Here is a 115,343-nt window from a genome sequence, read left to right on the forward strand (position 1 = left end):
CTAACACTGCGCGATGTATACGAAGCCTTGCAGGCAGCGAGGGCCAATTCACTCTACAAGCGGGAATCTAGCATTCGCCAAGGCATTGTTCACGCTGCCGGATTATTAGCTTTGGCCGAAAAAAAACCCCGGGAGACGTTGGACGATTTCAACCAAGCATTCCTGATACGTCCCAACATCGAAACAGCCCTAGCCCAGGCAGCGGAACTGGGGGCAGCAGGGTATCCCAAGTATGGATTGCAGCACCTCGATTTTGCGCACGACAATGCGCAGCGCATCAAGTTTGGCTGGGGCATGCCTCGCCTGCATAATTGGGTCTTACAGAAACAAGGCTACTGGCAGCATGAGACAGATGTTCTACGCGCAACATTGACCGCCGATGCCAGAGCACAACTTTCTGAACCTTCAAACCCGCAGACCAAATAAATGCCTATCCATACAAAAAAAAAGTACCTGTTGATTGCTTTAACCCTGCTAATAACAGCAATTATCTATTGGCCAGGCCTTTCTGGCGGATTCATCTTTGACGACTTTCCGAACATTGTAGATAACGAGGGCATACAACCGAAAACGTTTAGTTTGGCGTCTCTTGTGCGTGCCGCCCTTTCATCTCCATCTAGCGACCTCAGCCGTCCACTCGCCTCCCTCAGTTTTGCAATTAACTATCTCTTTGCTGGTTTAGATCCATACTGGATGAAGCTAACCAATCTAGTCATTCATCTTCTAAATGGTATTCTAATTTTTATTCTATCAAAATCACTACTTCAACTTACAGAAGATAGAGATATAGAAGGGACTACTGTTAGTGCAGCAAGCTTAGGTTCCCACATAGACATTATTGCCACCATCATTACAGCAAGCTGGCTGCTACTACCTATCAATCTCACAGCAGTGCTGTACATCGTCCAGCGGATGGAAAGCCTTGCTAATCTTTTTGTCCTTCTAGGTTTAATCGGTTATCTAGCAGGCCGGCGTCGCATGTTAACTGCCCCCAAGACTGACGAAATTATTTCATCCATCCCCACCACGCGATACAAATGGCAAAGATCATGGTTTAACTATGGCTTTGTACTCTGCGCCGCCAGCATTACCATACCCACAGCTCTTGGTGTGCTAGCCAAGGAAACGGCAGTTATGCTGCCCTTTTATGCAGCACTTATTGAATGGACGATATTTCACTTTCATTCTTCCAAATGCAGCACACCCATCACGAACAATAAAAAGAAGCTATTCGCAGATATAAAACCTGATCAAATCCACAAAGAGAAGAAAATTGACTGGCGAATTATTTTTTTATTTGTTTTTACGCTTGCACTACCTTTAATTATTGGCCTTACATGGCTGCTACCAAAAATATTGAAGCCATCGGCCTGGATTACGCGGGACTTCACTTTAACCACAAGAATGCTGAGTGAGGCACGAATCGTCGTTGATTACATCTACTGGACGCTCCTTCCTACGCCACACGAACTATCGTTCTACCATGACGACTTCTTGGTTTCCTCTGGAATTTTGACTCCATGGACAACCTTAACGTGTCTATTGCTCTTAGTGGGACTATCCTTAGCGATAATTTGGCTGCGGGCGCGACGCCCTCTAGCCGCACTGGGTATCGCTCTTTTCTTAGGATGTCATCTGTTAACAGGGACCATTTTACCGCTAGAACTCATTTATGAGCATCGAAACTATTTCGCAAGCTTCGGGTTGCTATTGGCAGTTATCCCGCTGCTTATCGGGTCACCAGCAGCACATACGGCAAGGACTGAAAGTCTCTCCGTCAAAAAACTAATCGATGGCTCATTTTCCCGATTGCGCTACATACTTATCGCAGTCCTTTTGCTCTGCTGGGCTGGCCTAACCGCGATAACGGCTTATGCTTGGGGCAATCCTCTACGCCTAGCAGAAGATTTGGCTATTCGTGCGCCCAAGTCTCCGCGTGCCCAATACGAATTGGGGCGGACATATATCATACTTTCCCGTTACGACCCTAAATCTCCGTTTACCCAATTGGCCTATCCCCCATTAGAGCGCGCCGCTGCTCTGCCTAAGTCCTCGATACTTCCGGATCAGGCTCTGATTTTTATGAATTCCCGTATGCACCTTCCTCTAAAAGAAGCTTGGTGGAATAGTTTGATTGTTAGACTAAAAACTCATGCTCCTACGATACAGGATGAGAGTTCACTGGCCTCATTAACCCAATGTGCTAGGGATCATAGTTGTGATCTTCCAACCGACCGGATGGTTGAAGCATTCCAAGCCGCATTATCTCATCCAAACCCGTCAGCTCGCCTATTGGAAAATTATGGTGACTACGCCTGGAATGTTCTTAATGACAGGCGGCTAGGACTGGAGATGTCGAAAAGGGCAGCACTAACCTCCCCTGATGAACCGGCCTATCACATCACATTGGCTCGAATGTTTGTCGTGCTCGGACAATTTGATCAGGCGAAAGAGCAGATAGCTCAGTTGAATCGACTCAATTATGGAGGACGGCTGGATGCCTCATTAGCTGAGCTACGATCACTTCCAGGCCTACGACAGATCTCTCCTCGTAGTAACGGAGATATGTAACTTCTAGATATGCTAAACAGTGTAAATTGGTTCAATAATCTCGGCACTGGCGTATCACTTATGTCTCATGGCCCCGTAAATAGACACGCTTATGACTCAGGCTGGATCCAATCCGCCTGGTCGCCTGCCGCCAATGAGTCGCTACTGGCGCATGGTGACCTGACGCCACGTCCGCGTGTCGCCAGGGCGATGGAATTGCTACGTTTAGAAGTTGGGCAGCGCGTTTTGGACATCGCATGCGGCCGCGGCGAAGTGATTGCCCTGGCCAAGCAGTCTGGCGCGGAAGCTATTGGCATAGACTATTCCGATGCTTCTATCGCCTTTGCATCCGAAATGCGACGCGCGCTTGACGGCAGGACAGCCGGAGGATTTGGGCTTGTTCAAGGTGATGCATGCAGCTTGCCGTTTGCCGATGCCAGCTTTGACCGGGTGTCGATGCTCGATATTGTCGAGCACCTGATCCCGGCACAACTTGAGTCCATGTTCCGCGAAGTGAAGCGTGTGTTGCGTCCCGGTGGGTTCGCCGTAGTGCATACGCTACCCAATCGCTGGGTTTATGAAGTGGGCTATCGATTCGCTCGCCTGTTTCTTCGCCGTCTTCCCCAAGATCCTCGCAATCCATACGAAAAGCAGATTCACGTCAACGAGCAAGACATTGTGAAGCTGCATCGCATGTTGGACCGAGTTGGCCTCTCGCACCGCCTGTGGCTTGAGCAACATATACCTGCGCAAGCGAGGTGGCACGCAGGACAAGCGGTTTACGAAGATCAACGTGATAAGGTCTATCCCATGATGGCGCGGTGGCCTGGCCGCGTGCTCGAGGGCTTGAGTGCCACCCCTTTGCGGCTGGTGCTGTGTAACGATATCTTTGCTGTGCTATGGAACGGGGATACTGCCCCTGTCACCGTTGGTCACTTGCCCTCTGCCATTGTCGAGCGAACGGTGACACAGCTTGCCCGCTCTTCCTGACTCTGGCATCAATCCTCAATCGCCTGAATTATTCTGAAAGGGTTGCCGGCTCCAAATACGTTCTCGGGCACATCTTTTCTAAGAAGCGAGCACGCACCGATTACCGAGTTATCACCGATCGACACTCCGTGCAGGATTACCACCTGCACGGAGATCCATACATTGCGGCCGATGCGCACAGGTGCCGCAGCCGCCTCGAATACGTCTTGCTGGCGGCGCTGCTTGGACAACGTGTGAGCGGCCGTGTCCGTAATATAGGCATCTGCGATATTCGACCACTCCCCGATATCGACTTCACGAACACATTGAATAGACGTACCGTTTAGGCCTGCACTGTCGCCCAATGTCACCATGGCATTCAGCGCCAAGGTTCTTATGCATACGGGCTTGATCGCGTCTGAAATGATCAGGCAATTGCGACCAAAACGCACATGTCCTGGCCCGGTAATCCGCAGAGGTCCATAAACGCGAAACATGGGGCCAGCCGAAAAATGCTTGCCTTGCAGTCGAAACACGATTCGATACCACCACCCTCGAAGCCAAGCCAACCCGCCCGGAATCAGTAAGTGTGGATTCTTCGCAAGGCGGGACAAAATGCTCGTGTTCATGGTAGCCGTACATTCCCTCTCTTTTACAGTGGCTTATGTCCAGTTATGACACGGAAGCGCTTCGCTTCCACAAGCCACCGAGTAATACAAAAGCCGAACCAACCCAAGCCAAAGCAAGATTGGCGAATCGCAGCACCAGATACGTGGCGACAACCACGGGTGCCGCAAGCCCCTGTAGCCCGAAGAGATATACCCCCCCTGCTTCGACCGTGCCCACGCCATTGGCACTAATAGGAACATATGCAATCAACCCTGCACTGTTTGCAATGACAGTCACCTTGGACACACTTTCTGGCGTAGCGTGCAACGCCTTAAATACGGCCCAATAGCAAATACCGATAACGAACAGCTTTAAGAGGGTCAACAAAGCGTTGGCCACAACGACTAACGGCCTCGTAGCGACAACATGATGCGCCTCAGCCAAGATGTCGGCGATACGCTCGACCAGCCTGTGACTCGACGACATGCCCGGGCTCCACTTCTTCGAGGTTAGATAAGCCACGATCAGTGCCATGGCAGCAACGAGCCCAAACATCCCCGCGAGTCGTACCGACGTCTCCGTAAACAAGAAGAAAAGCCCGATGGAAAGTCCAAACGTGCAAAACAACGAGACGACTTTATCGACCCCAAGGCGCCCAATGGCTGTTGGCAGGGCCAGGCCTCGTTTTCGCAGAAACAGGCTCATGCCAAGCAGGTCGCCAATTTGCCCTGGCAACACTTGCCCAAAGGCCCACGCCACCCAGTAAGCGCAAAAAAAACGGGCGAATCCGAGCGAAGGACCAGGAGCCGCCATCATGTAGGAATTGATGGCACCCAGAATCGTAGACACCAAGATGGCCAGGAGCGCCAGCGCAACCCATACCGGTTCCGCGTTGCGTAACGCATGCATGACACGTGCTGGATTGGCGTACCAGATCAGCGCGACGAGTACACCCAAGCCTAGTGCGGACATAAGTGCCGCTCTTAGCCGCTTGACTGTAGACATACCCGGCACAGTCGCAGGCGACGGTGTCATGCGGATCTGGCTTGCCCGATTTCGGCTGCTACTTTCTCCGCGACATCCACCGCGAGACGGGAAGATTGTAAATAGCTTTCACGATCCAGCTTCTGCTCACGCTTGATTGCAGCAATGAAAGCATCGATTTGCTTGTCGATACCCTTTGCCGCCCCACGCCACAAACGCTGGTTTCGCCGCCGCATGCCATGACCATATTCAAGCTTTCGGAAGTCAGTGAGTCGGGCACTGCGATTATCGCAAGCAACCTCGATGACTTCCGATGGAAACGCTTTCGCACCATTGGAGAGATACATAACCGACGCCAGGGAACCGTCAGCAAAGCTTAGCGTCACATGCACATTGTCTTCGCGCAGATAGCCGGCACCAGTACCCCCCAGACAGCGTACGTCCGTAGAAGTCACTGCAGAGCCTACCATCCAGCAGCAGAAATCGAGATGGTGACAGGCCTCGCCAACAATGACCCCTCCCCCTTCACGGGGATGGTGCAGCCAATGATCAGGTGCCCGGTAGCCGACATTGGCCCGATAGACGATCGACATGGGCTGCGCGCGTTTAGCGAAACTTTCGCGAAGCGAAAGTGCAAGCGGAGCATATCGCCGATTAAAACCCACCATCAGTATTTGATCGTCATCTACGAATGCCGATGACACCGCGTCGAGTTGTAAGCGATCAATAGCTAATGGTTTCTCCACGAACACATGTTTGCCTGCAGAAAGCGCAGCAGCCGCAAGTTCCGCGTGGGAATCATGCCGCGTCAAAATGAATACAGCATCCGTTTGCTCATTCGAAAAAACCTCGGATACTTCAGCCGACGCAAAGGCAAATCCGTACTTTTTACCCAGCGCCGTTGCCCGCACGCCAGTAGCAGATGCAATGCCTCGAAACTCCACGTCTCTCTTTGCAAGCGCCGGCAAGAACTCGTTCGTTGCATGGCTACCCGCGCCCAATACGGCCACTCGAAGCTTTCCGGTGCTTTTGGCAACAGCCGATACCGGTGACTTCAACGTTATCTTGTTACTGGCAGGGGCATCATTGGGATAGTTCAGTAGAATGCCTAGCGAAGGCTCGCGCGCCTCTCCGGAAATCAATGCAAAAGCGTCTGCAGCCTGAGCCAATGGGAACCGATGCGTGATCATCGATGCCACATCCATGCGCCCCCGTGCAATCTGTTCCAGAAATGCCCCCATATTTCGTTCTTCTGTCCAACGCACATAAGGCAATGGATAATCGTGCCCCTCCAGCTCGTAAGAGGGATCGCCGGTGCCGGGACCATAAGCCATGGATGTACGGAGTTCCAGCTCCTTGAACAGATACTGCTCGCGCGGCAGATTCATGGCGGTGCGTCCAACTACTACTACGCGACCCTTGGTACGGCACAATTCCCCGGCCAGACTGACTGGCCCGGCATCTTCCGTGGCCGCAGTGATAATAACAACGTCCGCACCATTTCCATTTGACCAGGCCAGCACGCTCTCTTTCACATTGGGAGCATCGACTGGGCATGTCTCTGCCCACCCATTTTGATTGGCGAGCCCTAACCGACCTGTATCGAGGTCCAATCCAAATACCCTGCAACCCGCCGCACGCAACAACTGTGCGACCAGCAAACCAACCAGCCCCATGCCGAGGACGACGACATTATCGCCTAGGCGCACATCTGCTATCCGGAGACTTTGCAAGGCAATGGCACCCACCGTCGCGAACGCCGCTTGCTCAAGCTCTACCCCCGAAGGCAGGGGAACACAGAGGCGTTTGGGGACACAGACTATTTCGGCATGGCTCGCGTACCCTTGCCCCGCGCACGCAACCAGGTCACCCACGCGCACATGGTCCACGCCTTTGCCGACGGCGATTACCTCTCCCGCGCAGCTGTAACCAAGCACAATAGGTGTTTCTAGCGCCCGTCTTGCAACAGCATAGGCGGTGAGCGGACCTTGCGCTCGCGCCAATTGAATCACCTTCATGGCCTGCTCTGGACGTGCCCTGGCCTTCGCCAGCAGGCTCATACGCCCAAGCTTGACGGTACCCCCTTCGGTGCCGCTACTAATCAATGAATGCCGGTTGCGCACCAGCACAAATTCATCACGCAACTGTGGCGGAGGAACTTCTTCCACCCAGATGCTGCCATCGCGCAAATCTTCCAGAACCTGCTTCATGCCATAAACCCATGTGATTCATTGATACCAGCCGCCGGCTTTACGCGTCCGCGTACCAGAAACCCTTTGCTTAACAATTCCCGCTCGCTGAATTGGCTGAGCTCACGGCGAATATCATCCGTCAGTAAGGCCCGCCCCTCTTCAGCAACTACCCGCCATTCATCGATATCGAACAACTCCTCGAACATGGCCCGGTACTCATGCTCACGCAGTCCATTGAGCCATGACGGTATATCCGTATGTCTGCGTGCCCGCAAATGATCCCATGGCGCCACCACACGCGAAGGGCGCTTGTCGGGGTGTTTCCACGCAATGTGGTGACCTCCAGATAAGCTGGTAAAGCTGTGGATATAGATGTAGACCCGCCCGCTAGGTCGAAGCACACGTGCCAGCTCTTTCAGCACAGAGGGAACATCGGCGATATGTTCAAAAACTTCATGCGAGACAACTAGATCGATGCTCGCATCCTGCAGTGGCAGATGAACTCCATCGTAAACACGAAGATCTACCGCTTCGTGCCGCAGGTGCAATCCTGCCTCACTCTGCAACTCACGGTAGTAGCTCCGAGCAAAAAGCACATCCCACACAGCCGTTCTCAAGGCTCGCTCAAAACCGTTGGTTTTCAATATATGCAGGTATTTGGCTAGATCTCGTCCAGCCTCCACCTGCTCAGTATCCACCCCCATGGCTTGAGCCCCATTTGTGGCGAGCAGCAACGACAGCCAATATGACTTCCCGCATCCCACATCGAGCACTTTCAATCCAGACAAAGGACCTTCATCAAGGCTCAAGCGCCTATAGAACTCTGCATGCTCACGTGCGAACTCTCGATAGCTCGTCAAGCCATAATGCAGCATCGAGGTATATAGACCGAGTCGACCAGGGAATATAGGATCTGGCATAAGTGGGTTCGACTATTAAGCAATGGGTACTAATTTGGGCTGTGCCTTGATCAGTTCGCGTGCATAGACTGCCAATGCACGAACCATCCAGGCATTACACCAGCGAAGCTGTGTAAACGTCTTGGTGTACCAACGTGTCTTCTGGTGGTAGAAACGCCCTTCCGGGTGGTACATGTTTTCGAGTGCCCAATCGACAATGCGTCGAGCGAGATCAGCATGCGTCTGCGTATGCCTTGAGAACGTCAGAATTCCCTGTGCTGCGCCGTGAATATCGTATGGATACTCTTTGTCGCTCATCCAACGTGGGGCACCATCGCGCTCAAACAAATGCTCGGCATAAAAATTCAGCCCCGCATCGTATTGCGATTGCCACTCCCTCTCTCCCGTAACATCCATATACGTCGCAAGTGCGTCAAGAATAAACCCAGTGTGATAGTTGTCGTGTCGAATCGGCGAATCGCCAGGGGGGTCGGTATAAAACCACGCGTGGTAATCCGTCTGTCGGCACACAACATAGCACGCCAGTCGACGTGCAGGTTCCAGCCATTGTGGCTGATCTGCTTGATGCGCGAACTGTGCAAGTACCGACGCCACCAGGATGCTGACATCCATCACTCGCATGCGCATAGGCAGGGGCATGTAGCTTAGACAAAGCTCCTCTGGCTCATCCTTCAAATGCTTGAGATCACCTAAGAAGAAAGGTATGGCCGCTTCTACTCGCGACAGCAATTCTGGCTCACGCAACTGACGATGTGCTGCCAGGAAAGCCTCGCATACAAAAGCGGTTACTACGGCGTTAGGCGTTCCGCGCGGCGCGAAAAAGCCGAGATCTTGCCAGGGATATTGGTAACCCCATGCTCTTCCACCCGAGCGGGTAGATACAGCCATCGAGTCCAATTGCGCTACTAGCGTGCGTACACGAGAAAGATGATGTTCACTTCCGTCTGTTGCGTAGCGATCGAGCAAGCCGCGTATAAAGAGCGCGAGCCCCTTGGGATTAAACGTACGTGGTGTAAGCAAGAAAGGGCGAAGATTGACCGGCGATCGCATGACTGCTTGGACCGCAAGCAAGCGAGTTATACGGTTCCATCCACAAAGCGATTCGAGTATGGGGCTGTTAAGGGCATCGTGTTTATCAAATCCACGCCAACCCTGTGCTTCAGAGTAATCGAGCACGGCATCCAGGACAGCATTGACGCGAGCAATCTCCCCCTCAGCAGAGGCAGCCATGTTCGTCGGTCTGCGATCATGCATGAGTAGCAACCCCGTCAGGCGATTGGCCACGCTCAAAAATATCTATCCACATATGCGATTGAATCATCAAATAAAGCATGAAAAAGTGCCAACGATATCGACGTTCCACTGGCAGACGCAGTAGATCGACTACAGTATCTGGGTTGAACAGCCCATAGCTACGCACTCTCTCAGGTGATAGCCAGATTGACGCCAGTTCACGCAGATGCTTGTCGAAGAACGTTGGCGCATCCACCTGAAAGCCGCTCTTCGGACGCCGCAAGACACTACCCGGCAGATAACGTGCTGCAATCTCACGCAGGTCAGCCTTCCCTAGCCGGGGAGCACCGGCTCGCAGCACAGCACCATGGACCGATACGTCCACGAACGGAACACGAACCTCAAGACCTGCCGCCATGCTGGCCCTGTCCTCCTGCCAGAGCAGATCATTAACCATCTTGTTCCGCCATTCGTATTCTGCCATGGCGAGCAACGGCATTTTCTGCTTGGGCCAACGCTCGCGAACTACTTCGACGGCATCCGGCAAGTCCGCATCCAGCATTCTCGGTCCATATAGCCAACGACGCAGGTCAGGACGATCCCATACGTTGCGAAGTAGCGCGTAGACACGCGGCCAGTCGCCTAACGCGCACCCCATATCAAGCGCTCGCTCGCTCTCTCGATACGGAATCGGAGAACCGGGTAGCAGATACTTCAACACCCGAGCCATGCTCCGGAAGGGCAACCCAGGAAGTTGAGCATAAAAATTGAAAATGCGATGGACATTGTAGCCCGCAAAAAGCTCATCCCCGCCCAGACCTGAAAGTGCCGCTTTGACTTGAGTACGCGCCAGTTCCGCTAACCGAAATAACTGCATGGCGTTGACTTTGGGCGTCTCCAAATGCCAAAGCATTTGGGGGAGACGGCGCACTTCGTCATCGCCAAGTCCGGCCTGCACATTTTGTAAGCCCAAGATACGGGCCGTTTCGGCCGCGTTCTTCGCCTCTGCGGGATCATCCCCCACAGCCAGCGTAAAGCTGACAAGTCCAGGTGAGGTCTTGCTTGCTATGGCTGCCACCAGTCCTGAGTCGATGCCACCCGATAGGTAGCAACCTACAGGCACATCCGCGACGAGGTGCGCCCGGACGGAATCAAATAGCACGTCATCAAGTGAGTTACCGATCGTCTCTACGCTTGCTTCCAATCGGCGGCTTGAGGACGTTCCATCAACCTTCCACTCAAGACATTCCCCTGGCGCAAGTTGGCGCACACCTTGAACAAGAGACGCCTCACCCGGTACATAGCGAAAATTCAAAAGAAGATGCAGCGCATTGACGTCAAGCTCGCTCCGAGCATCGCTCTGTGCAGCGACACCTTTGGCCTCTGACGCGAAGCGCAATATACCGTTCGGCTCCTGACGGACAAACAGCGGCTTGATGCCTAGCGGATCACGTACGAGCAAGGCCCGGCGCGCCGCCGTATCCCAGAGTGCAAACGCATACATGCCCCGCAAGCGTCGAAAACCAGACACACCGTCCATCAAGTAAGCGGCAAGGATGACTTCGGTATCGGACTGCGAAACAAACGTCACGCCCCGCGATTGGTAATACGCTCGCAGTTCACGATAATTATAAATTTCGCCATTGAATACGATGACAGCACGTGCATCAGCACTCCACATAGGTTGATCACCCGTGGCGAGATCCACCATCGCAAGGCGGGCATGCATCATGCCGACATGATCGAGCTCCTGTGTACTGACGCCATCCGGGCCGCGGTGCTTCAATACGTCAGCGAGCTTCCGCAGGATTACCCTGCTCTGTTCGATTCGGGGCTGCACGGAGAACCATCCAGCAATGCCGCACATCAGGTGCCCACCAGGAGCGGACTTGGCAATTCGCCCCGTGCTTCGATCACCGAAGTGACAAAATCGGATACATCACAAGTATCGTCGAGCAACCGCTGTCGCAGCCTTTGTCCTTGATCTTCGGGAAATGAAAGCAGCCACTCCAACGCGCTATCGAGCGATTCCTTGTCTAGCCTGCGTGCGTTGTAGACAAGCCCATAACGGGCCTCTTGCTCATCGGTATAGCCACGTCCTGTATGAGCGGCATACACCGCCGGCACGCCTAGTACTGCACATTCTGATGCCATCGTCGCGCTTTCACCGAAAAATCCTGCGCAATAGGCCATGACATGATGGACACAAGCAGGATCACCTTTGTATCTGAATTCCTCCAAATCATTTGGCAAGGAAGCTTCGGCTGAGACAAGCACTTTTCCTGCTGCATTTAATCGACCAACAACTCTACGCACTGCATCGTACGATAGCCCCCGCTCACCAATATCATGATTGGCTTTCCAAGCGACCAGCCTCACAAGATAAGTAGGGCGATCGACTACCACTCCATTCGCTAACGCGATACTTTTCTGAGCCGAAAAATAGGGCGGCCGCAAGTACGAAAGCTCATGGTAACCTGGATAGCGCAACTCCCTTCTCTTTGGTGTCCATTCGCTATAACAGCGAGGAACAATCACGCGTGTAGAGAGCGGATAAGTCAGCAGATTCTGTAACTTCGCGTTCTCCGTGTCGTAAAAGACTAACGAGGGCACACGTGCCAAGGTGCCGGTATGTGCAATAAAAATGCCACCGATTGCAGCCATGACATCTGGTTTCCACCGACGTACGACACGCCACAAACGAAAATCACGGATGATCAATTCACCCAACAAACCACCTTTGCCACCTTCACGGGAAAGTGAGATGTGTTCCAAGCCATAGGCATCAAGCAAATTTTCCGCGATCTCCTTTTGACGGCTGGTGATCAGAATCTGATGTCCACGTTCACGCAAAATTTCGATGGGCCGCCTGAAAAAATGCACATGCGCAGGATGCCCAATATCGATTAGCACACGCATGTCGATCCCCTGAAAAACACCCACGACAGCATTAGCGCCATAACCACCTGACTTACTTCCGATACGACAAATTGGTGACCTGTTCGGATATCAAGCCAATCAAGAACACAATGACAGCAGCGCTCCACATCAACGTACTCATGTTGGTCAATCTGCCCTCGTGAATATACGTCCACGCGTAGTTGAGGCACCCAAGCACGAAAAACATCGCACTAGCTGGCACGAAAAGCTTAAGGGGCGAGTACAACGTGGCAATCTTGAAGATGATCAGTAAAAAACGAATACCGTCCCTCATTGGGCGAATGTGACTTCTGCCCATGCGCTGAGCTGCTTTGATTGGCATATAAGCCACTGGATAGGCACTACGGAAAAAAGCCATCGTGCTCGTGGTGGGGTAGGAAAACCCGTTTGGCAGCAGATACAAAAACTCTCGAAACCGCTCGGTACGCACGGCACGAAAACCGGATGTCAAGTCCGCCACTTCGTGCCCTGTCATATGTGTGGCGAGCCAGTTGTACAACGTATTGGCAAGACCCCTGCCTACGCCAGCCTGACTCCCCCAGTCGCGGGCTCCCACAACCATGTCGTACCCCCGATCCAGTACTTCTAGCAAACGGGCAATATCGGCTGGATCATGTTGCCCATCGCCGTCCATAAATACTAAAACATCTCCCTGGGCCACCCTCGCGCCTCGCTTGATAGCCGCACCGTTGCCCATCGAATAAGGAGACGAAAGACACCGCACATTGTGCCGTGCGCAAATAGCTGGGGTATCGTCGATGGATCCATCATCCACCACTATGATTTCAGCATCTGGATAGGAGGCACGGAGGCGCGGGAGCAAGGCCGTCAGAGCCGGCGCCTCGTTCTTGGCTGGCAAAATGATACTTAGACTATTCAAGCGGTTGGCTTCCCCGAGTGAAGCTGGATCATAACCCGCAAACACCGCCGTCATATCTTTCATGCAATCGATATGGCTGTGTTTTGGACTGAAATTGTGTGTGCCGTCACCATGGAGCCTCGCCCTGGGAACATTCCATCATCGTAGCTTGCGAGGGCCGTCATGTTGGGCTGATAGCCTACTGACATAATGTGCGCTAAATTCGAGGCCAATCAGGGGTTTTAGGTAAATTTCGTCATGTCGTCGCAACCGCAACCCACCGCCCTTGGCCTGTCCGGATTGGCCCGCCGGCTTGTTTCCGAAGGTTTGCTGCCTGAAGCCGACGTCCGCAAGGCAGTACTTGAGTCAACGCAGCAAAAGAAAACCTTAACCGCATGGTTGCTGGATCAGAGTCTGGTCGAGAATGCTCGCCTGTGCCAGGTGGCTTCCGCTGAATTCGGCATGCCGATGTTGGATGTCACGGCACTCAGCCCATCCAGCATGCCGCTCAGCCTGATCAGCCAGGAACTGATCAGCAAGCATCAGGCGCTCCCATTGCTGAAACGCGGCAAGCGCCTGTTTGTAGGCATTGCCGACCCTATGCAGCTGCATGCCTTGGATGAAATCAAATTCCACTCGAATTGCATGGTGGAACCGATTCTGGTGGAGCGGGCACAGCTTGGCCGGGCCATCGATAGCGCCATCAGCACGCTCAGCAATGTGGCGCCCGACTTGGGCGGTGGCGAGCTGGATGACCTGGCACTTGAGTCCGTAGATGAGGATGGGGAGGCTGCGGGTAGCGGTATTGACGCCAACGTCAATGACGACGCCCCGGTAGTCAAGTTCGTCAACAAGATTCTGGTGGATGCGATCCGTCGAGGGGCTTCTGACATCCATTTCGAGCCCTATGAGAGCCAGTTCCGCGTACGCCTTCGCATGGATGGCATGCTCCGAGCCGTTGCCAGCCCTCCAACCAAATTGGCAAACCGCATTTCTTCACGCCTGAAAGTGATGGCTGGCCTGGATATCGCCGAGCGCCGCGTGCCGCAGGACGGCCGTATCAAGCTCAATCTGTCCAAGACGCATGCGATGGATTTTCGCGTGAGTACGCTGCCGACCCTGTTCGGCGAAAAGATCGTGCTGCGTATCCTGGACAGCTCGTCGGCCAAACTGGGCATCGACAAGCTGGGCTATGAAGAGGAACAGAAGAAGCTCTACCTGGATGCCATCCATAAGCCCTACGGCATGGTGCTGGTCACCGGCCCCACCGGTTCCGGTAAAACGGTATCGCTGTATACCGCCCTGAACATCCTGAACACCGCCGAGCGAAACATTTCCACCGTGGAAGACCCGGTGGAAATCCGCGTGGAAGGCATCAACCAGGTGCAGCAGAACACCAAGCGCGGCATGACGTTTGCCGCGGCGCTTCGCTCCTTCCTGCGCCAGGACCCGGACGTGATCATGGTGGGCGAAATCCGCGACCTGGAAACTGCGGAAATCGCCATCAAGGCTGCCCAGACCGGCCACATGGTGCTTTCCACCCTGCATACCAATGATGCGCCGCAAACCATCTCCCGCCTGATGAACATGGGCATTGCGCCCTACAACATCACTTCATCTGTAACGCTGGTTATTGCCCAACGTCTGGCACGACGCCTGCATAGCTGTAAGAAGCCCATGGATCTGCCGCCTGAGACGCTCTTGGCGGCAGGTTTCTCACAGAAGGACATCGACGAGGGCATCACCGTTTATGAAGCGGCTGGATGTCAAGACTGTAACGAAGGCTACAAGGGGCGCGTCGGTATTTATCAGGTCATGCCCATGGTCGAGGACATCCAAAAAATCGTACTGCAGGGGGGCAATGCCTTGCAGATCGCCGAGGTCGCCAAGAAGCTGGGGATCAACGATCTGCGCGCCTCGGCACTGCTGAAGGTCAAGGCCGGGGTGACCAGTTTGGCTGAAATCGACCGCGTCACGAAGGACTGACCTCGCGCCGGACGTTCTAATAACCAGACTTGCGCGGGGGGCCACGAAATTGACCCCTGAAGTAACGTAAGCTGCTAGTCATCCTGCCCCCGCTTTTGTGGGGTGCCGGATACAAATATGGGGGGATGAAACGCATGGCCACGGTTACCGCCGCCAAGAATACTCGACAGCAGGCTGCTCAGCGCGCGCAGATCACGCAAATGCCCACCTACGACTGGGTGGCTTTGGACAAGCGTGGCAAGCCGATGAAGGGCTCCATGCTGGCAAAGAATGCTTCGCTGGTGAAAGCCGAGCTACGCCGTCAAGGTATGAACCCCCAGACGGTCCGTGAGCGCTCAAAGCCCCTGTTCGGCGGTAGCGGCAAAGCGGTCAAGCCACGCGACGTAGCGATCTTCAGCCGGCAGATCGCTACCATGATGGCGTCAGGTGTGCCGATGGTGCAGGCCTTCGACATCATCGCCGATGGACAGAAGAATCCGCGCTTCAAGACCATATTGGTCGACGTCAAGCAAAGCATCGAAGGCGGTGCGACGCTTCATGAAGCCCTGGGTCAATACCCCATTCAGTTCGATGAGCTGTATCGCAACCTGGTTCGTGCGGGTGAGTCGGCAGGCGTGCTCGACACCATTCTCGATACGGTTGCCACGTACAAGGAAAAGACGGAAAGCATCAAGGGCAAGATCAAGAAAGCGCTGTTCTATCCGATCATGGTGCTGGTGGTTGCCTTGCTCGTCATCATGATCATGCTGTTGTTTGTGGTGCCGGTGTTTGCCAAGACCTTCAAGGACGCTGGCGCGTCGCTACCCGCGCCGACCCAGTTGCTTGTGACGATGTCGCAGTTCATGCAGGAGTACTGGTGGGTTGTTATTGGAGGCATTGTCGGCAGCGTCGTGGCCATCATTATGGCCAAGAAGCGGTCGGTAAAATTCGCCCACTTTCTTGATCGCTTGACGCTCAGGCTCCCGGTCATGGGCAATATCCTGCGGCAATCAGCTATCGCACGTTTTGCACGCACACTAGGTGTGACGTTCCGCGCGGGCGTACCTCTGGTGGAAGCCATGGACGCTGTCGCCGGCGCCACTGGCAGCATCGTCTACGCCGAAGCCGTACATCAGATGCGAGATGACGTGGCGGTAGGTCATCAACTTCAGCTGGCCATGCGTCAGACGGGATTGTTCCCCAACATGGTGACGCAGATGGTCGCGATCGGCGAAGAGTCCGGTGCCTTGGACCACATGCTGTTCAAGTGTGCCGAGTTCTACGAAGAAGAAGTCGGCAATGCGGTCGACTCCTTGGCGTCGTTGCTTGAACCGTTGATGATGGTGATCCTGGGTACATTGGTGGGTGGCATCGTCATTTCGCTGTATCTACCGATCTTCAAGCTCGCCGGCACGTTCTAATTTTTGAATCCACCAACGCGCCACATAGTTACCGCGAAGCGGTGATAATGTGGCGCGTTTTTACGATCACGGTCCGTGCATGCCTGAGTTGCCACTTACAGTCTGGATAGTCATCGCAGGTGTATTCGGCCTGATCGTGGGCAGTTTCCTTAATGTGGTGATTCTGCGCTTACCTGCGCGGCTGGATGCTTTTTGGAGGCAGGAAGCTCATGAGGTATTGGGGCTGGAAACCCGCCAGGAATCGCTCCCACCCGGCATCGTGCGAGAGTCATCGCACTGCCCCCAGTGCAAACACCCGCTCTCGGCGCGCGACAACATTCCACTATTCAGCTGGCTCCTGCTGCGCGGCCGCTGTCGCTATTGCCAAGCGCCGATTTCCCTCCAATATCCGTTGGTCGAGTTACTAACGGCGGTTCTTAGTGCTGTCGTTATCTACAAATTAGGCCCGACCTGGGCTGGACTGGCTGGCTTGTTTTTCACCTGGGCACTGGTGGCGTTGTCGGGCATCGACTTCCGTACGCAATTGCTACCGGACCAGATCACTTTGCCGTTGCTTTGGGCCGGTTTGCTTTTGAGCCTGGTCCATCTTTTCGCCGGGTCTGCATCAGCGATCGTCGGCGCAGCCGTCGGCTATCTCAGCCTATGGAGTGTGTATTGGCTGTTCAAACTCCTCACCGGCAAGGAGGGCATGGGCTATGGGGATTTCAAACTGCTGGCCGCCTTAGGCGCATGGATGGGGCCCGGCGCCTTGCTGCCGGTGATCCTGCTTTCCTCGCTGATCGGTGCACTGGTTGGAGGAACACTCATCGCCTTGCGCAAGCATGCGCGTGAGGTGCCCATGCCGTTCGGGCCGTTCATCGCCATGGCGGGCTGGGTATGGTTCGTTGCAGGTGATGCGCTCTGGCATGTCTATATGAGCCTTACCGGCGTGCAATGAATCGTCCCATGCCGTATACGATTGTCCTCACCGGCGGCATCGCCTCTGGCAAAAGTGTCGTAGAACAGCGCTTCAAAACGCGCGGCGTGCATGTCTACGATGCCGACCTCGCATCGCGCGTCGTGGTGGAACCAGGCAGCGCAGGCTTGGCAGCTATCGTAGATGCGTTCGGTAGCGAGATATTGGATGCGGATGGCCGACTGGATCGTCCACGGATGCGCGAGCGCGTATTTGTCGATCCCATCGCGCGCAAAACCCTGGAATCCATCATTCATCCGCGCGTACGACAGTGGCTTCTTGAGCACGCGGAGGCGGACGAGGGGCCTTATGTGATGCTGGCGATTCCCCTGCTTGCCGAAAACATAGGGCATTACCGCTGGGTCGACCGGGTCCTGGTGGTGGACGTTCCTGAGGCCACTCAACTGGAGCGCCTGGTGCTGCGCGATGGGGTCGATAAGGATCTGGCGCTTCGCATCCTTGCCAGCCAAACCTCCCGTGCAGCTCGCCTGGCACTGGCAGATGACGTCATCGACAACAACGGCTCGGAATCCGCCTTGGACGCCCAGGTTGCTGCTTTGCATCAGCGCTATCTGGCGCTTGCCGCCGCCCGGCATTGAACCTGCCCTTTACGGCGTCCAGTTACGTAATTCCTTCAAGCGGTTAAACTTGGGGGTTCCCGCCCCTCGCGTGAAGCTTTGATCCGATGTCTATTGAGTCCGCCGCTGCCAAATCTGCTGTCACCCCTGAAACGGACGCGCCGCGCGATTTCATCCGTCAAATCATTCGCGATGATCTGGCCCAGGGTCGGCACACCGCCATCCGCACGCGCTTTCCGCCCGAGCCTAATGGCTATCTTCATATCGGCCATGCCAAGGCGATCTGCCTGGACTTCGGCATTGCCCGCGAATTTCACGGCTGGTGCAACCTGCGCCTGGATGACACCAACCCCGGCAAAGAAGACCCCGAGTTCGTCGAGGGTATCAAGGACGATGTGCGCTGGCTGGGCTACGACTGGCACGACCTGCGCCATGCTTCGGATTATTTCGAAGTGCTCTATCGCGCGGCAATCAAGCTGATCCAGGATGGCCATGCCTACGTGGATGATCTCAGCGCAGAAGAAATGCGCGACTACCGCGGCACCTTGACCGAGCCGGGCCGCAACTCGCCCTACCGCGATCGCAGCGTGGACGAGAATCTGGATCTGTTCCGCCGCATGCGCGCCGGCGAATTCGCAGACGGCAGCAAGACGCTGCGTGCAAAGATCGACATGGCCGCTGGCAACATGAATCTGCGTGATCCGGCGATCTACCGCATCCGCAAGGTCACGCACCAGAACACGGGTGACCAATGGCCGATCTATCCCATGTACGACTACGCGCATTGCCTGTCCGATGCGCTGGAAGGCATTACGCACTCGCTCTGCACGCTTGAGTTCGAGGATCACCGTCCGCTCTACGACTGGTTCGTGGACAGGGTGGACCTGCCCCATCATCCCGAACTCTGGCAGCACATGCGCGATGCCGGCTTCCATACGGAACCGGCCAAGCCACGGCAGATCGAGTTCTCGCGCTTCAACCTCAGCTACTCCATCACCAGCAAGCGCAAGCTGGCGCAGCTGGTGAACGAAGGCTTGGTTGACGGCTGGGACGATCCCCGCATGAATACCTTGCGCGGCCTCCGTCGCCGTGGCTTCACGCCGGGTGGCATCCGTCTGCTGATCGAACGGTTGGGTGTAAGCAAGCAGAACAGCGTGATCGACTACGCGATTCTCGAAAACTGTGTGCGCGAGGACTTGGATGCCTCTGCGCCGCGCCGCATGGCCGTGATCGATCCGCTCAAACTGGTCATCACCAACCTGCCGGAAAATCACGAAGAACAGCTGACGTTCTCCAACCACCCCAAAGACGAGCGCTTCGGCACCCGCCAGGTGCCCTTTTCCCGCGAGCTGTGGATTGAACGCGAGGATTTCGCCGAGGTGCCGCCGAAGGGCTTCCATCGGCTCAAGCCCGACGGAGAGGTGCGCCTGCGCGGTGTCGGTATCGTGAAGTGCGAGCAGATCATCAAGGCCAGCGACGGCAGCGTGAACGAGGTGCACTGCACTTTGGATCCGGAATCCCGCTCCGGCCTGCCCGGCGCCGACCGCAAGGTCAAAGGCACCATCCACTGGGTAAGTGCCAAGCATGCCGTCACGACCGAAATCCGGCTGTACGACCGCTTGTTCAATGTGCCCACCCCGGATGACGAAAGCGATGGCAAGACGTGGATCGAGCACATCAATCCGGATGCCAAACGGGTGGTGCATGGATGGCTGGAACCGGCTGCGGCCACAGCGGAACCTGAGCAGCGCTATCAGTTCGAGCGATTAGGCTATTTTGCAGCCGACCGCATCGACCACCGCAAGGATGCGCCTGTTTTCAACCGCGCGGTGACGTTGCGCGATACCTGGGCCAAGCAGGTAGCGGGCTGATGCTACCGCTGCAGATCCATCTCACCCTGCCGCCCTGGATCGAAGACGTCGCCGATACGCATCGGCGCTATCACACCGATGAAGAGCGCGTAGGCCTGGCGATCGAGCTATCCCGGCGCAATAGCCAGCACGGGCAAGGTGGGCCTTTCGGTGCAGCGGTATTCGACGAACATGGCCGCTTGATCGCGGCCGCGGCCAATCGGGTCATCCCTCAAAGCTGCTCGGTTGCCCATGCGGAAATGCTGGCCTATATGGCTGCTCAGCAACGCCTGGCCAGCTATCGCCTCAATGAGCAAGGCGGCCACTACACGCTGGCTACCAGCGCACAGCCCTGCTGCCAGTGTTATGGGGCGACGATCTGGGCCGGCATCGATACATTGCTGATCGGTGCACGCGGTGAAGACGTGGAGGAACTCACTACGTTCGACGAAGGCCCATTGCCCGCCGACTGGATCGGCGAGCTGGCACGCCGCAACATCGTCGTGCGTCGCGACATTCTGCGTGATGAGGCGCGTACCGTTCTGGCCGCTTACGGCGCCACCGGAGCGAGCTATTGAACCGCCTGCGCGCAGCGCTGCCGCTGCTCCTGCTCATTGCAGCGGGCGTCGTGTTGCTTGTTTCCGGTGTGTTCGATCGCATCCATCCGTCCTTGCTGGTAGCGCACCAGCAAGAACTGCGCGCTCATATTGCTGAAGCACCCTGGCTGAGCCGCTTCATCTATATCGGCCTGATGGTCCTGGCAACCTGTACGGGCGTGCCCGTTACGATCGTGCTGATCCTTGCGGGCGGGTTTGCCTTCGGTGTTCTCGAGGGCACGATCTATTCGTCGATCGGGCTTACCCTGGGCTCTTTGATTCTGTTCCTTGCCAGCCGCTACGCCTTTGGCGCGGGCAGCAAGCATCCGCCTGCTCTGGCGGAAAAACTTCATCACGGCTTCGAACGCCACCCTGTCGCCTACACCTTGTTTCTACGCCTTGTGCCGGTTGCGCCGTTTGGACTGGTGACCGTGGCGCTCGCATGGCTGCGCTGTTCGCTCTGGCTGTTTCTCGCCGCGACCTGCTTCGGCGGCACGATCATGCTGATCTTCGAAACCTCGGTTGGCGCAGGCCTGGGACATGCACTGAGCAGCGGACAGCAATTCGGCATCGGTCTTGTGTTGGAACCCACGGTCATCGTGCCGCTCGGCGTGTTGGCATTGCTTTCGCTGGTGCCATTGCTCATGGAACGCTTCAAATCCCGCTGGCACCCGTCGACGCCTCGCGCGGAAGATCGTTCGGATCAGTCGTAGCGATATTCGACTTCCGCGAATCCCAAAAAAAAGACCTGCATCGCTGCAGGTCATCATTGGTGGGCCGTGACAGATTCGAACTGTCGACCAACGGATTAAAAGTCCGCTGCTCTACCGACTGAGCTAACGGCCCTGAAAGAAGTGAGCTCGCAATTTTATGGTTTAAGGCGCTGCGGCACAAGCAATTGGTCGGCGTGCGTTAAACGTATCGGGTAGGGTCGGGCAACCCGGCCTTGTGAAAACCATCAGCACGCAGCCGGCAGGCATCGCAGTGACCGCAGGCACGCCCTTCGGCATCCGCCTGATAACAGCTTACGGTAGCGGAGAAATCGACCCCGAGCCGCTGGCCTTCACGGGCAATGTCTGCCTTGCTCATGGCCATCAGCGGTGCGTGGATACGAATGTGAGCGCCCTCCACGCCTGCCTTGGTTGCTACATTGGCAAGGCGCTCAAAGGCTTCCACAAAAGCCGGACGGCAATCGGGATACCCCGAGTAATCCACGGCATTGACGCCGCACCAGATATCCGTAGAGCCGAGCACTTCGGCCCAGCCCAATGCAATCGACAACATAATGGTGTTGCGGGCCGGCACGTACGTGATCGGAATGCCTTCCCCGCCCTGCTCCGGTACATCGATATCCGCAGTCAGTGCCGAGCCGCCGATGCTGCGCAGATCGACATGCACGGTTTTGTGTTCGACGGCACCGAGCGTGTGGGCGACGCGAGCAGCCGCGTCCAGCTCTGAGCTGTGACGCTGGCCGTAAGCCACGCTCAGCGCATGCACCTGATAATCCTGTTCCCGTGCGATGGCGATGGTGACGGCTGAATCCATGCCGCCTGAGACGAGGATGACAGCTTTGCGGGATGTAAAACCTGACATACGTGAATTCCAATGCAAAAACGGCCGGTCACCGGCCGGAAACGCTACCGGCAACACAGGCCGATGCGCGATGACGTCCTCTCACGAAGAAATTGCAGCTAAGAACGGTGCTCGCCATGACAATGAAACCATGAGGGTCTTATCTTCACGGACACGCTCATCCCTAGATACTGGGCGAGATTGATTCGCGTGCCTGCTCTTTATCCATAGAAGGAGGGGCGACGCCCCTTCATCTCGGAGAATGGCAGTGAGTGCTCAATGCCCAGGCGCATCATTCCACAGCAGCTTGTGTAGCTGCAGCTGGAATCGCACCGGCAACTTATCTTCGAGGATCCACTCCGCCAACGCGCGTGGCTCGACGGCACCGTGCACTGGCGAGAACAACACCATGCAGCGCTGGTCGATGCGGCGCTCAGCCAGCACGCTACGTGCCCACTCGTAATCCGCGCGACTGGCAATGACGATTTTTACCTGGTCGTGCGTGAGCAGATGATCCAGATTGGACCATAGGTTGCGTGCACTTTCGCCCGAATCAGGTGCCTTCAGATCCATGACTTTGCGTACGCGCGGATCCACGGGGGACACGTCGATCGCCCCGGAGGTTTCCAGCGACACGTCATAGCCGGCATCGCATAGTTTCTGCAGTAGGAGCAGGCAACGTTTCTGCGCAAGCGGCTCGCCACCAGTAATGCACACATGGCTGGCTCCGTATGACGCAACCTGGACGAGGATATCGTCGATGTCGCGCCAATTGCCGCCATAGAAGGAATACTCGGTATCGCACCACACGCAACGCAGGGGACAGCCGGTAAGTCGCACGAAGACCGTGCGCCAGCCGATGGCATCGGCTTCACCCTGGATCGAATGGAAAATTTCAGTGACGCGCAAACGCTCAGCCGAAGGCTGGGCCGACGTGGTAACGTCCACGGTCGCTGAAGTGCTGCTCACCGCCATCTCCTACCTAATGCGTCGACTGTTGCGAAAGCCGGTGCAGGCGTTCCTGGGCCAGCTTGGCCGCGTTGGAGTTGGGATACTTGGCCAGCACAGATTTCAAGGTAGCGATACCCGCATCCGTCTGCTTCATCTCCAATTGGCTGTAACCCAGCTTGAGTGTGGCATCGGGCGCCTTTTCGCTCTGCGGGTATTGGCTCAACAGGTGCTTGAAAGCTTCGACCGCAACCTGGTAGTTGGTTGTGGCGTAATACGATTCGCCCAGCCAATAGAACGCATTAGACGTGAGCACGTCGTTGGGATATTTCTCGATGAATTCCCGGAAACCACGGGAAGAAGCAACGTAATCGCCGGCTCGCAACGATTTGAAAGCCGCGTTATAGGCACTAAGCGCCGCAGCTTTTTGGGCCGCTGACTCGGCAGGTGCAGCGGGTACAGGCGGTGCTGTGGTGGATGCGTTGCCACTCGATGGGGAAGTGGCTGCACTTGCTGCTGAGGACGGCGCGGCGGGCTGCGCCGAAGCGGTACTCGCACCTTTCTCGAGACGGCCGACACGGCTATCCAGATCGGTGTACTGCGCCTTGCTTTGATCCTGCAGCTGCTGCAACTGATGCTGTAGCACTTCGATCTGTCCCTGCATTTGTTGCATCTGGGACTGCATCTGCTGCATCTGATTCAGCTGATTGACCCGAGTCTGATCCTCGTTCTTCTGCTGCTGCTCCAACTGCGCAACGCGATCGGACAGGCTCATCGGGGTTTCTTGTGCATAAGCCGCACCCATAAACAGCATGGCGGACGCCAAGGCGCCCGCCATGCTGAGATTGGCCGTGAAACGATTAGCCAACCGAAACACCATTATGTCGCGGTGTAGACGATGTCGACGCGACGGTTCTTGCTCCAGCAATCCTCATTGTGCTCGCGGCACACGGGCTTCTCTTTGCCGTAGCTGATCACGCTGATCTGGCTGGCGGAAGCACCATTGGCCTGCAACGCGCTGGACACGGAGTTCGCACGACGCTCGCCCAGGCCCAGGTTGTATTCACGCGTACCACGCTCGTCGGTATTGCCTTCAAGACGCATACGCGCCTCGGGGACATCCTGCAGGAACTTGGCATGGCACTGCATGATCTGCTGGAACTCCGGCTTCACTTCATCCTTGTCGAAGTCGAAGTAAACCACGCGCTGCTTCAGGCAGGCGTCGGTGTCGAGGTCAGCCGCGGTGTACTTGCCGGTACCCTGCGGTGCCGGGGCTTCCTGGGTGGTTTCCGGCTGCTGCGGTTGGGGCTTGACTTCCTGCTTCTTGGAGCAGGCGGCCGCGCCCACGCAGAGCAGGGCGACCAGAGCGATACGAACGGTCTTATTCATGGGTGACGTTCCTTCAAACGGGTTTGATTTCCGACAGTCAATGACGATTGCGGTTACGGGACAGTCATCGCCGGTGAACCGGCTGTTTTTATTGTTCTTACAACAGCTACTACGGTCACGCATTGTACTGCAGAGACCGCTAAACGGGGCATGGCAAAGCGTCGCCATATCCCCTTCCCGGCCGGAACACTGGACATGTCCCGGCCCCCTTCTTCAAGCCAACCGTCTGCACCTCCCAAGAGAGTGCGGCCGATTTGCATCAATGGTCGCGATAGGGTCCCCAGGCCGGCTCACGCACGTCGCCGTTGGCGAGCATCAGGCGCTGACGGACCATGCCATCGTCCGAGACGGCATAAAGCACGTCACGAGCGCCATCGGTAGCGGCGTAAATCAGCATGCTGGCGTTCGGTGCGAAGCTTGGCGATTCATCGATCGGACCGGGCGAGATGAAACGCACCTGCCCGCCGAGGCTCTGGTCCATAATAGCGATACGATACACGTTCCCGTTTGCCTGCACCATGGCAATCTGCTTGGCGTCATAGCTGATCGCCGCATCCAGGTTTTGCTGCCCCTGGAAGGAGATGCGCTCCGGCGTACCGCCGCTGGCCGATATGCGATAAATCTGCGGACGTCCAGAACGGTCAGAGGTGAAATAGATGCTTTGGCCGTCCGGCGACCAGACCGGCTCGGTATTGATCGCCAGGTCGTGCGTCAGCCGGGTTTCCTGGCGGGTGGCCAGATCCATGACGTAGATTTCGGGATTGCCGGTATAAGAGAGAGATATCGCCAGCTTGGTGCCATCGGGCGACCATGCCGGGGCACCGTTGATGCCCTTTCGTGCAGAGATGAGCTGACGGGCTCCGGTGGAGATGTTCTGGATATAGATAGCCGAATCGCCGCTTTCGAACGATACGTAAGCGATGCGGCTGCCGTCGGGTGACCACTTCGGCGAGAGCAAGGCCTCGTGCGAGCGCGCGACCACCTGCGGGTTGTAGCCGTCCGAGTCGGCGACGATCAACGAGTACGTAGAGTTATTGCCAGTGCCGACCTGGGTGATGTATGCGATGCGGGTCCAGAAGGCGCCGCGAACGCCGGTGATCTGCTGATAGATGTCGTCAGCGATCTGATGCGCCACGCTGCGCAGGTCACTCACTGCGGCAGGTGCCATGGCCTTGCCAAGCAGACGCTGTTGGCGGTTGACGTCCCACAGCTCGTATTCCACCGAGACCATGCCATTGCCGGCATCCTTGATGCGGCCGATCACGATGTAGTCCTGCTTGAGCAGACGCCATGTGGCGAATTTGATGTCGGAGCCCTGACTTGGCTGCTCGACGATCTCGCTCACCGCCAGCGAGCGGAATTTGCCGCAGCGATTGAGATCATTGCGGATCACATCGGCCACATCCGTGGGTAACGGCGCCCCGCCCTGCTGCGCGAAAGGCACTACTACGATCGGGGTCGCCGTCTTCACGCCGCCTACGATCTGCACGTTCAACGACTGTGCCGCGGCCGGGCCAGCGACTAAGCCGACGACGAGCAGCAGAATGAGAATAAATAGCGATCGATATGATCTGCGCATAGCCTTGCTCACTGCGGAATGAAAGTGAAGTCGATTTCACGGTGGAACACGCTTTCGAAGCCCTTGTAAGGCAGCGGCTGCGCGCGCAGCACGGCATCCTCCACGGATTTCTTGCCCGCTGCGTCATAAGGGCAGCTGGGGGATGCCTTGGCGCTCAGCACATTGCCGCCGGGGAGCTGCACAATGTGAACCACACACGGAGCGTCCGGCATGTTATCTGGACGCAACCAATTCTGCGTGACGGCGTTCTGAATCGCCGCCAGATATTGCGATAACAGGGTACTGTTGGAGTTGTTGCCGGTCTGGCGCTGAGCGGCGTTTGGCAAGTCCGGCTGGCCATTATCCTGTGCATTTTTCAGGTCCGCCAGCTGCTGCTTGGCCTGCTTGGCCTTGTTTGCCGCCTTCTGCGTTTGCGTCGACGCAGCATCCAGCTGTTTGAACAGCTCATCTACCTTTTGCTGCTCCGCCTTCTTTTTGGCCGCCTGGGCGTCCAATTCGGCCTGCCGCTGACGCTCCTTCTCTTCCTGCTCCTTCTTGGCGTTCTCGGCCTTTTGCAAGGCCTCCTGCACCACGCGCTCCTGGTCCACCAAATCCGGATGTTCCGGTGGCGGAGGCAGCTGGCTGAGTTTTGGCTGCACCATGGGCGGCGGCGGAGGCGGTGGTACGGAGGGCGGCGGAGGCACCGTATGGGGAATCGGCTTCACCTTCTCCGCCTTGGGCGGCGGCGCACCTGTATTACCAAGCAACGTCGCCTGGATGACTGGCCCCGAGAGCTGCAGCGGTGGCGGCGTGCAGGTGATGGGATTGGGCAGATGCAGTGCACTCAAAAACTTCTCGTACGATGTGCAGGGCAACATCGCCAAGAACAAGAACGCCACAATGCCCAGATGGAGGATGGCGGATAACGCCACCGCCACCGGCGTGCCCTTTGCGTCTTTACGGTCGTCCATTCGGGCTGCCTGACTCCGGCGCGCTCATCAATCCGACCTTGGCCACACCGGCCTGTTGCAACAAGGCCAATACCTGATAGACGTCGTTGTACTTTCCGTCGCGATCGCCCGCGACCAGCACGCTGACATCCGGATTCTCTTTGACGAATGCACCGACTTTGACCTTCAGCGCATTGGCGTCGATGGGTTCCTTTTTGCTTGTGCCCAGGGTCAGGTACATATGCCCCTGGCTATCGACTGAGACAATCACGGGTTCTTTTTTGTCCTGCAGCGATTTGGCATTCGCCTGCGGCAGGTTCACGTCGACATTCGCGTTGAGCATGGGCGCAGTGACCATGAAAATGATCAGCAGCACCAACATCACGTCGATGTAGGGAACGACGTTGATTTCGGATTTTAGTTTGAGGCGTTTGTGGCGCGCGGAGCTGAGCATGGTCGCGCCTCCATCAATTCACGTCGTCGATCTGGATCTGACGTTGCAGCACGGATGAAAATTCTTCCTGGAACACTTCGTAGCGCGAAGCGACGCGCTCCACCTTGTTCGCATAGCGATTGTAGGCCCACACGGCAGGAATCGCGGCAAACAGACCCATCGCCGTGGCGATCAGCGCCTCGGAAATATGCGGAGCGACCACAGCGATGGTCACGTCTTTCATTTCGCCCAGGCCCTGAAATGCACCCATGATGCCCCACACCGTTCCAAACAGCCCTACATAGGGACTGATCGAACCCACGTTGGCGAGAAACTCCAGGTTGCGTTCCAATGCTCCGATCTCCTTGGTGCCCGCCACGCGCATGGCGCGCTCCGAACCCTCGATGACCGTGCGCAAATCGGTGGCACGACGTTGGCGCTGACGTACAAACTCGCGAAAACCCGATTCGAAGATATTCTCCATCCCGCCGTTGTCGCCGCCGTTGTTGCTGACCTCACGGAACAGCTGGGCAAGATCGGCTCCGGACCAGAAACGCTCCTCGAACGACTCTGCGTTTTCCATCGCCGCCTTCAGCTGCGAATACTTGCGGATGATGATCACCCAGGAGAGGAATGAGAACACCAGCAGCGCCAGCATCACCAGCTTCACTGGCCAGCTTGCATCCGCAAGGATCTCGAAAACGTTCAATCCACCGTTCATGGCTTGGGGGTTCTCCACCGCTGGGTATGTATGTTCTGGGTCAGGCCGGGATGATGCTTAGTCCCGGTCGATCAGTTCGGTAATCTCGTCCGGAATCCTGGCGGGTTGCATCCGCCCCAAATCCACGCACGCCGCACGTACTTGTGCCCTGATCAGCTCGGCTCCGTCCGCCCGGTTGATCGTTTGGCTGAAAAGAATACTGGCTGAACGACGTTCTTTGACTTCCACCGTCACCATCAATTCATCGTCCAGCAGGGCTGGCTTGAGGAAATCGATCTCCATCCGGTGCACCATGAAGGCAAGTCCGGTCGCATGTTTGAAGGCCAATTGGTCCACACCGCGACCACGTAGCCATTCCGTGCGGGCACGTTCGAGAAACCGTAGATAGCTGGCGTGATACACCACGCCGCCAGCGTCGGTATCCTCCCAGTAAATGCGCACCGGCCACGTGAAAACCATCAAATCAGACATCGCTTCCGTCACCAAAGAGATCTGCCGGCTGCGGCTGGCGTGGAGGCGGCGTAAGGCCAAGGTGGCGCCAGGCCTTTGCACTGGCCATGCGGCCACGCGCCGTGCGCACGAGAAAACCCTGCTGGATCAGATAGGGTTCAACCACATCCTCCAGCGTGCCGCGATCCTCGCTCAGTGCCGCCGCCAACGATTCCACACCCACTGGACCACCGTCGAAATTCTCGATGATCGTCATCAGTAGACGGCGGTCCAAGTCGTCGAATCCCTCCGCATCGACCTTGAGCATATCCATAGCGGCCTGCGCGGCATCCCGCGTGATGTGGCCGTCGGCACGCACTTCCGCATAGTCGCGCACCCGGCGCAGCAAGCGATTGGCGATGCGCGGCGTGCCGCGGGCGCGCCGCGCAATTTCCTGCGCCCCATCGATTTCGCAGCCAATCCCGAGGATGCGCGCCGAGCGGCGCACGATCGCCGTCAATTCGTCCGGGGAGTAAAACTCCAGCCGCTGCACAATGCCGAAGCGATCGCGTAAGGGAGCCGTAAGCAAGCCGGCACGTGTAGTCGCACCGATCAACGTGAAAGGAGGCAGATCCAGCTTGATGGAGCGCGCCGCCGGCCCTTCGCCGATCATGATGTCGATCTGGAAGTCCTCCATCGCCGGATAGAGCACCTCTTCGACAATTGGCGAAAGGCGATGAATCTCGTCCACGAACAACACATCGCGTGCTTCGAGATTCGTGAGCAAGGCAGCAAGATCGCCCGCGCGCTCAAGCACCGGGCCGGAGGTGGAACGTACGTTGACACCGAGCTCATTGGCGATGACATGGCTCAGGGTGGTCTTACCCAGGCCGGGCGGCCCGAAGATCAATACATGGTCCAACGCACCGCCACGCTTCTTGGCCGCCTCGATGTAGATCGACAACTGCTCGCGCACCGCCTGCTGGCCGAGGTATTCAGCCAGCCGTTGCGGACGGATAGAGGCTTCCAGCGCTTCGTCGTCGAGCTGGGCGGCGGTGGTGATGATGCGATGATCGGACATACGGCGATTATGGCTGAGAGCGAGGGCCTAGGGACGATGGCCAAAGAAGCAAGGCAACCGCGCTGCCGCCTCGCTCCTGCCGCCGTTCCTTTGCCGTCAAATCTCTACCTGTGTACCCAGCTCGATCAGGCGATTGCCGGGAATCTGGAAAAACGCCGTTGCGGGCAAAGCATTGCGTGACATGAAGGCAAACAGACGATCGCGCCACAAGGCCATACCCGGCCTCCGCTTGTCGGCAATGATGTTCTCGCGCGACAGGAAGAAGGTGGTGTCCATCAGATCGAACGGCAGACCGCTACGCGCGCACTTGGAAAGCGCGAGGGGAATGTTGGGATCCTCCGCAAAACCGAAGCGGAGCTCAAGACCATAGAACTCCCCATCCAATGGCGTGAGATGGATGCGTTCTTCCGCTTCCGCGACAGGCGTTTCGAGAATCTCCACCGTCAGCATCACGTTACGTTCGTGCAGCACTTTGTTGTGCTTGAGGTTATGCAGGAGTGCATGCGGTACAGCGTTCTGATTGGCCGTGAGAAAGACCGCCGTTCCCGGCACTCGCAACGGTGGATGCTCGCTGATGTTCTCGATGAACGGGAGCAAGGCAAGGCCGCCTTGCTTGATCTCACGCACCACCAGTTCGCGGCCACGGCGCCAGGTCGTCATCACTACGAACACACCCAGTCCCAGCACCAGCGGGAACCAACCGCCGTATTCGACCTTGATCAGGTTGGCGCTGAAGAACGATATGTCGATGGTCAACAGGCAAGCGCCGGCAACCAGTAGCACCGGCAAACGCCAGCCCCACTGATGGCGTGCCACGAACAATGCCAGCACAGTCGTGATGGTCATGGTGCCCGTCACCGCAATACCGTAAGCCGCGCTCAGCCGTTCAGAGCTGCCGAAGTGGAGCACCGCAACCAGCACCATCACCAGCAGGAAGGCGTTGACCCAGGGCACGAAAATCTGCCCGGACATTTCGCGTGACGTGTGCACGACCGGCATGCGCATGGAATAACCCAGCGACATCGCTTCGCGGGTCATCGAGAAAGCGCCGGAAATGACCGCTTGCGAAGCGATGATGGTTGCCGCCGTCGCAAGCCCGATCATGGGATACAGCAGCATGGATGGAACGGACTTGAAGAACGGGTTATCGATCGCTTCCGGATGCTCCAGTAGCAACGCACCCTGGCCAAAGTAATTCAGAAGAAGCGCCGGCAGTACGAAATTGAACCACGCCAGCCGGATCGGTCGCTTTCCGAAATGCCCCATGTCGGCATACAGCGCCTCGGCACCTGTCAAAGCCAGCACCACGCCACCCAAGGCAACGAAGCCCTGCATGCCGTGGGTCTGAAAGAAATGAAATCCGTAGGACGGCAATACTGCCCACAAGACATGCGGATCGCGGGCAATCATGGAAACGCCGAGCACGGCGATAGTGATAAACCAGATCACCATGACCGGACCAAACAACTTGCCAACGTGCTCGGTGCCATGTCGCTGCAGCGCGAACAGAAAAAACAGGATCACCGCAGTGATCGGAACTATCCATTGCTCCAGCCCCGGAGTGGCTACCTTCACGCCTTCCACTGCAGACAACACGGAAATGGCGGGTGTAATCACACCATCGCCATAAAACAGCGAAGCGCCGAAAATACCGATGATCGCCAGCAGCCAACGTAGCCTGGGCTGGCCACCCACCCCCCTCAGCGCCAGCGCCATCAAAGCCATGATGCCGCCTTCGCCCTTGTTGTCGGCCCGCATGATGAATACTACGTACTTCAGCGAGACCACGATGATCTGCGCCCAAAAAATCAGCGACAGCACACCATAAATGCTCTCACGGGTCGGATGCATGCCGTCGTGGCTCAGCGTGGTCTGCAAGGTATACAGCGGACTGGTACCGATATCGCCGTAGACCACGCCGATAGCGCCCAGCGCCAACGTAGCCAGTCGCTTCCTGGTTTCGGCATCGCCTACGCCATGTTGAATATCTTGACCCACGATTTAACTCCCCAATGCGGCGCGCAGCGCCTTGCGGATGATGGTTTCGGCGCTGTCGCCTTGCGCAGCCACTTTTTGCACCAGCCGCGTCACCTCTGCCGGTTTATAGCCGAGCTGTTGCAGCGCAACGGTTGCTTCAGCAGCTGGATCGAGTGGTGCATCCGACGCCATGGCAAGACCCGGCACACCGGCGCCCATGCCCTCTACACGATCACGCAACTCCACCACCATACGTTCGGCAGTCTTCTTGCCGATGCCTGGAATCTTGGTCAATGCAGCGATATCGGCCGACTGCACCAACCTTCCGAAATCCTGCGTCGAGACGCCCGAAAGCACAGCCAGCGCCGTCTTGGCGCCAATGCCACTCACCTTCAACAAATTGCGAAACAAGGCCCGCTCGGCCTCATGCAAAAATCCATACAGCGCCACCGTGTCTTCCTTCACCGCATAATGCGTAAGCAAAGTCACTTCCTTGCTGGTCGTGGGAAGGTCATAAATGGTCGACATGGGCGCTTCCAGCTCATAGCCGACGCCACCTACGTCCACCAACAACCACGGTGGCTGCTTGGAAACCAAGATGCCCCTGAGTCGACCGATCACCGACGTCGCCTCCATGCGGTACGCGGAATACCGACGCGCTCAAGGCTGGATCGCGTGTGTGCGTGTGCCACGGCAATCGCCAGCGCATCGGCAGCATCTGCCTGGATCGGCCCTTTCAGGCCAAGCAATACACCAATCATGTGCTGCACCTGTGATTTATCGCTACGGCCACCACCGACTACCGCTTTCTTTACTTCGGTTGCCGCGTATTCGTGCACCGCAATCCCCTGATTGACGACTGCGCATATCGCTGCGCCGCGTGCTTGCCCAAGTTTAAGAGCTGAATCGGCGTTGCGTGCCATGAATACTCGCTCGATGCCGCATTCGACCGGACGATGTACGGCGATGATCTCATTGATGCCTTCAAAAATGCGTTTCAGGCGCAGGGGAAAACTCTCCTCGCCGGCAACGAGCAGCGCTCCATGAAAAACATGCGACAGTTTGCCGGCTGCATCGACGTCGACAATGCCGACGCCGGTCCGCTGGCTCCCAGGATCAATGCCGATGATGCGGATCATTGAGAGGTGGCTCGGGAGCCCATGGTTTATCCGGTAACGTCCGCGGGCAGCAACGCGTTGTGATAGACCTCGCTCACATCGTCGAGTGCGTCGAGCTTTTCGAGCAGATCGAGTAGCGTTTCCAGTGTTTCGCCCGACACGGCCGTGCGATTGTTCGGGCGCATCACCACGCCGGCATGCTGCGCATCAAGACCGGCATCGATCAGCTTTTGCTGTATCGCTTCGAAGTTTTCGGGCGCGCAGATCACGGTGCTTTCACCGTTCTCGTTGATCACATCGTCGGCGCCGGCATCCAATGCCGCTTCCAGAATCTTTTCTTCCACAGCGGCATCGCCACCCGTTGCAAACGCAAGTTCGCCACAGCGAGTGAACTGGAATGCCACCGAACCGCTGGTGCCAAGATTGCCGCCGTGCTTGGTGAGTGCGTGGCGCACATCGGCGACCGTACGGGTGGTGTTATCCGTAAAACATTCGATGATCAGTGCGATGCCACCGGGGCCGTAGCCTTCGTAGCGCAACTCTTCCATCTTCGCGCCGCCGTCGGCCCCCGCGCCGCGCTTGATCGCGCGCTCGATGGTGTCCTTGGACATGTTGGCGGTCAACGCCTTATCCACGGCAGTACGCAGGCGCGGGTTCAACGCAGGATCCGCCACGCCGGCACGCGTGGCAACGGTGATTTCTCGGATCAGCTTGGTGAACACCTTCGCACGCTTGGCGTCTTCGGCGTTCTTGCGACCTTCGATGGACGGGCCTCTACCCATGGCGATTCCTGACGGATCAAAGTGGAAAGCGGGGGATTTTACCGCATTGCGCCATGACTCTCTCGCTGTTCACCCCCGGGTGTTGCCAGGCCTGACTTTCAGGCTACTTTTTGATCAGCGTGGCCCCTCAGCCCCGCCCACTTGCCAAGTGAGCGACGGACTCGAAGCGCCCTTCGCGCAGAAACACCCCGGTCAAGCGCGCCACTTCGGCTGAAAACAGCAAGCCCGTATGGCTGGTCTCCACGACGCAATGCGCAGTCAAGCCTGGCAGGATGGTTTCCTCCACCGCCACGGTACCGTCATGCGCGCCAGCAATCGGGCTGAGCATGGCGCCCAGGCCGATCGGCATGGAACCGGCAATCACGCCTACTTCGCGTGAACCGTTCCAGGCTTCCAATCCCAGTTCCAATAAGTCGCGGTTGTGGCCCAACAACACTTCGCCACCGCGCCAGCGGCGAGCAAAGGCGCGGGCTGCGGCACTGCCCTTCAACGGTGAACCGAGGCAGACGATCCGCCCCGGCGGCAGATCGTTCGCATTCAAGCACGCACGCAGGGCGAGCAAACCACCCAGGCTGTGTCCTACGAGATGCACCGGCCCTGGAGCGCACTCGAGCATGAGTGTGTGCAGGCGTGCCAGGATGTGCTGCTGGGTCGCCGCCACACTCATGTAATCGAAGCGATGAACGCGAAACCCTTGCTCCATCAGGCGACGATGCAACATGCCCAACGCGAAGCCGCGCATCCATAAGCCGTGCAACAGAATGACGTGTTCGGTCATGAAATACGGCAGCCAGGCGGTGATGAGTCGTTGCAAACAGCTGCCCTCCCCTCCGGGGGAGGACGGCCTAATCTAACCTCATTCCGAGGCTTGTACTGCAACGTGCAGCTCCTTCAGCTGCGCTGCGCTCACCATCGAGGGCGCATCCGTCATCAGGTCTTGCGCGCTGGTGGTCTTGGGGAAAGCGATCACGTCGCGAATCGATTCCGTACCCGCCATCAAGGCCGCGATGCGATCGATGCCGAACGCCAGGCCGCCATGCGGGGGGGCGCCGAACTTCAACGCCTTCAGCAAGAAACCGAATTTCATTTCCGCTTCTTCGGCGCCAATGCCAAGCAGTTCGAATACCGCGCTCTGCATATCCGGACGATGGATACGGATCGAACCGCCGCCGATTTCGTTGCCATTGAGCACCATGTCGTAGCCACGGCTCACGGCGATCGCCGCGTTGGCACGCAAGTCGGCAATATCGTCGACCTTCGGTGCGGTGAACGGATGATGCAAGGCGACAAAGCGCTTTTCTTCTTCGTCGTATTCGAACATCGGAAAATCGGTGACCCACAGCGGCTTCCAGCTATTTTCAACCAGCCCGCGGTCCTTGCCGACTTTCAAACGGAGTGCACCCATGAAATCGGTCACGGCTTTCCATTTGCCCGCACCGATAAACACCATATCGCCCGATTGTGCAGCGGTCGCCTTGAGTATCCCGTCGAGCGCCGTATCATCGAGAAACTTCGCGACCGGTGAGTTGATGCCATCACGGCCTTTGGCGATATCCTCCACCTTGATCCAGGCCAGTCCCTTGGCGCCATACCTGGCGACGTATTCGGTGAGCTGGTCGATTTCCTTACGACTCAGGCTGGCGCCGCCCGGCAAGCGCAATGCGGCCACGCGACCCGTCGGATCCCTGGCGGGTTCGGCAAATACCTTGAATTCCACGTGCTTGAGCAGATCCGCCACGTCGACCAACTCCAACGCAATACGCAAGTCGGGTTTGTCCGAACCGAAGCGGCGCATTGCCTCTTCCCAGGTCATGCGCGGGAACGGATCCGCCAACGTCACATCGATCACGTCCTTGAAGACGTCGCGAATCATTGCCTCGACGAAATCCTGCACATCCCTCTCTTCGACGAAAGCGAACTCCAGATCGAGCTGAGTGAATTCGGGCTGGCGATCCGCACGCAAGTCTTCGTCACGGAAACAACGTGCGATCTGATAGTAGCGATCGAAACCCGCCATCATCAGGATCTGCTTGAACAGCTGCGGCGATTGTGGCAATGCGTAGAACTGACCGGGATGCACACGGCTTGGCACCAGATAATCGCGCGCGCCTTCGGGTGTGGCCTTGGTGAGAATAGGCGTCTCGACATCCTGGAAACCACGTGCGTCGAGGTAGCGACGCAGCGCCTGCACCAGCCGGATGCGCGTGCGGATCATCTGCTGCATGTCCGGCCGACGCAGATCGAGGTAGCGGTAAGTCATCCGCATGTCCTCGTTCGGATTCTCGTGCAGCGCAAAGGGCAGGTCCTTCGCCGCATTGAGAATGTCCACCTTCTCGGCCAACAGTTCGACCGTGCCGGTCTTGAGCTTGTCGTTGGCAGACAGACGCTTGCGAAGGGTCCCCGTGACACGCAGGCAGTACTCGTAGCCCAGCTCCCCGGCCACCGCAAAAGCATCGGCGTTTTCGCGCTCGATCACGATCTGCGCAATGCCTTCATGGTCGCGCAGATCGACGAAGGCCACGTGGCTTTGCAGGCGAAGGGTGTTGACCCAGCCACACAGGGTGACGGTCTGGCCAATCAGCGACTCATTGATGAGGCCGCAGTAATGCGTGCGCATGCGCTTGGAACTCCGGGCCGCCAGGGCGGCTACTCAGCGTGGAAAAGACCCGGAATCTTAACACTGCCAGGGGCAAGAACCGCCCCAGCAAACAAGCGGGTGAGTCCTCTGCCCCATGCGGAAAGCGCCTGCGCAGCCTATCTCCCGATGCGATCGAAAGCCGACGGGGCTTGGACAACACGCCACGCTACAGGTAAGTCATCTCATTCCGCGATGGCCTACCGCCCACGCCCCTCTCAATCCCAAGAAAGTCAACTTCCGCTGGCCGCCGTGGCCGGCTTGCTTTCGGTCGTCGCAGTCGCCGGAGAAGAGCTGCTTTCGGCCGGTTTGGCAGCATTGGCATCGCCTGCCAGGTTGCGCTTTTTGTCACCGTCTTTCTTGAAGTCGGTTTCGTACCAGCCACCGCCTGCCAACCGGAACTGAGGTGCGCTCAACTGACGCTGCACCTGAGGCGCGCCACATTCGGGGCAAACGGAAGGATCGGGATCGGACAGTTTCTGCAAGCGGTCGAAGCGATGACCGCAGGCATTACATTGGAATTCGTAGATAGGCATAAAGAAAGGCTCCGCAACGTCCATCGGGGCCGATGGCCGCGGGTGATTATCGGGACAAAGTCGATGATTTCAACAGTTTGCGGACCTCAAAGCCCGCTTTCAATGCACCGCCAAGCCTATCAGCACCACCACCTCCACCATTTCGGCCAGAGCGCCTGCCGTATCTCCGGTGAAACCACCTAGGCGATGGAGGCATGCTTGCCGCCACAAGCCGAGCACGACCAGGGCCAGGAACAATGCCAGCAGGCCACGCCATCCGAACAGCAAACAAGCTGCGGCACTGCATGCCAACGCCACGATACAGCCTCGGCGCGGCGCCGCTGTCAACGCGATACCGAGTCCACCACTTCGTACATAAGGGGTAGTGAGGAACAAAGCGGTCAGGCTCGCACGTGCCAACCCAGGGGCCAGCAACAAGGCTATCCAGAGTGTCGATCCCAGGCTTGCCAGCGCCGCGAACTTCAGCAGCAGCGATAGCACCAGCACCACCACGCCAGCCGGTCCACACCGAGGATCCTTCATGATCGCCAGCGTCTTCTCACGATCACCCAGGCCTCCAACCCAGGCGTCGGCGGAATCTGCCAGGCCATCCAGATGCAATGCTCCGGTCAGCGCGACCCAAGCTGTCACCAGCAGTCCGGCCGAAAGCAATGAAGCGCTATGGCAGCACAACCCCGCCAGCAAAATCAGCAGCAGGCCGATCAAGAGGCCAACCAGCGGATACCACGCCAACGACGCTGCCCTGGCACGTTCATCGCCATAAGCGCTATCGGGCATCGGCAGCCGGGTCAGAAAACCGAGCGCTGCCAGCAAGCCACGCATCAAACCGTCACCCTCGCGGGCCATGCCAGCGGATGCAGCGAAGCGTGCGGCACGTCGATGCCGGCCATATCCCCGTAGCTACGACGCTCCACCAGACACCGCAACAGGCGGATGGCGCCCCCATGGGTAATCACCAGCACACGTTGACGCGCCGCATCGGTGGCGACATCGTCCAGCGCTGCACATAGGCGGTCTTGAAACGCCTGGAACGTTTCGGCCCCAGGCGGTGGATAAGTCACCGGATCGGACCAGAAGCGCGCCAGGGCATCGCCCTGCTCTTCGGCGATCCGTTCGATCGGCATACCCTGCCAAGCACCGAAGTGATACTCGGCAAGCCGCGCATCGATCTGCAATGGCACTTGGCGCATCCAGGCGAGTTCACGCGCAAACATTGCACAGCGCTGCAACGAGGAAGAAACAATACGATCCCACATGCGACCTTCCACGGCAGCGCGCAGCTGCGCCCAGCCCAACTCGCTCAACGCATCGTCAAGTTGGCCACGGTAACTGCGCTGCCCGGTATCACCGTGTCGGAGCAGATCGATGGTCATGCGTTGGATACGCCGGCTTGTGCGAATGTCGCCATGCCATTGTGCAAGGCGCAAGCAAGACGCAGTACCGGCACGACCGTGGCCGCCCCGCTCGCCTCACCCAGGCGCAAGCCCAGATCGACCAGCGCATCCGCTTCCAGTGCCCTTAGCAAACGCGCATGGCCATGTTCTTTGGAGCGGTGCGCGAACAATAGCCACGGTCGCACATCAGGCTGGATAGCCACGGCCACCAGCGCCGCCGCCGTCGTGATGAAGCCATCGACCAGCACAGGCATGCCGATCTGGGCTGCTGCAATATAAGCACCGGCCAACGCGGCGATTTCAAAACCGCCCAGGCAGCGCAATTGCTCCAGCGCGCCCTTTGCAGACACGTGATGCGCCAGGGCACGCTCAAGCACGGTTACTTTATGTTGAATACCGGCCGCATTCAGGCCAGTACCGGCACCGGCAAGCACCGACGGCGGCTCGTCGAGCAGAGCGCTCGCCAAGGCCGCGGCGGACGTGGTGTTAGCAATGCCCATCTCGCCACCGATGAAAAGCTGCGCGCCCGAAGCCTTTGCCGCATGCACACTCTCGGCACCGATAGCCAGTGCGGCTTCCAGCTGCGCCTCCGTCATCGCGGGCGCGTGGCAGAAATTGGCCGTCGATGGTGCAATGATCGCGCGACGCACACCTGAAATATCGCCGGGATCGTTCACCGTGCCGAGGTTCACCACCTCCAGTTTTGCGCCCAGATTGCGCGCCAGCACGCTGATCGCCGCGCCACCCGTGGCAAAGTTGCGCACCATCTCACCGGTGACAGCCTGCGGGAAAGCGGAAACACCCTCCTCCGCCACGCCGTGGTCGGCAGCAAATACACTGATCCATACCTGATCGACGGCGGGGCGCGACGTATGCTGCAAACAAGCCAGGCGCACGGCTATCGCTTCCAATGCGCCAAGCGAGCCGGGCGGCTTGGTCAACTGTTGCTGATGCGCCCGTGCCGCTTCGGCAATCGCTTCATCGGGCTTGGCACAAAGTGCGGTAAGCCATGCAAGACTCATGAAAGTGTTCCTTTGAAAGCAATCGGTATACCTGCAGCGACGAACAGCACACGCTCGCTCACCGCAGCGATGGATTGATGCAGTCGACCGGCCTCGTCAACAAAACGGCGCGTCAATTCACCCATCGGCACCACGCCGAGGCCGACTTCATTGCTGACCATCAGCAGCTCGCCGGGCAATCCCGGCAGCGCATCGAGCAATTGATCACGCTCATGCTCAAAACATGCTGCTTCAGGCTGAGCAAGCACATTGCTCAGCCAAAGCGTAAGGCAATCAACCAGCATGCAGCGATCATCGCGCGCATGCCTGCGCAGCACCTCGGCCAGATGCAGCGGCTCTTCCACGCAATGCCATTGCACGGGCCGGCGCGCTCGATGATGCGTGATGCGCGCCGCCATCTCGGCATCACCGGCTTGCGCCGTAGCGACGTACACCACCTCGCGCTGGCTGTCGTGCGCAAGCCGTTCGGCCAACGCGCTTTTGCCAGAGCGTGCACCGCCGAGGATCAAAGTACGCATGCGGTCATCCCCAGCCACTGCTCGAGCAGGCTCGTATCAAGGTGAGCCTCTACCGCATCGGCCAAGCGCTCGATGCTGGATTCCCGCAACACGTTCATTTCGATTGGCGATACATCTCGCAAGCCCGCCCACCGCAGCAACGCCGACAGGGCTTGCGGATCATCGAACAAACCATGCAGGTAACTGCCCATCACCTGACCATCTGTCGACAGCGCACCATCCACGCGACCATCATCCAGCCGCGCAAAAGGATGGCCCAACGCCGTGCCGCGTGAAACACCGCAATGGATCTCGTAGCCTTGTACGCTGGCGTCGGCAAAAGTGAGGCGACCTGTTGCGCGATGCAATTGTTTGTGCGGCTCCAATGTGGTCTCCAGATCAAGCCAACCCAATCCTTCGCTGGAACCTGCTGCCCCCTCTATTCCGCGAGGATCGTGTATGAAACGCCCCAGCATTTGCAGGCCACCGCATACACCAAGCACCTTGCCGCCGTAACGAAGATGCCGCGCCATTGCACGGTCCCACCCTTGCTCTCGCAACCATGCAAGATCCGCGCGGGTGGATTTGCTGCCCGGCAAAATGATCAGGTCGCACGAAGGCAGTGATTCGCCTGGGCCAACCACGTGCAGGTCGACATCAGAATGGGCCCTGAGCACGTCGAAGTCGGTGTGATTACTGATACGTGGCAAGGCAGGCACGACGACACGCAACAGCGCCTGAGGCTTGTCCATGCGTTCGTGAGGCAACGCGTCTTCAGCCTCGATGTGCAAACCGTGCAAATAGGGCAACACGCCAAGCACTGGCTTGCCGGTTCGCTGCTGCAGCCAGTCGAGGCCCGGCTGCAGCAGCGCGAGATCGCCGCGAAACCGATTGATGACGAAACCCACGATGCGTTGGCGCTCGCTCTCTGAAAGCAGGGCCAACGTGCCGACCAAATGTGCGAACACACCGCCACGATCGATGTCTGCAACAAGAATCACCGGGCAATCGACAGCTTCGGCATAGCCCATATTGGCAATGTCACGATCACGCAAGTTGATCTCGGCAGGGCTGCCCGCACCCTCGACGATCACCGCATCGTAAGCGTCGACCAGCCGACGGTGGGATGTCATCACAGCTTCAAAAGCAACTCGTTTGTAGGCGTGGTAGTCGCGTGCGTCCATGGTAGCGACAGCATGGCCGTGCACGATGACCTGGGCACCTACGTCCGTATTTGGCTTCAACAAGACGGGATTGAAATCGACTAACGGTTCGAGCTTGCAAGCCTGAGCCTGTACCGCTTGTGCGCGACCGATTTCGCCGCCATCCACCGTCACAGCCGAATTCAACGCCATGTTCTGGGGTTTGAACGGCGCGACCCTGCTGCCGCGTCGATAGGCCCATCGGCACAATGCCGTCACCAGTGTGCTTTTGCCGGCGTCCGACGTGCAGCCTTGGACCATCAGTACATGCGCGGTCATCGCCGTATCTCGCCGAGTGCTCTATCCAGGCGCTCGAACGCAATCTCATCGCGCGGCAAACCGAAGCGCAAACTCGATGGCGTATCGAACAAGCGCACAAGAATGCCGCGCGACGCAAGCTCACCATGCAGCCATGATGCGTCCACATGCAAACACCACTGGAACAAGCCGCAACCTCCTGCAGGGGCAAGTCCGTACCGACTCAGCAATTCAGACAAGCGTTCGCTCGTACGCAGAAGGCGCTCGCGCGCGTGCATCTGCCAGGATGTATCAACCAGCGCATGCTGCAATACGTAGCGCGTAGGCCCGCTCAATGTCCACGGTCCGAGCTTCTCCTGCAACGCATTGAGCAAAGCGGGGGCGGCACATACGAACCCGGCGCGCGCACCCGCCAAACCAAAGAACTTGCCTGCCGAGCGCAGCACGATCAGACCTTCGCGATATGTGTGTGGGCATAAGCTACGGTCTGGCGTTACGTCCATGAACGCCTCATCCACCACCAGCCAGCCACCCCGCGCTGCAAGCGCTTCGTGGATCTGCAACAACTGCTCCGGTTCGAAGCGATCTCCGCCAGGGTTATTGGGATGGATCAAGACCAGCACATCCCAGGATGCAAGCTCGGCGAACAATGCATCGGCAGCCATGCCGCTCACCTGGTGTCCCGCTCGTTCCCATGCTTGCCGGTGTTCGGCATATCCGGGTGCGATGATGCCGACACGTGACGGCGCACGCAGCGACGGCAACGCTTGAATGGCCGCCTGCGAACCCGCCACCGGCAATATATGCGGTGCTGCGTAGTACGCATACGCCGCATCCATCAGACCGTCCTCTTCCTCCGGAAGCCACTGCCACGCTGCAGGCGGGATGGCCGGCACCGGCCAACCGAACGGGCTGATACCCGTGGACAGATCAAGCCATTGCTCCCATGGGATGCCGTACTTGTGCGCAGCACGCCGCAAACGTCCGCCATGCTCAAGCATGGATGCCTCCGCTTGTTGCTATACCAAGCAGCAGCGCTGCCAGCATCCAGATCACCACACCATGACGGACCAGACGACATGCTTTGTGAATGGAACCGGCATCGGGTGCCTGACCTTCGCCGAGTGGCGGCCGCGCCTCCCACACACCGTGATACGGCGCCGCACCGCCCAGCTGCACACCGAGAGCGCCCGCGCCTGCAGCCATGACCGGGCCCGCATTGGGACTGTCCCATTGCGCAGCCTGCGTGCGCCAACATCGCCACGCACCATCGAAATGCCCAGCCAGCGCATAGGTAAACGCGGTAAGCCGCGCGGGCAGGAAGTTGAGCACATCGTCGATGCGCGCCGCCGCCCAGCCAAACCGCTCATAGCGCGGCGTTCGGTAACCCCACATTGCGTCAAGCGTGTTGACCAGTCGATAGAGCAGTGCACCGGGCGCTCCGAGCACGGCAAACCAGAACAAGGTGCCGAATACGGCATCGTTGCCATTTTCCAGCACGGACTCCGTCGCGGCGGCGGCAACCTGCTGTGCGTTCAAAGCCACAGTGTCACGGCTGACCATGCGCCCGACGGCATGGCGAGCCGCATCGAGATCATCCCTGGCAAGCGCCTCGGCCACGGGCCGCGCATGCTCTCCAAGACTGCGCAAGCCTAGCGCCAGATACAACGTTATGACCGCGATGCACCATGCCGCCCATGCCGGCACAGCTTGCTGGATGGTCCGCAGCATCAGAACCAAGGGCAGCACGGCCAACGCCCACGCCAATATACCTCGCACACGTCGATCCGCATGTATGCAATGCTCGATCCAGACGGCTAGACGGCCAAATGCCACCAGAGGATGCCCACGGCGCGGCTCGCCTAGCCATGCATCAAGCAAAACGGCGGCAAGCATGGCCGTCATGGTGCTCATGCGCGAAACAAGCCCAAGGCCGCCGAGGGATGCGAAGGAAAGTAGAAGTGCACGAAGCTGGCGGTAAAGCGACGATCGCGATAGACCGCCTCGCGGCCAGGGCCCCCATTGGGATTGAACGCATGTGCGATCGGCTCCGCATCGATCGATGCCTGCGCGTAGTGAAAAGTATGCCCGCGCAAGCTGCCTTCAGGCAGATCAACGCCCTGAAGACCCAACGCTGCGAGCCGCGGTTGCAAGACCGCACGACCGGGCAATAAAGCCGCCATCGTCGCCTCGTGCCCGCTTTGATCCGTCAGCCCATCGAGCGCGAAGAGCAATCCGCCACATTCGGCAAGCATGGGTTTGCCGGTATCGCGATGCGTGCGCAAGGCTGCATGCAAGTCGGTCCGTCGCGACAAGGCATCCAGATGCAGCTCTGGATAACCACCCGGCAACCATACGGCCTCGCAGTCGGGTAAGGCATCACCGGCCAAAGGCGAGAAGAAACACAATTCCGCACCCGCCGCGCGCAATAGATCCAGATTGGCCGGATAGATAAAGCAAAATGCGTCATCGCGCGCCACGGCAATACGCTGTCCTTTCAATAGGGGCGGAATGCTTTCGCTGGCCGAGGTTTCGAATGCAACAGGCGGCGGCAGTGCCGTTGCGGCATGTTGCGCCCACGCATCGGCCAAGGCATCGAGTCGCGCATCGATATCGGATAGCTCCGCTGCCGCGATCAAACCCAGATGCCGTTCCGGCAGCGCAAGCCGCTCTTCGCGCGGCAATGCGCCGAGCCAGTGCAAGGAGGCAGGAAGGCTCTCTTTCAGCAGCTGCGCGTGATAAGCACTACCGATGCGATTGGCAGCCACGCCATACATCGACAGCCCTTCACGGTAGGTTGCCAGGCCACAGGCAAGCGCGCCAAAGGTTTGCGCCATCGCCGAACCATCGATAACCGCCATCACCGGCACGCCCAATTGCTGTGCAAGATCGGCGCTGGACGGCGCGCCATCGAACAACCCCATTACACCTTCCACCAGGATCAGATCAGCATCGCCCGCGGCATCAAAGAGACGCTTGCGTACATCCGCTTCGCCGCACATCCACAGATCGAGCTGATAAACCGGCGTACCTGCGGCGCAGGCCAGCACCGTGGGATCGAGGAAATCGGGCCCGGTCTTGAACACACGCACGCGCCGCCCCTGCCGGGTGTGCCAGCGGGCAAGTGCAGCGGTCACTGAAGTCTTGCCCTGCCCCGATGCCGGCGCGGAAACCAGCAAGGCCGGGCAGTGCCGGACATGGCTCATAGCTCCACGCCTTTTTGTGCCTTGATGCCGGCCTCGAAAGCATGCTTGACCACACGCATCTCGGTGACCGTGTCGGCGACAGCGATCAATCCATCCGGTGCGCCGCGGCCGGTGATGACGACATGTTGGCGTGGGGGACGTGCCGTCACGGCCGTCAGCACTTGCTCCAGCGATACGTATTGCTTCACCAAGGCGATATTGAGCTCGTCCAGCAATACGAAGTCATAAGCGGGATCGGCGAGCATGCCTGCGGCGATGGACCATGCGGCTTGCGCCGCTGCGATGTCGCGCGCCTTGTCCTGAGTCTCCCAGGTAAAGCCCTCGCCCATGACGTGATAGTCGAGCTGGTCGCCGGCGAAATGGCGAAAAAAAGCCTCCTCACCCGTGGAAAAGGTGCCTTTGATGAACTGCACCACGCCGCACTTGAAGCCGTGCCCCAGCGAACGCGCCAGCATGCCGAAACCGGAAGAGCTCTTGCCCTTGCCGTTGCCGGTGTTCACCACCAGCACGCCCCGATCGATCGTGGCGCGCGCGATCTTGCGATCGACCAACTCTTTTTTGCGCTGCATGCGTTCGCGGTGACGCTCTTCGGGTGTCATGTCATCGCGCGGCGAACGTTCGCTCATGGCCGCACCGCGGCACGGTCGGCAAACGGGAAAGACACATTCATGGATGCACTCCTTATCGTGTGCCCGGCAAGGGCGCTCGACACACGGAAGGAAGATGATGCGGCAACACGCCGAGGCGTGGCACCCGGACACGGCCCTCCGCCTGTCTGGTTTAAAGCCTGCCGAGGCAAGCTCTCGCATAAGGCCGGTCTCCGGGCTTGCGAGCGAAGGCCTGCGCCTTCTGGCCCACGCCTTCCCGTGCTCGGCACAGTGGCGCTCTGTGGACCTGTTGCTCGCCTACCGTTGCGGGGGCAGCTCCGGAGTCATCGCCCTGACACTGAGCGATCTCACCGGATTCCCGTTTCAACCACTGGCTTTAGGGCCAGCAGTCACCTTAGGCCGGAGCATCATAAATGTCCTGCTCCAGGACGCCTAGCCCGAGCGTCGTTACACGCCAGCTGCACCGACCGATAACGATGCTGGCGTGAGGCGGCCCGCGTCAATGGCTGACATAGGGAGTAAGTCCATGCCGGGTAGCGATATTTCCATTTGGACTTTCGGACGCCTAATCGTCGGTTGATGGTCCGCCTCATTGTCATTAATCTGAAATTGCTGCCCCGCAGCAAAACAACAAGCTAGGGGAAAACTCGCAATGAAGAAAGACGACCGCTCGCCTTATCAAGGCAGGCCCAAGAACGATTCCATCAAACTTCTCACGGCTTCAGTGTTGTTGGCACTCGCCACCACCGCTGCTGCCCAGGACACCTCGCAAGCAGCCTCCAGCGACAAAGCGAAAAACCTGCAGGCCGTGATCGTGACCGGCACACGCGCGCAGAATCGAACCGACAGCACCTCGTTATCGCCGATCGACGTCGTACCGGCTTCAGCCCTGCAAAGCACCGGCACCACCGAACTTTCCACTGCTCTCGCGCGCCTGATTCCTTCGCTGAATTTTCCGCGCCCTTCCGCCACCGACACTACCGATTCGCAACGTCCCGTACAGTTGCGCGGCTTGGCTCCGGATGAAGTCCTGGTGCTGGTCGACGGCAAGCGCTGGCACAACAGCGCCATGGTGAACGTGGACGGCACCATCGGCCGCGGTTCAGCTCCGGTGGATCTCAACACCATTCCGCTTTCTGCCATCGATCACATTGAAGTGCTGCGTGACGGTGCGTCTGCGCAATACGGTTCCGACGCGATCGCCGGTGTGATCAACATCATTCTGAAGCATGGTGCGCAAGGCGGCTCGGTGGAGCTGGATGGCGGCCAATACCAACGCGGCGGCGGACGACAATGGCAGGGTTCGGCCAACTTCGGCATTCCATTGAGCGGTGACAAAGGCTGGCTGCGCATCAGCGTGGATGACGGGCATCAAGATCCGACCAATCATGGCGGCGTCGACATCCGCTATCCCCAATTCGGTGAGAAACAAGTGTTCGGCGATCCCTCGGTGAGCGAGCACAATCTGTTCCTGAACACGCAATACGACCTCACCAACAACATCCAGTTTTATGCCTTTGGCAGCTACCACGATCGCAACGCGATTTCCGACGAGCTGTATCGCAATCCCTATGGCTACCCGTCATCAGTAGCGTCCCTGCTTACGTCGCTCTATCCCGGCGGCTATCAACCGCTACTACAGGCTCGCAGCACCGATCAGGCGCTGGTAGCCGGCGTACGCGGCACAACCAGTGGCGGGTGGCGCTGGGATGTAAGCGCCAACTACGGCGGCAATCGTGTATCGCTGGATACGATCCACACCGCCAACTACGCCTTCCTGCACGATTTTGGCTATACGCCCAACAGCTTCTTCGATGGCGTGGTCTCATCCGCGCAGCAGGTCGCCGATGTCGATATCGCAAAAGACTTCAACCTGAGCTGGTTGCCCAATGCGGTAACGCTGGCCTTCGGCGGCGAGTATCAACGCGACACGTATCAGATCAGTGCTGGCGATCCGAGTTCGTACTACGTGGGCACATCGGGCGTGAGCGGGGGCGCGCAGGGTTTCAGTGGCTACAGTCCCGTGAACGTGGGCTCATGGAGTCGCAGCGACGTAGCGCAGTATGTAAGTCTGGAAACCAACCTCACCGACAAACTCGGCACCTCGTTCGCCGTACGGCATGAGGATTACAACGACTTCGGCAACACGGTGTCGGGTGCCTTGGCTGCACGCTACGACTTTACCGATCGCTTCGCGTTGCGTGGCAGCGTCTCGACCGGATTCCGCGCCCCGTCGTTGGCGCAGGAAGACTATTCCCAGATCGGCTCGCTTTACCTGACACCCAGCAACGCAGGACCTGGGGTAGCGCCTGGCATCTATCAGACCGGCCTGTTGCCAGTGAACAATCCGGTAGCGCAATTGCTGGGAGCTCAGTCACTGCGTCCGGAGCGCTCGCACAACTACACCGTCGGCGCGGTGTTCAATCCGATCGACCCGCTGACGCTGACCTTGGATATCTACCAGATCCAGATCTACAACCGCATCGTGCTCTCCAGCACGCTGAGCGGACTCAACAATCCGGCGGTGGTGGATTACCTTGCCGCGCATGGCATCACCAATGTGTCCTATAGCTCGGCGCAGTATTTCACCAACGCGGTAGATACACGCACTCAGGGCGGCGACATCGTCGCCAGCTACCATTCGGATTTCGGCAACGATGGCGTGCTGGACAGCACGCTGAGCTATAACTACAACCGCACGCAAGTCATGGGCGTAGCGCCGAATCCGCCACAATTGGAAGCGCTGGGCCTGCAATTGCAGCGTGTGACCTATCGCGACATCAAAGGCCTGCTGGCCAACTCCACGCCACGAAGCAAGTTGATCCTCAACGAGAACTACACGTTGGGTCACTGGGCATTCAATGGCAACCTCACCCGTTACGGCAGCTTTACGGCATATAGCAACAGCACGTACCTGCTTAACCAGACCTTCAGCCCGCAATGGGTGTTCGATCTGGCTGGCAGCTACAACCTGGACAGCTGGACATTCACACTGGGCATGGACAATGTCACCAACAGTTATCCGGACAAGGTGATTGCCGCGAACAACAACAACGGCACCATTCCTTACTCAGAATTTTCACCCGCGGGCTTCAATGGGCGTTACTATTACACCAAAGTGATCTATCACTGGTGATTCAACAAGCCCACTGCCAAACACTTGTGCGATGCATGCATGGAAATCCCGGCCTTGAGCCGGGATTTTTTTGCGGCAGAAATTTGCGGCCAGGTCGCACTCACGGCGGGCTTGCTTCACCCCTCCCCCGCTAACCGCAGGGGAGGGTGATGCCTGTCACGCATGCTTGTGGAAAGCGAGATGCCCACCTTCAGCACTTACCGCAATCGTGTCACCCGAGGTGAAACGCCCTTCCAGGATTTCCTTCGCTAGCGGATTCTCCAACTGCTGCTGGATCGCACGCTTGAGTGGACGCGCACCGTATACCGGATCGAAGCCGACATTGCCGAGCAGATCCAGGGCCTTGTCATCAACCTCCAGCTTGAGCTCACGCTCAGCAAGACGTTTTTCCAGGTACGCCAGCTGGATGCGTGCAATGGCACGAATCTGCTTCTTCTCCAGCGGACGGAATACCACCAGCTCATCGAGGCGATTGATGAACTCCGGCCGGAAATGAGCCTGCACTACACCGAGTACCGCCGCTTTCATCTGCAGATAATCAGCCTCGCTATCACCGGCGTTTTCCTGGATGAGTTGCGAGCCGAGATTGGACGTCATCACGATCACGGTATTGCGGAAGTCCACGGTGCGACCCTGGCCATCTGTAAGGCGGCCATCATCGAGCACCTGCAGCAACACGTTGAATACATCCGGATGTGCTTTCTCCACTTCGTCCAGCAGAATCACGCTGTACGGACGGCGACGCACGGCTTCCGTGAGATAGCCACCTTCCTCGTAGCCGACATAACCCGGAGGCGCACCGATCAAGCGCGCCACGGAATGCTTTTCCATGAACTCGCTCATATCGATGCGTACCATCGCGTCCTGCGTGTCGAACAGGAATTCGGCCAGCGCCTTGCACAGCTCGGTCTTGCCTACCCCGGTGGGGCCAAGGAACAGGAACGAACCATAGGGACGATTCGGATCGGACAAGCCCGCACGAGCGCGACGGATCGCATCCGACACGGCTCGCACCGCTTCATCCTGACCGACTACGCGCTTGTGCAGCGCCTGTTCCATATGCAGCAGCTTTTCGCGCTCGCCTTCGAGCATCTTGCTGACCGGTATACCCGTCCAGCGCGAGACCACTTCAGCGATTTCTTCCTCTGTGACACGGTCCTGCACGAGCTTGAAGTCCTGCTGTTCGGCAGCCTGCGCGGCGGCCAGCTGCTTTTCCAGTTCCGGCAGGCGTCCGTACTGGATCTCACTCATCTTGGCGTAGTCCTGCCGACGCTGCGCCGCTTCAAGCTCTACCCGTGCCTGCTCGATCTGCTCCTTCACCTTGGTGGCACCTTGCAGCGCCGCCTTTTCCGATTTCCACACTTCATTGAGATCGGAGAACTCGCGTTCAAGCTTGGCGATGTCCGCGTCCAGATCCGCAAGGCGCTTCTTGGATGCCTCGTCGGTTTCCTTCTTCAACATTTCGCGCTGGATCTTCAATTGAATCAGGCGACGTTCCAGGCGGTCGAGTTCCTCCGGCTTGGAATCGATCTCCATGCGGATGCGCGAAGCCGCTTCATCCATCAGGTCGATGGCCTTGTCCGGCAGCTGACGATCCGTGATGTAACGATTGGACAAGGTCGCCGCGGCGACGATGGCGGGATCGGTGATCTCCACGCCATGATGCACGGCGTAACGCTCTTTCAAGCCACGCAAGATCGCGATGGTGTCTTCGACGCTCGGCTCGCCGACGAATACTTTCTGGAACCGGCGTTCCAGCGCGGCATCCTTTTCGATGTATTTGCGGTATTCGTCCAGCGTGGTGGCGCCGATGCAGTGCAGCTCTCCGCGCGCCAGCGCCGGCTTGAGCATATTGCCGGCATCCATGGCGCCTTCCGCCTTGCCGGCACCGACCATGGTATGCAGTTCGTCGATAAACAGAATGATCTGGCCTTCGTTTTTGGCCAAGTCGTTAAGCACGGCCTTGAGGCGCTCCTCGAACTCGCCGCGGAACTTCGCACCGGCGATCAATGCTCCCATGTCGAGCGCCAGCACGCGCTTGTCGCGCAGGCCTTCGGGCACCTCGTTCTTGATGATTCGCTGTGCCAAGCCTTCGACGATGGCCGTCTTGCCCACACCGGGTTCGCCGATCAGCACCGGGTTGTTCTTGGTACGCCGCTGCAATACCTGCACCACGCGGCGAATTTCTTCGTCGCGACCAATCACCGGATCGAGCTTGCCGCTCTCGGCACGCGCAGTGAGATCAATGCAGTATTTCTCCAGCGCCTGGCGCTGATCCTCCGCGTTCTCGCTCTGCACCTTCTCACCACCGCGCAGTTTTTCGATGGCGGCTTCGAGATTCGCCTTGGTCGCACTCGCTGCCTTCAACGCAGCACCGAGTTCACCTTTGTCTTCCAGCGCCGCCAGCACGAACAATTCGCTGGCAATGAACTGATCGCCACGCTGCTGCGCCAGTTTGTCGGTGAGGTTGAGCAAACGGGTCAGTTCATTGCTGGCGTGGATGTTGCCTTCCTGACCGCTTACTTTGGGCAGCCGCTCCACCAATTCGTTCACGCGCTGACGAAACGCGGGCACGTTGACATGGGCCTGGGTGAGCAGGGGCGCGGTCGAACCACCTTGCTGATCAAGCAAGGCAGCCATGACATGCACCGGCTCAAGTATGTTGTGGTCGCGCCCCACCGCCAACGATTGTGCGTCGGCAAGCGCTTGCTGGAAACGCGAGGTAAGTTTGTCCATTCGCATTGAGGTATCCCCAAAAAGGTTTTGGCGGACGCGCCGCCACTGGCCGAAAAGATGCGGACAGCGCGGTGCTATTCAAGCGGAATCCAGCTTGATACCAGGCCGCAGGTTAAGCCACCCAGCGGGGAGAGGCGAGTCATGCTCGCCCTGCGGACGCTTCAGGGCCGCCACTGCGAGGCTTTGGAAATTAACTCTGAGTCAGCCAGATCAGGCTGGCAAAGCGGCCGCTACGCGCACCTTCGCGCCGATACGAATAAAAACGCGCGTCACTGCGCGTATCGAAGCCACCTCCATAGATACGCGAGATACCGACAGCTTGCAGCCGTTGTCTTGCCAACACGGCAAGGTCACAGAGCCAATGGCCTGGGCACGTGGGTGTGAAGGCGGCATCCGCGGCGGCGGCGTGATGAGTAAATGCCTTGCGCACTTCCTCGCCCACTTCATAGGAAGCGGCACCGATACATGGTCCTAGCCAGGCCATTAGGTGAGTGGCTGGCCGCTGCATCTGGGCGACAGTCTCCTCCAGCACTCCGGCGGCAAGCCCGCGCCACCCGGCATGGGCGGCGCCAATGGTGCTGCCTTCGTCGTCACAGAACAGGACAGGCAGGCAATCGGCCGTCAGTATCGCCAATACCGTGCCAGGGAGATGCGATACGGCAGCATCGGCCTCGGGCTCTCCGGGACCTGGCAAGGGCCCGAGTTCGGCGATCACGGTGCCGTGTACCTGCCGCAGCCAACGGGGTTCCGCGGGAAGCGCCAGCGCCTGACGCAATACGCTGCGGTTATTGCACACGATCTGATTATCTTCTCCCGTCCGCAGCCCGAGGTTGAAACGTCCGAACGGCGGCTGCGATACACCTGGCCCCAGGCAGGTGGTCACCGCGGCACGCACATACCGTGGCGCGGGCCAATCGGGAAAGATCCAAGCGTCATTCATCGAAGACGAGGTCATTACTCGTCCTGAGTATTGATAGCGAGATCGGTGCGAAGCGCCGCGATCAGCTCTTCCATGTCATGCGGTCGTGGCACCTCGAACGAGAGGCCCTGACCAGTAACAGGATGCTCGAACGACAAGCGTTCGGCATGCAGCGCCTGGCGTCGAAAACCGCGCAGCGCCGTTACCAGCTCCGGGATGGCCCGCTTGGGCAGCCTCAGGCTGCCACCATACAAAGGATCGCCGACCAACGGATGACCGATGTGTGCCATATGCACACGGATCTGATGGGTGCGCCCCGTTTCCAGGTTGCACTGAATCAGCGTATGCGCGCGAAAGCGCTCACGCAGGCGGTAATGCGTGACGGCGTGCTTGCCGTCATCCTCATCGCGGACCGCCTGACGCAACCGGTCGCTGTGATGGCGGCCGATAGGAGCATCTACGGTGCCCCCGGCGATCAAGGCACCGAGCACCACCGCTTCATACTGCCGCTCTACCGCATGGCGGGAGAGCATGTCGACCAGTGCCGTATGCGCGGCAAGGGTCTTGGCAACAACCATCAGGCCGGACGTGTCCTTGTCGAGACGGTGCACGATGCCACCTCGCGGCAGCTCGGCCAGCTTGGGGTCGTGATGCAGCAAAGCGTTGAGCACCGTACCCGCAGGATTACCGGCGCCGGGATGCACGACCAACCCCGCCGGCTTGTTCAGCACCAGCAGATATTCGTCCTCGTAGACGATATCCAGGGCAATATCTTCCGGTGCGCTATCGACCTCGATCTGAAGCTCGGCCTCCAGGCATACCTGCTCGCCGCCTCGCAGCAAGTGACGCGGCATCACCGGCGCGCCATCCAGGGTTATGGCGCCGGCCTTGATCCAGGCGGCGAGACGGGAGCGGGAATAGTCCGGGAACATCTCGGCCAGCGCCTGGTCGAATCGTCGACCCGCAGCTGACAGGGGCACCACTGCTTCATGACGGATGATCGAGCCTGTCTTCACCCTCGATCCCCCGGCTGGGAGCCTGTTTCGGCTATGATCCCTTTTCGCTCTGACATCTGAACCTCTTACTCATGCGCGTAACCAAGCTGCCGGCCATCCCGACAACTGCTCTTAAAGTACTGATCGTGCTCGTCCTGGCGTTGACGATGAGCGCCTGCTCCTGGTTCCGGCACAAAGGCGATCCGCTCGATACCTTGCCGTTGCCGCAGCTTTACGCCAGAGCCCACAACGATCTCATTCATTCCGACTACTCGGCAGCCGAGAAAGCCTACCAGCGTCTGATCGCCCGATTCCCGTCGGGTCCGTTCAACGAGCAGGCCCAGCTTGAGCTCGCCTACGCGCAATACAAGAACAACAAGCCGGATGATGCCTATTCCACGATCAACCGCTTCATCAAGGCCAATCCGCTCAACCCACATGTGGATTATGCCTATTACTTGCGCGGCCTGATCAACTTCGACCGCACCGCTGGTGTGTTCGAACGCGTGTTTTCCAGCAAGCAAATGGGTGCGCAGACTCGTCGCGACCAGGGCTATAACCTGAAAGCATTCGACGATTTCGCCGAACTCAGCCGCCGCTTTCCCGACAGCGCCTACGCGGCGGACGCACGCCAGCGCATGATTTATCTGCGTAACGTGCTGGCCCAGTTCGAAATCAACGTGGCGAAGTTTTACCTGCGCAACAAAGCCTATGTAGCAGCGGCAGATCGCGCGCAGTATGTCGTCGAGCACTACCAGGAATCCCCCGAAGCAGGTGACGCCCTGGCTATCATGTGCCGCAGCTACCTTGCCTTGAACCAGAAGCAGCAAGCCGCACAGGTCCGCAAGGTGCTCGCGCTCAACTATCCGGATCATCCTTATCTAAAGGACCCGAAGTGGCCGCATTCGCCGTCGCTGATACGCAAGATGATTCCGTTCTCGGGTCACTATTGACGCAGTAAATCTCTCAAGAATCAAAAAGCTGGCGACAATGGTTGCCAGCACTTTTGGAAAAACATAGCTACACCAAGGATTGTAGATCCTGTGCAACCTGGCAGAGCCACGGATAGGCTTGTGCTAGAAAATCTTTAGCTCGCCCACATTACTTAATAGTCAAGCGCCACGCGGCTATTAAGCCGGCTACTCGAAACGTCCCAAATCATCAAGCGTGTAAACGGCATTACTCCGCTCTCCGGGTTGAGCCGACATAGGCAGGCTCAGTTCGAAGCCCTATTCGCTGCGGGGTCATCGGATAAGTTGAAGGCCGTTACCTTTATCTTCTGATACTTGCACGCAGCATCATCACACAAGCCTGAAAACCATATTTCACCATTGCCAATCATGACGCCCTCGTCCCGGGTGAATAGCAATGCGTACCTCTGATTCCTCACTGTAGCTATAAGTTCAGAGGAAAAAATGCGCGCATAATTAGCAACAAAATCTCTTTCGGACCGCAGAATTATTTTCCTACCCTTAATCGTTAACGACATCGGGTAATTAATCATGCCCGCCACCTTCGCCACATCTCCCCAGGCGACGGCCCGCTGAAATTCCTCGAAGAATTTCCGATAGAGCACGTGCTGGCCAAAAAGCAGGTCAAGGCGAGCATCAATCTCACTGTCTGCTCGCGTCTCGGGCTGATCGCCTTGAAATGGCGCGCTCGCATAGCATCCGTGTGCATAAAGCAACATCAGAATCAGCAGTATCGTCCTTGCCTTCATGTTGCATCCCGACGACTAATTTTTTTGGAAAGCTAAAGATCTTCCTACCAAAACTATCAGAAAATCCGGACACGATTTCAGGACTTTTCCGATGGAAGTTCGCCTGATATCCAGGCAATTAATACTTCACGTGTCTCGCTAAATCATAGACACCTCATCATACCTCTCTGTCCATTATCAGGTGCTCAATGGCAATCCCTCTATACCTATGGCTTAAAGATGAAGACGGAACACTTGTAAAAGGATCCAGCCAAGTCACTGGGCGGCTAGGAAGCATTGAAGTATTGAGCTTTTCTCACGGCCTCCATATTCCCATCGATGGAAGCACTGGAAAGCTCTTAGGAACCCGCTCCCATTTTCCGTTACTTATAGAAAAAGAAATAGACAAATCCTCCCCTTATCTTTACATGGCCATAGCGAAAGAAAAAACACTTCAAACAGCAGAAATAAAATGGTACCGAATAAACAATGCCGGGCACGAAGAAGAATATTTCAATATTTTAATGACAAACGTAAAAGTTGTTTCTGCCTGCCCACGCGTCCCCAACATTAAAGAGCAACCTTCTTCCCACCTAAACCACTATGAAACAATTGAGTTTCGCTATGAAGAAATAAAATGGTCATACCTTGATGGAAATGTAGCCTTTAAAGATTCTTGGAATTTTATCTGATAAGAAAAACACTAGCATCATTTAATTATCGAATTCATCCTTAAAAATCTCTTCGATTAATCCCATGATGATTGGCAGCTATCGGAAATGGAAATATCTCGCAGCCTAAACCGATGGGGTTTCTATGAAGAGGTCATCATCATACGTGTGTAGGCTGAAAACATGGCAAACGAGCATATGAGCTTGAGCAAGGCTGGATATGCAGCGCTCAGGCGCAGAGAGGGCACTAGGCTCCATTATTACAACGACAAGAAGGTCAACGGCAACTGTACATGGGGAGTGGGCACGCTGGCCCATTTCGGGCCATGTACTCCAGAAGAACTGCGCCAAAAGGTTACGGCTAAAGATGTCAATCGAGAGTTAGCGGTGCGTGTGCACGAGAAAGAACGCATCGTGAGAAGGCTTATAAGGCACCACCAGCTGACTCAAGCTCAGTTCGACGCTGCTGTCTCCTTCGCCTACAACTCCAATACCATCAACACGCGACGTGCGTTGGCGCCAGCAGATCGCGGAGACATGATTACGGTGGTACAGCGGATGATGCAGAACGTATACATCACGCCACACGATGCTTATGGTCGTCGCGCTGGCACTCCAGAGTACAGCCGAGGACTCCATAATCGGCGTATCGAAGAGACACAGCCATTTCGAAACAGCATGGTTACCGGAGTACCTCAATGAAGTACCCTGCACTTGCATCGATATTGCTCCTGCTATTAGCGAGCGATTGCCACGCACAGGTACTCACTATCACCGATTTTGTTGGAACTTGGAAAATCACCAAGCTAGCGGGTTATGCGAATATCAGTGATGGGCCACCTGGTCTAAAGGTATTGCAGGGGACTACGTTAATTGTCTCTCCGAAGGGAATAAAGCTTGGCATTGATAAAGAAGCCTGCCTCTTCACATCAGGCTTTGAAGTCAAGGAAGTCGAAGCAGCGCCATACCTTAAAGACAACGCCGGGGCAACTCCTGAAGGCGTCAAGCTTCCAACCAGAGTAACCATTCTAGATAGTGATGCCTGCCCGCCAATTTTTTGGCTAAACGAAAATCTTTTGGAGATTGATGTAGGTGGCGTTTTCGTTACTGCTGAGCGACAACAATAAGGATAAAGCCATAACCCGCGATGACGAGCCAGGTTCACAGGGAATATGTAAGACCCAGGCTCACTTCCTTAATGCAACAATCCCATGCCTTTGCGTTGCGATGCAAAAATCAAGTATGTATCAGCATTTCCGATGCCGAAACGCATATCAAGCATAATTCGGACAATAAATGGAATTAACCGGCGGGCCACTTAATCACCTCGGAAATCATCTTATAACTTATGAGATCGTAGAAATTCAACGAAGAAGCTTTTCCCACGTTTGTTATTGGATTTTTATGTCGCCACTTGCATATCTATAGGCATATTTTCCGCACACCTACTCACCGCCCTTCTATTTAATGTGCCACTGACCTGGGCATAAAATCATTCCATATAACAAGGGAAGATCCGGCCAATGCCGACGACTGGAAGACTTGGTCCTTATGGCGTATTGGCTATTTCCCCCTGATCGGCTGGATTGCGATTTTCTATGCCGCAAATCCATACGCCGCCACTTCAGAAAAATAAACTAGCCGTCAAGCGTCGCAAATAGGCCCTATCTACTTCCAACCGGAAGTAATCGGATAACGCCGTTCACGACCAAATGCGCGCGTCGTAACACGCGGTCCAGGCGCCGATTGGCGCCGTTTGAATTCGTTGGCCAAGACCAGGCGTACCACCCGATGTACGACGGTAGCGTCGTAACCTGCGGCGATGATTTCTGCTTGCGATTGCTCTTGCTCTATAAAGCGCACAAGAATCGCATCGAGTACATCGTAGGGTGGAAGCGAGTCCTGATCTGTCTGGTTTTCGCGCAGCTCAGCCGAAGGCGGGCGCTCGATCACCGCCGGAGGAATCACCCAGGCGTGACCACGCTGCGATGAAGCATCTTGATTAATGGACTCATTACGCCAGCGCGCAAGCCGATAGACTTCTGTCTTATATACGTCTTTGAGTGGCGCGTAAGCGCCACACATGTCGCCATAGAGCGTGGCATAACCCACCGCCATCTCGCTCTTGTTGCCGGTCGCCAGCAACAAGCGACTATGCTTGTTGGACAATGCCATCAACATCACGCCGCGCGTGCGTGATTGCAAGTTTTCTTCCGTAATGTCGGGCTTCTTGTCGCCAAACAACGGCGTGAGTGCGCTCACGAAGGTGTTGTAGACAGGTTCGATACCTACAACGTGATACTCGACGCCGAGTCGCTCGGCTTGCTCACGTGCGCCCTCCAACGATAGCTGCGAGGTATAGCGCATCGGCATCATTACAGCGGTGACACGCTCGGGTCCTAGCGCATCTACCGCTAGCGCCAAAGTGAGTGCCGAATCGATGCCGCCGGAAAGCCCAAGCAGCACTCCACCAAATCCGTTCTTGTCGATGTAGTCGCGAATACCGCGAACCAATCCAGCGTAAAGCACTGCTTCGTGCGATGTGTCGGAAACCGTCGGCCAATCGCGTGCATGCAAGGTGCGATCGGAGGGATCGAAATCAGCCCACAGCAGCGCATCGACAAATGCAGGCGCGCGGGCGGCGATGCTTCCGTCGCCGTTCACCAGCAGCGAACCACCGTCGTATACCACCTCGTCCTGACCTCCAACAAGGTTGAGGTAAACGAAGGCGCATCCGGTCTCCTTTGCCCGTGCGGCGAGTACGTCCTCGCGAGTGGCCTGCTTAGCCTCATCCCATGGCGAGGCATTGATCACCACAATCAGTTCGGCACCTGCCGCTGCCGCCGCGGCAGCGGGCTCGCTTTGCCACACGTCTTCGCAAATCAGATAGCCGACACGAACGCCATCGACAATGGTTACCGCACTGGTACGGCCATGACGAAAATAGCGCTTATCGTCGAATACACCGTAATTGGGCAATGCCTGTTTGTGCGTGATCTGTGCGATTTCCCCGCCTCGCAGCAAGGCCGCAGCGTTATACACCTCGCCCAGGCTGTGCGGAAAGCCGACGATGGCGGCAAGACCGTTGGTCTGGGTGGCCAGTTCCTGGATTGCCTCCTGGCACGCAGCAAGAAAGCTGGGGCGCAAAAGCAGGTCTTCAGGCGGATAGCCGCTGATCGTCAGCTCGGGAAATACGACCAGCGATGCATTCCCTTCCTGGGCTCGCATCATCAGCTCGCTGGCTTTGGCGGTATTGGCAGCGACGGCACCGACAGGAAAATCGTATTGAGCCAGCGCGAGGCGAAGAACGGCCATGTGTGACGCTACTTATCTGGGGATCGAGTGGCGCTACATGGTAGTGGATGTGATCCAGTACAAGAGCGGAAAACGGGCCTTCATGCTCCGGAATAGGGGCAATGCACGGGTCCGTGTGATGCGTTCCTCTTCTTGCCTCGGCAGAAGGCAGTGCCCCGGGGCAAGGAAAAAGGGCCGCATCGCTGCGGCCCTTTTGTGCGAACGCGGTAACACAACCGATTACTTTTTCAGCAAGCCGGCGAGCGTCTTGCCCAGGTCCGCCGGCGACTTCACGGTGGTGACGCCAGCCTTTTCCAGCGCGGCGAACTTTGCAGCCGCCGTACCCTTGCCACCGGAGATGATGGCGCCGGCATGACCCATGCGCTTGCCAGCCGGAGCCGAGGCACCTGCGATGAAAGACACCACCGGTTTCTTGACGTATTCACCGATGAACTCAGCGGCCTCTTCTTCGGCGCTGCCGCCGATTTCGCCGACCATGATGATGCCTTCGGTCTGCGGATCGTCCTGAAACAGCTTCAGGCAGTCGATGAAGTTCAGGCCATTGATCGGGTCGCCGCCAATGCCAATACAAGTGGATTGGCCCAGCCCTTCATTGGTGGTCTGGAACACAGCTTCATACGTCAATGTGCCGGAGCGCGACACAATGCCGACCTTGCCTGGCTTGTGGATGTGGCCCGGCATGATGCCGATCTTGCACTCGCCCGGGGTGATGATGCCGGGGCAGTTCGGTCCGATCAGCACGGTTTCCGGATGCTGCGCCAGCACGTTCTTTACGCGCAGCATGTCGAGCACCGGAATGCCTTCGGTGATCGTCACGATCACGCGCACGCCGGCGTCGATCGCTTCGAGGATCGAGTCGGCGGCAAACGGCGGCGGCACGAAGATCACCGACGCGTCGGCACCGGTTTCGTCCACCGCTTCGGCCACGCTATTGAAGACGGGCAGACCAATATGTTCGGTGCCGCCCTTGCCTGGAGTTACGCCACCGACCACCTTGGTGCCGTAGTCGATCGCCTGCTCGGCGTGGAAGGTGCCCTGCTGGCCGGTGAAGCCCTGTACGATCACCTTGGTGTTCTTGTTAACCAATACGCTCATGACTTAAAGCTCCTCACTTCGCGGCAGCCACGGCTTTTTTCGCCGCGTCGTTGAGATCGTCGGCCGGCGTGATCGCCAGACCGGAGTTGGCCAGCAGCTCGCGGCCCTTCTCCACGTTGGTGCCCTGCAGGCGCACCACCACCGGAATCTTCAGACCCACTTCCTTCACCGCGGCGATGATGCCTTCGGCGATGAGGTCGCAGCGCACGATGCCACCGAAGATGTTGACCAGGATGGCCTTCACCTTGTCGGAGGAAAGAATCAGCTTGAACGCTTCGGTGACGCGCTCTTTCGTCGCGCCGCCACCGACGTCGAGGAAGTTGGCCGGCTCGCCGCCTGCCAGCTTGATCACGTCCATGGTGGCCATGGCCAGACCCGCACCGTTGACCATGCAACCGATGTTGCCGTCCATGGTCACGTAGTTGAGGTTGTGCTGCACGGCAGCCGCTTCGGCGGCGTCTTCCTGCGTGAGGTCGCGCATTTTGGCGAGATCAGCATGACGGAATTCGGCGTTGTCGTCGGAGTTCACCTTGCCGTCGAGCGCGGCGAGATTGCCGTCCTCGAGGATGGCGAGCGGGTTGAGCTCGACCAGCGACAGATCCTTCTCGTTGAACAGCTTGTACAAGCCCAGCATGATCTTGGTGAGCTGGTTCACCTGCTTCGGATTCAGATCCATCGCGAAACCGAGCTGGCGGCACTGATAGGGCTGCAGCCCTTCGACGAAATCCACCACGACGGTGTGGATGTCTTCCGGCGTCTCTTTGGCCACCTGTTCGATGTCCACGCCACCGTGCTTGGAGGCGATGAAGGTGACGGCCTTGCTGTCGCGATCCACGAGGATCGACAGATACAGCTCCTTGGCGATATTGGTGGCATCGGTGACCAACACCAGGTTCACCGGCAGCGCACGGCCGGCCGACTGGTACGTTTCCATGTTCTTGCCCAGCATGCCCTTTGCGGCGGCATGGACGTCATCCAGGCTCTTGCAGAACTTGACGCCACCGGCCTTGCCGCGACCACCTGCGTGGATCTGGGCCTTGACCATCCATTGCGAACCACCAAGGTGCTTGGCAGCGTCGACAGCGGCGTCTGGGGAGTTAGCGATTTTGCCCGGCGGCACGGCGATGCCGTACTGCGCGAACAGCTCTTTGGCCTGGTACTCGTGGAAATTCATTCGATACCTCGAGTGAATGGGGAAGGATCGAGCCTGTGCGGTAGCCACAGCACAGGCTGGGAGAACGGACGGCGGTGATACGCACTACCGGCGTGCAGTGCGCTGCAGCCACGCAAGGGTGGACTGATTAATTTTTCGTAGGTGTCACCATTGTTATCCGGCTGCAGGTCGCAGCCCCATCGGCGAAGACAGCCTGTCCTCCTGGCGCTGAGCAACGCCCTCCGCACCTCCGGACACCATGACACCTATGAAAAATTAATCAGAGCATCCCTCACATGGCGAAAACCGCGCAATACGGCCAGGTATTTTCGCGGAAGCGAGACCTGATGGAAAGGGGCGCTCTCCGAGCCACCCCCTGGCTTGGGCGCCCTTGCCGCATTTCAGGATTGAGGTACGCCGCCAATCTTGCGAAAGTGGCGAGGCGAGACGGTTTCGAAGAAACCCTCGCAGACAGCCATTGAACCAGGCATTTCCTCAGGGGGAGGGCAGGAGAATGGCCCATGCTCACCTTGATCGTGGAGCACCCAGCGCCGTGTCCAGCCGCGTGATGTCCGATTCGCCCAACAGCACGACGACCCGACATGAGTTGTTGTTTCTGAATTATTTCCGGCTCGCACAGGCACTGGTTTACGTCGGACTGGCCTTTACCCCAGCGGGTATGGGCTGGCCTCATCTGGATAACGTCGGGCTGGCGCGATTGGTCGCCGCGGGCTACCTGCTTTTTGCCCTGGCGGTGGTATCCATTACGCATTTGACCAAGGCGCTAGGCTGGCTCGGGGTGCTCAGCACCTTGTTCGTGGACATCGTGGCGGCGGTACTGGCGATAGCTGCCATGAATGATGCGCGCATCGGCATCGCCATGATGCTGGCCGTCAATCTGGCCGCGGGGGCTTTGCTGCTTCCGCTCAGGCTGGCGCTTTTCCTGGCTGCGCTGGCTACGCTGGGCGTACTGGGCCGAACGCTGTTCTCACTGTCGCACCCCGCCTCCATTGACGACCGTGATTTTCTTGAATCAGGTCTGTTCGGGATGGCGTATTTCGCCATTGTGGTGTTGTGCCACGTGCTTGGACGCCAGCTGCGCGCCAGTGAAGCACTGGCCGAGCAGCGAAGCATCGACCTTGTCAATCTTGCCCAGGTCAACGAACTGATCATTCGCCGCATGAAAACGGGCGTGATGCTGGTAGATGATGCCAATCGCATCCATCAGATCAATGAATCCGCATGGATGTTGCTCGGCAATCCCTCGTCCGACCAGCGGGACCTTGGACGCGTAGCGCCTGAACTGTCACGGCGCCTTTATCACTGGATCACCTCGGGCAAGCTGGATGAAACCGCGACACAACTCGCCGATGGCATGCCGGAGGTGGTTCCGCGCTTCAGTCGCCTCGCCCCTAACGACGATTCGCTGGTGCTGATTTTCCTGGACGATACGTCGCTGGTTTCGCGACGCGCGGAGGAACTCACGTTGAGTTCGCTGGGGCGACTTTCAGCCTCAATCGCGCATGAGATCCGCAATCCACTTGCGGCTATTCGCTATTCGGCGCAGCTCCTGGCGGAATCCACTGAGATGAGCGCCACTGATCTGCGCATGGTGGAAATCATCAACAATCACTGCAGCCGCCTCAACGACATTATTGAAAACATTCTGCAACTGTCACGGCGCGAGCGCTCGCGTCCAGAAACGTTGAACCTCGGTGACTGGGCGCACGGCTTCGTAGAGGAATACAAACAAGGCAACGATCTGGGCAGCGACTCCTTGCGGGTGATCGATAACAGCGCAATACCCGTTGTGGCCGTCGCCGATCCGCAACAGCTGCATCAAGTCGTCTGGAATCTTGTGCAGAACGCGCTGCGTTATGGGCGCATGCCGGGCGAACCAGCCCGCGTGCTGGTCGTAGTACGGCATGGCGAACATGGCGTACCGATTATGGAAGTGATCGACCGGGGACCGGGCATCGCGCCGAAAGTGGCGGCACAGATCTTCGAGCCGTTCTATACCACCCACGAATACGGCACAGGGCTGGGACTCTATCTTGCAAGACAGATGGCAGAAGCCAACCAGGCTGCTCTGGAATACGTGCGCGTCGCGGGTGGTGGCAGTTGCTTCCGCCTGGTGCTAACGCCTCCTGCGCGTATCGAACCCACGGTGTAAATGCGAACCAGCGCCATCCATCCGAGAACTTGATTTCACCCTGCCAAAGGCCTGGCCCCCTAGCCTGCGGCACAAGGCTTTTGTTATGTCGCCCTGATCACCAACGTAGTCGGCAACATCTGCGATTGCATGGGCTGTCCATGGATCAATGAAAGCACCTTGCGCGCCAGCAATACGCCGCCCTCCTGCCAGTTCTGCCGGACGGTGCTCAGTGGCGGAAGAAAACTTGCACCGAGTGGGGTGTCGTCGTAACCGATCACGGACACATCATTGGGCACCGACTGCCCAAGCTCCACCAAGGCACGGATCGCGCCCATCGCCAGCAAGTCGCTGCAAGCGAAGATGGCATCAAACCGTACTTTGCGAGCCCATAGGGAACGTACTGCATCCACGCCCGATTCCAGCGTGAAATCAGCCCGCCGCAACAGCAGTGGCTTGATCCCGTGCCCGGTCAATTCGTCGACAAAGCCAAACAGACGCTGCGCCATCTCGGGATGATCCGGATTGCCGATAAATACCGGATGGCGTCGTCCGATCGAAAGAAAGCGCTCGGCGACACTGATCCCGCCCTGGCGATTGTCGCTACCCACGACGACGTGACTGTCACCGCCTTGCGCCGCCGCGCCCCATACCACCATCGGCAAGCCCAGTTTGTCATACAGGCGCACTGCATCCTGCCGGGCACCCTGGCCTAAAAGGATCAATCCGTCGGCGGCCTGGACCGCCGCGTCCGAAGCGCCCTGGCGTGTGGTCAGCAGCACGCTGTAACCGGTCGATGTTAATTCCTGGGAGATACCACCTAGAAGCGACAGCGGGTATGGATCCCACATGGTGCGGCCGGAAGAAGGCTTCATCTCCACGATCACCGCCACCGTATGGCTACGCCGCAAGCGCAGGTTGCGGGCACTTACGTTCAATTTGTAGCCATGTTTGCGCGCCAGCGCCTGAACCCGCTCCCGCGTTTCCGCGTTTACCAGCGGGCTCTCGCTGAGCGCACGTGACACCGTGATTTTCGACACCCCCGCCAGCTCGGCCAAATCTGCCATGGTCAGGCTAGTGCGGTGTGCAAGAGGTTGTTTCTTCTTGGCCTGCGTCAAAAGACGACCCTCAGGAAAGAGGTTGCGTGATTGCCGGAAACAGCTGCGCAAGTGTGCCCGAGCTAACCGTCTCAGCCAAATGCGACCACGTTTCCACCACAACGCGTGGCGCATCATGGTGCGCCGCGTCAATGATATCGATATCTTGATATCGATATCATTCACTTTTATGCTCGCCCACCACAGGCCACCCGGGCCGATGAAAAGACCAAGCAGAAGATGCCAAGGGGAGAATGCGTGCCTAGCCACGATGCGCAAGCCATAGCCATGGAACCGGCCTACCAGGCATCTCCCGATCCCTGGCGGCTGGTGCATGTGCACCGTCCGGCCGTAAGCGAACAGGCCAAATTAGAGAGCCTGTATGCGCTGTCCAACGGCGTATTAGGTGTGCGTGGCGGCCTGGAAGAAGATCGCAGCCCTACGCAAGGGACCTTTCTTGCTGGCGTATGGGAACGCACCCCTATCGAGTATCACGAGCGCTTTCCCGGCTTTGCCCGTACCACGGATACGCGCATCCCGGCGCCGGACGGCGTTCGCATCAGCCTGCGTTTGGGCGAGGCGCCGATCGACCTCGGCGAAGGCGAATGGCTGGCCTTCGAACAGTCGTTGGATCTGCGATCCGGCTGCATGGAGCGAACCCTGCGCTGGCGCTCCCCTTCGGGCGTCACTCTGCAGATCGACGCGGAACGCATCGTGCCCCTGCAGACGCCGAATCTGCTATGCATCCGCTATCGCGTCACGTCCGTCGACTACAGCGGCCCGATCACGCTCGAATCGGCCCTGATCGCCAGCAACACAGCCGCCGAACAAGGTGACGACCCCAGAATCGGCGCTCGCATCAGCGGCGGCCTGAGCATCACCGCCTCCGATGCCGACCGCACCCTGGCCTCGATCTGCCAGCGTACCCAGAACAGCCATATTCGCCTGGCCAGCGGCCAGCGGCACCGGCTGACCCAATCCAACATCATGTTCGCCCGCGCCATTATCGAAGACGGCCAGGGCGTGCAGCAGCACTACGTGGCGGAACTGGCCCCCGGCGATAGCGTGGTGCTGGAGAAATTCGTGGCCTACGCCTGGAGCCGCCCGGAGGGTGGAGACACCGAAGCCTCTCTGCTGGATGCCGTCGCCACCAGCCTGGAACGAGCTCTGACGCAAGACTTCGATGCACATCGCGCTGAACAGGCGCGCGCATGCGAAGCCTTCTGGCGTGACGCAGATCTGCACATCGACGGCGATGCCGCCGTCGAGCAAGCGCTGCGCTTCAATGTGTTCCACCTGCTGCAATCCACCGGACGCGACGGCCATAGCAGCGCGGCTGCGAAAGGACTTACCGGTGAAGGCTACGAAGGTCATTACTTTTGGGATGCCGAGGCATTCGTCCTGCCTGTATTGGCGGTGACCTCGCCGGAGCAAGCACGCAGCATGCTCGAATATCGCATCAATACGCTCGACCGCGCGCGCAACCATGCGCGGGAAATGAACCACCCGGTGGGCGCCTTATATGCCTGGCGCACCATCAGTGGTGACGAATGTTCAGCGTATTTCCCCTCCGGCTCTGCGCAGTACCACATCAACGCGGCGATTGCTTTCGCAATCCGTCTTTACGTCGATGCAACGGGGGACACGGACTTCTTCGTACGCGGCGGTGCCGAGGTCCTGTTCGAAACAGCACGTCTATGGCACCAGGTGGGTAACTACAATCCTCGCCGCGGAAATGCCTTCTGCATTTGCCAAGTGACCGGGCCGGACGAGTACACAGCGCTGGTCGACAACAACTACTACACCAATCACATGGCGCAGCAACATCTGCGCTATGCCGCTACGGTAGCTTCGCAGCTGGGACGCGAACGTCCGAAAGAATACGCACGCATCGCTTCCACGCTAGAGCTTTCCGATAGAGAAATCGCGGCATGGCTGGCAGCAGCCGATGCCATGTACCTGCCCGTCGATCCGGAACTGGGTATTTTCCCGCAAGACGACGACTTCCTCGACAAGCCGCGTCTTCCCATCGCCAATCTGGCCGAACACGGTCACCGGCCACTCCTTTTGCAGCTGCATCCGCTGACGATCTATCGCCACCAGGTCTGCAAGCAGGCCGATGTGCTGCAGGCCTTCGTACTTGCCGGCGGCAGCATCGATAAAGCCAGTAAACGACGCAATTTCGACTATTACGAGAGCGTCACAGTACACGACTCCACGCTGTCGGCCTCCACCTTCAGCATCGTTGCATCGGAAGTGGGTTACACGCAGAAGGCCTATCAATACTTTCTGGATACGCTGCGAGTCGATCTGGACAATCTACATGGCAACACCTCGCACGGTGTGCATATGGCCGCCATGGCCGGAAGTTGGCTGGCATTGGCCTGGGGCTTCGGCGGCATGCGTCCGCTGGACGGACGCCCTGCGTTTGCGCCCACACTTCCCGCTGCCTGGAACGGATATCGCTTCGGCGTTCGTTGGCGAGACCACCATATCCGCGTGTCGGTGAAAAAAGACCGCGTGGAATACACCCTGACGCGTGGCGTGCAATTGGAAATCCTGCACCACGGCAGGACCGTCGTATTACACGCCGGCCATACCGTCAACCTGCCTCTTGCGACGTCATCGCACACAGCTCTGCAAGGTGTCATTTTCGACCTGGACGGTGTGATTGCCGACACCGCTGTGGTGCATCACGCCGCCTGGAAAAAACTTGCTTCGGAAATCGGCCTCCCCTTCGACGATTCCATCGGCGAACGCCTCAAGGGTGTCGATCGACGCGGTTCGCTCGACATCCTGCTCGAGCAGGCGCCTAACGCGTACTCCGAAGACGAAAAGGAAGCGCTGGCCTCTCGCAAGAACGAGTACTACCGGCAGCAAATCGAATTTTTCGGACCACAAAATCTCTTGCCTGGCGCACGCCATGCGGTCGAGTCCGTGCGCCGTGCCGGCCTGAAGACGGCGCTCGCCTCTGCCAGCCGCAATGCATCTCTTTTGCTTGAAAGGCTCGGTATCGCCGATTTGTTCGACTACGTGGTCGATGCCAACCACGTCAGTCGAGCCAAGCCCGATCCCGAGATTTTTCTGGCCGCTGCACGCGGCCTAGGGTTGGAACCGAGCGAATGTCTCGGTGTGGAAGACGCTGCGGCAGGGATTGCCAGCATTCACGCTGCGGGAATGAAAGCGGTTGGAATCGGCCATGCAAGCGCATTGGCTGGAGCAGATGTGCTGCTGCCGAACGTCGCCGCGTTCGACATCAGTTTGTTCACAACATAAGCGGCTAACAAATGCGGCCACGCCGCACCATCACATACAAAACAGTTGGGGAGAACGTTTGATGAAAACCATGCCATTGACACGTCTAGCCTTATCAGCAGCCATTGCGGCGACGCTTATGTCTGGCGCTGCCTATGCGCAGGATTCCAGCCAGGCGCAGAGTTCCACGACAACGCCCAGCACAGCTGCGCCCCAAAGTCCGGGACAACAAGCGGCCAACGCCAAGAATGCCTCGACACTGCAGCAGGTTGTCGTGACCGGTACTGCAACGTTCGGGGGCATCAAGAAAATCGACGCCGCGTACTCGATTACGTCGATGTCCGCCCAGCAGATCAAACAAGCCAATCCTGTCAGCGCGGCTGATCTGCTGAAAGCATCGCCCGGCGTCTTCCCCGAATCTTCCGGCGGCCAGACCGGCGCGAACATTGAAGTGGCCGGCTTCCCGGGCGGCGGCGACGCACCCTACGCCACTTTCCAGCTCAACGGCACGCCGCTTTACCCCCTCTCGTCACTGTCATTCTTCGAGAACTCGTCCATGTTCCGCCTGGATGACACGGTTGATCGCGCCGAAATCGTGCAGGGCGGTCCGTCCGTGTTGTATGGCAATGGCCAGCCAGGTGTCACCGCAAACTTCATCCTCAAGGAAGGTACGGACGTTCCCTCCGGCGATATCGGCTTTACTTACGGTACCGACAATACCCAGCGTCTCGATGGCTTCATCGGCTTCAAGATCGCCAACAACTGGTACGGCAGCATTGGCGGTTTCTGGCGTCGCGACAACATCCGCGATCCACAATTTGCCGCAGACAAGGGCGGTCAGCTTACCGCCACCTTGACCCGCGACTGGGATAGCGGTTCGTTGATGTTCTATGCCCGTGCACTCAAGGATCACAATCAGTTCGTCACCGATACGCCGATCTACAACCCGAGCAAGGGTCAGTTCTCGGATTATCCGGGCTTCAGTCCGCTCACCGGCACCTTCGGCAGCAAGGCTGACCAGTACGAGTTCATCGAAACCACGCCATGCGATACAACCGGATGCAAGCCCGGCGGCATACCGGTCAATCTGGCCAAGGGACGTGGTGCGGATATCCATACCTTCGGCGCCAATTTCGACTGGGATTTCGGCAATGGCTGGTCGCTGTCCGACAAGCTGGGCGTGACCGCCGGCCAGATGAATACCATTTCGTTTTTCAGTACCGGTGCGAATCCCACCACCCTGGGGGATTACATCGCACAGCAAGAAGCTGCCGACAAGTTACCCGCTGGCCTTACCGCCAATGCTACCTATACCAACGGTCAAGCGGCTGGCATGAATCAGAACGTGACCACGCAAGGCCTCTGGTATGTGCACAAAGACCTTCAGTCGTTCTCTAACGAGTTCCACATCAGCAAGGAGCTGTTCGACGGCAATACGTTGACCGTGGGCAACTACTCGGCGGTTTATAGCGATCACGATACGTGGTTCCTGGGCAACAACATGTTGCTGCAAGCGCAAACCAATCCGAATCCGATCGTCGTGTCATTGACGAATGGCGCCAATACCTGGGACCTCACCGACCCGCAAGGCTTCGTTGGCGCGGTCAATCCGGGCGGTGCCATCGGCGAACGCTGGAATGCCTTCAACACCGCTTTCTTCGCCACCGACACCTGGAAGATCGGCAACTGGCTGATCGATGGCGGCATGCGTGTCGAACGGCAACAATCCAGCGGCGGTATTGCCAATTCCGCTTCGGGTGACCTGGATAACAACCCGTACACGCTCTACAACAACAACTCCACCTATTTCGCGCCAGGTGAGTCTTTCATCCACTATCTGAAGACCGCGAAATCCTGGACGATCGGCGCCAACTACGAGTTCAACCCGAACATGAGTGCCTATGTTCGTGCGAACCTGGGTATCCACTTCCCTGGCTTCGACGACCTGCGCGGCTTACCCACCACGCCGATCCAAAAGGTCAAGAACTACGAAGTCGGCTTCAAGTATCAGTCTGGCTGGATCTATGCCGACATCAGTGCATATCGCCGCTTGTTCTACAACGTGCCTTACACCATCACCACCGATCTCGGGCAGTCGACCTTCGTGTACGGTTCGCAGACCAAGGGCGTGAACTTCACCACCACCGTCACGCCATTCCAGCACGCATCGATCCTGTTCTCCGGCGACTACATGGATGGTCACTATGACCGTTACATCGGTTGCGTCTCCTATGTGACCCAAAGCGGTAGCAATGCGTGCGCCAGCATCAACGGCATGCAACTGCAGCGCCAGCCGAAGTTCCAGTTCCGCCTGACCCCGTCCTACGACATTCCCGCCAGCTGGGGTGACGTAAAGGCATGGATCACGTATGAGTACATCGGCAACCGCTACGGCGACCTGATCCAGCAGCAACCGCTGGGTGACTACTACGACCTGTCCTTTGGCGTGCAAGCGAATGTCGGCCAGCACTGGGTCTATAGCGTGCAGGGCACCAATGTCACTAACCAGATCGGCATCACCGAGGGCAACTCCCGCTTGTTCGGCTTCGCCAGCAGCGGCGGCGTGATCCTGGCGCGTTCGATCTGGGGCAGGGAGATCTCGGGACAGATCAAGTACAACTTCTAATCGGGCAACAGCAATGAGGGATGGGGGCGAGTGGCCGTATATCACTCGACCCTCCCCTTATCGCCCGCTCCCGAAACGAGTGTTAGCCGCCCTCCCCTCCTTTGGGCACCCATGGCTGGACAGACCGTTCGGCCATGGACTTTCCATCCGATACACGTTGTAGAGTGGACGCCGCCGACGGCGGTTGGAATTCATTCCGGCCGAGCGTCACGGTATTCCTCCTGCTGGCGAGTTTTTCGCCACGCATCTGTTACCAGGCAGGTAGCCATGAACCGATTTCGCATGATCGCCGCGCTCGCCCTGATCTACATGGTGTTCGCCATACTGCTTAACAGTGTAGGCACGGTCATCCTGCAATCCATTTACACCTTCGGCGTCGACAAGCCGCAGGCAAGCCTACTGGAACTGTTCAAAGATCTACCGATTGCGATTACATCGTTTCTGGTCGCGTCCTTTCTTCCCCTGCTTGGCTATCGGCGCGCGATGATGATCGCGCTGGCTATCGTCGCCTGCGCATGCGTGCTGATGCCGTTGTATCCGAGCTTTCACACCACGGAACTGCTGTTCACCTGTGTCGGCGTGTCATTCGCGCTGGCCAAAGTGTCGGTGTATTCATCCATCGGCCTACTCACCAACGATCGGGGCGAACACGGCCGGCTCACCAACACTATCGAAGGCCTTTTCATGGTCGGTGTGCTGGCCGCCGGCTGGCTGTTCAGCGCCTTCGTCAATCGCACTCATCCTGCGAGCCCATCCTGGCTGAATGTCTACTGGGTCATCGCGCTGCTGTGTGTGCTGGTGATCATGCTGCTAGCCACCTCGCAACTGGATGAATCTGCCGCACGCACACATGAGTCCGACGCGGTGCAAGGTTCCGTGCTGGAGATGGTGCATCTGTTCCTGCGCCCCTTGGTATACGTGTTTCTCGCCTCCGCTTTTCTGTATGTGCTGATCGAACAAAGCTTCAGCACCTGGTTGCCGACGTTCAACAACGAAATCCTCATGCTGCCCAATGCCATGAGCATTCAGCTGGCGACCATTCTTGCAGGTGCCTCCGCCGTGGGCCGTATCGTCGCGGGACAGCTATTACGCCGCATGCCGTGGTATGCGCTGCTGAATATCTGCGTGCTAGGCATGGGGCTACTGGTCATGATGACGCTGCCTCTCGCCCAAGGCGTAGTACAACGTCCTCATGTCGGCTGGATGAATGCTCCTGCCGCGGCTTATCTGATTCCACTGATCGGCTTGCTGATGGCACCGATCTATCCGGTCATCAATTCGGTGGCGTTGAGCTCGCTGCCCAAGCCTTCGCATGCGGCCATGACCGGCCTGATCGTGATCTTTTCGGCGCTGGGCGGCACGCTCGGCTCGCGCATCACCGCCATCGTTTTTTCACGCTTCGACGGTATCCACGCGTTTTATTTTTCGCTGGTGCCGATGTTGCTGATTCTCGTCACACTGTTCTTTTTCAAGCGCGAGACCGATCGTGCCGGAACGGGAACCGCTACCGTGACACTCGCCGCCAAATAGCGTGATCCGTCAGCGGAGAACGCACCGCATCATTGCTGGAGTTTCCATGCGCTTTCGCCACATCGGCATGTCTGGGTTGTTCATCGTTGCATGGGCAGCCGCATCCATCACTCACGCAGCGACGGACCCGAGTTTTCTGCTCAGCGGCTCGTCGGATAATTTCGGCAGCTACTTCCCCAGCTATCTCGCCAACGGCTACTTCTCCACCATGACGTCGCCGCGCGGCACGGAACCGGCGCGTGCCTACATGGTCGCTTTCATGGATTACAGCAAGGGAGACATCTCGCGGCCGGCGGCGATTCCGGGCTGGAGCGAGATCGACTACAACCCTGGCGGCGGCTGGATCAATTCCACTCGCCTGGACAAAAAAATCTTCGCCGGCTACTCGCAGACCTTGAACATGTACGATGGCACGCTTAGCACGCGCTATCAGTTCAACTACGCGAACAAATCGACCGATGTGCAGGTCACGACCTTTGTCAGTCAGGCTGACAAGCATCTTGCCGCGACGCAGATATCGATCACGCCTCAATTCGACGGCCATGTCGAACTGACTTTCCCGATCCGCCTATGGTCCGAATATCAGCCGCGTTTCCCGATTGGCAGCATGACGGGCGATGAGATGATCTCCGCCGTCATCGCCAGCGGCCAAAACCTCGACAACAAGCCAATCCCCACACCCGATCGCGCACCCGTGTGGTATCCCGGCTATACCGAAGTACTTTCCAGTGACGGCAACACCAAGGAGTTGACGCTCTGGTTGAACGGCCGCGCGAAGCAAGGACTGAGCATGGCGGAAGCCGCGGCGATCGAGTTGCCGAAGGGCCTGGATATCGAGAACATCAAACTGGAAAAAACGTCCACGCTGCTCTCCCTGCACATCACCGCCAAGGTGCAAAAGGGCACCACCTACACCTTCACCAAGTACCTCGCTGCTTCTCGCCAGGATTGGGGCGGCGATGCCAATGCCGACGTTGCGCTCGCCAAGCAGGCACGACAGACCGGATTTGCAAGCTTGCTGGCCCGGCATGAAGCGGCCTGGCATCAGTTGTGGAAGTCGGACATCGTGATCGATGGCGATCCGGCTGTGCAGAAAGCCGTGCATTCGGATCTGTACTACCTGCTCTCCAACACGACAGTAGGTACCGCCTGGCCGATGGGCGCTTGCGCGCTCACCCCGAACTACGCGGGACATGCGTTCTGGGACAGCGACTCGTGGGTATTCCCGGCCTTGCTATTGCTTCATCCGGAACGCGCCAAACCGATCGTGATGTTCCGCAACCGCACCATGCAGCCGGCGCGCGAACGCGCGCTCCACTATGGCGCGAAAGGCACGATGTATCCGTGGGAGGCCGATCCGCAAACTGGCGTGGACAACACCCCGCACTTTGCGTATGGCGTGTACCGCGAGATCCACGTCAACGCTGACATCGCCATTGCGCAATGGCAGTACTACCTCGCCACCGGCGACAAGGCGTGGCTGAAACAATATGGCTGGCCCGTGATCCGGGATATCGCCGAATTCTGGGCAAGTCGTGTGACCTACGACAAAGCGGAAGATCGCTACGAGATCATGCACGTTACATCGCCGGACGAAGCCTACGACGACGTCCCCAACGACTCCTTTACCAATGCCGCTGCGCGCAAGGCATTGCGCATTGCGATCGAGGCCGCAAAGCTAATTGGCCAACCCGCCGATCCGCAGTGGTCCACCATCGCGGACAAAATGTATATCCCGTTCCTTGAAAAGCAGCAGCGTCATCTGGATTTCGACGCATCCGTACCGCACGACAAGATCACCTGGATGGGTTCGTCACTGGTCTGGCTGATGTATCCGAACCTGGACCTGCCGATGTCGGAAACGGTGCGCCGCAACGATTTCGATTTCCAGCTGCATGAGCTGAAAGTGCATGGCGACGATCCCAACGAGATGATGATGGTGATGCTTGCCGTAGGCGCCTCCGAACTCGGCGACGCCAAAACGGCCGGCGACTGGATCCAACGCAACCTGGTTGGCTTCTTGAAGGCGCCCTTCAACGTGCGCACGGAAACGGTTGCCAATAATGCGGGTTACATCCTTGCTACGTCCGCAGGCTTTCTGCAGAGCATGATCTACGGCCTGACCGGCCTGCGCATCGATGACAAGGGCCTGGACCAAGCCTATGCACCGGTGTTACCGCCGTCATGGAAGTCGCTGACACTGCGCGGCGTTACCTTCCGCGGCAAGCAGTACGACATTACGGTGAAACGCGATGCATCGGGCAAGACGGTCCTGGTCAAGCAACCGCTATGACACTTGGATGCCAGCACGTCATCGGCAGAGACCGGGGTCATTTCGCCAGTCTCTGCCCGGCTGTTGGTTCAAACTGCCGAACCCCGCTCGCGCCTCCTGAACCCGATCGATTCGATCCCTGACCTATCTACCGGCTCGATGTCTACGCTCCCGCCCACGCTTCTTGCCACGATGCAGCGTATCGGCACGCTGCTACAAGGCGGCGAGATCAAGGCCGCGCACGATCAGCTGCAAGTGGTCGTTGAACAGCATCCCGACTATGTCGAGGGGCTGCGCCTGCTCGGCGGCATCCGGCAGACATTCGGCGATACCGAGGGCGCGGAGGCGTTGCTGCGCAAGGCCATGGCGGTCGATCCAAACTGGGCTCCCACACTGGCGACGCTAGGCGAACTGTTACTGAGCCTGGGTCGTCACGATGAAGCGATACCACTGTTGCAACGCGCCGCGCAACGCCTACCGCATGCCGCGCTATTGCTTGCACGCTATTACAACGACCAGCAACGTTCCATTGAAGCACTGAATGTCATCGCGCCTTTATGTGCTTCCGGACACATCCAGGGCGAACTGGTTGCCCAGCATGTGATGGCATTGGCCGCTCTGGGCCGTGAAAGTGAAGCAGTCGGCTTTTATCACCAGATAGCGGAAGCGTCACCGGATAATCCCGCGGCAACACAAGCTCTGGCGATGGCGCTGAGCGCAGCGAACCGCCATAGCGAGGCCGAACGCACGGCTCAACATCTGCTGGTACAAGGACACAAATCCGCTGCCCTCCATTTCATCCAGGCCAAAAGCCTGGTTGCACAGGCGGACTTCGAGCGCGCTGAAATCGCTTTGCGCGATTGCTTGCGCCTGGAGCCCCGCCATATCGATGCACATGATCACCTCGCACGACTGATCTGGATGCGGACCGGCGATGCTGAGCAAACTACAGCGACGCTCGATCAAGCCTTGCAAGCGTTCCATAACGACGAAGCGCTGCTCGCTGCCAAAGCCGCCATTCTTCAAGGTGCGGGGGATCCGCGCGGCGCCTATGCATGCCTGGCCGCCGCCGCGGCGCGTATGCATGCATCGCCTGCACTGTTGGTGCGCGCAGGGCTCGCTGCGCTGGAATTTGATCCGTCCGCTGCGCTGGCACTGGCTGAGCGTGCACAACGCTTGTCACCATCGACCGCAGCCTCTCGGAATCTGCTGGCTGCCGCGCTGCTCGGCATCGGCGACGCGCCTCATGCATTACGCCATTGCGAAGCGTTGCTGGCCAACACACCGGACGATCAATACCTCATCGCCCTGCAAACCACCGCCTGGCGTTTGCTCGGCGACACACGCTACGACGCGTTTTGCGATTACACACACCTGGTACGACCCTATCTGTTGCAAGCGCCACCCGCTTGGACAGATCTAGCCAGCTTCCTGACCGACCTGAAGCACAGCCTCAACCGCCTGCATAATCCGCACGGTCATCCATTGTTGTTCCAATCCTTGCGTCACGGCACAGAAACGACCGGGGATCTCTCGCGCCATACCGATCCTGTCATCCAGGCTTTGTTCCAGGCTTTCGACGCACCGATCCGGGATTATCTCGCCCACATCGGTCATGGCTCCGATCCTCTGCGTCGTCGCAACCGGGGAACCTACCGATTCAACGGCGGCTGGTCGGTGCGATTGCGCAGCGCCGGCTTTCATACCAATCACGTACATCCGCGCGGCTGGATTTCCTCCGCCTTCTACATTGACCTGCCTGAGAGCATGGTCGATACGTCCAGCCCGGACGGGTGTCTCGCCTTCGGCGAACCCAGCATTGCTACAACACCACCCTTGCACGCCCAGCATGTGGTTCGCCCCGAGGAGGGCAGGCTCGTGTTGTTCCCTTCGTATTTTTGGCACGGCACCGTTCCTTTCCACAGCGAGCAGACCCGGCTCACCGTGGCGTTCGACGTCGTGCCAGGAGAACCGGCATGAAAGCCTCTCGCTTTATCCTCGCCTGTCTGCTGATCGCCGGTCCCGCCTGCGCCGCTACCGATCCCAGTTTCCTGCTCACCGCTACGTCGCAGAATCTCGATAGCTATTTTCCGGGACAGCTAGGCAACGGCTATAGCTCGACCATGACATCGCCACGCGGCACGGAAGGCACGCTTGCTTATCTGGTCGCTTTCATGGATTACGCAAAAGGCGATGTCTCGCGTCCTGCCGCTATCCCGGGCTGGACGGAGATCAACTACAGCACCGGTCCTTCACCGAACGGCCAGGCCTGGCTCAACCAGGTCGATATGAGCCCGTCGCGTTTCCAGAACTATCACCAAGTGCTGGATATGTACGACGGCACGCTGACGACCACGTATCGCTATGTCGATGGCCGCAAGGCGACCGATATCAAGGTGACAACCCTGGTGAGCCAGGCATCTCCTCATTTGGCGGCCACTCAGCTGACGATCACCCCTGATTTCGATGGAGAAGTCGATCTTTCGTTTGCCTTGAACCTGTGGGCGCCACATCAACCCCGTTTTGCTCTCGCCAAGCTTGATGGTGATCAAGTACTGGAAGCGGTAGCAGCCAACAACATGAAGCTCGAGGCGATTCCACCCGCGACGCCGGATCGCGCTCCGCTTTGGTATCACGGCGACACGCACGTGCTTGCAAGCCATGGCGACACCACGGCACTGACGCTGTGGCTGGATGGACGCGCCGAGCAGGGAGCCGGCATGGCCGAGGCTGTGGCCATCGGCTTGCCGGAAGGCGTTCGTCCGACAGAGGCCAAGCTTTACCAGGATGATTATCGATTGGCGCTCAATCTGCGCGTTGCCGTGCAGAAAGGACATACCTACGCCTTCACCAAGTACGTCGCGGTTTCGCGCGAGCACTGGGGCGGCGATGCCGGACAGGACCGCGCGCTGGCGATCGCTGCACGCAAGCAAGGCTTCGACGCCATGCTTACGCATCAAGCCGATGCATGGCACCACTTATGGGCCTCGGACATCGTCATCCAGGGGGATCCCAAGGCGCAGCAGATCGTGCACTCCGATCTGTATTACCTGCTATCGAACTCGACCCCCGATACGTCGTGGCCAATCGGAGCGTGCGGCATGACCCCGGGCTATACCGGGCACATTTTTTGGGACAGTGACTCCTGGGTTTTTCCGGCCTTGCTCCTGTTGCATCCCGAACGCGCCAAGTCGCTGGTCATGTTCCGTGATGCGTCTCTCGCGCCCGCCGAGCAACGCGCCCGCGAACGCGGTTTGCAAGGCGCGATGTATCCCTGGGAAGCCGACCCCGACAACGGCACCTCGCAGACGCCCCGCTCGGCGCGCGTGCTGGACGAAAGCGAGATCCACGTCAACGCCGACATCGCCATCGCGCAGTGGCAGTACTACCTTGCCACACATGATCGAGACTGGCTCGTGCATGACGGATGGCCCGTCATCCGCGCCGTCGCCGATTTCTGGGCCAGCCGCGCTACCTACGTACCCGCCAAACATCGCTACGACATTCTCCACGTGACATCCGTGGACGAGCGTTACAACGACATACCCAACGACACATTCACCAACGCCTCCGCACGCAGGGCGCTGCAGATCGCCACGGCCGCTGCCGCCATCGTCGGCGCCACTCCCGATCCGCACTGGGCCGAAGTCGCAAAGGGTCTGTACCTGCCATTCGACGCCAAAGACGGTCATTACCTCAACTTCGACGCATCGGTTCCGTTCGACGCGCGAACCGAAGGCGGCCCCCTCCCCCTGCTCTCGTACCCTTCGCTGGACATGCCGATGAGCCCGGAAACGCGACGTCGCGATTACCAATACGCGACGCTGTTTCTCAAGCACATGCAGCACGGCATGAACAGCATGGGTTTCGAACCCTTATCGATTGCAGCGGCCACGGCCGGCAAAGACGACGATGCACGTTTGTGGTTCGACAGCAATATTACGGCGAACGTCACCAAACCTCCGTTCAACGTGCGCACCGAAACAGCCACCAATAACACCGGCTACTTCATGACGGCCAGCGGCGGCTTGCTGCAAAACATCCTCTTCGGCTTTACCGGCTTGCGCATCAAAGAACAGGGTTTGGTGCAGGCATATGCGCCGACGTTGCCAGCGCGCTGGACAGCCTTGACGCTGAAAAACGTGCATTTCCGTGGTGCATCGATGGACATCGCGCTCAAACGCGATGCCGACGGAAAGGTATCGATAACGCGTCACGTACTTTGACATCAAAACACGTGATGGGCCGCTATGACAGACGCGAGCCCGTCACCCTGGATGGGGAATTCGCATGAAAAGCACGAACCGTCTTACGCATGGCAAGCTGAAAGTCCGCGGTATTACCCTGCTGCTCTCGGCAGCGCTCGTTACTGCGGCATCCGCCGCTCAACCCGACCCGGCAAAAACACACGCCTACATTGATAGAGCGTGGACTACCCTGACGCGGTCCATGGACAATTGCTCGTCGCTGAGCGACCCCAAGATCAAGACACGCCCGGTGCTCTATCTGCCCGCCGGCTTTCCCACGTCAAACGAACTATTGCAGACGCAGAAACGTTGCAATGTCGACGTACATGTTCTGCCACAGCCGATTACGCAACTTGGCGAGATCGATGCCACCAAATTGCCGGTGCAAGGCTTGCTTTACCTGCCCCATCCTTATGTCGTACCCGGCGGCTTCTTCAATGAAATGTATGGCTGGGACAGCTATTTCATCTTGCTCGGCCTGATCGCCGACCACCGAACGGCACTCGCGCGCGACATGGTCGACAATGCTCTATTCGAAGTGCAGTACTACGGCGGCGTACTGAATGCCAACCGCACGTATTACCTCAGCCGATCGCAACCCCCCTTTCTCACCGCAATGATGCTGGCGCTGCTGAACGATCCGGCCAGCTTCCATAGTGCCGATGAAAAGCGAGCATGGCTCGAAAAAGCATATCCGCTCGCCGTACGCAACCATGACATCTGGATCCGGCCGGCACATCTGGCCGGCGATACCGGGCTGGCCCGCTATGACGACTTCGGCAGCGGTCCGGTGTTGGAAGCACGCGACAGCTCCTATTACCGTGGTGTCATCAAATGGCTTATCGCACATCCCAGCGAAAATCCCGGCTATTTGATCAAGGGTTCCGAGCACCCTGACGATGCCGAAGCTGCCCGGCTGAAAACGGAAAGCTGCGATGTGCGTGCGTCGAAGGTGTGTGCCGGCGCGTGGGTCGGCGGTTATCGCCTGACTGCCGATTACTATCACGGTGACCGCGCCATGCGCGAGTCCGGCTTCGACGTCAATTTTCATTTTGGCCCGTTCGCCGGCTCGACCCATCATTACGCGTCGGTAGGCTTGAACAGCCTGCTCTACCGCTATGAGATGGACTTGCATGACTTGGCGATGCAACTCGGCAAGACGGCGGACGCAGCGCATTGGGCGCAAGTCGCTGCGGCACGCAAGCAGGCGATGAACAAATACTTGTGGCGTCCTGAGCTTGGGATGTATCGCGACTACGATTTCGTCGCCGGCAAACCCTCGGACTCGCCGTATCTCACCACCTTCTATCCGCTGTGGGCCCATGCTGCTTCACCACAGCAGGCTGCTTCCGTTCGCAGCAAGCTATCCATTTTTGAATTGCCCGGCGGCCTGACGATGGATAACCGGCCCAGCGGCGCGCAATGGGATAACCCGTTTGGTTGGGCACCGACCAACTGGCTCGCGGTGGCCGGCCTCGATGCATATGGCTTCCATGACGATGCACATCGTATCGCCGGGAAATTCAACGCCACGGTGGATCGGAGCCTGGCTAGCGACGGCACTATTCGCGAGAAATACAATATGGCGAGTGGGAACGCGAACGTGAAGATAAGTGCGGGCTACACCGCAAACGTCATCGGCTTCGGCTGGACCAATGGCGTGTATTTGATGATGGATGAAATCTTGAGCGGCAGCAAAGCCAAGGCCCCGGCTACAGCACCTTCGCCTGCTACGCCATGAGCTTCACTCGTTATTCCAACACTTTGTCATCGAGGAAAAGCACCATGCATGCATTGCGTTTTCCGCTCGCGGCGATGGGGTTTCTATTCATCGCCAACCTAATGAGCACGGCTGTTTACGCACAAGCATCCGCTCCCGGCGTCAAGCCCGATGGAACCGTCACCTCCCCCCCGGTCGCCATTCCCTATTCGAGTTATGCCTCGCCTGAAGCGCGTGCGTTCTTCCCCAAAATGCTGGCAGCCGGGAGCAAGGCACCGCCGATCGACGCACCGATCGAACAGAGCCGCGCGTTCTACGGCCGCATGAATAGCGATCGTGCCGCGCGCATGGAAAAGATGTATCCGGTGAAGATCCATAGCGAAACCATTGCCGGCGTGGGCACAGACGTGGTGCTGCCCGCCCAGGGGATCTCCGAAGAGAACCGCCACCGCGTCCTGATCAACTTGCACGGCGGTGCCTTTCTGTGGGGCGCGCACAGCGGCGGCCTGGTCGAAGCGATTCCTATTGCAAGCATCGGACGCATCAAGGTGATTACCGTGGATTACCGCGAAGGCCCGGAACACACCTTCCCCGCTGCCAGTGATGATGTCGAAGCGGTGTATCGCGCTCTGCTCAAGCAGTACAAACCCGATCAGATCGGCATCTACGGTTGCTCCGCCGGCGGCATTCTTACCGCCGAGTCAACGGCGCGGCTGATCCATGACCATATTCCCGTGCCCGGCGCCATCGGCACGTTCTGCGGTTCGCTGCTGGATATCGATGGCGATTCGGCTTATGTCGCTCCGCTATTGAACGGGCAGGGCGTACCCGCGCCCAACCATCGGCTGACACTCGTCGATCTCCCCTATTTCCATGGAGCCAATCCCAAGGATCCACTGGTGCAACCTGGCTTATCCCCGGCGCTGCTGGCCAAATTTCCTCCCACGCTGCTGATCACCGGCACTCGCGACATGACCATGAGCTCGGTGATTTACAGCCAGCAGCTTCTCGACAAAGCCGGGGTGCCAACCGAACTGCACGTCTGGGAAGGGATGTGGCACTCATTCTTCTCCGACCCCGAGCTGCCCGAGTCGAAGGATGCCTATCGGGTCATCGCACGGTTCTTCCTGTCGCATCTGAGTCATTGACCGGGGAAAGTCGCTGTGCCTCACACCTCACGTACGCGCTTACTGGACATGGGCCCTGCAACCGCAGTGCATAACCGCTGTCGATCGCAAGCTGCACGGAGCGGCCTTGGACGAGGGTCTATCAAACCAATCCCAGCACATCGTGCGTTGCGCTTTGCCAGTGAGGGGTGCGGCGAGTATCCTGAACGGAAACCCACCCTCGCCTCAGAATCATGAGCCAACAGACCGTCCTGGTCATCGACGACGAACGCGATATTCGCGAACTATTGACTATCACACTCGGCCGCATGGACCTGAAGGTCGATGCGGTGGGCACAGTCGCCGAGGCCCGCCAGGCGCTGGCCGAGCATACGTACGATCTGTGCTTCACGGATATGCGCCTGCCCGATGGTAGCGGTCAGGAGATCGTCGAACTGATCGCCGCCCAGCACGATGAAACGCCGGTGGCGATGATTACCGCCTACGGCAATGTCGACGCGGCGGTAACCGCGCTCAAGGCGGGGGCTTTCGACTTCGTCTCCAAGCCGGTCGATATCCAGATGCTGCGCCGGCTGGTGCGTACCGCCCTGAAGCTCGCGGAAGAAAAGCGCAACGGCACTAGCCCCAGTCCGACGGCTGGAGGATCGAGTGATCGCCTGATTGGCGACTCGGCCGTCATGCAGCAAGTGCGCAACACAATCACCAAGCTCGCGCGCAACCAGGCCCCGGTCTACATTGCCGGTGAATCGGGTGTGGGCAAGGAACTGGTGGCGCGGCTGATTCACGAACAAGGCCCGCGCGCGGCAGGTCCCTTTGTGCCGGTCAACTGTGGCGCCATTCCGTCCGAACTGATGGAAAGCGAATTCTTCGGCCACCGCAAAGGCAGCTTCACAGGAGCGGTCGCTGACAAGGAAGGGCTGTTCCAGGCCGCTCACGGCGGCACGCTGTTTCTGGACGAAGTAGCCGAGCTTCCTCTGCACATGCAGGTAAAGCTGCTGCGCGCCATCCAGGAAAAAGCGGTTCGCCCGATCGGTGCACGCGAGGAAGTGGCGGTGGACGTGCGCATTCTTTCTGCCACGCACAAAAATCTGGCCGCTTTGGTCGAGCAGGGTCAGTTCCGGCAGGATCTCTTCTACCGCATCAATGTGATCGAGCTGCGTGTGCCGCCGCTGCGCGAACGCCGCGGTGACGTGTCACTGCTTGCCGACTTCGTGCTGCGCCAACTGGCGGTGAAGAGTGGCGGCGGCGTGCCTGTGCGCCTGCTTCCCGAAGCACGACAGGCTCTCGAGGAATACGACTTTCCGGGCAATGTGCGCGAACTGGAAAACATTCTGGAGCGTGCAGTGGCCATGTGCGACGGCGACCGTATCGATGCAAGCGACCTGATGCTGCCGCAACGTCCACAACGTGCAAGTGCCGAGACGAGCCCATCGTCACACGGACCGGTGCCGCCGGGTTTTGCCCAGGGCCACTTTTCGGTACCGCCTCCGGCCGCGCAGTCGCCTTCCAGTGAGCTTCCGCTGGACGATTACATCAGCAATCTCGAACGTACCGCCATCATGAAAGCGCTGGAAGAATCGCGCTACAACAAGACAGCGGCGGCTCGAAAACTGGGTATTACCTTCCGCGCCCTACGCTACAAGCTGAAAAAACTGGGCATCGATTGAAGCACTGATGCGTCGGTGCATAGGCCTTGGCTTGATGCTGTGCGAACTTATCGGGCGCCAATGACATCGATGATCCCATGAATCGCCTGTAGCATCCTGGCAAAATGTTGCGGGCGAAGCGTTGATCTATTGGCCAGGCGGCTTGCGGCTCGTGCAGACAAGCCTCTTAGTGTGGCCTCGGCCTTTCCTTGCCACCTTCACGCAGGGCTTCACGCACCCCCCGCAACAACGTCCGGGTACTGACTGGTTTGTTCAGACGGCGAATTCGGTTGCCAGGGACCTGGAATTTGGATGAATCGGGCGGATCATCGGCGCGAGAAAGTACCAGTACGCCATTGCGGTACCCGTACTGGCTCAGCGCGGCCAAGGTGCGCTCGCTGGTGAAGAGGCTCATATCCGCATCCATCACCACCAGATCAGGCAAGCCGCAGGCCTCGATCCATTGCAGCGCCGCAGTGCCGCTCTGGCTACCGTGCACTTCGTACCCCCAGGCATCGAGCGTATCGCTCAACAGCGTGAGTTGGCCGGCCTCTTCCACTACTAACAGCACATGCTCGGCATTACCCTGCAAACTGACATCGACCTCAGTCAACTCGGAAGCATCGGTCATGGAGCGTGTGAGCGGAAGGTACAGATCAAAGCAACTGCCTTCGCCAACGACACTGTCCATGCGCATCACCCCGCCGTGGCTATAGACAATGCGACGGCATGACAGCAACCCCAGGCCGGTGCCGCCATCTTTAGTGGTGAAGAACGGTTCGAATAGCCGCTTGCGTACTTCTTCGGTCATGCCCACACCGTTGTCACGCACGGATAAGCGTGCGTATTCCCCCGGTTGTGCATCCTCATGTTCCAGGAAAAAGTCGATGTCCAAGTGCGCTTTGCCCGTAGTCACACGCAAAAGGCCGCCTTGCGGCATGGCCTGAATGGCGTTGAGGCAAAGATTGAGCAGGCATTGCTGTAGTTCAGTGTGATTGCCTTCAAAGGTGAGCTCTGGATCCGATACCTCCACATCGAACGTCACCGTGCGCGGCACGCTCCCTTGTAGCAACAAGGACAAGGCTTCGATCAGCGCTTGAACTTTGACTTGCTCAGCGCGCCGCGCGCCACGTGCAAACGACAACATCGACTGCACCATTTCCAGGCCACGCCGGCCGCAGTCCCGCACCAATGCACCCAGCCTCGCCAGCCGCGGGTCATCCTCGTAATCCTGCAGGCTGTCGCCTGCCAACAACAAGGGTTGCAATAAATTGCGCAAGTCATGACTCAAGCCCCCGGCAAGCATGGCAAGACTTTCGAACCGTTGAATGCGGATCAGCTCCGCTTCTGCTCTGGCGCGTGCATGTTGCTCATCGGCTTCGCGCAAGGCACGTCGGACGGCGCTCGCCAGGCGAGCAGGATTTTGCTTGAGGATGTAGTCGGTGGCGCCCTCACGTAGCGCCGCGATGGCGGCCTCCTCTCCCAGGGTGGCAGACACATAGATAAACGGTGTATCCGGACTGAGCTCCAGCAGTAATTCCAAAGCGCGCTGACCTGAAAACCCGGGCATGCTCAAATCGGAAAGCACGATCTCCGGCTTGAACAGCTTAAGGGTTTCGACAAAAGCTTCCTCGTCGTCAACCAGCCGCACCTCGTAGTCGATGCCATCGGCCTGCAGTTCCGTCAGGATCAGCTCCGCGTCGAATGGGCTGTCCTCGACCTGCAGGATCCGTATACGGGGCAACGGTCTTTGATGGTTGGCTTTTTCCGGCATCCCTGAGCATTCCAGATAACTTCTAGCCTGCGTCCGGCTCATACCCATCATATTGGAACACGCCGCCTTCGGAAGAGGCGCCCTCCGCCTCCCCTTTGCGACGGCTCGAATACGACTCCTGCCCCCTGCGGGAAGCCCCGTCGGAAACGACTTAAAACCCCTATTTCACAAGCACCGCGCCTAGCTGCCGTCCCGGATGACGCCCCTACCCTTATAACGAGGGTGGGTCGATGGCGGAAAGGGTGAAATGAAAGCGCGCACCATGTCCCGGCTCGCCTTCTGCCCAGACTCGGCCGCCATGACGCGCCACAATACGCCGCACATTGGCTAGCCCAATACCGTTACCAGGAAATTCACTGGCCTTGTGCAGCCGCTGGAATACACCAAAAAGCTTGTCGACGTAGCGCATGTCGAAGCCTGCGCCGTCGTCGGACACCGTGAACTGGTATTCCCCATCGTCGCCCGGCTGCACGGATACATCGATATGCGCGATTTCGCACTGGCCGGTGTACTTCACAGCGTTGCCGATAAGGTTTTGCCAGACGGTGCGCAACATGTTCTCATCCCCCACCACCACCGGAAGCGACTCGATGCGCCAGATGATGCGCCGCTCGGGTGCCTCGGACTCCGTCAGCATTCGCGTTTCTTCGACCAGCGCATGCATATCGACCGCCTGCAAACGCAAGGCGCCCCGCCCAAGACGCGAAAATACCAGCAGATCTTCGATCAGCTGAGTCATGCGATGCGATGCATCACGAATAACGCTCAGATAGTGCCGCGCTGTGTTGTCGCTTTGTTCGCCCAGATGTGCATCGAGCTTCTGCGCAAAAGCGGTGATGTGCCTGAGCGGTGCGCGCAAATCATGGGAAACGGAATAACTGAAGGCCTCCAGCTCGCGATTGACCTCGGAAATCTGCGCAACCTTACCTTCCAATTGGTGGTTGAGTTCTTTCACTTGCTGCTCGACCAGGGCACGTGCAGTCACATCACTGACGGTCAGCAGCAGCGTAGGGTTGTCGCTGTCCTGGGGTTGCAAGCGACGGGCATTGATCACGACGTGACGTTCGACGCCATCGACCGTGCGCTGCGTCAGCTCGAAGTCCCACAACTCTCGATCGCGCAGTAGCACGTCGCGCAGACGCTGTCGTAACACTTCGTCCGCCCAGGCACCCTGGCCGATATCTTCCAAGCGTTCGGCGCGGCTTTCCTCCGATACACCGTACAACTCGCTAAAGGCTGCATTGACCAGCAGAGTGCGCAGATCCTCATCGAGCAAGGCAATCGGTTCGCGTACCGCTTGCAGGATCATCTGCGACCGTTGTACTGCCTGACGCTCACGAATCTCTGCCTGCAGGCGATGGCCGATCTGCCGCTCGGATACGACCACCACGATCATCAGCATCAACCATTGCGCGACTGCCGTCAGCTCAAGTACCAGGCGATTGGTATCCGACTGCTTCTTGGCTGCCTCGTGGCGCTGTTGCAGGGCTTGCTCCGCGGCCACCACCAACTTGTTGGCGACCATATCGATATGGAACAACGCATCCGCGTCACGCAAGGCTTGCGCTGCACCCTCGCCATCCTTTTGCTGATACCGCTGAACGGCCTGATGCAGGAGCGCCAAGCGACCGCTCTCGACCGCGACAAACTGCTCCGCCAAGCGTGCCTGCGCGGGATCGTCGGCAGTGATGCGACGCAACTCATCCAGCAGCCCCGGTGTGACCTTTTCAGCGCTTTGCGCTACCGCCTGGGTGTGGGCGTAAGCATCGCCGGCGAGCAAATGCTGGAGCGCCGACTCGCTGCTATGTGTCTGATCGGCGATGCGATATACCAGTGCCTCGACTTCCGCCGACCGGGTCACCAGTTCGCCCGCCACGAACATCTGCCGCGACCCGCCACGCGTGATCAGGTATGGCAGCGCAACGATGACCAACACCGCAAGCAATAGGCCACCGGTTCGCCAGGGCATTGCCGCTAATTGTCGTCCCCCCCGCTCAGTCATCGATGGCCCTTGATCGATATACGCTTCGGCATGATGCATGCATTCTGCGCATGTTTTCGGTCACTGACCAGTGTGCTGCGAAACACTCTCCCCCTTCGCAAAAGAAGGGGGAGAAACTGTTGCACTATTTCGTGTAAGGACTCATTGCAGCCGGACGCGCGGAAATGGCCTGGCCCCACGTCTTGTTAGGTTCAGCCTGCATGGTGAAGTGCAATTCGCCGCCAGCGAGAATATCGGCATGCTTCAGGTAGACGCGGTTCAGCGGCTTGCCGTTGAGGGTGATGTCGCCCACGTAAGGATGTGCGTTATCCATCGGCGATGCTGTAATCGTAAACGTGTGCCCATTGCTCAAATGGATTGCCGCCTTCGGCACGAACGGCCTACCGATTGCATATTCGTCACTGGCCGGCGTGACGGGATAGAAACCCAAGGCGGTGAAGATGTACCAGGCTGACATTTGACCGAGGTCATCATTGCCAATCAGGCCTGCGGGCCCCGGACCGTACTCGTTGTCCATGATCTGCTTGAGCCGTTGCTGCGTCTTCCACGGTTCGCCGGCGTAGTCATACAGGTAGGCAATATGGTGGCTGGGCTCGTTGCCATGGGCATACCAGCCGATCAGGCCCGTGATGTCTTCCACATTTTTGAAGATAGAGGGATCGACCTTTGCGTCGAACAATTCATCGAGCTTGTGGGTGAAGGCCTGGTCGCCGCCCATGGCCGTAATCAAGCCGGCAACATCCTGCGGCACGTACCAGGAGTACTGCCATGCATTGGCTTCGGTGTAGTCATCGCCATAGCCGGCGCTGGTCGGATCAAAGGGCACGCGGAACTTGCCGTTACTCAGCTTTGCACGCATGAAGCCGGTTTTTGGATCCCACACGTTGCGCCAATTGGTCGCGCGCTTTTCGAACGTATTGAAAATGTCGTGTCGGCCGAGCGCCTTGGCCATCTGCGCGATGGCCCAGTCGTCATAAGCGTATTCCTGCGTCTTGGAGCCACCCTCTACTTCCTTATCGATAGGGACGTAACCCAGCTTCATGTAATCGGCCAGATCGCCATAGTCGCCGTAGGTCGCAGTGGAGACCATGGCCTTGAGCGCCTGGTTCGCATCGAAACCACGGATACCCTTGATGTACGCATCCGCGATGATCGCCACGGCGTGGTAGCCGGTCATGCACCAGGTTTCCAGACCCTGATAAGCCCACACCGGCAACATCCCAAACGGACTGGCCTGCTGCGCGGCGAGCAACGAGCGTATGAAATCGACCGTGTGATCCGGATGCAACAGAATCAGCAACGGTTGTTGGGCGCGGTAGACATCCCACATCGACCAGCTCGAATAGAAATCGAACCCGTCAGCGTGATGCACCTGATAATCCGGCCCACGGTATTCACCGTTGACATCCATGCTCAGGTTCGGCGCGATCATGGCGTGGTACAGGGCGGTATAAAACTGTGTGCGCAAAGCCTGCGGACCGTCGACATCGATCGGTGCCAGCGCCTTGTTCCAGGCAGCGAAGGCTTCGCGGCGGCGTGCGTCGAAATCCCAACCTGCGCCATCCTTGTCCAGGTTGGCGACCGCATTGGCTTCGCTCACCGATGAAATCGCTACCTTCACCAACAGAGGTTGCTTGAGCTCGCCAAAATCGAATACTCCTTCCAGCGCCCGTCCGTTCTGCGCATTGCGGTCTTCAGGCTGATTACCTGGGCCTTTGAATCCCTTGTAGATAACGTTGGTCTCGCGGTTGTAGAGCTCACGCGAGATCATCGGCTGGTTAAAGCGCATGGCGAAACAAAGTTCGCGCCCCGGTGCCCAGCCGCGCGTGGTGCGGCAACCAGTCACCATGCCATCCGCATGCACTTGGAGATTCGCCCACAGCACTTTGCCGGGATAGTCGTAAATGCTTGGACGCAGATCCAGTAACAAGTGCGCTGGCTTGCCGGCCGGGAAGGTGTAGCGATGCCAGCCGACGCGGCGACCCGCCGTCAATTCGGCCCGAATACCGTAGTCGCTAAGCGTCACCGCGTAATAACCCGGCTGCTCCACTTCAGTCGTGTGACTAAAGCGAGAGCGGTAACCACTGCCCGGGACCTTTTCGTCGCCCGGATCAAGCTTCACATCACCAGCAATAGGCATGACCAGCACATCGCCCAGGTCCGAGTGGCCGGAGCCGGAAAAGTGCGTATGGGAGAAGCCCATGATGGTGGGATCGCCGTATTGGTAGCCGGCAGCCCATTTGTAGGCATGCTTGAAATCCGGCATGGCGGTATCGGGAGAGAGCTGGACCATACCGAACGGCACGGTCGCACCCGGAAAAACGTGTCCGTCGCCGCCGGTCCCTATGCGAGGATCGACATCCGCCGCATGATCACTGGCCCGGGCTGCGGAAAGCGCCCCCAGGGATGTCATCATGAGCACGGCGAGGCAGGAGCAAATCAGGCGTTGATTCATTGGGATAGGGGGCCTGTTAATGTCTTCTGTTTTTGGGGAAGAGCCGGGGCAACTCTTTCCTTGCCTCCGACCCAGCCCCTCCTAGGGCAGTCTGATTATGGGATCTGACGGTTTGGATCGTTCTAAACACGACAAGTTAACATTGAGGGAGCCACTTGGCATGCTGCACTGCGTGATCATGATTATCGCGGTTCGGGTAAATTTGGATCGTTCCAAACGCAAGGACCAGGCCTAAAATGGGGAATACACCACCGGTCGGCCGCAAGGTCACCCTTAGCGACATTGCCGCGGGCTGCGACGTCTCCCGCGCCACCGTTTCGCTCGTCCTGCGGGGTAGCCCGCTGGTCAACAAACACACGCGTGCCCGTGTCGAGGAAGAGCTGCGCAGGCAAGGATACGTGTACAACCGTGCCGCCGCGAATCTCCGTCGTCGCACGTCCTCAAGCATCGCACTGGTGCTCAATGATCTGGCCAACCCCTTCTTCGCCGAATTCGCCGCTGGCGTCGACGAAATTCTGGGCAACATGGGTTACGTCACTCTGCTCGGCAGCACGGGTGAGTCGACCACACGCGAACTCGCCGTGCTTGGCTCGCTGATGGAACATGGACCCGCCGGCATCATTCTTTCGCCAGCTGAAGGCAGTGACGCGCAACAGCTGCTTGCAGCGGTGGGCACCCAAACACCGCTGCTGCTGTTCAACCGTGAGGTGGCCGGTGACATTGCCGCATGCGATCACTGGGATCGACTGTTCCTGGACAACCAACGCGGCGCGCGGCTCGCGACGGAACATTTGATCGCTCAAGGGCATCGGCATATCGCGTTCTATGGCGGTCATTTGAGTTCGAGTTCCTGCCAGCAACGTCGGGCCGGCTACACCGAAGCGATGAAAGCGGCAGGTCTGCCGATAGAAACCCAATGGATGGTGGAATGCATCCCCAACCGCCTGGATGCAGTGGCTCAGTGCGAGCAGCTCTTCAAGGGAAGCAAGTCACCCACAGCAGCGGTTTGCTACAACGATGCGGTCGCGCTGGGTTTGATGTTGGGGCTGCATCAGCGCGGCCTGCAGCCGGGCCGGGATTTCGCCCTTACCGGTTTTGACGACATTGCCGAAGCAGCAGTCAGCGCACCGCCACTGACCACCTTGGCCGTGACCCCGCGCGCGCGCGGGCGGCAGGCGGCCGAGCTGATTTTGCAGCGCCTGAAAGACCCTTCAGCTGCCGCCCATCAGACCATCGCTCCCGTGGAATTGCTGGTACGCGCCAGCAGTTGCCCGCCTCCCGCCTGATTCACTGGAAACCATCATGGCTTTTACTGCAGTAACGCCGCCGTCCTCCGGATTGTCGACGGCCCCCAACGACAACCGTTACACGTTCTATCCGCTCGCATTGACCGTCATCACGGCGGTGTTTTTCATGTGGGGCTTTCTCACGGCGCTGAACGACATTCTGATTCCCCATCTGAAAGCCGTGTTCGAACTGAACTATGCGCAAGCCATGCTGGTGCAGTTCACCTTCTTCGGCGCGTATTTCCTGATGTCGCTGCCTGCTGGAAGACTGGTCGCGCACCTGGGTTACAAGAAAAGCATCGTGACCGGTTTGATCATCGCTGGCATCGGTGCGCTGGGCTTCTGGCCAGCGGCAGACCTTCGCCTTTATGTCGGTTTTCTCGGTGCGCTGTTCGTACTTGCCACCGGCATTACCGTGCTGCAAGTGGCTGCCAACCCCTACGTCGCACTGCTAGGTCCCGAAAAAACCAGCTCCAGCCGCCTGACCCTGGCGCAAGCGCTCAATTCGTTCGGCACCTTTCTCGCGCCATGGTTCGGCAGCCTCCTGATCCTTTCGACCAAGGTAAAAAGTGCTGGCGAGATCGCCGGCCTTTCTGCCACCCAGCAGATGCTCTACCGCACTCAGGAGGCGCAGGCGGTACAGACGCCTTATATCGGCCTTGCGGTTGTATTGGTGCTGCTGGCGGTATTCGTCTGGATATTCCGCCTGCCATCCCTGGAAGAAAACACCGAGAAAGCAGATATCAGCCATCACACGCTGCTGGATGCCTTGCGTTATCGCCATGTGCTGTTCGGCGTGCTGGGCATCTTCTTCTACGTCGGCGCCGAAGTTTCCATCGGCAGCTTCATGGTCAACTACCTGTCTCAGCCGAATATTGGTCACATGAGCGAACAGGAAGCAGCCCATTACGTATCGCTTTATTGGGGCGGCGCGATGATAGGTCGTTTCCTCGGCTCCGTGCTGCTCGCCAAGTTGTCTCCACGCAAATTGCTGGCCGTGTTCGCCGTCGTGAATGTCGTGCTTTTGCTTGTCACGATGTCGACCAGTGGCACAGTAGCGATGTATAGCATCGTCGCGATCGGCCTGTTCAACTCGATCATGTTCCCGACCATTTTCTCACTGGGCATCGAGCGTATGGGGCCGCTTACCGGCAAGGCGTCGAGCTTGTTGATCATGGCGATCGTCGGTGGCGCGTTGATGCCTTATCTGCAGGGCGTGCTGGCCGACAGCATCGGCGTGCAGCATGCGTTCTTCCTGCCATTGCTGTGCTACGCATACATCGTTTTTTACGGCGTGAGTGGTTCGATCATTCGCAGTGCGCCGGTACAAGCCAATTGAAACGTGTCTTCTTCCGCACCGCATAGGGATGGCACGCGCGCTTTACCATGTTATTGATCCGAGACTCCGGATCTGGCGCACGCGTGCTCCTTATCCCCTATGCGGCCTGGCTAAACAAAACATTCCATCATGTATTTCAACCCTTGAGGCTCTTTGATGAAACGTTCCATCCTCTGCTTTGGCGAGGCTTTGATCGATATGCACGGCGAAGGCAACGATGGTCACGGCTTTCCGCAACGTTTTCTTCCTTTTGCCGGCGGCGCACCTGCGAATGTCGCCGTTGCAGTCGCCAAGCTAGGTAAGCATGCGCGCTTCGCCGGCATGCTCGCATTCGATCGCTTCGGTGATTTCCTGCTGCATAGTCTGCAGCAAGCGGGCGTGGATACGGCCGATGTCGTACGCACCGGTGAAGCCAATACGGCGTTGGCGTTCGTTACCTTGGATACGCATGGCGAACGCAGTTTCAGTTTCTACCGTCCACCCTCCGCCGATCTCCTGTTCCGTGCCGAGCATTACCGGCCAGACGCATTCGTTGACACCGCTGTCTTTCACGTCTGTTCGAACAGCATGACTGATCATGAGCTGGCGTCCGCCACGCTGACCGGTATGCAACGCGCGCGGCAAGCCGGCACCCTGGTGAGTTTCGACCTGAATCTCCGACCGGCGCTATGGCCGCGCGGTGTTGAACCACGACCGCACGTTTGGCCGGCGCTGCTGCTTGCGGATGTCGTCAAACTCAGTGCGGAAGAATTCGACTGGCTGGCGAACGAAGGCGAAGACGTTCTGTTCGATCGCCTATGGGGCGGTCATGCTCGCCTTCTGATCGTTACCGACGGACCGCACCCGTTGCGCTGGTATCACCCGGATGCCAGCGGCGAGCTGCCTTGCTACAACGTTCCCATGGTTGATAGCACCGGCGCTGGCGACGCTTTCGTGGGCGGTCTGTTGCACCAGCTCGCAGAACAAAACATCACCCCTTCCAACCTCGATGCATGGGTCGGAGCGCTGCCGCGTTTGCATGCCACGTTGCGCTATGCCAGTGCCTGTGGCGCCGTCGCCGTAACGCGCCATGGCTCATTTGCCGCCATGCCGAATGCCGATGAGGCGCAACAATTCATGGAGATTCACGCATGACCACGCCTGCTTATCCGGATTTCCGCTCCGAAGCTTTTCTGCGTGAGCACATTGCCCAGACCATGGCGTTCTACCACCCGCATGCCATCGATCCTGCAGGAGGATTCTTTCAATACTTCCGTGACGATGGCACGGTCTACGACGCTGGCCATCGTCATCTGGTAAGCAGCACTCGCTTCGTCTTCAACTACGCCATGGCAGCTATCGAGTTCGGCCAGGAAGAATATCTCGACGCCGCGCGCCATGGTCTTCGCTATCTGCGCGAGGTCCATCGCAACGCTGACACAGGTGGTTACGCATGGACCATCCGTGACGGCCAGCCGGAGGATCGCACTAATCACGCGTACGGCGTTGCCTTCGTATTGCTCGCCTATTCCACGGCGTTGAAGGCGGGTATCCGCGAAGCCGCCGCGTGGATGGACGAAACCTGGCAGCTGCTGGAGCAGCGCTACTGGGATGCACAGGCGGGCCTTTATCGCGACGAAGCCGATCCGCAATGGCACTTCAGCACCTACCGCGGCCAGAACGCCAACATGCACATGTGCGAGGCCATGCTGGCGGCCTATCAGGCCAGCGATGAGCCACGCTACCTGGACCGCGCCCTGGCGTTGGCTCAAGCCATGACACAACGTCAAGCAGCACTCGCCGATGGCCTGGTCTGGGAGCACTACCACATCGACTGGAACGTCGACTGGGATTACCACAAGGATGATCCCAAGCACCTGTTCCGTCCCTGGGGTTTCCAACCAGGGCATCAAACAGAATGGGCGAAACTCCTGATGATTCTGGAGCCGCTGCTGCTCGAACGCGGTCGTGAGGAAAAGTGGCTGGCGCCTACCGCGCAACATCTCTTCGATACCGCGCTCGCACGCGCTTGGGACCCGGTCAACGGCGGCATTTGTTATGGCTTCGCACCTGATGGCAGCGTATGCGACGGCGATAAATACTTCTGGGTGCAAGCCGAATCGCTGGCTGCCACTGCACTGCTGCATGCGCGCACCGCCGACGCGAAATACGATGAGTGGTACGGCAAGCTTTGGAATTACTCCTGGGATCATTTCATCGATCATCAGTACGGCGCCTGGTACCGCATCCTTACCCAGGACAACCAGAAGTATGACGACCTGAAAAGTCCGGCCGGCAAGACCGACTACCACACCATGGGTGCATGCTACGAAGTCATTGCGCTGATTCGCGCCGGCGGCAAACCTTGACATGATCAAGGCCAGAACGGAGCGCCAGTGCGCTCCGTTCTCCGCCTGGACCTGCCTAATGACATTACATGCCGTATCTATCCCGTTCCGCAGTAGCCTTTCGACGGGTCCTACGGTTCCGGCGGTGTGCGGATCGCACGCGAAAAATCGTCATTCGGCCCTGTGGCCCGCGCACGTGCGGTGATATTTCCCTCTCGCGTCAACATCGATAGCGGATAACGGGTATCCAGCGCCCCCACTTCATACAAATAACTGGGCAGATACGCCGTAAGCAGCAGGCGATAGTCGTACGGCAAGCCAGGATCAAGCTTCTTGGCCATCTGGTAGACGATCGTCACGCAATTGGACGTCACCGTATTGTAGAAGGCCGGCTTGGTCGCCAGCTCATTGGCCTCCTGCACATACGACAGGAATAGTGCACGCATCGTGGCTTTATCCATGCGCAGACGATAGAGATAGTCTGTCTCGCCACGCACATTGGTACGCACGCGCACCACGTCGCGTTCGTCTGCCGCCACGATAGTGCGTTCAAAATGCTTGAAGAAACCGCCGATCGACGAAAAGGCCTGGTGTCGCTGCCGGCGAACCTCCACCGAAAAAACCACATGCGAACCGTCATCGAATCCGAAGGATAGCAACGCATGCACAATGCCTGGCATTCCCCATGATGAAAGAATGATGTCGGCGCTATTCAGACGATCAAGATCGTAGCGACGCGTCTCCCAGTGAATGTCATAGTCGCTCTCGGAACGCCAATTGAAATTGCGTACGTTGTGCAGGGTAACGACATGACCCTCCACGCTTCCGCTCAGGGAACGGGAGACATCATCAGCCCAGTCGCGATGATGTGTCGGCGTAATCGTGCTCCACCATGCAAGCAAGGTCATGAAGACCAGCGCGTACACCCCGATGGGCAGACCCGTACGCCGATGCCAGGCCCAAGCCAGCAACACTGCCGTGCCCGACGCCCAGGCGATACCTGCCAGCGCGCGGGATACCCAACCTCCGGGAAACTGGTACCACAACGCCAAAACGCTCCACCCGCCCGATAGCACAACAATCAGCGCAAGCGGCACGTAGACAACCCAACGCACGATCATCCACCTTCTCCCGGCGCGGCCGTTGCGTGGATAATAAAACGGCAACGACCGCTCATCCTGCTTCCAGATGCGAGAAGAACCGATGAAAGGCCGCAAGCAAAACCGGATAATGCGCGTTGTTGCAATGGCGACTTTGCTGCTCGTTTCTGGCTGCAACATGGTGGGCATCCATCACGTTGCACAGCGCGACTACGCAGCCCAGCGGCGCAGCGATATCTTGAATACCCGGACGCTGAGCGACAGCACGGTGCAAGCGCTCAACGTGGTGGCGCTCACCCACACTACGTGCGCTGACAATTTTCCACGCTGCACCCATACCTTGCTTTATACCGATGGCCTGGATGACGAACGCCGCCTATCGGCACTATCGGAGTTGTGGCTGGCATTCGCCATTCAGACTGACCACTCCCGCAAAGGCGAGCCGATCACCGATACGGCACTGGACGCCTATCTGCAATCCGCACGCTACGCCTATGCCTATCTGTTCTATACGCCACGCAGCCCCGGTGCGCGCGTCTTCGAGGCACGTCAATCGCAGGTCCTGGATTTCTATAACTACGCCACCCAGCGTGCGGTGGTGAGCTTTTTTCGCTTGCTGCCCACACTCGGCACAGGATGGATCAGCACACCGGTCGCAGGGTGGAATCTGCTCAGACCGGATTCCGATGTGTACCTGGGATCCGGTGACCGGATTCCCCAAAAGCTCCTTCCTGCTGAGGGATTGCGCTTTAGCGGCTTACGCGATGTGTATCGTCGCGACGGTTTTGGCTCGGCATTCGTCGCCATCGGCGCCACTCCTCCCAATAATGCAGCCTGGCAAGAATCCCACTATGTACCCCTGACCGCCGTCCTGGAGTTTCCCGGTGAAACACTGCAAAGCGTTCTCGATACGCACGACGTACGCGTCTTCGCCAAGAACCCCTACCTGGACAGCTCCATCAAGCTCGACGGCCAGACCATTCCCCTCGCGGCCAATTTCACCGCGCCCTATGGCGTCTGGCTTGCGCAATCCAATTTCGCCACGGAGTCGCTTCGCTCCCTGTTCGGACGTGGCGGCCTGAGCAAACCGGAGGTGCTGCTGATGCAGCCCTACGATCCGAACCGGCTGACCGTCATCATGCTGCACGGCTTAGCCAGCAGCCCGGAAGCCTGGATCAATGTCGTCAATGAATTGATGGGTGACGAACAACTGCGTCGCACTTACCAGGTTTGGGAGGTGTATTACCCCACCAATGTCCCGGTAGCCGTCAATTTGATGCAGATCCGCAAGGCCATCGACGATACCTTGCAGCACTTTGATCCTTCAGGTCATGCGGTCGCCTCCCACCATATCGTATTGATCGGCCACAGCATGGGCGGTGTGATTGCACGCCTGTTAGTCTCCTCAAGCGACGACAAACTATGGGGCATCATCCGCGAACGGCCCGGACTGTCCGCGCAACAACGGCAGAAACTGCGGCAACGTCTCGCTCCCTATCTGCAATTCCGACCCATGCCGCAAGTGACGCGTGCGATATTTCTTGCCGCGCCGCATCGCGGTACGCCCGTCGCACAATGGACAGTCGCGCGCTGGATCCGGAGCCTGATACGGCTGCCCCTGACACTGCTGGAGGAAGGAAAAGGCATCACCGACGCCATGCAAGGTAAGAATGCCGAACCGGGCACACCCGCGCGGATTCCCACCAGCATCGATAATCTCAGCGACGAGGATCCTTTCATCAAGGCGTCCAGTACCTTGCCCATTTCTTCCAAGGTGCACTACCACACCATCGTCGGCATGTATAAGTCAAAGGGGCCGCTGACCGAATCCGACGATGGCGTAGTGCCTTACGCAAGCGCGCATCTCGAAGGCGCGGATTCCGAGCTTGTCGTGCCCTCCTGGCATAACGTGCAGGAAACGCCGCAAGCCATCATGGAACTGCGCCGCATCCTGCGCCTGCATGCCAGCCAGCTGCATTGCCTTTGGCAAGGGGGAGAAAGCAATCCGCTCGAGTCTTATTTGCCATGCACAGACAGCACGCCCTAAACAATCCTGTGGCCCAGGTAGCTTTCGGCTAAGTATTTTTAGCCGCCCTGCAGGTGCCGCTGCAGGGCGCCAAACGCCCGCACGTGGCACGCGGCAACCCCTGCTGACGAAATCGGCACTCACTGGAACAGGGCCTTTCAGTTTGCACCACCGGTCACCCGGAGATCAGCGCACGCCGCATCGGCCATCAAAACGGCAAAGGGTTTGTCAGCAAAGGCGGTCGATGACGTGCATACCGGAGAGCAGTACCACAACTTCTTTTTGACCTCGCCGCGGGACCGGATGGTGCGGGATAGATTTCAAAAGATGGTTCTGAATCTATTGCCAAAGGGAGCGCATATCCTCGACTTTGGCGCCGGAACTGGCATAGACGCCAAGACCTATGCCGCCCATGGATACCAAACTTTCGTATATGAGCCTGCGGAGAGCATGCGCGAATCTTTGATACGCCACTGCGGCGATGAGATAGAGCGCAAAACCGTCATTGAAGTCACGCTGCCGCTGCGCTGCAAGGTGCAGGCAGTCACGGCGAATTTTGCGGTCCTCAATCATTTCGAAAACCACACATCTCTGTTCGAAGAACTTGCGCAGATCGTCCACCAGGGCGGCATCGTTCTTGCGAGCATGCTTAATCCTTATTACCTGGGCGATGCCCGTTATGGGTGGTGGCGAAAAAACCTAATAAATCTTGTGCGGCAAGGTCACTACGCCATTCCCAGTGAAAGCCGGATCCATCGTTTTGTGCCACGTGTGGTGGCACAGGCCGCAGCCCCCTATTTCCGGCTCGAAAACCTTACTCCCCACGGTTTCGGATGGGCCACCGAGTTGTACATGTTTTTGCTGCTGCGGCGTATTTGAAATGGTAAGGGATTGGCTAAAGCGACTCGTGCGCCCGCTTCCGCAGTGGACGCCGATTGCCGTCGCTCCTCATGCCCAGATAGTGACTGCGAGCTTGCACTGGGCAGGTAACTTCGCCGACGTCACCACCGATCACACCGTGGCGTCGCTCAACCCGCTCATCATCGCAACCAGCGTTGATGGTGGCCCATGTCCTGTATTGGAGTACACCGATAGCGCAACTGGAAAACTTCTCGGTGTATTGCACCTGCTGCGGGCAGAGTCCGTCGTTATCGAAGACACATCCCTCACGTTTTATCGCGTCACCGCTGGTGAACACTATTGCTTAGGATGGCCCATGCGTTCGTGGAACGCATGGCTCCAAAACCGGAGCATGCTCAGGAATCGCTCCGCAAATCATCTCAATATGGCACCTGCCGCCGCACAGCAGCTCATGATCGCCTACTTGTGTCCACGGCCGGTTGTGCTGGTCTCCGTGGATGTACCGGACCATCAGAATATCTTTCCAATGGATTTGATCGGCCCCCTGAAGCGTAGCGGCCTCTTTTCACTCGCACTGCGCAACACCAACGTTTCAGAACCGGTGATACGTGAGGTGCACAGGGTTGTTCTATCCCATGTGCCCGCAACGATGAAGGCGTCCGTTTACAAACTGAGCCAGCACCACAAGCACCCTCTCATGGACTGGAGCGCACTTCCGTTTTCGGTTCGACCATCGCCGACATTCAGCACCCCCGCCGTCGCTGCGGCACTGTGCGTGCAGGAGTTAACCATCGTGCATAGCCAGACAATCGGCTTGCACACCTTTTTCCTAGCCCGTGTCGTTTCTGACGAAAACGGGAAACAAAACGCTCAGCTGCATCACACAGCAGGTTTTCACCAGGCTTATCGCAATCGGCATGCCATGCCGTTTACCGAGGTCTAGTACGCGTAAAGCCAAAGAAGCGAAGCGAGACCGAACATCCCGCCAATCCAGTCTCGGCGACAAGTTGACCTCAGCACAGGAATGATGACGAAAGCGGATGGCAAACGTGTCCGAACCTCTCACTCACGGCAAGAACGCCAGCAAGATGAGCCTTGACGTATGCGCCGGGATCAGCCTAAAAAACTGACCCCGGCGATGACACATCCTGGCCTGCAGAGTACGGCGCGAACGCCAGCGGAAATCGGCAACCTCATTATCCCCAGACGCCTATCTCAGCGTAGGTCGCCTGCGCGTATCGTTGCCTCATTGATCGCACGTACCTTGGCCTCGTCTACCTTTTCGATTTTTCGATCGTAGGTGAACAGGCCGTTGTGCTCGCCCTCGACGTCGGTGATCTGGGTATAGACGCTGCCGGACATCCCCTTCGGCACGCCTTTGTCGCGCAGTACCGCGGTATTCGCAACATAGCCGGCGGTCAGCGCGGCGCGGTCTTTTACGGCGCCGTAGGGGTTGATCGGCGTGTTGGGCCAGACATGGCCGGGAATGCCCAGGGTCAGGCCACCATGCTCGCCGTCGATAGCGGCGCGTTGTGCGTCCGGACTGGGCAGGCCGGGACCTTGATAGTCATGCACGTCGTAGACGTCGCCGGCGTGCGGATCGCCCTTGGTGTCGCAACAGTTGGCGCCGCTGCGTGCGTCGACCAAGCGTGAGGGATCGAGTTGCTTGATCTGCGCGGCCAGCTCGGCAGCGGCCGGAATGCTCCACTGGCCCCAGCCCTCATTAAACGGGATCCAGCCGATAATCGAGGTCTCGCCTTTGAGCTGCTCGACGATGGCCGAGACGTCGCCGCGGAAGCGCGCCTTGTCGGCGGCGCTGAGTTTGTCATTGCTCCCGGTCGGTAGTGCCGGCATGTCCTGCCACACCATCAGGCCGATACGGTCGGCCCAGTAATACCAGCGCGCCGGCTCCACTTTGATGTGCTTGCGGATGGTGTTGAAGCCCAGGTCCTTGGTCTTCTGTATATCGAATTTAAGCGCGGCGTCGGTGGGTGCGGTGTAGATGCCATCCGGCCAGTAGCCCTGGTCCAACGTAGCCAGCAGGAAGGTCGGCTTGCCATTGAGCACGATACGGTTGCGTCCGCCCACCTTCTCGACGGCGATGGTGCGCAGGCCGGCGTAGCTGGTCACTTCGTCCCGTTGGCCACCTTTCGCAAGCGTGGCCTTGAAGGTGTACAGGAAAGGATCCTGCGGGCTCCAGAGGCGCGGATGTGCGATGGCCAGATGCAGCGGTTGGCCTGCCGGTCCGCTCGCGTCGCCCACCACTTTGCCATCCGCGTACGCGGTGACATGTAGTGTGGCGTCCTCGCCGGGGCCATGCAGTTTCGAGGTAACGGTGAAGGCGTCGAGGCTGTGCGCCGGTGTGAAGTTCAGTTGCGCCAGGCTGGTGGCCGGCACCGGCTCCAGCCACACCGACTGCCAGATTCCTGAGGCTGCCGTGTAGAAGATGCCTTCGGGCTTCAGCCGCTGCTTGCCGATCATCACGTTGGCCCCATCCACCGGCGCATGCACGGCAACGATGATCTCCTGTGGACCGTGCGGGCGAAGCGCCGATGTGATGTCCGCGCTGAAAGATGTATATCCGCCGGCGTGATGTGCGACCCGCGTACCGTTGACATACACCGTGGCCTCGTAGTCCACCGCACCGAAGTTCAATCGTACGTGTTGACCATGCACGACGAAGGCAGCCGGGATGTTCACCAGCCGGCGGTAGAACATGAAGTCCGAATGCTTTTGCACACCGGAGAGCACCGACTCGATCGGATACGGCACCAAAACCTGTTCCTTCAGCGCCCGGCCGAATGGCAGTGCGGTTCGGCCATCATCCGGCGCGTACTGCCACAGCCCGTTAAGGTTCATCCACTGTGGATGTTCCAGTGACGGGCGGGCCAGCTGGGGGCGCGGATACTCAGGCAGCGCATTGAGAGGCGAGACCTCGGCCGTCCACGGCGTCGCCAGCGGCGCCACCTTGCCATTCCAGACTGTCGTCTGGTCTGGCGCCGCCATCACTATCGAGGCAAAGCCCATCGCAACGATCATGCTCACCCAGGCGCGTGCGCCCGGTACTTTGATACTACCCATCATCCGCCCCTTCCTAATCAGGTTCGCTCGCTGCAGTGCCATGCACTGCTGCTCCTGTAGGTTCGCTAATTGTCCGACAAATGTCCAACCTCGGCTGCCATACTTGTGGACAGAGCCACATGTCAGCGTTGAGTCACGACTTCAGTCGGTTAGCGCCATACGTTGCTGGACTGGTTCGACCGGTATTTCGAAGTTCAACGTCTGCCACGACCGTTCATTCAATCGGCGCGGCTTAGCTGCCTGCAGGCTATCCTTGGTTTTGTAGGCAATCCGGCACCGGTAAGGTTCCTGCTCCGCATTCGTCATGCGTGCAGTGACATGAGCCGGCGATCTTCAAAGCATTCACGCTGCGATCTTGGGCATCTCGAACATGGCCGTCACCCTCATACAAAAATTGGATCTGGACTGCGGACTTGCTGGGTTCTATTCAGCCGAACTGATGGCCCGGAAGGCACGAAAAAACGCCCCGCTTCTTTGCAGAAGCGAGGCGTTTTGATCGAGCCTGAGTAAGCGACTTTTTGAGAAGAAAGCGACCAAGTCGCTCTTCATGGACCTACAAACTAACTATTGTCCCGGTCAGAACGGAATGTCGTCGTCATCAAACTGGTTGTTCATTTCCGGCGGCGGAGCCGACTGGCGCTGAGGCGCGCTGCCGTAATCGCCACCGCTCTGGCGAGGACTGCCGCCTCCCTGCGAGCGCTCGCGGTAACCACCGCCGCTACCTGCGGCACCACCCTCGCCGCCACCGCCCAGCATTTGCAAATCGCTGGCGATGATGTCGGTGGAATAACGTTCGACACCGTCTTTGCCCGTGTATTTGTCGGTCCGGAGCGATCCCTCGACATATACCTGGCGCCCCTTCTTGAGGTATTCGCCGGCAATTTCGGCCAGACGGCCAAATAGCTTGACGCGGTGCCATTCGGTGCGCTCTTGCTTCTGGCCGCTCTGCTTGTCGGTCCACTGCTCGGAAGTCGCAACGCTGAGGCTGGCGACCGCCGTACCCCCCGTGGTGTAACGGACTTCAGGGTCCGCGCCGAGGTTGCCGACCAGGATGACTTTATTAATGCCGCGCGCCATGAGATCCCTCGAAAACAATGCCTGATATGGCTGACCGAGCATCCTAGCATAGGGCTCGGGACGGGATGCCGGCATAGCACCCTTTGCGGTGTCATCCTTGACCATCACATCTTGCGTGAAATTCAGGACGGCATTACGCCGGGGCAACCACAAGAAGAAGGGGTAAGTCACGCGGACTGCAAGCGCAGGCCCTATAATCGGGGTTCTATGTCCAGCCCCAGCCGCATGAACACTTCCGTTCTCCAGACCATCAACCCCGCACGTGACTTTGCCGGGGTGCGCGCGCTCGCCGAGGGCGATATGCAGCGCATCGATGGCCTGGTGCGCCAACGGCTAGCGTCCGACGTAGTGCTGATCAATCAGATTGCCGACCACATCATCGCTGGCGGTGGCAAACGCCTGCGGCCGATGCTGCATGCTTTGGCCGCCCGTTCGGCCGGGTATGCTGGCGACAAACACATCAAGCTGGCGGCAGTGATCGAGTTCATCCATACCTCGACGCTATTGCATGACGACGTAGTGGATGAATCGGACCTTCGCCGAGGCCGTAAGACCGCAAATGCACTGTGGGGCAACGCTGCCAGCGTGCTGGTTGGCGACTTCCTGTATTCCCGCTCCTTCCAGCTGATGGTGGAGCTGGATGACATGCGCATCATGCGCATCCTCGCTGATACCACCAATACCATCGCCGAAGGCGAAGTTTTGCAGTTGCTCAACATCGGCAACGCCGACGTCAACGAGGCCGCCTACCTTGCAGTTATCGAGCGCAAGACAGCGGTACTGTTTGCCGCGGCCACCCAGCTCGGTGGCCTGCTGGGCGGCCTTGCAGATACCCAGGTCGCAGCGCTGCGCCGGTACGGCATGCAGTTGGGCTATGCCTTCCAGATCGCGGATGACTTGCTGGACTATGTGAGCGATGCCGGCACGCTGGGTAAGAACATCGGCGACGACCTCGCCGAAGGCAAGCCTACATTGCCGCTGATTTACGCGCTCCAGTGTGTCAGCGCAGAGCAAGCGCGAGAGATGCGCCATGCCATTGAACATGGCGGACTAGGATCACTTGACCACATCGTTACCGCCATCCGCGAATCCGGCGCTATCGAACGTACCCGCGAATGTGCGTTGCGGCATGCCCGCGCTGCTCGTGAAGCGCTAACCACGCTTCCTTCTTCTTCTTACCGCGATGCCTTGGCCACGCTAGCTGATTATTCGGTGCAGCGCACTTTCTGACCGCTCGGCATTCTTCGGGTCGATATACCCTTTCTCCCCATGTGCCAGACATCGGCTTGCTTTGCCGCGAGATCGTCGGACACACACGTGGATCAAGGCACGCCATTGAACGCTGAGTGCAGCCAATCATGCATAAGTCGATAACTGCGAGCGGCTGCGCGCGCATCATATTTGCAACCCGGTGAGTTCTCGCCCACCTCCGTGAAGCAATGCACGGCATGGCCGATTACCACGAATTCCCAGTCAGCCGGACTGGCGCGCATTTCGTCCATGAATTTATCCGCATCCGGCATCGTGCCCTTATCGTCCGCGCCATTCATCGCAAGCACGCGTGCCTTGATGTTTTTCGCCAACGCGGGATTATCCGTCGTCAAGCCGCCGTGAAAGGACACTACCGCAGCCACATCCGCCCCACTGCGAGCCAAATCCAATACGGCAGTACCACCAAAACAAAAGCCGATGGCGGCAAGCTTGTGCAGATCGATCGGAGCACTCGCTGCCTGGGCCTTTAGCTGTGCCAGCGCTTCGTTGATGCGTTTGCGCATCAAGCCACGATTGCTATACAACGGCTTCGTTGCCGCTTCGGCCTGATCGGCATGTCCAGGCTGGGGCCGCACGTTTTCTCCATACATGTCCGTCAGCAGGATCACATAATCCTTGCCGGCGATCATGTCCGCTTTCTGCACGGCCGCTTCATTCACTCCATACCAATTCGGCACCATGACTAGCCCGGGGCGCTTGGCCTGGCTGCTGTCGTCATAAACCAAAACACTTTTGAAGTGCGTACCGTCCAAGGTCCATTGCACCGGACGATGCACCATCTTGGCCTGCGCAGCAAAAGTCGCGCAGGCCAGCAACGCAAGACCAATCATTCGGACAAAGCGCATGAGACGATTTTCCTTGTTTGGAATGTGAAAGGCGCACACCTGCTATCCCAGATGACAGGTCATACCACCCGATGGTTTTGATTTACGAAAGCCCTGCTGCGTGCATCGCCATGCGCCGCTTCAATGGCAACAAGCGATCGATGGCACGAACTCCCCGTCCCCGCATGGCCGCCCACGGTGCACCTTGCCACGCGTAAATGCGCGCGAGCGCATCAAAGCCATAGGCATCGATGGTGTCTGCACTTCGACGACGGCGCGCATAACGACGTAGCACCTGCGAGGAGGCGAAATCCCGCCCTGCTTCGCGCGCTGCCATAAGCGTATCGCGTAGTTCAACAACATCTCTCAGACCAAGGTTCACCCCTTGCCCAGCCAACGGGTGGACAACGTGGGCCGCATCGCCGAGCAAGACGAAGCGCTCGGCCTGATAGGCGTCGGTAAGTTGCAGTTTCAGGGGAAAAGCGGTGCGTCGTGTTGTCGCCGTGATCGGCCCGAGGCGGAAATCGCTTGCGAGGCCAAGCTCCCGGGCAAAGGCTTCGTCATCTAGCGATAGCACTCGCTGTGCCTCGCTTTCCGGCAACGACCACACAATGGAACTGCGGCCATCCAGCAACGGGAGGAAAGCCAGCGGTCCCGTCGGCAAAAACCGTTGCCAGCACGCCTGCGCATGTGGCCGCTCCGTAGAAACGTGCGCCACCACGGCACGCTGCACATAGTCACGACCATGCGTGGCAATCCCGGCATGCCTCCGTAACGGAGAGTGACCGCCATCGGCCGCGACAAGCAAACGCACAGCGATACTTTCGCCATCCGCCATGCCCAAAACGATGCGATCGGAACGTGCCTCGAAAGATTCAACCGTGGCCGGGCAAAGTCGCTGCACACCGGCCGCTTCCAGCGATTGCCAGAGCATCCATTGCACAAGATTGTTTTCGACGATATAGCCGAGCAGGTCACGACCTTCGTCCGCAGCATTGAAATGGATCGCTGCTCCGTTCGCGGCCTCCCATACGTGCATATGCGCGTAGGGAGAAGCACGTGCCGCTCGAATGGATGCCCAAACGCCCAGCTCATCCAAAAGCTTGATGGAAGATGGTGCTAATCCCACGACGCGAAGATCCAGCTCATCTTCGGGATTCCAAGCAGCGGGTGGTCTCGCCTCCAATAGCGCGGTCGCAAAACCCGCCTTGCTTAGGGCAAGCGCCGCAGCAGCCCCGACCATGCCTCCACCAACCACGGCAACGTCCAATGCCGGCGCACGACGTTGAACCGCAGGAACCGTTCTCATGGCAGATGCTCCAAAACAGCTCGCGGCGGCGTGCCCCTGAATCCCATGCCGCGCCGCGCCAGCACCTGCTGCAGCGGTGGCACACGGTCGTAAGCCAGCAAGGCCAGCGACCGCAAAGGCGCCAGCAAGGGCTGAGGCATGCAGGCGAAGCGAATCAAATCATGGCTCATGCCCATGGTGCCCTCGCGATCTGGAGCCCGCTGCGCCGCATAACGCTCCAGCAATGACGAAGCGCCAGGATCGGGAGCCCCTGCTACCAGTTCCGCAAGTGTCAGCGCATCGCGCAGACCAAGATTGAAGCCCTGCGCACCGATCGGATGCACGGTCTGTGCGGCGTTACCTACCAGCACCGCACGGAAATCAGTAAGACGACGGGCGGCCACGCGTCGAATGGCATAGGGAAAGCGTTTGCCCGGACGAGTCAATCGGCCGAGCCGCCAACCGAAGCGCCGCTGAGCCAGCGCAACGAACTCCGCATCGGAAGCGGCAGAGACGTCCGCTGCGATATTGGACGGAACTGTCAGCACCAAGCCGCAGCGTCGCTCGGATAGCGGCAGCAGGGCCACCGGCCCTTCATCGGAAAAACGCTCCCAGGCACGATGGGCCGGATCGCGTTCCGGAGTGACCGTGCATACAAACAGCGTTTGCTTGTAATCGTGAATATCAGCCTCGATGCCAAGCTGTGCACGCACAAAAGATTCCGTGCCATCCGCACCGACCAGCAAGGCAGCATCGATATGCTGGATGCCCTCCGAGGTGCGAATCTCCGCACGCCAACCTTCCGTGTGCCGGGTAAGGCCCGTGAGGCTGGCAGGAGCCAGGCGCACCAGCCGCTGGCATGCATCAAGCCCCTGCAGCAAGGCAGCGCCCAACTCGCGCGCCGGCAAGGTCCACCCCAGGGCATCCACTCCGTGCTTGGCAGCATCCAGCCGGGTGCTGCCGAATTCCCCGGCTCGACTTACGTGGATGTGATGGATGGGCGTGGCCTGCGCCGCTGCAAATGGCCATACACCGATGGCTGTCAATCCATTTACCGTGGCACGCGCCAGTGCAAGATTGCGTTCGTCATAGCTGGGCTGGGCATCGACCCGCGGGGCGGCAGCCTCTACCAGGGTGACTTTGCAACCGGCTTTGTCCAACGCAATGGCCAAGCTTGCACCCACCAAGCCGCCACCGACGATCAACACACTGCCTTCGGGAAGAAATGGAGAAGAAGAAGTCATGCAGGGATGATACGCGTTGTGAACGACTCTCGACGCATGAGAATCCCCGCAATTGGGCTAAACTGATTGTCTCTCACGAGTCGCCTGTCTATTTGGAGTTCCACATGTTTACGACACAGACCCAGCGCCTTGGCATCTTGGCGGGGCTCGCCCTGGTGATGGCGGCAACCCGCATGCACCATTTCAATGCCTTGCCTGACGCAAGCTGGGGTGTGTTCTTCCTAGCTGGTTTCTGGTTGCGCGGTTTGGGCCGCTGGGCTTTTCCATTGCTGATGGCGGAAGCCGTGCTGGTCGATTACCTGGTTATCACGCACATGGGCATCAGCTTTTGGAGCCACTACTGCGTTTCGGCCGGCTACTGGTTCCTGATCCCCGCTTATGGTGCACTCTGGATCGGTGGCAGCTGGTTGGCGAAACGCCAGCAAGGGCTGCGGCTTTCCACCCTGGCCCTGGCCGTCGCGGTGTTGTGGGTAAGCGAGGGCGCTTGCTATCTCATTTCCAGCGGCAGCTTCTATTGGTTGAGCAGCCATGTGCCGGCACCGAAGAGCTTTGCAGCTTGGTTTGTCAATCTCGGTGATTGGTACCTGCCGTTCCTGCAGACCACCTCGCTCTACGTTGGCTTGGGCGCAGTGCTGCATGTAATGGCGACGCAGCTGTCGCGCCTTTCGCAGCACAGCGGACAAATGCAGCACTGAGCGTCACTTACATCTGATGGGAAATCGCCTTTCGAAGATTTATACCCGTACCGGTGACGATGGCAGCACCGGCCTGGGGGATGGCTCGCGGGTCCCCAAAGATTCCGCCCGCGTTGCTGCATACGGCACGGTCGACGAACTGAACAGCACCATCGGCATGGTGCTGGCGTGCGAGGGTGTCGATGCAGTTCGCGAAGCGCTTACACAGGTGCAGCACGAACTGTTCGATCTGGGCGGAGAGCTCTGCATCCCCGGTATGGCCATGATCGACGATGCAGACATTCTTCGACTTGAGGAAGTGCTCGACCGTTTCAACGAACCACTGCCGCCCTTGAAGGATTTCATCCTGCCCGGCGGCGGCATGGCAGCCTCTTGCTGCCACTTGGCTCGCACGGTATGTCGTCGCGCCGAACGCGAGGTCATTGCTCTGGGCCGTATCGAGGCGGTCAGGCCTCAAGCGCAGCGCTATCTCAACCGCCTGTCCGATCTGTTGTTTGTACTGGGGCGCGTGCTCGCCCGTTCGGGCGGCCATGGCGAAGTACTCTGGCAGCACGAACGCCGCCGCAAGCCGAAAGCCTGAGCGTCATGCTGCAGCTGTTTACCCACACCGACTGCCTGCAGCACGACCCTGGCCCCGGGCATTCGGAATCGCCCGCTCGCCTGCGCGCCGTCCTACAAGCGCTGGATCAGGACCGTTTTGCAGCGGTGGATCGTATCGAGGCGCCGCGGGTGAGCCGGGAACAGCTATTGCGTGTTCATACTCCCGAGCACATCGAGCGGATCTTTTCCCTGTCGCCCGCGTCCGGAACGGTAAGGCTGGATGAAGACACGCTGATGTCTCCCGCCTCGCTGGAGGCTGCCTTGCGGGCAGCAGGTGCGGTTGTCGCCGCTGTCGACGCCGTGGTCGGCGGCTCCACCAACAGGGCTTTCTGCGCGGTACGCCCCCCAGGCCATCACGCCACCGCGGAGACAGCCATGGGATTCTGCTTGTTCAACAACATTGCGGTGGGAGCCGCTCACGCTCTAACCGCACATGGACTGAAACGCGTGGCGATCGCCGATTTCGATGTGCATCACGGCAACGGCACTCAGGATATTTTCCAGCACGATCCGCGCGTGCTGTTCCTGTCGACTCACCAGTCGCCGCTTTACCCCGGCACCGGGGGCGTGGAGGAGCAGGGGGTCGGCAATATCGTCAACGCGCCGCTGTCTGCTGGGGATGGCTCATATGAATTTCGCGGCGTGTGGAATGATGTCTTACTCCCGCGCCTGCATGCCTTCAGACCGCAATTGGTGCTGATTTCGGCGGGATTTGATGCCCATCGCCATGACCCGCTCGCAGATATCAGGCTGGAAACCGAAGACTATGCCTGGATGACCGAGCGTCTCGTCGATCTGGCCAGGACACATGCGGATGGCAGGCTGGTTTCCACCCTTGAAGGCGGCTATGACCTAGCCGCCCTCGCTGCCAGCGTCAGCGCACATGTGAGCATCCTGCTGGATTGAGGAATAAGACGACCATTGCCAGCTGGCTATGGTTGTGGCTCGAAATCCAACGCCACGGAATTGATGCAATAGCGCAAGCCGGTGGGTTTGGGCCCATCCGGAAAGACATGCCCCAGATGAGACTCGCATACAGCGCACCTTACCTCCGTGCGGTGCATCCCATGGCTTTCATCCGGGACAAGGCTGATGGCGGCGCGCCTGATCGGCTGGAAAAAACTAGGCCATCCCGAGCCGGAGTCATATTTGGTTTCGGAAGCGAATAAAGGTGTTCCGCATGCGACGCACACATAAGTGCCCGGCTCTTTATGCCGATACCACTTGCCACTGAACGGGGGCTCCGTAGCCGAGCAGCGGCAAACGGCATACTGCTCCGGGTCCAGGCTTGCGCGCCATTGCTCATCGGTCTTGGAGGGTTTGTACTCATTCATATCCCAATCCTTACCAGGGGCACCGCTCTCCTATTCTGCACGGGAGTCGCCACCGTGTCTGTCGGCGGCCGCGGCTTCTTGGCGAGGAATATGTGGGTGCATGCAGGCGTGCGCAATCATCGGAGGGACATCCGGCCATGCTCGGACCGGGCTCTTCTTGCGAGGGTTGCCGCTGCATCAGGGTCGATAACATCGGATGGGCGTATGCCGTCGGAAGGGCCTTTCTGTTAGCTTAACGCCCCTTCGTCGCCGATTGATTGCCTCCGTGAAGCCCAAGAAGAGCCTGCGTTCTCTGCCTCCACGCCGCCTGCTAGCAATCGCCGCTGCCGCTGCCCTGTTCGGCAGCCAGGGCGCCCATGCCGCATCGCAAAGCAAGCATCCGAAAAGCACTTTGGATGGCACCGAGGTCGTGTGCCCGCTGGGCACATTCATCTGCCCGCCGCGACCCGATAATTTCGCGCTTTGCCGTCCTAACGGGATGCTGGAGTTTTACGACCCCTTCCTGAGCAAGAACTCCTCGCTCCGCACCTCGGCCAAAACTTATGTGTGGGCGGACCACGTCGAAAGCCCCGATCAAACGATCTATCACCTCACCGGCCACGTAAAAACGATTCGTGCCGATCAGGAACTGCATGCCGACGTCGCCGACTACAACAGCGACACCACGGATTACGATGCACGCGGCCATGTCCATTATCAGGAAGCCATCCATCTGATATCGGCCGATCACATTACCGGCAATACGGATAACAGTACCGGACTAGCCACCGGCAACGTCCGTTTCCAGATGCTGGATTCGCACGGAAACGGCACTGCGGTCCGGGCGCAGATGATCGACGAGAACCGTAATCGCTATACCGTCGTCACTTATTCCACCTGCGATATCGGCCGGCACATCTGGGAAATACGCGCCAAGAAAATCGAGACCGACGACAACACCGGGCGCGGCGTGGCACATGACGCCACGATGAGCATGCTGGGCGTGCCGTTCTTCTATACGCCGTACATGTCATTCCCACTGAACAACAACCGCTCCAGCGGCTTCCTGTATCCGTATTTCGAGCATACCGGAGCGGCCGGCTATCAGTTCCGGATTCCGTACTACTTCAATCTGGCACCCAACTACGATGCTACCTTGACCCCGCGGTATTACAGCAAGCGCGGTGCCATGCTGAGTGGTGAATTCCGTTATCTGTTTCCGCACACGAATGGGCAGTTCAACATCGATTTCCTGCCCAGCGACAATTACAACGATCAGGATGCAACCTCCAACACGCCGAATATCAACGCGCCCGATACGAAGGGCAAGGAACGTTACAGCTACAAGATCATCAACAATACGTCGCTATGGCCCGGCTGGAGCTTGAACGCCAATATCAATCGCGCCTCTGATCAGAACTATCTGCACGATTTCGGCGATGACCTATACAGCGTTGCAACAACCCTGCTGTACTCCAGTATTTACATCAATGGAGCCGGCAACTGGTGGAGCGCATCGTTCGGCGGCGACATGTGGCAGAACGTTACGCCTTCGGAACCGAACAGCGTTGAGCCCTATAAACGCCTGCCTCGCGCTACCTTCAACATGGATATTCCATTTGCGCATTGGTACGACGTCGGCCTGACCAGTGAGGCAGTAGACTTTCACAAGGACGATGCGGTGGAAGGGTCGCGCCTCGACCTTTATCCCTATGTGGATGCCGACTTCCAGGGGTCAGCGTGGTTTATCCGGCCAAAGCTTGCTTACCGATACACCACCTACTCTCTCGATTCGGGGTATCGGAACTACGGTTACTACGGCCCGACCAGCGCGGGTAATTCCCCCTTCACGCAGAGTAACCCGACCCGCTCGCTACCGATCCTAAGCCTTGACCAGGGCCTGATCTTCGACCGCAGCACTTCGCTGTTCGGCACCGATTACACGCAGACACTGGAGCCGCGGCTCTATTACCTCTACGTCCCTTATCGCAACCAAAACAATCTGCCGCTGTTTGACTCCAGTCTGATGGCGTTCGACGATTGGATGTTGTTCGCCCCCAACCAGTTCGCCGGCTCAGACCGCCAGATGAACGCGAACAACCTCACCGCCGCTGTGACCACCCGCCTGCTCGACGATGGCGGCGTGGAGCGCTTATCGGCGACGTTTGGACAGATCCGCTATTTCACGCCGCAAAGAGTGCAGGTGCCGTGCACCCTTGCCTCTGCGTCCTCCAGCAACAATCCCAATGGCTGCGTGGCTACGACCGACTGGCGGGGCTCGGACTATGTGACCGAGCTGGATGCTTCACTCAGCGACCAATGGACGGCCAGCACCGAATATCTCTGGAACCCCAACTCCCGCCAGACCGACCTCGGCACGTTCACGGTACAACGCCGCCTCGGCTTCGATGGCGTGCTCAACTTCTCCTACCGTTTTCGCCGAAACTTGCTGGAACAATACAGCGTCTCAGCGGTCTATCCGCTTACGGATCGCTGGCGTCTCATCGGCGACTGGACGTATTCGATGCTGGACAAGCGCACCGTCGAGGCACTTGCCGGCGTGGAATACGAAGGATGCTGCGTGAAGGTCAGTGTGGTGGCTCGCCACTATATAACTGGATATTACGGCGTCGTCTCTTACCTGCTACCCGGCCAAACCCCTCCTGCCAGCGATACAGCTGTCATGTTCCAATTGGAATTCAAGGGCATGGGCGCCTTCAGCGGGCAGACGGACAATATCCTGCAGCGTGATATCCTTGGCTATCAATAAGCGCTCCTGGGAAGGTTATGGAGCGCTTGGGAAAGCAGCCGGCCGTGCTGTTTTGAAATCTCCAATGACGTTACCAACCCTTCGCCACTGGCGACAGAAGGCTGTTCACTGATGAAGCGGATTTTTGCGTTGTTCTTGCTGACGATCGTCTCGGCAATGCCGTCGCTGGCCATGGCCCAGTTGCTATCGCCACAGGATTCGAACTCCGGGCCGCAGCCCGTCGACCGGATTGTGGCGGTGGTCGAAGACGACGTGATTCTCCAAAGCGAGCTGAACGACGCCGTGGCGGCTATCCAGCAGCAATACGCCAATCAGCCGGGCCAGCTCCCTCCTATCGACGTACTGCGCCGCCAGGTACTTGACCGTCTGATCCTGATGAAGCTGCAACTGCAGAGGGCCGATGATCAGGGTATCCGCGTTTCCGACTCGGACGTCGATCAGGCCGTGCAGGCGGTTGCCGCGCAAAACAAGATGAGTCCCGACCAGCTGCGGGCCGCCGTGGAACAAAGCGGCATGAGCTATGCCTCCTATCGACAGCAGCTGCATGATCAGCTTGTCGTGCAGAAATTGCACCAGAACGTAGTGCGGGACTCGGTGACCGTCACCGACAGTGAAATCAACAACCTGCTCAACAGCCCCAGCTACAAGGCTGGCGAGGTGCACTTGGCGCACATCCAGATCAGCATTCCCAGCGGAGCAGGTCCGGCCGATATCCAGAACGCGCAGAAAAAAGCGGAGCAGGCGCTTGCAGCCATCAAGGGCGGCATGTCTTTCAAGGCAGCCGCCATCCGCTTCTCGGATGCGCCTGACGCGCTGGATGGCGGCGACCTGGGCTGGCGTCGCATGGACGAAGTGCCGGCTGCTTTCGTCGACACGATCAGCAACCTGAAACCGGGCGAAGTCAGCGGCATTCTGCATGGCCCGACCGGTTTTCACATCCTGCAATTGATCGGTCAGCGCGCACCGTCCAAGCAGATGGTGACCGAATATCATGCTCGCCAGATTCTGATTCGTCCCAGCGAATTGGTGTCCCCCGCCCAGGCCCAGCAGAAGGCGGAAGATCTCTACAACCGTATCGTCAAAAAGCACGAAGATTTTGCCAAGCTGGCGAAGGACGATTCCAACGACGACACGACGGCCAATGCCGGTGGCGATATGGGATGGTTCCAGCAGAACGATTGGGGTTCGCTGGTCGGCCAGAAACTTGCAGAGCTCAAGGATGGAGAAGTATCACAGCCTTTCCAGAGTGAAGCGGGATGGCACATCCTGCAGCGTCTTGGCTCCCGCAGTAGCGACATGTCCTCCCAGATTGCGCGCGAACAAGCTCGTCAGGCCATCGGCAATCGTAAGGCAGACCAGGCTTACGAAGATTTCCTACGCGAACTGCGCTCCAGTTCGTACGTGAAAATCCTCGCGCCGGAGCTCCAGGAGCCGAACGATACCGCCGCTACGAAAGCATCGTGACGATGAGATAGGGGTAGGTCGTGAACAGGCCTGTATTACCACGGCTCGCGTTGACCGCAGGCGAGCCTGCCGGTGTAGGCCCCGAGCTGCTAGTCCGATTGGCCGCCACACCGCTGGCGGCCAATTTCATTGCCATCACCGACCGCGCCCTGCTTGAGCGGGCCGCAGCCATTTGCCATATCCCTCTTCGACTCATCGATGACGACGGCGATGACATCGACATTCGTCCTCATGGCGTCCTACGTGTGCGCCATATTCCATTGCTGGCGAATGAAGTACCCGGCCAGCCTGATCCGCGTAACGCAGAGCAGGTGCTCGCTTCACTTGCCGAAGCTGCAAAGGGATGCCTGGATGGGCGTTACGCTGCAGTCGTTACAGCGCCGCTGCAAAAATCAGTCATCAACGACGCAGGCGTCCCATTCAGTGGGCACACTGAGTTCTTCGCGGCGCTGACTCAGTCGCAGGTTGTCATGATGCTCGCCAGCCCTGAACTTCGTGTTGCGCTGGCCACTACGCATCTGCCTTTGCGCGCCGTACCGGCCGCGATCGACAGGGTTTCCCTGGAACGCACCTTGCGCATCGTCCATAACGAATTGCGCGTTAAGTTTGGCCTCGCCGAACCACGCATTGCCGTGCTCGGACTCAATCCGCACGCCGGCGAGAACGGTCATCTCGGTAGAGAGGAAATTGACGTCATTCTCCCCACCCTGGACACCTTGCGCAACGAAGGCATGCGGCTCATCGGCCCACTGCCCGCGGATACGGCATTCGTTCCGGCGCAACGCCAGCGCTACGATGCCGTGCTCGCGATGTATCACGACCAGGCACTGCCCGTACTCAAGAGTGAAGCGTTCGATCGTACGGTGAACCTCACCCTTGGCCTCCCCTTCATCCGTACCTCTGTCGATCACGGCACCGCGCTGGATCTTGCCGGCACCGGTAAAGCCGATCCCTCCAGCTTGATAGCCGCAGCACGTATGGCACTCGAATTAGTCGCTCGTCGCGGTACTGTCCATCAATGAACTCCCGCCCTAAGAAAAGTTTCGGCCAACATTTTTTGCATGAACGCCGTTATCTCGACCGAATCGTCGCCGCCGTACTGCCACGCGCTGGCGATTTTTTAGTGGAAATCGGCCCTGGCGAAGGAGCCCTGACACTTCCTTTGCTCGCAGCCGCAGGCAAGCTCACTGCGATAGAGCTCGATACCGATTTGATTCCAGCATTGGAGGCCCGGGCTGCGGGAGTAGGTGAACTCTCCGTCATGCATGCCGATGTGCTGAAGGTGGATTTCACAGCCATGGCGCATCGGCAGGATGTTTCGAAACTGCGCATCGTCGGCAATCTCCCGTATTACATTTCCAGCCCGATCCTGTTTCATTGCATCGATCATGCAGCAACCATTTCCGACATGCATTTCATGCTTCAGAAGGAAGTGGTAGATCGCATGGCTGCCGAGCCAGGCAGCAAGGTATACGGAAGACTTTCCGTCATGCTGCAACTTGCCTGCAAGGTGGAACCCTTGTTCGACGTGCCGCCGGGCGCTTTCCGCCCCCCGCCTAAAGTGGATTCATCGGTGGTGCGCCTCACGCCACTGACTGTCGAGGGGCGACACGATGCGGATCCGGTTCGCTTGCATGCCATTGTCAAAGCGGCTTTTGCTCAGCGGCGCAAAACACTCAGTAATGCGTTGCGTCAGCTCATGGACGCGGATGCCATCAGGCGTGCTGGGATCGATCCCAAGGCGCGCGCTGAAGTACTTGCACCATCGGAGTTCGTTCGGTTAGCCAAAGTGTAGGGCTCGCGACATGGTCGCGATGAGATCTTAGTTCCGGAAAACCTGGCATGCGCGCATACCGCCTTTGCGCCTCTGCCCGTTCTCTCTCTGCCCTACAACGGTACAATCGTGTCATGAATGATAAATCTCCCTACACGATCGACGTGCAGGTACAAACCCGCTTCGTCCCGGATCAGTCCGCCCCCCATGAAAATCGTTACGTCTTTGCGTACACGATCAAGCTGCACAACGCTGGCATCCTCCCGGCCCGCCTGTTGACCCGTCACTGGGTCATCACAGATGCCAATGGCAAGGTCGAAGAAGTGTATGGTGAAGGAGTGGTCGGCGAGCAGCCATGGATGCGCCCAGGTGACGACTACGAATATACGTCCGGCGCGGTGATTGAAACCGCCGTGGGTACGATGCAAGGTAGCTATCAGATG

Annotated in this window: 93 protein-coding genes, 1 tRNA gene and 1 riboswitch (2 of these 95 only partly in view); of the genes, 41 read left to right on the top strand and 53 right to left on the bottom strand. The window is 58.4% G+C overall.

What is annotated here, in order from left to right; translation table 11 throughout:
* The 3 genes in view from AC4HNJ_RS03915 to AC4HNJ_RS03925 are tightly spaced (at most 60 nt apart) and all read left to right on the top strand, a layout consistent with a single transcriptional unit that may run on beyond the window.
* Window positions 1-426, top strand: partial view of a tetratricopeptide repeat protein gene (locus tag AC4HNJ_RS03915; protein ID WP_490478221.1) — the 3' portion only. The gene continues 1,590 nt to the left of window position 1, outside the view; 426 of the gene's 2,016 nt are visible here — the last part of the coding sequence; its start codon lies beyond the left edge, outside the window; it ends in the stop codon at window positions 424-426.
* Window positions 427-2,571: a hypothetical protein gene (locus tag AC4HNJ_RS03920; RefSeq protein WP_490478222.1), complete on the top strand. Its 2,145-nt coding sequence runs from the start codon at window positions 427-429 to the stop codon at window positions 2,569-2,571.
* A gap of 60 nt (window positions 2,572-2,631) precedes the next feature.
* A complete protein-coding gene (locus AC4HNJ_RS03925) occupies window positions 2,632-3,540 on the top strand; it encodes a class I SAM-dependent methyltransferase (protein ID WP_490478223.1) in 909 nt (302 codons plus the stop codon).
* 8 nt (window positions 3,541-3,548) lie between these two features.
* Here AC4HNJ_RS03925 and AC4HNJ_RS03930 read toward each other — a convergent pair whose 3' ends face one another.
* The 8 genes from AC4HNJ_RS03930 to AC4HNJ_RS03965 all read right to left on the bottom strand — a co-directional run bounded on the left by AC4HNJ_RS03930 (window position 3,549) and on the right by AC4HNJ_RS03965 (window position 13,277).
* Window positions 3,549-4,148, bottom strand: a complete 600-nt coding sequence (locus AC4HNJ_RS03930) for an acyltransferase (RefSeq protein ID WP_490478224.1) — start codon at window positions 4,146-4,148, stop codon at window positions 3,549-3,551.
* 43 nt (window positions 4,149-4,191) lie between these two features.
* Window positions 4,192-5,163, bottom strand: coding sequence for a lysylphosphatidylglycerol synthase transmembrane domain-containing protein (locus AC4HNJ_RS03935; RefSeq protein WP_490478225.1), 972 nt, complete (start codon window positions 5,161-5,163; stop codon window positions 4,192-4,194).
* Window positions 5,160-7,322 (bottom strand): bi-domain-containing oxidoreductase, encoded by a 2,163-nt coding sequence (locus tag AC4HNJ_RS03940; RefSeq protein ID WP_490478226.1) that lies wholly within the window; start codon window positions 7,320-7,322, stop codon window positions 5,160-5,162. The genes AC4HNJ_RS03935 and AC4HNJ_RS03940 overlap by 4 nt, the downstream gene beginning before the upstream one ends.
* A complete protein-coding gene (locus AC4HNJ_RS03945; protein WP_490478227.1) occupies window positions 7,319-8,164 on the bottom strand; it encodes a class I SAM-dependent methyltransferase in 846 nt (281 codons plus the stop codon). Before AC4HNJ_RS03945 ends, AC4HNJ_RS03940 begins: the two co-directional genes overlap by 4 nt.
* A gap of 75 nt (window positions 8,165-8,239) precedes the next feature.
* On the bottom strand, window positions 8,240-9,514 hold the full coding sequence (locus AC4HNJ_RS03950) for a hypothetical protein (RefSeq protein ID WP_490478228.1): 1,275 nt from the start codon (window positions 9,512-9,514) through the stop codon (window positions 8,240-8,242).
* Entirely contained in the window at window positions 9,471-11,324 is a 1,854-nt protein-coding gene (gene asnB, locus AC4HNJ_RS03955; protein WP_490478229.1) for an asparagine synthase (glutamine-hydrolyzing), read from the bottom strand. The genes AC4HNJ_RS03950 and asnB overlap by 44 nt, the downstream gene beginning before the upstream one ends.
* Complete coding sequence (locus AC4HNJ_RS03960) at window positions 11,324-12,376, bottom strand: DUF354 domain-containing protein (RefSeq protein ID WP_490478230.1); 1,053 nt, start codon at window positions 12,374-12,376, stop codon at window positions 11,324-11,326. The genes asnB and AC4HNJ_RS03960 overlap by 1 nt, the downstream gene beginning before the upstream one ends.
* Window positions 12,377-12,428: 52 nt before the next feature.
* Window positions 12,429-13,277 (bottom strand): glycosyltransferase family 2 protein, encoded by an 849-nt coding sequence (locus AC4HNJ_RS03965; protein WP_490478565.1) that lies wholly within the window; start codon window positions 13,275-13,277, stop codon window positions 12,429-12,431.
* 237 nt (window positions 13,278-13,514) lie between these two features.
* On the opposite strand from AC4HNJ_RS03965, the gene pilB reads away from it, so the two are divergent.
* The 7 genes from pilB (at window position 13,515) to AC4HNJ_RS04000 (ending at window position 21,334) form a co-directional block, all read left to right on the top strand.
* Window positions 13,515-15,242: a type IV-A pilus assembly ATPase PilB gene (pilB, locus tag AC4HNJ_RS03970; RefSeq protein ID WP_490478231.1), complete on the top strand. Its 1,728-nt coding sequence runs from the start codon at window positions 13,515-13,517 to the stop codon at window positions 15,240-15,242.
* A gap of 134 nt (window positions 15,243-15,376) precedes the next feature.
* Entirely contained in the window at window positions 15,377-16,642 is a 1,266-nt protein-coding gene (locus AC4HNJ_RS03975) for a type II secretion system F family protein (protein WP_490478232.1), read from the top strand.
* A 79-nt stretch (window positions 16,643-16,721) separates the two neighbouring features.
* Window positions 16,722-17,579, top strand: a complete 858-nt coding sequence (locus AC4HNJ_RS03980) for a prepilin peptidase (RefSeq protein ID WP_490478233.1) — start codon at window positions 16,722-16,724, stop codon at window positions 17,577-17,579.
* Window positions 17,580-17,587: 8 nt separating this feature from the next.
* Window positions 17,588-18,196 (top strand): dephospho-CoA kinase, encoded by a 609-nt coding sequence (gene coaE, locus AC4HNJ_RS03985; protein ID WP_490478234.1) that lies wholly within the window; start codon window positions 17,588-17,590, stop codon window positions 18,194-18,196.
* A gap of 86 nt (window positions 18,197-18,282) precedes the next feature.
* Window positions 18,283-20,046 carry a glutamine--tRNA ligase/YqeY domain fusion protein gene (locus tag AC4HNJ_RS03990; protein ID WP_490478235.1) on the top strand — a complete coding sequence of 588 codons (1,764 nt, stop codon included), beginning with the start codon at window positions 18,283-18,285 and terminating at the stop codon, window positions 20,044-20,046.
* Window positions 20,046-20,603, top strand: coding sequence for a nucleoside deaminase (locus tag AC4HNJ_RS03995; protein WP_490478236.1), 558 nt, complete (start codon window positions 20,046-20,048; stop codon window positions 20,601-20,603). The genes AC4HNJ_RS03990 and AC4HNJ_RS03995 overlap by 1 nt, the downstream gene beginning before the upstream one ends.
* Window positions 20,600-21,334 carry a TVP38/TMEM64 family protein gene (locus tag AC4HNJ_RS04000; RefSeq protein WP_490478237.1) on the top strand — a complete coding sequence of 245 codons (735 nt, stop codon included), beginning with the start codon at window positions 20,600-20,602 and terminating at the stop codon, window positions 21,332-21,334. The genes AC4HNJ_RS03995 and AC4HNJ_RS04000 overlap by 4 nt, the downstream gene beginning before the upstream one ends.
* 57 nt (window positions 21,335-21,391) lie before the next feature.
* Here AC4HNJ_RS04000 and AC4HNJ_RS04005 read toward each other — a convergent pair.
* From AC4HNJ_RS04005 to cobO, 27 genes are all read right to left on the bottom strand, one after another.
* Window positions 21,392-21,467 (bottom strand) — tRNA-Lys (locus tag AC4HNJ_RS04005).
* Window positions 21,468-21,533: 66 nt separating this feature from the next.
* Entirely contained in the window at window positions 21,534-22,214 is a 681-nt protein-coding gene (gene queC / locus AC4HNJ_RS04010; RefSeq protein WP_490478238.1) for a 7-cyano-7-deazaguanine synthase QueC, read from the bottom strand.
* Window positions 22,215-22,469: 255 nt separating this feature from the next.
* Window positions 22,470-23,168: a 7-carboxy-7-deazaguanine synthase QueE gene (gene queE / locus AC4HNJ_RS04015; protein WP_490478239.1), complete on the bottom strand. Its 699-nt coding sequence runs from the start codon at window positions 23,166-23,168 to the stop codon at window positions 22,470-22,472.
* A gap of 7 nt (window positions 23,169-23,175) precedes the next feature.
* Window positions 23,176-24,018, bottom strand: a complete 843-nt coding sequence (ybgF, locus tag AC4HNJ_RS04020; RefSeq protein WP_490478566.1) for a tol-pal system protein YbgF — start codon at window positions 24,016-24,018, stop codon at window positions 23,176-23,178.
* A 2-nt stretch (window positions 24,019-24,020) separates the two neighbouring features.
* Complete coding sequence (gene pal / locus AC4HNJ_RS04025; protein WP_490478240.1) at window positions 24,021-24,530, bottom strand: peptidoglycan-associated lipoprotein Pal; 510 nt, start codon at window positions 24,528-24,530, stop codon at window positions 24,021-24,023.
* A 259-nt stretch (window positions 24,531-24,789) separates the two neighbouring features.
* Window positions 24,790-26,109 (bottom strand): Tol-Pal system beta propeller repeat protein TolB, encoded by a 1,320-nt coding sequence (gene tolB / locus AC4HNJ_RS04030; protein WP_490478241.1) that lies wholly within the window; start codon window positions 26,107-26,109, stop codon window positions 24,790-24,792.
* Window positions 26,110-26,117: 8 nt separating this feature from the next.
* Complete coding sequence (tolA, locus tag AC4HNJ_RS04035; RefSeq protein ID WP_490478242.1) at window positions 26,118-27,059, bottom strand: cell envelope integrity protein TolA; 942 nt, start codon at window positions 27,057-27,059, stop codon at window positions 26,118-26,120.
* Entirely contained in the window at window positions 27,046-27,492 is a 447-nt protein-coding gene (tolR, locus tag AC4HNJ_RS04040; protein ID WP_490478243.1) for a protein TolR, read from the bottom strand. Before tolR ends, tolA begins: the two co-directional genes overlap by 14 nt.
* 13 nt (window positions 27,493-27,505) lie before the next feature.
* The gene (gene tolQ, locus AC4HNJ_RS04045; RefSeq protein ID WP_490478244.1) at window positions 27,506-28,192 is read right to left on the bottom strand and encodes a protein TolQ; all 687 of its coding nucleotides are present in this window, start codon (window positions 28,190-28,192) and stop codon (window positions 27,506-27,508) included.
* A 57-nt stretch (window positions 28,193-28,249) separates the two neighbouring features.
* On the bottom strand, window positions 28,250-28,663 hold the full coding sequence (ybgC, locus tag AC4HNJ_RS04050; RefSeq protein WP_490478567.1) for a tol-pal system-associated acyl-CoA thioesterase: 414 nt from the start codon (window positions 28,661-28,663) through the stop codon (window positions 28,250-28,252).
* The gene (gene ruvB, locus AC4HNJ_RS04055; RefSeq protein ID WP_490478245.1) at window positions 28,656-29,702 is read right to left on the bottom strand and encodes a Holliday junction branch migration DNA helicase RuvB; all 1,047 of its coding nucleotides are present in this window, start codon (window positions 29,700-29,702) and stop codon (window positions 28,656-28,658) included. Before ruvB ends, ybgC begins: the two co-directional genes overlap by 8 nt.
* 96 nt (window positions 29,703-29,798) lie before the next feature.
* Complete coding sequence (locus tag AC4HNJ_RS04060) at window positions 29,799-31,700, bottom strand: potassium transporter Kup (protein ID WP_490478246.1); 1,902 nt, start codon at window positions 31,698-31,700, stop codon at window positions 29,799-29,801.
* A gap of 3 nt (window positions 31,701-31,703) precedes the next feature.
* A complete protein-coding gene (ruvA, locus tag AC4HNJ_RS04065; protein WP_490478568.1) occupies window positions 31,704-32,300 on the bottom strand; it encodes a Holliday junction branch migration protein RuvA in 597 nt (198 codons plus the stop codon).
* A complete protein-coding gene (gene ruvC, locus AC4HNJ_RS04070) occupies window positions 32,297-32,818 on the bottom strand; it encodes a crossover junction endodeoxyribonuclease RuvC (protein WP_490478247.1) in 522 nt (173 codons plus the stop codon). The genes ruvA and ruvC overlap by 4 nt, the downstream gene beginning before the upstream one ends.
* A gap of 26 nt (window positions 32,819-32,844) precedes the next feature.
* The gene (locus AC4HNJ_RS04075; protein ID WP_490478248.1) at window positions 32,845-33,579 is read right to left on the bottom strand and encodes a YebC/PmpR family DNA-binding transcriptional regulator; all 735 of its coding nucleotides are present in this window, start codon (window positions 33,577-33,579) and stop codon (window positions 32,845-32,847) included.
* Between the two features lie 127 nt (window positions 33,580-33,706).
* Window positions 33,707-34,357, bottom strand: a complete 651-nt coding sequence (locus AC4HNJ_RS04080) for an esterase/lipase family protein (protein WP_490478569.1) — start codon at window positions 34,355-34,357, stop codon at window positions 33,707-33,709.
* Window positions 34,358-34,435: 78 nt separating this feature from the next.
* Window positions 34,436-36,196: an aspartate--tRNA ligase gene (gene aspS / locus AC4HNJ_RS04085; RefSeq protein ID WP_490478249.1), complete on the bottom strand. Its 1,761-nt coding sequence runs from the start codon at window positions 36,194-36,196 to the stop codon at window positions 34,436-34,438.
* A gap of 251 nt (window positions 36,197-36,447) precedes the next feature.
* Window positions 36,448-36,750, bottom strand: coding sequence for an FmdB family zinc ribbon protein (locus AC4HNJ_RS04090; protein WP_490478250.1), 303 nt, complete (start codon window positions 36,748-36,750; stop codon window positions 36,448-36,450).
* Between the two features lie 99 nt (window positions 36,751-36,849).
* Window positions 36,850-37,575: an adenosylcobinamide-GDP ribazoletransferase gene (locus tag AC4HNJ_RS04095; protein ID WP_490478570.1), complete on the bottom strand. Its 726-nt coding sequence runs from the start codon at window positions 37,573-37,575 to the stop codon at window positions 36,850-36,852.
* Window positions 37,572-38,123: a histidine phosphatase family protein gene (locus tag AC4HNJ_RS04100; protein WP_490478251.1), complete on the bottom strand. Its 552-nt coding sequence runs from the start codon at window positions 38,121-38,123 to the stop codon at window positions 37,572-37,574. The genes AC4HNJ_RS04095 and AC4HNJ_RS04100 overlap by 4 nt, the downstream gene beginning before the upstream one ends.
* Window positions 38,120-39,166: a nicotinate-nucleotide--dimethylbenzimidazole phosphoribosyltransferase gene (cobT, locus tag AC4HNJ_RS04105; protein WP_490478252.1), complete on the bottom strand. Its 1,047-nt coding sequence runs from the start codon at window positions 39,164-39,166 to the stop codon at window positions 38,120-38,122. The genes AC4HNJ_RS04100 and cobT overlap by 4 nt, the downstream gene beginning before the upstream one ends.
* On the bottom strand, window positions 39,163-39,684 hold the full coding sequence (gene cobU, locus AC4HNJ_RS04110; RefSeq protein WP_490478253.1) for a bifunctional adenosylcobinamide kinase/adenosylcobinamide-phosphate guanylyltransferase: 522 nt from the start codon (window positions 39,682-39,684) through the stop codon (window positions 39,163-39,165). Before cobU ends, cobT begins: the two co-directional genes overlap by 4 nt.
* Complete coding sequence (locus AC4HNJ_RS04115) at window positions 39,672-41,144, bottom strand: cobyric acid synthase (protein WP_490478254.1); 1,473 nt, start codon at window positions 41,142-41,144, stop codon at window positions 39,672-39,674. Before AC4HNJ_RS04115 ends, cobU begins: the two co-directional genes overlap by 13 nt.
* Window positions 41,141-42,124 (bottom strand): threonine-phosphate decarboxylase CobD, encoded by a 984-nt coding sequence (gene cobD / locus AC4HNJ_RS04120; RefSeq protein ID WP_490478255.1) that lies wholly within the window; start codon window positions 42,122-42,124, stop codon window positions 41,141-41,143. The genes AC4HNJ_RS04115 and cobD overlap by 4 nt, the downstream gene beginning before the upstream one ends.
* Window positions 42,117-43,037 carry an adenosylcobinamide-phosphate synthase CbiB gene (gene cbiB, locus AC4HNJ_RS04125; RefSeq protein WP_490478256.1) on the bottom strand — a complete coding sequence of 307 codons (921 nt, stop codon included), beginning with the start codon at window positions 43,035-43,037 and terminating at the stop codon, window positions 42,117-42,119. Before cbiB ends, cobD begins: the two co-directional genes overlap by 8 nt.
* Entirely contained in the window at window positions 43,034-44,329 is a 1,296-nt protein-coding gene (locus AC4HNJ_RS04130; protein ID WP_490478257.1) for a cobyrinic acid a,c-diamide synthase CobB, read from the bottom strand. Before AC4HNJ_RS04130 ends, cbiB begins: the two co-directional genes overlap by 4 nt.
* Window positions 44,326-44,928: a cob(I)yrinic acid a,c-diamide adenosyltransferase gene (cobO, locus tag AC4HNJ_RS04135; protein WP_490478571.1), complete on the bottom strand. Its 603-nt coding sequence runs from the start codon at window positions 44,926-44,928 to the stop codon at window positions 44,326-44,328. Before cobO ends, AC4HNJ_RS04130 begins: the two co-directional genes overlap by 4 nt.
* A gap of 195 nt (window positions 44,929-45,123) precedes the next feature.
* Window positions 45,124-45,349: riboswitch (cobalamin riboswitch) on the bottom strand.
* Window positions 45,350-45,589: 240 nt separating this feature from the next.
* Between cobO and AC4HNJ_RS04140 the strand changes: the two genes are divergently transcribed.
* A complete protein-coding gene (locus tag AC4HNJ_RS04140) occupies window positions 45,590-48,073 on the top strand; it encodes a TonB-dependent receptor plug domain-containing protein (RefSeq protein WP_490478258.1) in 2,484 nt (827 codons plus the stop codon).
* A gap of 156 nt (window positions 48,074-48,229) precedes the next feature.
* Here AC4HNJ_RS04140 and clpB read toward each other — a convergent pair whose 3' ends face one another.
* The 3 genes from clpB to rluD form a co-directional block, all read right to left on the bottom strand.
* Entirely contained in the window at window positions 48,230-50,815 is a 2,586-nt protein-coding gene (gene clpB, locus AC4HNJ_RS04145) for an ATP-dependent chaperone ClpB (RefSeq protein WP_490478259.1), read from the bottom strand.
* Between the two features lie 184 nt (window positions 50,816-50,999).
* Window positions 51,000-51,749 carry a peptidoglycan editing factor PgeF gene (pgeF, locus tag AC4HNJ_RS04150; protein WP_490478260.1) on the bottom strand — a complete coding sequence of 250 codons (750 nt, stop codon included), beginning with the start codon at window positions 51,747-51,749 and terminating at the stop codon, window positions 51,000-51,002.
* 14 nt (window positions 51,750-51,763) lie between these two features.
* The gene (rluD, locus tag AC4HNJ_RS04155) at window positions 51,764-52,744 is read right to left on the bottom strand and encodes a 23S rRNA pseudouridine(1911/1915/1917) synthase RluD (RefSeq protein ID WP_490478261.1); all 981 of its coding nucleotides are present in this window, start codon (window positions 52,742-52,744) and stop codon (window positions 51,764-51,766) included.
* Window positions 52,745-52,815: 71 nt separating this feature from the next.
* On the opposite strand from rluD, the gene AC4HNJ_RS04160 reads away from it, so the two are divergent.
* On the top strand, window positions 52,816-53,676 hold the full coding sequence (locus tag AC4HNJ_RS04160; protein ID WP_490478262.1) for an outer membrane protein assembly factor BamD: 861 nt from the start codon (window positions 52,816-52,818) through the stop codon (window positions 53,674-53,676).
* 263 nt (window positions 53,677-53,939) lie between these two features.
* Here AC4HNJ_RS04160 and AC4HNJ_RS04165 read toward each other — a convergent pair whose 3' ends face one another.
* On the bottom strand, window positions 53,940-54,443 hold the full coding sequence (locus tag AC4HNJ_RS04165; protein WP_490478263.1) for a hypothetical protein: 504 nt from the start codon (window positions 54,441-54,443) through the stop codon (window positions 53,940-53,942).
* Between the two features lie 188 nt (window positions 54,444-54,631).
* On the opposite strand from AC4HNJ_RS04165, the gene AC4HNJ_RS04170 reads away from it, so the two are divergent.
* The 3 genes from AC4HNJ_RS04170 to AC4HNJ_RS04180 all read left to right on the top strand — a co-directional run bounded on the left by AC4HNJ_RS04170 (window position 54,632) and on the right by AC4HNJ_RS04180 (window position 56,220).
* Window positions 54,632-55,114, top strand: coding sequence for an Hcp family type VI secretion system effector (locus tag AC4HNJ_RS04170; RefSeq protein WP_490478264.1), 483 nt, complete (start codon window positions 54,632-54,634; stop codon window positions 55,112-55,114).
* Window positions 55,115-55,276: 162 nt separating this feature from the next.
* A complete protein-coding gene (locus tag AC4HNJ_RS04175) occupies window positions 55,277-55,795 on the top strand; it encodes a lysozyme (RefSeq protein WP_490478265.1) in 519 nt (172 codons plus the stop codon).
* Entirely contained in the window at window positions 55,792-56,220 is a 429-nt protein-coding gene (locus AC4HNJ_RS04180; RefSeq protein WP_490478266.1) for a hypothetical protein, read from the top strand. Before AC4HNJ_RS04175 ends, AC4HNJ_RS04180 begins: the two co-directional genes overlap by 4 nt.
* Before the next feature lie 541 nt (window positions 56,221-56,761).
* Here the strand turns inward: AC4HNJ_RS04180 and AC4HNJ_RS04185 are convergent.
* The 3 genes from AC4HNJ_RS04185 to sucC form a co-directional block, all read right to left on the bottom strand.
* Window positions 56,762-58,408, bottom strand: coding sequence for an NAD+ synthase (locus AC4HNJ_RS04185; protein WP_490478267.1), 1,647 nt, complete (start codon window positions 58,406-58,408; stop codon window positions 56,762-56,764).
* A 219-nt stretch (window positions 58,409-58,627) separates the two neighbouring features.
* Window positions 58,628-59,503 (bottom strand): succinate--CoA ligase subunit alpha, encoded by an 876-nt coding sequence (gene sucD / locus AC4HNJ_RS04190; RefSeq protein ID WP_188797202.1) that lies wholly within the window; start codon window positions 59,501-59,503, stop codon window positions 58,628-58,630.
* A 13-nt stretch (window positions 59,504-59,516) separates the two neighbouring features.
* A complete protein-coding gene (sucC, locus tag AC4HNJ_RS04195; RefSeq protein ID WP_490478268.1) occupies window positions 59,517-60,677 on the bottom strand; it encodes an ADP-forming succinate--CoA ligase subunit beta in 1,161 nt (386 codons plus the stop codon).
* A gap of 547 nt (window positions 60,678-61,224) precedes the next feature.
* Here sucC and AC4HNJ_RS04200 point away from each other — a divergent pair.
* Entirely contained in the window at window positions 61,225-62,829 is a 1,605-nt protein-coding gene (locus tag AC4HNJ_RS04200; protein ID WP_490478572.1) for a sensor histidine kinase, read from the top strand.
* 83 nt (window positions 62,830-62,912) lie between these two features.
* Here the strand turns inward: AC4HNJ_RS04200 and AC4HNJ_RS04205 are convergent, their stop codons facing one another.
* Complete coding sequence (locus AC4HNJ_RS04205) at window positions 62,913-63,875, bottom strand: LacI family DNA-binding transcriptional regulator (protein WP_490478269.1); 963 nt, start codon at window positions 63,873-63,875, stop codon at window positions 62,913-62,915.
* A gap of 288 nt (window positions 63,876-64,163) precedes the next feature.
* Here AC4HNJ_RS04205 and pgmB point away from each other — a divergent pair, with 288 nt between their 5' ends.
* The 9 genes from pgmB (at window position 64,164) to AC4HNJ_RS04250 (ending at window position 82,349) form a co-directional block, all read left to right on the top strand.
* Window positions 64,164-67,181, top strand: a complete 3,018-nt coding sequence (gene pgmB / locus AC4HNJ_RS04210) for a beta-phosphoglucomutase (protein WP_490478270.1) — start codon at window positions 64,164-64,166, stop codon at window positions 67,179-67,181.
* A 61-nt stretch (window positions 67,182-67,242) separates the two neighbouring features.
* Entirely contained in the window at window positions 67,243-69,786 is a 2,544-nt protein-coding gene (locus tag AC4HNJ_RS04215) for a TonB-dependent receptor (protein WP_490478271.1), read from the top strand.
* Between the two features lie 267 nt (window positions 69,787-70,053).
* Complete coding sequence (locus AC4HNJ_RS04220) at window positions 70,054-71,316, top strand: MFS transporter (RefSeq protein ID WP_490478272.1); 1,263 nt, start codon at window positions 70,054-70,056, stop codon at window positions 71,314-71,316.
* A gap of 46 nt (window positions 71,317-71,362) precedes the next feature.
* Window positions 71,363-73,609, top strand: coding sequence for a glycosyl hydrolase family 95 catalytic domain-containing protein (locus tag AC4HNJ_RS04225; RefSeq protein ID WP_490478273.1), 2,247 nt, complete (start codon window positions 71,363-71,365; stop codon window positions 73,607-73,609).
* Between the two features lie 138 nt (window positions 73,610-73,747).
* Window positions 73,748-75,568, top strand: a complete 1,821-nt coding sequence (locus AC4HNJ_RS04230) for a putative 2OG-Fe(II) oxygenase (protein WP_490478274.1) — start codon at window positions 73,748-73,750, stop codon at window positions 75,566-75,568.
* Window positions 75,565-77,814, top strand: coding sequence for a glycoside hydrolase family 65 protein (locus AC4HNJ_RS04235; RefSeq protein WP_490478275.1), 2,250 nt, complete (start codon window positions 75,565-75,567; stop codon window positions 77,812-77,814). Before AC4HNJ_RS04230 ends, AC4HNJ_RS04235 begins: the two co-directional genes overlap by 4 nt.
* Window positions 77,815-77,878: 64 nt before the next feature.
* Window positions 77,879-79,576, top strand: a complete 1,698-nt coding sequence (locus AC4HNJ_RS04240) for a trehalase family glycosidase (RefSeq protein WP_490478276.1) — start codon at window positions 77,879-77,881, stop codon at window positions 79,574-79,576.
* 44 nt (window positions 79,577-79,620) lie between these two features.
* Window positions 79,621-80,703, top strand: coding sequence for an alpha/beta hydrolase (locus tag AC4HNJ_RS04245; protein ID WP_490478277.1), 1,083 nt, complete (start codon window positions 79,621-79,623; stop codon window positions 80,701-80,703).
* 212 nt (window positions 80,704-80,915) lie between these two features.
* Window positions 80,916-82,349 carry a sigma-54-dependent transcriptional regulator gene (locus AC4HNJ_RS04250; protein WP_490478278.1) on the top strand — a complete coding sequence of 478 codons (1,434 nt, stop codon included), beginning with the start codon at window positions 80,916-80,918 and terminating at the stop codon, window positions 82,347-82,349.
* Window positions 82,350-82,515: 166 nt separating this feature from the next.
* Here AC4HNJ_RS04250 and AC4HNJ_RS04255 read toward each other — a convergent pair whose 3' ends face one another.
* From AC4HNJ_RS04255 to AC4HNJ_RS04265, 3 genes are all read right to left on the bottom strand, one after another.
* A complete protein-coding gene (locus AC4HNJ_RS04255; protein ID WP_490478279.1) occupies window positions 82,516-84,102 on the bottom strand; it encodes a hybrid sensor histidine kinase/response regulator in 1,587 nt (528 codons plus the stop codon).
* A 211-nt stretch (window positions 84,103-84,313) separates the two neighbouring features.
* The gene (locus AC4HNJ_RS04260; protein WP_490478573.1) at window positions 84,314-86,071 is read right to left on the bottom strand and encodes a sensor histidine kinase; all 1,758 of its coding nucleotides are present in this window, start codon (window positions 86,069-86,071) and stop codon (window positions 84,314-84,316) included.
* A gap of 157 nt (window positions 86,072-86,228) precedes the next feature.
* Window positions 86,229-88,559 carry a GH92 family glycosyl hydrolase gene (locus tag AC4HNJ_RS04265; RefSeq protein WP_490478280.1) on the bottom strand — a complete coding sequence of 777 codons (2,331 nt, stop codon included), beginning with the start codon at window positions 88,557-88,559 and terminating at the stop codon, window positions 86,229-86,231.
* A gap of 236 nt (window positions 88,560-88,795) precedes the next feature.
* Between AC4HNJ_RS04265 and AC4HNJ_RS04270 the strand changes: the two genes are divergently transcribed.
* The 4 genes from AC4HNJ_RS04270 (at window position 88,796) to AC4HNJ_RS04285 (ending at window position 93,532) form a co-directional block, all read left to right on the top strand.
* Window positions 88,796-89,845: a LacI family DNA-binding transcriptional regulator gene (locus tag AC4HNJ_RS04270; RefSeq protein WP_490478281.1), complete on the top strand. Its 1,050-nt coding sequence runs from the start codon at window positions 88,796-88,798 to the stop codon at window positions 89,843-89,845.
* Window positions 89,846-89,861: 16 nt separating this feature from the next.
* On the top strand, window positions 89,862-91,184 hold the full coding sequence (gene fucP, locus AC4HNJ_RS04275; RefSeq protein ID WP_490478282.1) for an L-fucose:H+ symporter permease: 1,323 nt from the start codon (window positions 89,862-89,864) through the stop codon (window positions 91,182-91,184).
* Window positions 91,185-91,340: 156 nt separating this feature from the next.
* Window positions 91,341-92,318, top strand: coding sequence for a carbohydrate kinase family protein (locus tag AC4HNJ_RS04280; protein ID WP_490478283.1), 978 nt, complete (start codon window positions 91,341-91,343; stop codon window positions 92,316-92,318).
* Window positions 92,315-93,532 carry an AGE family epimerase/isomerase gene (locus AC4HNJ_RS04285; RefSeq protein ID WP_490478284.1) on the top strand — a complete coding sequence of 406 codons (1,218 nt, stop codon included), beginning with the start codon at window positions 92,315-92,317 and terminating at the stop codon, window positions 93,530-93,532. Before AC4HNJ_RS04280 ends, AC4HNJ_RS04285 begins: the two co-directional genes overlap by 4 nt.
* A gap of 110 nt (window positions 93,533-93,642) precedes the next feature.
* On the opposite strand, the gene AC4HNJ_RS04290 is transcribed toward AC4HNJ_RS04285, so the two are convergent.
* Entirely contained in the window at window positions 93,643-94,632 is a 990-nt protein-coding gene (locus AC4HNJ_RS04290; protein WP_490478285.1) for an Lnb N-terminal periplasmic domain-containing protein, read from the bottom strand.
* 109 nt (window positions 94,633-94,741) lie between these two features.
* Here AC4HNJ_RS04290 and AC4HNJ_RS04295 point away from each other — a divergent pair, with 109 nt between their 5' ends.
* The 3 genes from AC4HNJ_RS04295 (at window position 94,742) to AC4HNJ_RS04305 (ending at window position 98,441) form a co-directional block, all read left to right on the top strand.
* Entirely contained in the window at window positions 94,742-96,658 is a 1,917-nt protein-coding gene (locus AC4HNJ_RS04295) for an esterase/lipase family protein (protein WP_490478286.1), read from the top strand.
* A gap of 228 nt (window positions 96,659-96,886) precedes the next feature.
* The gene (locus AC4HNJ_RS04300) at window positions 96,887-97,516 is read left to right on the top strand and encodes a class I SAM-dependent methyltransferase (protein ID WP_490478287.1); all 630 of its coding nucleotides are present in this window, start codon (window positions 96,887-96,889) and stop codon (window positions 97,514-97,516) included.
* Window position 97,517: 1 nt separating this feature from the next.
* Window positions 97,518-98,441: a flavin reductase gene (locus AC4HNJ_RS04305; protein ID WP_490478288.1), complete on the top strand. Its 924-nt coding sequence runs from the start codon at window positions 97,518-97,520 to the stop codon at window positions 98,439-98,441.
* Window positions 98,442-98,713: 272 nt separating this feature from the next.
* Here the strand turns inward: AC4HNJ_RS04305 and AC4HNJ_RS04310 are convergent, their stop codons facing one another.
* The gene (locus tag AC4HNJ_RS04310; RefSeq protein WP_490478289.1) at window positions 98,714-100,582 is read right to left on the bottom strand and encodes a glycoside hydrolase family 2 protein; all 1,869 of its coding nucleotides are present in this window, start codon (window positions 100,580-100,582) and stop codon (window positions 98,714-98,716) included.
* Between the two features lie 573 nt (window positions 100,583-101,155).
* Window positions 101,156-101,656: a single-stranded DNA-binding protein gene (gene ssb, locus AC4HNJ_RS04315; RefSeq protein WP_490478290.1), complete on the bottom strand. Its 501-nt coding sequence runs from the start codon at window positions 101,654-101,656 to the stop codon at window positions 101,156-101,158.
* A 225-nt stretch (window positions 101,657-101,881) separates the two neighbouring features.
* Here ssb and AC4HNJ_RS04320 point away from each other — a divergent pair, with 225 nt between their 5' ends.
* The gene (locus AC4HNJ_RS04320; RefSeq protein WP_490478291.1) at window positions 101,882-102,886 is read left to right on the top strand and encodes a polyprenyl synthetase family protein; all 1,005 of its coding nucleotides are present in this window, start codon (window positions 101,882-101,884) and stop codon (window positions 102,884-102,886) included.
* Window positions 102,887-102,978: 92 nt separating this feature from the next.
* On the opposite strand, the gene AC4HNJ_RS04325 is transcribed toward AC4HNJ_RS04320, so the two are convergent.
* The 3 genes from AC4HNJ_RS04325 to ubiH form a co-directional block, all read right to left on the bottom strand.
* Window positions 102,979-103,773 carry a dienelactone hydrolase family protein gene (locus tag AC4HNJ_RS04325; protein ID WP_490478292.1) on the bottom strand — a complete coding sequence of 265 codons (795 nt, stop codon included), beginning with the start codon at window positions 103,771-103,773 and terminating at the stop codon, window positions 102,979-102,981.
* Window positions 103,774-103,855: 82 nt separating this feature from the next.
* Complete coding sequence (locus AC4HNJ_RS04330; RefSeq protein WP_490478293.1) at window positions 103,856-105,061, bottom strand: FAD-dependent oxidoreductase; 1,206 nt, start codon at window positions 105,059-105,061, stop codon at window positions 103,856-103,858.
* A complete protein-coding gene (gene ubiH, locus AC4HNJ_RS04335) occupies window positions 105,058-106,284 on the bottom strand; it encodes a 2-octaprenyl-6-methoxyphenyl hydroxylase (protein ID WP_490478294.1) in 1,227 nt (408 codons plus the stop codon). Before ubiH ends, AC4HNJ_RS04330 begins: the two co-directional genes overlap by 4 nt.
* Before the next feature lie 104 nt (window positions 106,285-106,388).
* On the opposite strand from ubiH, the gene AC4HNJ_RS04340 reads away from it, so the two are divergent.
* From AC4HNJ_RS04340 to AC4HNJ_RS04350, 3 genes are read left to right on the top strand one after another with little or no spacing between them, the layout of a single operon-like run.
* On the top strand, window positions 106,389-106,979 hold the full coding sequence (locus AC4HNJ_RS04340; RefSeq protein ID WP_490478295.1) for a hypothetical protein: 591 nt from the start codon (window positions 106,389-106,391) through the stop codon (window positions 106,977-106,979).
* 16 nt (window positions 106,980-106,995) lie between these two features.
* A complete protein-coding gene (locus AC4HNJ_RS04345; RefSeq protein ID WP_490478296.1) occupies window positions 106,996-107,559 on the top strand; it encodes a cob(I)yrinic acid a,c-diamide adenosyltransferase in 564 nt (187 codons plus the stop codon).
* 5 nt (window positions 107,560-107,564) lie between these two features.
* A complete protein-coding gene (locus tag AC4HNJ_RS04350; protein WP_490478297.1) occupies window positions 107,565-108,485 on the top strand; it encodes a histone deacetylase family protein in 921 nt (306 codons plus the stop codon).
* A 26-nt stretch (window positions 108,486-108,511) separates the two neighbouring features.
* On the opposite strand, the gene msrB is transcribed toward AC4HNJ_RS04350, so the two are convergent.
* Entirely contained in the window at window positions 108,512-108,913 is a 402-nt protein-coding gene (msrB, locus tag AC4HNJ_RS04355; RefSeq protein WP_490478298.1) for a peptide-methionine (R)-S-oxide reductase MsrB, read from the bottom strand.
* 265 nt (window positions 108,914-109,178) lie between these two features.
* On the opposite strand from msrB, the gene AC4HNJ_RS04360 reads away from it, so the two are divergent.
* The 5 genes from AC4HNJ_RS04360 to apaG all read left to right on the top strand — a co-directional run.
* Window positions 109,179-111,662 (top strand): LPS-assembly protein LptD, encoded by a 2,484-nt coding sequence (locus AC4HNJ_RS04360; protein WP_490478299.1) that lies wholly within the window; start codon window positions 109,179-109,181, stop codon window positions 111,660-111,662.
* A gap of 111 nt (window positions 111,663-111,773) precedes the next feature.
* A complete protein-coding gene (locus AC4HNJ_RS04365; protein WP_490478300.1) occupies window positions 111,774-113,126 on the top strand; it encodes a peptidylprolyl isomerase in 1,353 nt (450 codons plus the stop codon).
* Between the two features lie 20 nt (window positions 113,127-113,146).
* A complete protein-coding gene (gene pdxA, locus AC4HNJ_RS04370) occupies window positions 113,147-114,148 on the top strand; it encodes a 4-hydroxythreonine-4-phosphate dehydrogenase PdxA (protein ID WP_490478301.1) in 1,002 nt (333 codons plus the stop codon).
* Window positions 114,145-114,921, top strand: a complete 777-nt coding sequence (gene rsmA / locus AC4HNJ_RS04375) for a 16S rRNA (adenine(1518)-N(6)/adenine(1519)-N(6))-dimethyltransferase RsmA (protein ID WP_490478302.1) — start codon at window positions 114,145-114,147, stop codon at window positions 114,919-114,921. The genes pdxA and rsmA overlap by 4 nt, the downstream gene beginning before the upstream one ends.
* Before the next feature lie 113 nt (window positions 114,922-115,034).
* Window positions 115,035-115,343 carry the 5' portion of a Co2+/Mg2+ efflux protein ApaG gene (apaG, locus tag AC4HNJ_RS04380; RefSeq protein ID WP_490478303.1) on the top strand. It continues 75 nt past the right edge of the window, so only the first 309 of its 384 coding nucleotides appear in the window; it begins with the start codon at window positions 115,035-115,037; the stop codon falls past the right edge of the window.

The organism is Dyella sp. SYSU CM1112 (assembly GCF_058216415.1).

Coding starts and splice junctions, on each gene's coding strand:
- AC4HNJ_RS03920 (WP_490478222.1), top strand. CDS start 427: ATGCCTATCCATACAAAAAAAAAGTACCTGTTGATTGCTTTAACCCTG.
- AC4HNJ_RS03925 (WP_490478223.1), top strand. CDS start 2,632: ATGTCTCATGGCCCCGTAAATAGACACGCTTATGACTCAGGCTGGATC.
- AC4HNJ_RS03930 (WP_490478224.1), bottom strand. CDS start 4,148: ATGAACACGAGCATTTTGTCCCGCCTTGCGAAGAATCCACACTTACTG.
- AC4HNJ_RS03935 (WP_490478225.1), bottom strand. CDS start 5,163: ATGACACCGTCGCCTGCGACTGTGCCGGGTATGTCTACAGTCAAGCGG.
- AC4HNJ_RS03940 (WP_490478226.1), bottom strand. CDS start 7,322: ATGAAGCAGGTTCTGGAAGATTTGCGCGATGGCAGCATCTGGGTGGAA.
- asnB (WP_490478229.1), bottom strand. CDS start 11,324: ATGTGCGGCATTGCTGGATGGTTCTCCGTGCAGCCCCGAATCGAACAG.
- AC4HNJ_RS03960 (WP_490478230.1), bottom strand. CDS start 12,376: ATGCGTGTGCTAATCGATATTGGGCATCCTGCGCATGTGCATTTTTTC.
- pilB (WP_490478231.1), top strand. CDS start 13,515: ATGTCGTCGCAACCGCAACCCACCGCCCTTGGCCTGTCCGGATTGGCC.
- AC4HNJ_RS03975 (WP_490478232.1), top strand. CDS start 15,377: ATGGCCACGGTTACCGCCGCCAAGAATACTCGACAGCAGGCTGCTCAG.
- AC4HNJ_RS03980 (WP_490478233.1), top strand. CDS start 16,722: ATGCCTGAGTTGCCACTTACAGTCTGGATAGTCATCGCAGGTGTATTC.
- coaE (WP_490478234.1), top strand. CDS start 17,588: ATGCCGTATACGATTGTCCTCACCGGCGGCATCGCCTCTGGCAAAAGT.
- AC4HNJ_RS03990 (WP_490478235.1), top strand. CDS start 18,283: ATGTCTATTGAGTCCGCCGCTGCCAAATCTGCTGTCACCCCTGAAACG.
- AC4HNJ_RS03995 (WP_490478236.1), top strand. CDS start 20,046: ATGCTACCGCTGCAGATCCATCTCACCCTGCCGCCCTGGATCGAAGAC.
- queC (WP_490478238.1), bottom strand. CDS start 22,214: ATGTCAGGTTTTACATCCCGCAAAGCTGTCATCCTCGTCTCAGGCGGC.
- queE (WP_490478239.1), bottom strand. CDS start 23,168: ATGGCGGTGAGCAGCACTTCAGCGACCGTGGACGTTACCACGTCGGCC.
- pal (WP_490478240.1), bottom strand. CDS start 24,530: ATGAATAAGACCGTTCGTATCGCTCTGGTCGCCCTGCTCTGCGTGGGC.
- tolB (WP_490478241.1), bottom strand. CDS start 26,109: ATGCGCAGATCATATCGATCGCTATTTATTCTCATTCTGCTGCTCGTC.
- tolA (WP_490478242.1), bottom strand. CDS start 27,059: ATGGACGACCGTAAAGACGCAAAGGGCACGCCGGTGGCGGTGGCGTTA.
- tolR (WP_490478243.1), bottom strand. CDS start 27,492: ATGCTCAGCTCCGCGCGCCACAAACGCCTCAAACTAAAATCCGAAATC.
- tolQ (WP_490478244.1), bottom strand. CDS start 28,192: ATGAACGGTGGATTGAACGTTTTCGAGATCCTTGCGGATGCAAGCTGG.
- ybgC (WP_490478567.1), bottom strand. CDS start 28,663: ATGTCTGATTTGATGGTTTTCACGTGGCCGGTGCGCATTTACTGGGAG.
- ruvB (WP_490478245.1), bottom strand. CDS start 29,702: ATGTCCGATCATCGCATCATCACCACCGCCGCCCAGCTCGACGACGAA.
- ruvC (WP_490478247.1), bottom strand. CDS start 32,818: ATGATCCGCATCATCGGCATTGATCCTGGGAGCCAGCGGACCGGCGTC.
- AC4HNJ_RS04075 (WP_490478248.1), bottom strand. CDS start 33,579: ATGGGTAGAGGCCCGTCCATCGAAGGTCGCAAGAACGCCGAAGACGCC.
- AC4HNJ_RS04080 (WP_490478569.1), bottom strand. CDS start 34,357: ATGACCGAACACGTCATTCTGTTGCACGGCTTATGGATGCGCGGCTTC.
- aspS (WP_490478249.1), bottom strand. CDS start 36,196: ATGCGCACGCATTACTGCGGCCTCATCAATGAGTCGCTGATTGGCCAG.
- AC4HNJ_RS04090 (WP_490478250.1), bottom strand. CDS start 36,750: ATGCCTATCTACGAATTCCAATGTAATGCCTGCGGTCATCGCTTCGAC.
- AC4HNJ_RS04100 (WP_490478251.1), bottom strand. CDS start 38,123: ATGACCATCGATCTGCTCCGACACGGTGATACCGGGCAGCGCAGTTAC.
- cobT (WP_490478252.1), bottom strand. CDS start 39,166: ATGAGTCTTGCATGGCTTACCGCACTTTGTGCCAAGCCCGATGAAGCG.
- cobU (WP_490478253.1), bottom strand. CDS start 39,684: ATGCGTACTTTGATCCTCGGCGGTGCACGCTCTGGCAAAAGCGCGTTG.
- AC4HNJ_RS04115 (WP_490478254.1), bottom strand. CDS start 41,144: ATGACCGCGCATGTACTGATGGTCCAAGGCTGCACGTCGGACGCCGGC.
- cobD (WP_490478255.1), bottom strand. CDS start 42,124: ATGCTTGAGCATGGCGGACGTTTGCGGCGTGCTGCGCACAAGTACGGC.
- cbiB (WP_490478256.1), bottom strand. CDS start 43,037: ATGAGCACCATGACGGCCATGCTTGCCGCCGTTTTGCTTGATGCATGG.
- AC4HNJ_RS04130 (WP_490478257.1), bottom strand. CDS start 44,329: ATGAGCCATGTCCGGCACTGCCCGGCCTTGCTGGTTTCCGCGCCGGCA.
- cobO (WP_490478571.1), bottom strand. CDS start 44,928: ATGACACCCGAAGAGCGTCACCGCGAACGCATGCAGCGCAAAAAAGAG.
- AC4HNJ_RS04140 (WP_490478258.1), top strand. CDS start 45,590: ATGAAGAAAGACGACCGCTCGCCTTATCAAGGCAGGCCCAAGAACGAT.
- clpB (WP_490478259.1), bottom strand. CDS start 50,815: ATGCGAATGGACAAACTTACCTCGCGTTTCCAGCAAGCGCTTGCCGAC.
- pgeF (WP_490478260.1), bottom strand. CDS start 51,749: ATGAATGACGCTTGGATCTTTCCCGATTGGCCCGCGCCACGGTATGTG.
- AC4HNJ_RS04160 (WP_490478262.1), top strand. CDS start 52,816: ATGCGCGTAACCAAGCTGCCGGCCATCCCGACAACTGCTCTTAAAGTA.
- AC4HNJ_RS04165 (WP_490478263.1), bottom strand. CDS start 54,443: ATGAAGGCAAGGACGATACTGCTGATTCTGATGTTGCTTTATGCACAC.
- AC4HNJ_RS04170 (WP_490478264.1), top strand. CDS start 54,632: ATGGCAATCCCTCTATACCTATGGCTTAAAGATGAAGACGGAACACTT.
- AC4HNJ_RS04175 (WP_490478265.1), top strand. CDS start 55,277: ATGGCAAACGAGCATATGAGCTTGAGCAAGGCTGGATATGCAGCGCTC.
- AC4HNJ_RS04180 (WP_490478266.1), top strand. CDS start 55,792: ATGAAGTACCCTGCACTTGCATCGATATTGCTCCTGCTATTAGCGAGC.
- AC4HNJ_RS04185 (WP_490478267.1), bottom strand. CDS start 58,408: ATGGCCGTTCTTCGCCTCGCGCTGGCTCAATACGATTTTCCTGTCGGT.
- sucD (WP_188797202.1), bottom strand. CDS start 59,503: ATGAGCGTATTGGTTAACAAGAACACCAAGGTGATCGTACAGGGCTTC.
- sucC (WP_490478268.1), bottom strand. CDS start 60,677: ATGAATTTCCACGAGTACCAGGCCAAAGAGCTGTTCGCGCAGTACGGC.
- AC4HNJ_RS04200 (WP_490478572.1), top strand. CDS start 61,225: ATGTCCGATTCGCCCAACAGCACGACGACCCGACATGAGTTGTTGTTT.
- AC4HNJ_RS04205 (WP_490478269.1), bottom strand. CDS start 63,875: ATGGCAGATTTGGCCGAGCTGGCGGGGGTGTCGAAAATCACGGTGTCA.
- AC4HNJ_RS04215 (WP_490478271.1), top strand. CDS start 67,243: ATGAAAACCATGCCATTGACACGTCTAGCCTTATCAGCAGCCATTGCG.
- AC4HNJ_RS04220 (WP_490478272.1), top strand. CDS start 70,054: ATGAACCGATTTCGCATGATCGCCGCGCTCGCCCTGATCTACATGGTG.
- AC4HNJ_RS04225 (WP_490478273.1), top strand. CDS start 71,363: ATGCGCTTTCGCCACATCGGCATGTCTGGGTTGTTCATCGTTGCATGG.
- AC4HNJ_RS04230 (WP_490478274.1), top strand. CDS start 73,748: ATGTCTACGCTCCCGCCCACGCTTCTTGCCACGATGCAGCGTATCGGC.
- AC4HNJ_RS04235 (WP_490478275.1), top strand. CDS start 75,565: ATGAAAGCCTCTCGCTTTATCCTCGCCTGTCTGCTGATCGCCGGTCCC.
- AC4HNJ_RS04240 (WP_490478276.1), top strand. CDS start 77,879: ATGAAAAGCACGAACCGTCTTACGCATGGCAAGCTGAAAGTCCGCGGT.
- AC4HNJ_RS04245 (WP_490478277.1), top strand. CDS start 79,621: ATGCATGCATTGCGTTTTCCGCTCGCGGCGATGGGGTTTCTATTCATC.
- AC4HNJ_RS04250 (WP_490478278.1), top strand. CDS start 80,916: ATGAGCCAACAGACCGTCCTGGTCATCGACGACGAACGCGATATTCGC.
- AC4HNJ_RS04255 (WP_490478279.1), bottom strand. CDS start 84,102: ATGCCGGAAAAAGCCAACCATCAAAGACCGTTGCCCCGTATACGGATC.
- AC4HNJ_RS04260 (WP_490478573.1), bottom strand. CDS start 86,071: ATGCCCTGGCGAACCGGTGGCCTATTGCTTGCGGTGTTGGTCATCGTT.
- AC4HNJ_RS04265 (WP_490478280.1), bottom strand. CDS start 88,559: ATGAATCAACGCCTGATTTGCTCCTGCCTCGCCGTGCTCATGATGACA.
- AC4HNJ_RS04270 (WP_490478281.1), top strand. CDS start 88,796: ATGGGGAATACACCACCGGTCGGCCGCAAGGTCACCCTTAGCGACATT.
- fucP (WP_490478282.1), top strand. CDS start 89,862: ATGGCTTTTACTGCAGTAACGCCGCCGTCCTCCGGATTGTCGACGGCC.
- AC4HNJ_RS04280 (WP_490478283.1), top strand. CDS start 91,341: ATGAAACGTTCCATCCTCTGCTTTGGCGAGGCTTTGATCGATATGCAC.
- AC4HNJ_RS04285 (WP_490478284.1), top strand. CDS start 92,315: ATGACCACGCCTGCTTATCCGGATTTCCGCTCCGAAGCTTTTCTGCGT.
- AC4HNJ_RS04290 (WP_490478285.1), bottom strand. CDS start 94,632: ATGATCGTGCGTTGGGTTGTCTACGTGCCGCTTGCGCTGATTGTTGTG.
- AC4HNJ_RS04295 (WP_490478286.1), top strand. CDS start 94,742: ATGCGCGTTGTTGCAATGGCGACTTTGCTGCTCGTTTCTGGCTGCAAC.
- AC4HNJ_RS04305 (WP_490478288.1), top strand. CDS start 97,518: ATGGTAAGGGATTGGCTAAAGCGACTCGTGCGCCCGCTTCCGCAGTGG.
- AC4HNJ_RS04310 (WP_490478289.1), bottom strand. CDS start 100,582: ATGATGGGTAGTATCAAAGTACCGGGCGCACGCGCCTGGGTGAGCATG.
- ssb (WP_490478290.1), bottom strand. CDS start 101,656: ATGGCGCGCGGCATTAATAAAGTCATCCTGGTCGGCAACCTCGGCGCG.
- AC4HNJ_RS04320 (WP_490478291.1), top strand. CDS start 101,882: ATGAACACTTCCGTTCTCCAGACCATCAACCCCGCACGTGACTTTGCC.
- AC4HNJ_RS04325 (WP_490478292.1), bottom strand. CDS start 103,773: ATGCGCTTTGTCCGAATGATTGGTCTTGCGTTGCTGGCCTGCGCGACT.
- AC4HNJ_RS04330 (WP_490478293.1), bottom strand. CDS start 105,061: ATGAGAACGGTTCCTGCGGTTCAACGTCGTGCGCCGGCATTGGACGTT.
- ubiH (WP_490478294.1), bottom strand. CDS start 106,284: ATGACTTCTTCTTCTCCATTTCTTCCCGAAGGCAGTGTGTTGATCGTC.
- AC4HNJ_RS04340 (WP_490478295.1), top strand. CDS start 106,389: ATGTTTACGACACAGACCCAGCGCCTTGGCATCTTGGCGGGGCTCGCC.
- AC4HNJ_RS04345 (WP_490478296.1), top strand. CDS start 106,996: ATGGGAAATCGCCTTTCGAAGATTTATACCCGTACCGGTGACGATGGC.
- AC4HNJ_RS04350 (WP_490478297.1), top strand. CDS start 107,565: ATGCTGCAGCTGTTTACCCACACCGACTGCCTGCAGCACGACCCTGGC.
- msrB (WP_490478298.1), bottom strand. CDS start 108,913: ATGAATGAGTACAAACCCTCCAAGACCGATGAGCAATGGCGCGCAAGC.
- AC4HNJ_RS04365 (WP_490478300.1), top strand. CDS start 111,774: ATGAAGCGGATTTTTGCGTTGTTCTTGCTGACGATCGTCTCGGCAATG.
- rsmA (WP_490478302.1), top strand. CDS start 114,145: ATGAACTCCCGCCCTAAGAAAAGTTTCGGCCAACATTTTTTGCATGAA.